The sequence below is a fragment of the Glaciimonas sp. GNP009 genome (genome assembly GCF_054343755.1).
Genome location: NZ_JBTGUV010000004.1, coordinates 2,479,400 through 2,594,742, shown reverse-complemented (window position 1 = coordinate 2,594,742; position 115,343 = coordinate 2,479,400). Strand labels below are relative to the sequence as shown.

The window sequence follows — 115,343 nt, the reverse complement described above, 5'->3', positions numbered from 1 at the left end:
GAGACAGCTACGTTCACACCAAAAGGATCATGCAAAAAATCTATCGCCAAACATGACTTTGCGGCAAACACTGTCAGATAACACATCCATACTGCCATCCGTATGGCATTCCGACCTGTCGTCATGCTTTGGCTATTCATGCCGGTTGTGCCGGTGGCTGCTGCGTCAGTTTGCCGTCTTCAAGTATTAACACGCGGTCGGCTGATGCGATTGTTTCTGGTCGATGAGCGATAATCACCCGTGTAATGTGCAGCGATTTAACCGCATCATTAACCAGCCGTTCGCGGGCGATATCCAGATGGCTGGTGGCCTCATCGAGAAACAATATCTTCGGCCGCTTATATAAAGCACGCGCCAGCAACACGCGCTGTTTTTGACCGCCCGACAACACCGTTCCCATATCACCCACCAGTGTGTTGTAAGCCATAGGCATAGCGACAATGTCATCATGAATTGCCGCCAGCCTCGCGCACTCTCCGATCCACTCCCGATCCGCCGCAGGATCAAAAAAACAGATATTGTCAGTTATCGATCCGGCGAACAAAACATCGTCCTGTAACACCGTAGCGACCATACCGCGCAAAGTAGACAGACCCACCCGCTCAAGGTTGCGCCCTCCTATCAGCACCTCGCCCTCGGTCGGCGTCAGCACGCCTAACAAAATATTCATTAGCGTCGTCTTGCCGCCACCGGACGGACCAGCGATAGCCACAGACTCTCCGGCTCGAACCATGAACGATACGTCACTCAGTACGTCGCGCTCGCGCTCACTGTAGCGAAAGCGCACATTTATTACCTCCAGCGTTGCGGGTAGTCCATACGGATTTTCATCGTTGGTCGCCATCGGTTCCGGCTTTTGCAACACAATATCCGACAGTCGTTCTCCTTGCAGTTTCAGCATCTTGACCTCGACCCATTTATCGATGAGCGAACTCACGCGCGAATCGAATTGTCCTTTATAGGCAACGAAAGCAATCAGCACACCGACGCTGAAATTTCCCTCCATGATTAGCTTTGCTCCAAGACTGATGATCAAAATATTTTCGATGCCGAAGATCATGCCATTGAGCGATTTGTAAAGCAGGTTAAGCTTTTGGGTGCGCAGATCCGCATTGATCTGATCGACCAGCAATCCCAGCCAACCCACACGTCGCGCATCACCGCGCTGAAACAACTTGATGGTTTTAACGCCGCGTATGGTCTCCAAAAAATGTGTCTGCTGAACAGCAGCGTGAATGATTTGTTCTTCAGTTGCTCGCCGCAGTGGCGCAAACCAGGCCCAGCGCACTAGTCCATATAACACCATCGCACCGACTGCAATCCATGCCAGCAAAGGACTATAGAGAAACATGAGCGTCAGCGTTAACGTCGCCATTACGCCATCCAGCAGCACCTCCAGAAAGGAGATCGTCAGTGTGCGTTGAATGACGCCGACTGCACCGAAGCGCGACACGACATCACCCAGATGGCGTTTCTGAAACCAATCAATCGGTAAGCGCAGCAAATGCGATAAGACGTTACCTTGCCACTGCACATTGAGTGTCGTGCTCATATACATCGTTGCCCAACTGCGGACCAGGCCAATCAATTGCTGCAGTACCAGCAAAAATCCGAACCCCAATGCCTGCGTTAGTAACAAATCATGATCCGACGATATCAGTACATTATCGATCACCCACTGCATAAAGAACGGGCTCACCAGTGCAAATGTTTCAAGCGCCAGCGACAGCAAAATAATCTGACCGAACGATCGGTATAAGCCGCTGACATGTCCCAACAAATCGCGCAAACGCACACGCTTGGTTTCTTCCGCTGTCTTAAATCCGGGATCTGGCCAACATTCCAGCGCCACACCAGTGAAAGCATTCGACAGCTCCTCCAGCGTGCAGGTGCGGATGCCTGTTGCCGGATCGTGTATCGTCACTGTGCGGCGCCCCACCTTTTGCAACACGACAAAATGATTAAAATTCCAATGCAGCACACACGGCAGGCGTAACTGGTCAAGCGCATCAAGGTCAAGCTTGATCGGGCGCGACGCCATCGATAATTGGGTCGCGACGTGGATCAAATCACTTAATGTTGACCCTTTTAACGAAACCGGGAAGCGTTGCCGTAATGTCGCCAAATCGCTCCGATAACCATGATAGCCAGCCACCATCGCAACGCACGCAAGGCCGCATTCGGCGCTTTCGGTTTGTAAGATCAGCGGCAACGACGTAGCAAAACCAAAGGACAGCGGGGCCGCCATCATCAACGAACTTTCATCAGCGTTTTCCTGTCAATGTATATAACGGCTCAAGCACCCATTCATACAAATGTCTTTTTTCTTGCGCGATATCGGCCTCTAGCGACATACCCGCCAGCAATGGTTGCGGACTTCCATAGGCGCGTACGGATTGGTTTTGCAATGCCACGGTGATACGGTACAAGGGCTCTTTTGCACCGCTGGCGGTGCCGCCCAATTCGCTCCCAGATAAAGTAGTGAGCGCCACCGTTTCTACGGTACCGCGTTGATGTCCAAATTTTTGATAGGGATAAGCTGAGTAACGCAACGACACCTGATCACCGACGCGCACAAAACCGATTGAGCGGCTCGGCGCATAAAGCTCAGCGCGCAAACTAACGCCCGATGGGACGATGCTGAGCAAGGGGTGGGTCGGGTCTATGGTTTGTCCCATTTCGGCCAACACTGCAGTTACCCTCCCCGCTTGAGGGGCCTTAACTACCAACCGCCGACGCGCTTCACTTTCGCTCAATTCCTGCGAGGCGTTACTTAAGCTACGCTCGATCTGTGCTGACTGATTCTGCTGCTGCAAAGACAAAGCGCCAAGTGCATTCCGTTGCGCCGCAAGTTCGATCACAACGCTTATACGATCACGCTCCAGACTTTGCTGGCGATTGCGCTGATCAAGCAATTCTTCCTGCTTTTGCTGCCACTGTTCCTGAGAAATAAAATCCTGTTTCAGCAAGCCGTGATATCGCGCTTCTGTCAGTTGCGCAAGTGCGACACGGGCGCGCTGACCGTCGATCTGACCAGCAAGATTTTGACGTTGCGCATCCGTGCCAGTAATCTTGATGATTAATGCGCCACGCTCTTGCTGCTGCAAACTTCGCATGGCTTGTAACTCGCTTTGCAGACTGACCTGTCGTTGTATTACTGCGGCGCTGATAGCCGCTTGTGTAGGGCCACCGCTACTGCTGTCGCGCTCGCCCGACAATACGTACAACACTTCGCCAGCGATGACATTACTGTCCTCGGTCACCCGCTTTTCGACCACGATGCCGGGCTGCATTGCATAGACTTTGATAAAACCGGACGTTGGAATTAATTGGCCCGTTACGGTGCTGTGACGGGTATAACTGCCCCAAGTCAAAAACGCTCCGAGCAGCAACGCCAGTATGAATGCGCAACCTGTCAGAACTGACATTGACAGCGGTCGAATCAATATGATTCCATTCAGATAGTTAGCCTGTTGAGCGGCTATCGCTTGTTCTCGAAATAGAGGCATAGGCAACGTGGATCGATGAAATGAAGTAAAGGAATGCTGCGCCGTGGCGCGTTTTAGCCTCGCATGAAAACGGTTGATTCCGCAAATATTCGGAGAAATTTTTTGACGCTTAGGTTGCCAACCGACACTGAATATTAACTCGTAAAATTTCTCAATGGAAATAATATTTTATGGCATTCCAAGAAATTGATGGGCATATACAGACCCTGAAACAGGGTCTGTATATGCTGAGAAAATCTGTCAATAACCTCGAAATACTTATCCCGAATTTGCAACTGATCGAGTCACCAAAATAATTCTATCCAAAGCAAATAATTTTCCTTGTGGAAATATTTTTTTGTTCTATCCTAAATCTATTGTTCCTGCCGTAGACTTAAACTTTGCTGGTATCACCGACAAAATAAACGCATCCCGATCATGTTGAGCGGCAAGAGAAACCTGTTATTTATCACAGGTGATTACCTCGCATCACTTCACATGATTTGCACGCCAGAACATGCTGACCGATCCACAAATCGACATCGAGAAAAAATCTCCGGTATGCAAACTGTCACACTAAAAAACACCATTTGTTTTTTAAGCTGGAATAGAACTCCTTCCGCCCTTGCGAACCTGGAGGAAGCAGCAGGCAGTGACCGTATTGACGATCAGTGACAAAGCGTTTATCGACAACAGTTTTTTAACCACCTAAAAGGTGAATATCATGAAGAATGGCAATCTAATCGCACTGCAAGTCTGGGAACTGGATGCTGTCGGTGGGGGCGCTAGTAATAAGCCTATCTTGAGTCAGAGCCTAGGCCTGGTCAATGATATTAAACTTCCCGATTCTCCAGCCGACCTAACCCAATACATAGCAGATAAGGTAGAAGGGGTCACTAAAGTAGTCCGTGCCGCTCCATTCTCCCCTCCCTTATAAAAAAATATCTCCACATAGAATAGGCGATACGCATAAAGACATGCTGGCATTTGTACTCAACCCCATCCCGCTTGGCGCCGAGCCGGATGGGGATTGTGTTGTAACAGGGATTTTGCATACGTATTAAAGAAAGGAAACTATGCGCATAGTGCGCGGAGTGAATACGGCTTAAAGCCTCTTTCACCAAAACACTGCATGAACCATACCTGAGGTGAAACGCATGAAGCATGACAATTTGATCAAACTGGAAATCTCAGCACAGGATTTTTACGCCAGATCATATCGACGAATCTACATATCGACATCGAAAAAAATCTCGGGTAAAAGCAGTTTCGCGTTGGGTGGGCCATCTGCTTTTAAAGCCTGAATAAACTTCCTTACACTTTATAAACAAGGCGTAAGTAGCACTCGGTGCGCAGCAGTGACCATCATTGACAAAACGTTTATCGACAACAGTTTTTTAACCACCTAAAAGGTGAATATCATGAAGAATGGCAATCTAATCGCATTGCAAGTCTGGGAACTGGATGCTGTCGCGGGCGGCGCTAGTAATAAGTCTATCGTGAGTCAGAGCCTAGGCCTGGTTAATGATATTAAACTTCCCGTTATAAGTGAATACTTAACGGATACTTTAAACGAAGCTACTGACTTTGTCCGTAACGTTCCATCCTCCCCGCTTTTATAAAATCTAAACATTCTCAAATAGGGTAGGCAATACGCATAAAGACATGCTGGCATTTATACTCAACCCCATCCAGCCTGGCGCCGGGCCGGATGGGGTTTGTGTTGGAACAGGGATTTTGCATACGCATTAAAGAAAGGAAACTATGCGCATCGTGCGCGGAGTGAATACGTCTTAAAGCCTCTTTCACCGAAACACTGCATGTACCATCCCTGAGGTAAAACCCATGAAACATGATAATTTGATCGAACTGGAAATCTCTGCGCTGAATGCTTTTGCTGGACCAGAGGTTCTATTGGATACTTTACATGGTGCTTTTAACAATTTAAACCAAGAAGCGGCCGCGGCAGTTTTCGATTTGAAGGGAACGCTCATGAGCGCCCACGAACTCCGGGCAAGGCATCGTCAACAGCCCAGAAGTTAAGTCAACTTGGTAACATCAGCTAACGGCGCCCGCCGTTAGCAAAACGTCCCCATCACCCTTACATCTGGGATAAATCAGGGCGAAAGTCCATGCCGGTCATTCTCTACACATCAATTCCATTGCCCGTATTAACACGACAAAACACTATGCGGTCCTAAGACGCGTAAAATCGTGCATCAATTAGCTTATTGCGCGTCTGCCAAGCCCATTATGACCATCCTGTTGTCCACTTTAAACGCGCGTTACTCCCACGCCTCGCTCGGCTTACGTTACCTGCAAGCCAATATGGGCGCACTGCGTGAGCAAACCCATCTCCACGAATTCGTCATCGGTGCAAAAACCACTGACATCGTCGAAAAACTGCTAGCCCACAAGGCCACCGATGGCAGCACCACCATTATCGGATTTGGCGTCTACATCTGGAACATCGAAGAGTGCACCAAGGTAGTAGCGATGCTGAAATGTGTCGCTCCCGAGATCGTGATCGTACTTGGCGGCCCGGAAGTATCTTATGAGTCAGAACAGCAACAGATCGTCAAACTGGCTGATTACCTGGTCACCGGATGGGGCGACATCACCTTCCCCGACCTTTGTCAGCAAATCATTAACGGCCCCAAACCGCTGATGAAAACGCATATCGGCAAACAGCCGCCGATGGAAGATATCGCCCTGCCGTATTCACTTTACAGTGACCATGACATCGCCCACCGCACCCTGTATGTCGAAGCCTCGCGCGGCTGCCCGTTCAAGTGTGAATTTTGCTTATCGGCACTGGATAAAACCGCGTGGCCATTCGCGCTCGACAATTTTCTGGCCGAGCTGGAATCACTGCATGCGCGTGGTGCGCGCTTGTTCAAATTCGTCGACCGTACTTTTAATCTCAATGTCAAAACCAGTCTCAAGATTCTGCAATTTTTTCTCGATAAACTAGCTGCAAATCCAGACGATCCGGTGTTCGCTCATTTTGAATTAGTCCCCGATCATTTGCCGGATGCGTTGAAAGAGGCAATTACCAAATTTCCCGCCGGTGCACTGCAATTTGAAATCGGTATCCAAAGCTTTAATCCGGAAGTCCAGGCGCTGGTCAGCCGCAAACAAAATAACCAGAAAGCTGCCGACAATATCCGCTGGCTGATTACTGAATCACACGCCCATTTACACGTCGATTTGATCGCAGGTCTGCCCGGCGAAGATGTCGACAGTTTTGCACAGGGCTTCGACAAACTGGTGGCGCTGGAACCGCACGAAATCCAGTTCGGCATCTTAAAACGTTTGCGCGGCACGCCCATCATTCGCCATACCCAGACTTTCGGACTGGTCTTTGATCCACATCCGCCGTACACCATTCTCGCCACCAACCTGATCGACTTTGCCACCATGCAGCGACTAGTCCGGTTTTCACGTTATTGGGATCTGGTGGCCAATTCTGGACGTTTTTCCCACACGCTGCCGATCATTCTCGGCGATACGCCATTCTTTAGTTTTATGGCGTTTTCGGATTGGCTGTATGGAAAAACCGATGCGACACATCGGATCGCGATGGACCGATTGGCGGGATTAGTCGGCCAATGGTTGCGCTTGCAAGGCTTGAGTGACGCGACGGTGAACGCGGTACTCAGTACGGATTACGCCGGTCAACCGCCAAAACTACCCAATACGCCAAAGCCGAGCATCGCCAAAGAGCATGCACCAACAGTTGCACCGCAGCGGCAAGCGCGACATTTGACGGCTTAATGAGGCTAAGTTCGCTCTAGTGAGGTCAACGCGTAGTCTTGGTTAAAGTTGGCGACGGCGGTAAAAATAGCTCAAGCCGCTCGCTGATTTCGCCAGGCTGCGATCAGCTTTTGCGCAATGCCGTCGATCGTATCCAGCGAAACAGTCGATATCTGATTGAAAATCATCAATGCATAGACGGTCGCCAACGCGTTGACCTCGGGTGACAACGCGCATTCCTCACCAATCGCTGGGCGTTGCAAACGCCAATAATTAATGGCTTCTTCGAGTTCCGGTAGCGAAATATTCATAACTGTATTGTACTCGCGCAATTTAACTATTTATCAAGTTTACAGCGTTTATTCCCTTACCAAATGTTCCATCGAGGGCGATTTTACACTGCCCATTTTAAAATTTAATCCTCGATCTGGACAAGAATGACGTTGGCTGCAACATAACATTGGGTTAATTACTAAAGTGTTGCCTAATGCGGATCGGCCTGAATCCAAGTGCTATTATCGGCTTTATGCAGTGCGCACGGAAACGGCGGAATATCTTCCGTGCATCAAAAATCGCAGATCAACATGTGTCAATGCATTAACGCACCCATTACAGAAGGAGAACAACGATGACCTTGGCGCTGACACCGGCAATCCGAGACGCTTTTACGCCTACCGGAAAATTACGTGCTTCGATCAACCTCGGCAATCCAATTCTGGCGCATGCGGATGACGCACAAGGCGCACAAGGCGTTTCAGTCGATCTTGCCAGAGAATTCGCAGCATTACTCGGTGCAGAACTAGAGTTGATTGTATTCGACACAGCCGGGAAGTCGGTCGAGGCGGTCGCGGCCGAACAAGCTGACATCGGATTTTTTGCCATTGATCCGGTGCGTGGCGCCGACATTGCCTTCACTGCCGCGTATGTCCTGATTGAAGGTTTTTATTTGGTGAAGCAAGATTCGCCAATCACCTCCAACGCGCAAGTCGATATCGCTCAGAACCGCATAGTCGTAGGCAAAGGCAGTGCTTATGATCTGTATTTAACCCGCGAACTAAAGCAAGCGACCATCGTGCGCGCACCGTCGTCACCCACCGTGGTCGACACTTTTTTGAAGGAGCGCGCGGAGGTTGCCGCGGGAGTCAAGCAACAGTTAGAAACCGATGCGGCGCGGGCTGGTGGCCTGCGTCTACTCGACCAGCGTTTCATGGTGATTCAACAGGCGATGGGTCTACCAAAAAGTCGCAATGCCGATGCGGCAACATTTCTCAGTGATTTCGTCGAGCAAATGAAATCGTGCGGATTCGTCGCCGCTGCCCTCAAACGTCACGGCATCAAAGGCGCGTCGGTTGCTGGTCCAGTTGCCTACTCAATCGCGGACTAAGTTAACGCGTTTCTAACTGAGTTGCTCATGCCAGATCAGATCATCTTGTGAACCACTCACGCCAGGACTGTAGGTTAATTCAAAATACAACGCCAGCCACCAAAATGATATTGGCGTATGGCGTGCATTCACCAGTCCGGACGATAGCACGCGCACCTTGCGTCAGTTTTTTGAACTCTGTATGCGATAACACGCGCTTATCGGGCAAACCAAAACTCTCAAGCTGGGCTGCCAAATGCGGACTTTTATGCGCCAGCGCGTCTCCTACAACGTGATGTTCCACCTGCATTTCACTCAATATTGTCTTCACGGTTTCGATGAATCCGGGCACCCCATGCGTGAGCGCCAAATCAATTAGCGGAACGCCGGATGGGACTGGCAGTCCAGCGTCGCCAATCACGACCATGTCACCATGACCAAGCGAGGCGATCAACTGCGACAGGGCAATATTCAGTAATGGTGTTTTTTTCATGATGGTTTTGGAATGTTTATAAAAACGGTTGAATCGATTCTGCTAACAAAAAATATCTACACCGATGCAGAATTCTGCAACAGCTCGCGGCGGTAAGGAATAGAGGTCTGCGCACCAAACCGCGCCACACTTAGGGCCGCAGCGCGTTGACCAAAATTAATTGCATCGGCTTCAGTTTCACCATCAGCCAGCGCCGCCACAAATCCACCAATAAATGTATCACCGGCAGCAGTCGTATCAATCGCCGTTGTTGGTTGCGCTGCGAAATGGTGCGTACCGTCCGCAAGGGCAGCGCGTACGCCCTTTGCGCCGAGCGTTACCAGCACATTGGTGCAACCCAAACTACGTAATTCGCCGATGACAGCATCAATCTCTGAATCACTTTCCAGACTGGATGTAGCGTACCCCGCTAACATCGCGGCTTCGATTTCATTCGGAATCAGATACGACAGTTGATGCAATAACTCCACTGGTAGCGATTGCGCAGGAGCTGGATTGAGGACAACGATTTTGCCCAATGCATGCGCCATTTGTATCGCATAACGCACGGTCGCCAATGGCGTCTCAAGCTGCAATACGACTACCTTCGCCAGCGCGATCAAGTCATGCGCCGCATCAATGTGCGCAGGGCTCAGTGCATCGTTCGCACCCGCGGCCAGCATGATACTGTTTTGGCCTGTGGCATCAACCGAAATGACTGCTACGCCGGATGACGTTCCTGCGATGCTGTGAACGTGGGTATCGTCAATCCCATCATGCCTTAACGCTGCGCGTAATTCTGTACCGAAGGCATCTTCACCCAAACACGCAACCATCGCGACCGTTCCAGACTGACGACTCAGGCGCGCACAAGCGATCGCCTGATTAGCGCCCTTGCCGCCGGGAATGGTTTGAAACTGTCCACCCGACAATGTTTCTCCAGGATGCGGTACACGCTGCACGCGCATCACTAAATCCATATTAATGCTACCGATGACAACAATCATTTGCTGCTTTCCTATTACTTTTATTACCATTAGGGCTTATACAAAATCGCCTGGCGGCGCTGAACTTTTCTGGTTGTACTTATGTAGACGACAGACTATATAAATCCAATACTTGCCAGAACCGACATTCGGGTTGTTTTTTTGCTGAAAATTTTAAAATATAGCCACGATCGTTATCGTCATTTTTTTATTTTTTATTCCCGGTACCAACCACAGTGACCGTCGAGCCTCTGATATGTAATTCTGGCGCAATAGTATGCTGTTGCGAATCCAGATCCGGCCTTGCAATCCGTGCCAATAAACACTCGGCCGTCAGTTGACCCAATCTGCGCGTGTTCTGTGCAACACTCGTCAACGTGGGATGGACAAATTGCGCCAGATTGATGTCATCGAAACCGATCACTGCAAGCGCTTCCGGTACTGCGATATCGCGCTCGGCAGCGGCCCGCAATGCGCCAATTGCCATTAAATCGTTACAACAAAAAATGGCATCGGGACGTTGCGACGGTTCAATATCTAACAATGCACAGGCCGCAACATAGCCACCAGCACTCGTAAAGTCGCCATAAACACATAGCGCTTCAGACAAGGCTATGTTGGCTTGCGTCAATGTCTGCTGTAGACCGGCAATCCGTTCGCGTGATACCGCAATTTCCTCTGGGCCACCAATACAGGCGATACGCGTACGTCCCAATGCCAACAAATGTTGCGCAGCGAGAGCGCCGCCGCCAACATTGTCGACCGCGACCAAATCGATCGCCAAATCCTCTGCTAAATCTTTCCTGGCCCGATCAAGCAGTACCGCAGGCACCTTCATTTTGCGCAGCAATTCGCCATCGGCCAAACCCAGCATCGCCACGATCAAACCATCGCAACGCTTGCTCAACAGCATGTTCAGATAATCACGTTGCTTGGCCGGATCATCATCCGAATTACACAAGATGACGCTATAACCGGCTGCATAACAACTATCTTCAATTCCCCGTGCAACCTCAGAAAAGTACGGATTGGTATTGTTGGGAATAATCAGGCCGATTGTGCCAGTAGTCTTAATTTTCAGCGACCGTGCCAATGCACTCGGTACGTAACCAAGTGCCGCAGCTGCTGCGATCACTCTTTCACGCGCGCCATCGCTGACAGGTCGGGTCCGATTCAACACATGCGATACGGTTGTGTAGGACACGCCCGCCGCCCGCGCGACTTCTTTTATGGTTGCCATCTGAGATTGACTAGTTCGCTATACGTTATCTAAAAAAACCGCCTTAATTAAACCACTGGTAAGACCCTCGGTCGGTTGTTTTGCCTGCTGTCGCAGGGCACTTTGGCAACCTTATTTGCAAACTTATTTGCAAACTTATGCAGCGCGTTCATTACGGCGACGGTAAGCATCGAATACTACCGCAGCAACAATCACAACTCCGGTAATAATGCGTTTCATCGGCTCGCTCACGCCAACTTGCGCCAATCCGGCTTCCAGCACAGAAATAATCAGCACGCCGATAAACGTACTTACTACCGAACCACGACCGCCCATCAAACTGGTACCGCCAATCACGACCGCTGCAATCACCTGCAATTCCAACCCAACGCCGCCATTAGGATCGGCCGCTTCCAGTCGGGAAACCTGAAACAGCGCGCCCACACCCGACAGTAAACCCATCAACGCAAAGACCATGATCTTGCTTGGTCGTGGATTGATACCGGCTAGTCGCATCGCTTCTTCGTTAGTACCGATGCCGATCCAGTGTCGCCCGACCACCGTTTTAGTGAGCACTAACTGACCAGCGATAACGATCAGCAGCGCGGCCAAAAATGCGGGTGATAAACCGAATGCAATCGGTGAACTGATCGAATCGACGGCGCTGCCAATGTACACAGTGCGCGAATTGGTGACCTGATACGCCATTCCGCGAGCGATTTCTAAAACACCTAACGACACAATAAAAGAAGGTATCCGCCAACCGACCGAGATTGAACCGGTTACCGCACCGCATAAAGTGGCAGCCAAAACGCCCAATACACAGGCCGGAAACAAGCTCCATCCCCATTGCACCATTGCTGTCGATAGCACCGAAGCGGCGAGCGCCAATACCGATCCAACTGACAAATCGATACCGCCAATAATCAGGACAAAGGTCATGCCGACCGCCATCACTACCAACGTCGGGATGTCGTTGGACAACGTTTTGAAGGTTTCCATCGTGAGGAAGTTCTCACTCAAAACAGAAAATAGTGCGCACATTGCCAGCAACGCGCCAATTAGCCCAACATAATTCAACATGCCAGACATGGCGGTTTTTAGAGAAGTTTTTGTCATCTTCGGCACTTAAAAAGGTTCAAAAAAAAGCGTATCACTATTTGCAAGGAGAATCGCCTAACCTAGGCGGCATGCGCAGCATCGTTAGCTACAGTCGCTGCCCCGCCATCCTTCGCTTTGGCGTAGCCGCTGAAAGCGGCCTGCAAAATCGTATCCTGACTCCATGCGCCGCGGTTAAACGTTTCCACCATGCGTCCGGCACTCATCACAGCGATGCGGTCACTGATCAACATCAATTCACGCAAATCACTCGACACGATAATCAGTCCTTTTCCCTGCTTCGCCAGCTCGGTAAGCAACTGATAAATCTCAAACTTGGCACCAATATCGATTCCACGTGTCGGTTCGTCAAATAACATGATGGGGCAATCCCGATATAGCCAGCGAGCAATCACCACTTTCTGCTGATTGCCACCGGATAGTTCGCCGACCGCTTGCGCGCCGCTACGACAGCGGACCTTGAGACGTCCGATATAGTCATCGGCCACAGCCATTTCGGTATCGCTATTGATCCATCCGGCGTTGCTGACACTGCCTAATTTAGCGAGCGTGGTATTGGCCGCAATCGATTGAGACAGCAATAGGCCTTGCCCTTTGCGATCTTCTGTAATCATTGCAAGGCCAGCGGCAATCGCCATTTGTGGAGAATGTATTTTTGTTGCGGCCGTATTTTGGCCGAAGAGCACTTCACCCTGATCGGCGCGATCCGCACCAAAAATCAATCGCAGCAATTCTGTGCGTCCCGACCCAATCAAACCAGCGATACCAAGAATTTCACCAGCGCGCAGATCAAACGAAGTCGGATGAACCACGCCGCCGCGCCCCAGATCACGTACGCGCAACAACGGTGCACCAAACGTGCGTGTACCATGCTCGCGCTCGGCATCAATGGACCGTCCGACCATCAGTTTCACCAGATCGTCGGCGGTGTAACCTTGAATATCCGCATCACACACCAGTTCGCCGTCGCGCAGCACCGCAATCCGGTCAGCCACCCGCTTGAGTTCCTCCAGACGATGCGAGATATAGACAATCGCCACGCCTTCCGCTTTGAGTCTGGCAATTTGCAGAAATAGTAATTCGACCTCACGATCGGTCAGCATGGCGGTCGGCTCGTCCAGCACCAGCAAACGACACTCGCCAATCAGATTGCGTGCAATTTCAACCATTTGCTGATGACCAACGCCCAGATCGCCAACGTGTGTCCACGGATCAATATCGGCCAGACCTACCGCCGCCATTTGTGTACGCGCCATGGCTTCCAGTCGCGGTCTGTCGATCCAGCCAAAGCGACTCGGCAACTTCTCTAAATAAAGATTTTCTGCGATGCTCAGCGTGGGAATCAAGTTTAATTCCTGCAACACCATCCGAATGCCGAGCTTCTCCGCGGCCTGACGTGAAGTCGGCTGATACGGCTGACCATCTAGTAACATATTGCCTTGCGTAGCAGAGATCAGGCCGCATACTATTTTTGATAATGTACTTTTTCCAGCGCCATTTTCGCCCGTCAATGCCACAATCTGACCAGCGCTAATCTCCATTGAAACGCCGCCAAGTACCGGCTCTACGTAACTCTTGCCGATGTTGCTTAACGATAGCAATGGAATAACAATCGCAGCATTGCTGTTACCAACTTGCGACTTATTTTTACGCGATAAAACGTGAGATGTATCGGACATACGGCCTCCACCAGACGTGGCGTGGGTTGCAAAAACAGGCAACATTGCGATGTGGGACGGTATAAAAAAGTACACAAAAGCGGATAGGCGATCGCACAAGATTGCCTATCCGCTATGCACTATTTATATGTACTGAGCAATGCCCCAAAATAGATAAATGATCACACTTGTGATCATCCACCTTTGGACTTTATTTAGTATCTTTGGTCACTAGTTGAACCTTGGTTTCAACTACGCCAGAAAGCCCGGATTGTGTCTTCTTGGCGGCAAGCGCCTTCAACACAGTATCGATACCGAACACTGCCTGTTGCGAACCAAACTGATCAACTGTGGCCAACACGCGACCATCTTTTAACATCGGCTTGATAGCATTGATATTGTCATAGCCGACGACCAACACCTTGCCAGTTTTGCCAGCCGCACGAACCGCAGCGACTGCGCCTAATGCCATATTGTCGTTACCAGCTAACAGCGCCTTAATATCTGGATGGGCATTCAGCATCGCGGCGGCTACTTTGTTGCCGGGATCAAGCTCCCATTGACCAGACTGAACGCTGACCACATTCGCGCCAACCGCCTTCATCGCATCCTGAAAACCTGCGGTGCGTTGTTGCGCATTGTAGGTGGACGAGACACCTTCTATGATGCCAACCTTGTCGCCGCTTTTAATTTGTTTGCCGAGATAATCACCGACCAATTTAGCGCCCATGCGATTGTCAGGACCAACGAACGGTACAACAATGCCTTTTTCTTTCAACGCGCCATCATCCAGTTTGTTGTCAATATTCACCACGATAATCCCAGCGTCGATGGCTTTCTTAATCACTGGAACCAACGCCTTCGAATCGGCGGGCGCGATCACCATGCCGTTGACCTTGGCGATAATCATCTGCTCGACGATCTTGATCTGGTTGGAAGTGTCTGTTTCGTCCTTGATGCCGTTGACGATCAAATCATATTTTGAAGCGTTAGCTTTTTGATTATCTTTAGCACCTGTTTCCATATTCAAAAAGAACTCATTGGCGAGCGACTTCATCACCAACGCGACTTTTGGTTTGGTCTGCGCCATCGCGGGCAGACTAATGGCAGGTAAAGCGCAGACTAGAATAGTTGCCGCAATCAATTTCAAACGCGTGCGAGCGGACGCGTGGAAGGGTCTGAATTTCATTAAAAGTCTCCTGTTATCTTTATCATTATCTTTTTTGAATCGCCTGTAGCGCATCGCGAGATGCTTGGCTAATCAGCTGTAATCACGCGCGCAAACGTTTGCGCGTCTTAATAATAGCATCAGATTGAAAAGGTGCAAGGAACATTATTAAATACAGGAAAGACTGCGAAAGACCGATCTATCGCGATTTTCGATCATGGATTAAGCCGATTTGTACAGTTAGCCCATACTGATCTCTAGACCTGCACGTTGCAACAACAACCGGTTCCGGTCCGACAAATGGGTCACCCGCAATTGTTTGCCAGCCTTTTGATAACGCTCGAACAATGCCTCCACAGCAGCGATAGCGGAATGATCGGCCAGATGAAGTTGCCGGCAATCAACTATAACGTGGACCGGATCGTTTTGTAGATCGAACAGGCCCTGAAAATGCGTGGTTGAGGCAAAGAATAATGTACCGTGGGGTGTGTACGTTTTTTCACCCGATTGATTTTCAACGATATCAGCACGCATCTCGCTAGCATGCTGCCAGGCAAAATTCAGTGCGGCGATAACGATGCCGCACAGCACGGCGGTCGCAAGGTCAGTGAACACGGTAATCACGGTGACTGCGATGATCACCAAGGCGTCGTGGCGCGGCACTTTGCCCAATACTCTTAACGATCCCCACGCGAAGGTTTGCTGGGCCACGACGAACATGACCCCGACCAATGCGGCCAGCGGAATGCGTTCGATCAAAGGCGACAAGAACAAAATGAACATCAACATCATGATGCCGCTGGTCAAGCCGGAAAGCCGCGAGCGACCGCCAGAACTTAGGTTGATCATGGTCTGACCAATCATGGCGCAACCGCCCATACCGCCCAACAAACCTGATACGACATTCGCCGCACCCAATGCCAGACATTCGCGATTTGGCTGGCCCTGCGTCTCAGTGATGTCGTCAGTGAGGTTGAAAGTGAGCAGGGTCTCCAGCAGCCCAACAATCGCCATCAGTACCGCATAGGGCAATATGATCCGCAGTGTCTCCATGCTAAAAGGCACGCTGGGGAAGTGCAGACTGGGCAAGCCGCCCGCGATATGAGCCATGTCCCCCAAAGTACGCGTCGGCAAATGCAGCAGTTGGCTCAATAATCCAATGCCCACAATTGCCACCAGCGCCGGTGGTACGGCCTTGGTCAGGCGCGGCAATAGATAGACGATTAACATGGTCAAGCCGACCAGAACGACCATCACCAAAAGAGGTGTGCCCTGCAACCATTGCGGACCTTGAGCCGTGGCCTGCTTAAAGTGTTCGAGTTGCGCCATGGCGATGATGATCGCCAAGCCATTGACGAAACCAAGCATCACCGGATGCGGGACCATGCGGATCAATTTACCAAGACGCAATGCGCCAAATAACACCATCAACAAACCGCTGAGAACCACGGTCGCCAACAAATACTCGACGCCGTGTTGCACCACCAACGCGACGATGACAACGGCCATAGACCCGGCAGCGCCGGAGATCATACCCGGACGACCACCAAATATAGCGGTCAATGTACAGATGATCACGGCACCGTAAAGCCCCATCAGCGGGTTGACTTGCGCTACAAGCGCAAAGGCGATGCATTCAGGGACTAAGGCAAAGGAGGATGTGAGGCCAGCTAACATATTTTTTTGCATCGCCGAGAACCACTCTTCTCGCAAGGTAATAATTTTCATTTATCGCAATCTGTGCACTAGTGACGCGAAACATCGGCATGTCTCATCCTGGCTTATTTGTATTGGCCAATTCATGTTTGCCGATGCGCGTTTGTTATATTGACCGGAAACCGTGGGCTACGTTTTTGTGCCATCGCAACTTCCACACGCTGAGTCCGATTGACACAAAAACGGTTTGATCGCAACGCGCTGCCATGCCGCCATCAGACACGCGCACGTGGTCTTAAACCTCCACACTGGAAGCCGCTTTAAAACCGTTTTGAGATTCTCTGAAAGCTACATGGGTGCGATGGACGAACCAAGAGGGTGGCTACAAAATGTATGCTTTTGCCGACAAAGGTTGATATTTTACAACATTCAGAGAGAGTTGATTGAATCTGGACCTAGCCGCCCATCCACAATTGCATCTGGCAACACCATGGGTGTTTTATTAATCGCGAATTCAAGGTTCATGGGTGCAGTGGGATGGTACGTGCGCAATTCAGATTGGAACAGAAAGGGTAAAAATCGATCTTTGAATATCAATATATTACGTATGGCCAGAACGCTTAGCGCATGAAAATTTGCCCGTGTACGGCATTTTTTGCAGACCTTTATACGCGGTAGAAAAAACCGTTTGAGAAACGAAAAAAATGGTCCCCAGCATTTTGCCGGGAACCATTTTTGTTGCCTACTGGCTAGGTCCTAACTTGGTACGCGTTACGTACAAATTAGAAATAAATAAAATGTATTTTATTTATTTCGAAGGACCACCCTCAATGTTTTTCACACGTTTTTCGAGAGCAATAAGGCTATCTTCGATGATTTTAAATTTAGCTTGCGACGCATCTAACTTAGCTGCAGATTCTGCTAACTTCGCTTCCGAGGCAACAACCTTGACTTCTGAAGCAGCGACCTTCGCTTCTGCGGCAACTAATTGCGCTGCTGCGGCATCCAGTTTAACCGCTGCTTCGTCGAACTTAGCTGCCGAAGCATCTAGTTTTTCTTCCAGGGAAGCCATGCTATTGTCAAACGGCGTGATAACTTCGATCAATTGACGTACGGTAATCGCATCGCTCATTTCCGAACCATCTGCAACACGTTTGATTTGACGGTGACCGCCAAGCCCTTCGGAACGGCCGTAGTAATACGAACCAATCGATACCGGACCTTGACGACTATCTTCTACTGCGAAAGTAAGCTTTGTTTTCTTACCAACAAAAACATCTTTGTCCTCTCGCGGTGTCAAGTCGCGTGACGCATCCAGTTCAGAACCGGAACCGAGTGCTACGCCGCCACTTTGTCTTACACTGGTGTTAGAACCGATTGCAGTGGTTGACGAGGCTGAGGCTTGACTGCCATAACCAACTGCTGTCGTATTTTCCAGGACATTACCGGAACTACCATTGATATCACCAGCAACGGCTTTAACACCGATAGCTGTACTACGATATCCCCATGCACGGGCATCAGCACCCACTGCGGTTGCCCATGTATTCTCTTTGTACCAAGTGGCGCCCGGCTTTACTGCTGTGGCGTCAATAGTTGCGTAGGTATTTACACCAATTGCAACACCACGTTGTGAAGTTGATACGCGCATTCCCTCACTGTTCCAATTGCCAGAAATAGTACCACCTGCGACCAAAACAGATTCCGATCGATTACCGCCCAAGTCGCTTGCGGGCACACTGAACGCACTACCAGAAACCGTCAAAGCAATAGCAGCCAGGATCAGTGAAGAAGAAGTTTTCAGTTTTAACATAGTCATATTTATTTTCCAAAAATTAGCAAAAGATTCTTACCCGTTTTCGACATCTCACAATCGGCAGATATCTGATACGCTCAAGTGATAAGTTCAAAGAACGCACCATTTTTTTCTCTGCTATTTTTTGCCTGCTAATTAGCAACATCACTAACGGCCCATAACAACTTATGGAAATCAATCAACTAAGATTGCATGATGCCCAATGATGATGCGTTAATACAAATAGCAAATAGCATCTGTAACCAGAAAAGGCGCCGTGAGAGTGGTCAGCATGCCGGATGTAAAATCACGTTAAGTTCAGGAATAAACACCCAGAATGTTGTGTGTTTATCCTTAAGGGTGTTGCAATCACCCATGCACAAATTATCTGGTAAGTAGTTTTTATTTAATATCAGCAGACTCTTTTTTTTAGCGAGATAAATCTCTATTTGACCAAGATAAGTGAGTCTATGCAGTGAATTTTCCATCAGATATTTCTCGATTCTTCACAGATTTTGAAATAAACAGATTTAAAAATAACACCAACATTGGCCGAGATATAGGAAGAAATGCGATGTGAATGTTGACTACTACATTGTAGATTGTGCGCAGATGGGCAAACTTTTTCGCGCGTGATTTACATCACCTGATAGAAATTAATTGTGTTGATCCAAAACTGCGGATAGTGCGCCACAGTGCGACTGTTTTATCGACCAAAAACACCTTGCGGTGACGCAGGAAATAAAGCGATATCGCTCCGAAAATGCGCTTTACACAGACAACATAAAATAAAAAATAACGTGAAGACTTTTAACTGCCATGTAGGGGGAGAGGGGCACGAAGTACGCTCTAAAATCAATCCTCTGATTTGATAAAATGGCGTCAATCGATTCTCCTTATGATCCGCTAACAGCCGTTACGCTATTTTATGACAGCCGATTTAATCAAAATAAAAATCGTTAATTTTGATAGAAGCGCAATGCCTATTACCATTATTTTTATAAGAATAATGGCAAGGACAGCCATGAAAGGTAAAGCGCCCTCAACCACAATCAATACGCATCAAGTCTATTTATAGCTCAACGTAAAAGTGACTGCACCGTTTGCCACACCAACTGTTGGCTTATTAGAGATTTGGAAATAGGCTGCTTGCAATCTGACTCTCTGCTGACCAGCTTCGCCTGTATGCGCTCCCATTTTTTGCGGCGTGGCAAATGCAATCGGTGCGCCCGCGTTGTCCAATAACTGAATGCCAATTCCTTGCGCCACACCCGGCTCAATCGTTAATCCAGCCACACCCACGAGGCCATTAATAGCATTGGGGGTGTCAAATTGCATATAAGTGTCTTGATTTTCGTTTCCTATATCCGAACAATTTAGAACGATATCAAAGGACTTCGATGGACCGGCTGTGCCAGCACCTTTAAAATCAGTGAGTGCGGTTTTCGGCATATCCACTTGAATCGTTTTAGATCCCGGATCGAGCGTGCAACTGGCCGGAATAATAGTAATCCCCCTACCACTCAACGTCGTTGTAATCATGGGCTTTCCTGGGCCCTCACCACCGGTATAGTAATTCGTAAAGCGCCCCATTTTCAGCTCGCCCCCGTACGGTATCGGCCCCGTTTTGATGACCTCAATTTTGAATTGTGATCCAATATATAAACGTCGCAAACCTTCTTCCATGAGCGTATGAGGATACAGATGCTCTTTCGATTCAGCCCCCTCCCCCATAGCCATTACCCGCGTCATCCGAAGGCCAATACCGTCAATATCCGTATCAAATACATTCGGGTAAGTCGAGTTGGGACGAAAGTGGGGTTCAACTTCACCAATTAGTAAGGCCTTTCCTTCGCCTGTCGGACAATAAGCCATAATTTCGCTTTTTCCTATGACGGGAATATTGACCGACTTTTCTGCCAGCACGCTACCTATCGGCTGGTCTCGAATAATAATATTGCCAACATCGATTTGGACTTGCTTCGCCACGTATCCCGACACCACATGACAAACAGCCCAACTACCACTTGCCGCGCACATCAAAACACCTGCACAGATCATCTTTTCAATCTGCGCCCGTAATCGCCCAGCGGGAGCCGCTTCACCGGTCTTGGCGAACAACTTTGTTTGCTTGATCATCTTAAATTTCTTCCGTAATGTTGCACTTCGCGGTTATTTCTTTGAAGGCGCTGCTTTCCGTCACATTGCCGTCGATGGCATAAGGAACCTGACATTGCTGGTTGGGCTTTTTGCCCCATTTAACGGTCAGGCTGCCTTCGTTTTCCAGGCCGGTGACATACGCTTGCCCGTCAGGCCCGACAATGCCCAGTTCGCGTCCGTCATCGTCTTCAACGCGTGCGCCAAGCGGCAAGGATCTGTCGTTTGCGTCTGTTAATTCGAACAGCACGCGATGACCGACTCGCGCCTCAAATCTGGCTAGTACCACCGCGCCGCGCCGGGGAATAACATCTTGCACGGCGTTGGCAATTTCAATATCGTTACCTAACTCCTCGGTCCGCAATGCGATTCGATTTTTGTTGTAGGGACTGATATAGGGAATCACTGCGTTTCCGGCAGCATCGGTTTCGATACCGGCGTAGCCTTCAATCGGGATCCCTTTTCCACCCGGCACGTTGACCACGGCAACGGTCTCGCCCAACGACTGCGATAAGGTCACGCCATCAGCGTGTGCCACAACACCACCTGTGACCGACATGCTGGTCTGGCCGTAGCCGCGACCCTGGCTGCGGCTGGCGTCGAAACGCGCAACTGGCGACAAGTACGTCATGGTTCCACTACCCGACATCCCACCGTCGGTACTCTTGTCGGCGTAGACACCATAAGTCAGGCGACTATCATCGAACGCCGACCCCGTGTAACTTGCATTCTGGACCAGATTGCCTTGATCATTGCGTGATGCGCCGTAACCAACGTAACCATCTTTTCCACCTAGTGGCATGGACAGGCTGACGCTAATCTGTTTGTTGGAACGACCGCCGTCGTAGGTGTTGTAATCGAGGTAAACGCCATAATTAATTTGTCTGAAACGACTGTTATAACTAAGGCGAATAGTGTTGTCTTTTGCCCGTCGTCCCCAGTAACTTTGCTGACCAGCGGTAAAGTACATTGCGCTATCGGTGCCGATACGTTGTGATACCGTACCTTCCATGCGGCTGCGCTGGTTATACAAAGCGTATCCGGGTGCCATGTCCTGCAATTGTGCCGCCTCGGCAAAAGTACGATAGCCGCGCGTTGAGTAGCGATAACCGAGTACGGAGAAATTGGTCCCGGATGACGCGAAGGATTTAGCATAGCGAAACCGAATCGAGCTACCCCGATATTCTGATCCGCCATTCGCTTGTGTGCGGGCGTGCGCCACATCAATCGAATACGCCCCAAAGCTATGTAAATTGATACCCGTACCAACCAATACAGAACCGTAAATAGTCGAGATATTTGCGCCGCCATACACGGTGACACCTGCCGGCAAACCACGTGTCACTGTGGCCTGCACAAAGACTGGCGTGCTGCCGGAATAGCCGCTGCGATATTTACCAGCAGTCGCGCTATAACGCCATGCACCATCTCGCATCATGACCGGCAAGGCTGCAAATGGCTGGATGAATTTGGTCTCGCGGCCATCGGCTTCGGTGATGGTCACTTCCAGATCGCCGCTGCCCGAAGTGGAGTACAAATCGTCAATGACGAATGGTCCCGGCGCAACGTAGGTCGTGTATATGATGTAGCCATTTTGTCGCACTGCTACTTTGGCAGCAGTTTGTGCTACGCCACGAATAGTGGGGGCGTAACCGCGCTGGCTGTTTGGCAACATCGCCTTGTCTGTTTGCATCTGCACGCCACGGAACTGTACGCCATCAAAAATATCGCCGGGCGAACTGCCATCGCCCACCACCAGTTGACTCTTGAGCGAAGTGATATCCCGTTGTCCGTAAGCGTTGACCGTTTGCCAGCCGCCACGGCCATAGCGGTTGGGGCTAAAAGTAGAAAAAGTACGCGCGCGCCAGTCGCCAACATTGACGCCGCTGCGCAGCCCTGCGAAGACAGTATTGCGCGAGTCGCCATCGGAGTGGCCCATATTAATCTGGTAATCCAGCAAACCCGCGGTGATGCCCGTATTCCACAATTTTGGATTCACCGTGCCACGCGCCACCCGCCGCATTGCTGCTTGCGGAACGCTGACATCAAGTCGAAATTGCCCTGCATCATAGGTCACATTCGCGGCGGGAATAAGGGTTGAAATATTAATACATTGTTCATCGGGAATATTAGTTGCGTTGTCCGCAGACGCTGTGCCGTTAGCCCCCATTGTATTGGCGGCATCGGTCTTAACTTTGGCGGGAAATGCGGCAAGGTTCACACCCCAACGACTCAACATTTTACGCGTGATGCAGGCTGTTACTTCCTTGCCGTTATCGTCTTTTGAAAAGCGAATATCGCGTCTTTCTTTAAAATTTTCATTGATATAAATATCGACAGAATAGATACCGGGCAACACCACATTGCGCTTGGAAAATACTGAAAGATCGGCTGTCGGCTGATTGCCGCTAATACTTAAAAAGGACGCATTAAACTCCAAATCGGTATCCGCCGCGCATGCCCATTGCGGCACCATCACCAGTGCAATAGCCGCCAAAGCACTCTGAATTTTGTTCAGTCGCCATTTTGGATGTCGCGTTGTATGTGGCAAGAAGATGGCTTCGGCAGATTGCCTGACCGCTATCGTCGCTATGGATTCCAATTTTCGGCTTAAATTCAGACGCGTCTGCTTCTTTGAAACTAGAGTGTTGGCTGAAGATTGTCCTGCACTCTGATCCAGAACGGAATCCAAAACAGGTTCCATCGTTTCAACCAAAATGTGGTCAAGATGTGCTGCCATCAACACGCCGGCTTTATTTTTTGACCCACTCATTTCGGCTCCTCTACTCTGCCAGTCTTTTGCATTACTCCGCCCTGTCCTGCGTATTGGCGAGACTTACCATGATGTCTTTTGAATCAGAGTGCGCACCATAATCGTTGATGGTAGAAAAGGTGATTTGCAATGGTCCGGTCGCATCGGCGTGCACGTCGCCTTGCGCAACTGTCAACGGAAAAATACGTTCACCGGATGGCGGAACCATATCGAGATCAATCTCCTGTTTGGTCGCGCCGTGTACTGTCAGCGACGCAAAAGTGACGTGATAGGGTGTCGGGTTGTTGACTTTTAATGCCTTGCCGACGCCGTTGGTGGCCGGCACCAAAGCCCACTGAAGCGCAGCCGGAGCCGCTAGCGAGCCACCTTCGAAGCTTGGCATGGCGGCCGGCCTGTAGAATATTTTGATGCGCGTACGCAACGCAATTTGCAGCACATTCTTTTCTTCTATTTTGGTCGGAATTTCTTTTACATTTAGCCAGAGTACCGATTCACGATCCTCGGGCAATGCTCCGCCACCGCGCACAATGCGGAGAATATTTTCCTTACCGGCATCCAGACGGGATAGCGGCGGCGTAACGACCAGCGGCGTTTTATCACCGGCAACGCGTTCCTTGCCAGCATCGACCCAGGTCTGCACGACATACGGAGAAGTGCCTAAATTACGAATAGAAACGGACGCTTCACGTTTTGTCGCATCATAGATTACGCGAGTTCCGCCTACGCTGACCCCGGCTGCGGCCTGCAACGCAAATCCAAGGGACAACAACGCGCCCACGCAGGTGTGCGCAAAATGTTTTTGAAACATGAGTATCCTTAGTATGCATACCCCTCAAACGGCGACCAGCGCTGTAGCTGGCTTTCGGACGTATTTGCGTCGGAGGTATGGCAAAGAAATGAATCAGGAAGCGAACCGAGAAATGCGTTGATTGGATTGCGCTAAACTGTTTCTTGATGCGCGGCCTTTGGCATAAAACTACCAACGACCGCCCTGGCATAATTACCTGCCAATTTGCAGCAATTTTCCATCTATCTTTCAGCTATTTTGAAGCTGAATTTAAGCCGGATTTATGCTGAACCAATGCTGTTTTACTGATAGCCTGTTGATTACTTGTAAGTAATGTTGAATTGCGCAACAGCAGTAACATCACCAGCAATCATTTGTGATGCTTCAGCCATGGTACGAACAAAACGTGCATCGAATGGCAGCTTGTTAACACCGTCGAGCAATGGATACGCACGCGAGTCAGCACCCAGAATTGATGCGCCATCTACGTCCATAATTTGAACACCAACGCCTTGACCTTTACCGTTACCGACATCGACTGCCAGCAATGCAGCATCAATCGAATCGGTAGTGCCAGAAAATTGCACGGTTGCATTTTTCATTGCAGTCGTGTCGCAGTTTTCCAGATCGATATAAAAGCGATTGTTGATACCTTTATCGCCTGGTTTTTTCATCGAAGCATCGCTTAGTGCTAGCGTACCCAGATTCACATAGTTCATACCTTTGTTGGTACAAGTAGTCGCTTCAATTTTTCCAGAAAAAGCAACTTGACCATCAGGAATACCCGCAGCCATGGCTGATTGTGATGCGATACCTGCGAAAGTCAAAGTGACGATAGTTGCGGCTAATTTCAGTTTCATGTAAATCCCTTAAGTGATGTAAGCTTCCAGTAAAATGCGTCTGGCGAGAAAAATTCGCCGGGAAGAAAGCCGCTCTATAGTAAAGATTTGAAATGATAAAAAACATCAGAGAATTCTAATAAGAGATAAGACTTTGCTGAAAATGCATACAGAAATATCAGTCTATGTAGATACTTTTTTGGCGACAACTAACAAAAAAACGAAGATTAAAAAATCGTTGCAGATCAAAATGAGGCTTTCGCCTCCTATGAGGCGTTGCACATTTAACACCACTTGGGATGTCATAAAAAGAGAGAGCAATGCGGCGAGAATTACCTTAGCAATCGAAGGGCTCTTGACCGTTGACTATTTGAAATGGCTGGATGTGGTTGTTTCAAACCGGCTGAGCGCCGATTGGAGGTAAAAATTGGTGGGCGAATCGTTGGATGAATCAGGAGATGAATTAGCGGGGGAATTGGTGGACGGAATTGCCAAACAAATTTGCACGCAAATTGGAAAATCGATACACCAGCGAATGGCACGATACGTCACCAGTTACACAAAAAAATTGGTCTTGCGATTGCCAAGACCAATGATGCGTGACCTTTTGTTATCGGGCAGAAGGATTAAAAGCGTAAAGATAACGCCTTCATCGTGCTAATAAAAACTTCTCTAACCGCTGCACGCCAGATGCGAGACGTTCTACCGAACTGGCAAAACACCAACGAATATAGCCCTCACCTTCAGGACCAAATGCACTTCCCGGAGCCAATCCCAAGCCAGCATCACGCACCAGTTGTTTGCACAATGCCAAACTGTCAGTAACGCCATCCAAGCGGAAAAATAAATACATCGCCCCTTTGGGCAACGGCGCGGTAATACCCGGCAACGCATTGAGGCGCTGATATAAAAAGTCGCGCGCGGTTTGATAGCGGTCAATAGTAGTGGCGATAATATCGTCCCCGCGTTCAACGGCGGCAATACCCGCACGTTGCACAAATCCGGGCGCACACGAGGTATTGAATTCGATCAATTTACCCAGATCAGTCATCAAGGTCGGCGGGGCGACCAACCAACCCAGACGCCATCCTGTCATCAACCACGCTTTTGAAAAACTATTGGATGAAATAAGTCGATCATTGGGTTCCGCAATATCCAGAAACGAAGGCGCGCAGAGCTTATCGTCATGGGCTTGCGTATCGTTGGACCGTCCGCTTATGGATGGGCGATACACGACCCGCTCATACACATCATCCGCGACGATCCAAATGCCGTGCTGACGGCAATGGTCCAAAACGATTTTCTGTTGCGCACGCGACATCACCCAACCGGTCGGATTGTTGGGGGAATTAATCATCACCGCCCTTGTGCCTGGCGTCAGTGCATCAATTAATTGCTGGATATCGAGATCCCATACCTCGCCAAATTGTAGTGGCACACGCACGACTTCAGCACCTAAAATCTTAGGGATTTCGACGACATTGGGCCACAACGGTGTGACCGCCACAACCCGATCACCCGGACTCAAAATCAGTTGAGACAGTAACATCAGCGCCGATACGCCAGAGGAAGTGACGGCAACGCGGCTAGCGTCCAGTGGTTGATGTAATGCGGATAAATAGCCAGCAAGCGCTTCACGTAACGGCGGTATGCCATAGTTGCTGGTATAGAACGTATCGCCGTCATCAAGCGCTGCTTTCGCGGCATCGCGAATGAAGGCTGGCGTTACCTGATCCGGTTCCCCGAACCAGAAAGGCAATACATCACTGCGTCCAATGCCAACATTTGCCACTTCACGGATACGTGAGGCTTCAAGACTTTGAACGACTAAACGGGCGCTAGGAGAAGGTGACAATACCATAGACTTCTGACTCCAGAAATGACAAATGAAGCGAAACGAATCCCGATCATTCTGCGCTATGAAGAGGAAGCGCTGACGACGTGAACCTAAATGAACCTAAATGAGCCTACGCGACACTGCACTAATTTGAACAAAACCAAGTGTAACGCATCCTGCAACGCTGTTTTCCGAACATCTTTGATTTTTTATCCTGTGGGCCACTCTGTGCGTTTTTTTACTATTCTGGCCGATTTCAGTTATTGTTCATCTCCTCAGGGCTATTGATGATGGAGTGGATATGAACAAGTTAAGTACAAATAATCTACGAGGGTTTTATCCGCCGATTGCTCCGTTCCGACAAGGCATGCTCGAAGTTGGAGACGGTCATCAGGTGTATTGGGAAGAATGTGGCAATCCTGCCGGTAAGCCGGTCTTGTTTTTGCATGGCGGCCCGGGTGCTGGTTGCAATGACAATCACCGACGACTGTTCGATCCGGCACGGTACAGGATCGTACTATTCGATCAACGCGGTTGCGGCCGCAGCAAACCCCACGCGCATCTTGAGGCGAATACAACCTGGCATCTGGTCGACGACATTGAACGGTTGCGCATCATGCTAAAAATTGAGCGCTGGCAAGTCTTTGGCGGCTCATGGGGAAGCACGCTGGCGCTAGCTTATGCACAATCGCATCCGCCGCGCGTTACCGAATTGATCGTGCGGGGAATTTTTACATCACGACAGCAAGAACTTGACTGGTTCTATCAATGTGGCGCATCGATGATTTTTCCGGAAGCCTGGCAAGAATTTATCGCCCCTGTGCCAGTGGCTGAGCAAGGCGATTTGATGGCGGCGTATCATCGGCTATTGAATGACGGCGATGAGCAAACCCAACTCGCTGCGGCACAAGCGTGGAGTACGTGGGAAGGACATGCGATTAGCTTGCTACCGAACCCGCAATTTGTGGAAGAATTTGCTGAAGCGCATCATGCATTGGCGGTAGCGCGGATCGAAAATCATTACTTCGTCAACGCGGGATTCTTTACGCCCGATCAGTTGATTATGAATGCCGGAGAACTGCGGGATATTCCCGGCATTATTGTGCAGGGCCGATACGACATCATTTGTCCACCACAAACGGCTTGGGAGTTGCATAACGCTTGGCCAAACAGCGAATTGATAATGATTGCTGATGCTGGCCATGCTGTCACAGAACCGGGCATTTTGGATCAATTAATCAGGGCCACCGATCGGTTCGCGAATCATTAAATAATAAAGCCCTCGATAGTCGTTACGCGACTATTCGACTATTCGATTACCATCGTTCATCGCAAGTATTTTCCATCAAGCCATTGCGAGCAAGCAGGATTAATTGCTCGCAATGATTTAATGTAGCGCAAAACGTCAGATAGGTTATTCCAGGCGTCTATTTACGCGTCCGAAAACGGCTAGACGCCAACTTCCCTACGGCGTATAAATAGAGCATGAAAACTCTACTTTCACATCGACTTAGTACGTCATTATTGCCGCCACCAATCATCGACACCAAAATTGAATCAAGCACCAAAACGCTCAATGATGAGAGTTGCTATCGCGCATTGGCTGCCAAAGATAGTCGCTTTGACGGCGTCTTTTTTGTCGGTGTCAGCACTACCGGAATCTACTGTCGCCCAATCTGCACTGCCAAAACACCGCGCCCTTCGTCCTGCACATTTTATACAGGCGCAGCAGCGGCAGAAGCCGCAGGTTTTCGCCCATGTCTTCGTTGTCGTCCAGAATTAGCGCCCTACGCATTGCAACAAAATCTGGCCTATGCAGTGTGGCAACGCATTACTGCGGGTGCGCTGAACCGCAACAGCGACAATCGTAGCATCACCAATAGCACCGAAGATAAAAATACCGAGGGCGGCCGACTTGAGCAATTGGCAGCAGAAGTCGGGCTTTCTTCCCGCCAGTTAAGGCGGGTTTTGCTGCAACACTTCGGCGTTTCACCAGTTGAGCTGGCGCAAACCCAGCGTCTTTTATTTGCAAAAAAACTATTGCAGGAAACCCACTTATCGATGACCGAGCTGGCCGACGCCGCCGGATTTGGCAGTATCCGGCGCTTTAACGCCCTCTTTAACGCACGTTACGGCATGGCACCGACCGCATTGCGTCGACAGCATAAACCTGGTACCGCACACTCAAATCCGATGGAAGATGTGGTGACTGTGCGGTTGGCGTATCGCCCGCCGCTGGAATGGATTTCTATCTTGCAGTATTTGCAGCCACGCCTGATTGCAGGCGTCGAAGCAGTGCAACTGGCACACGCCAGTCCGGCCTACATTCGTAGTATCCGACTCGACAACGTCAGCGGCTGGCTGCGCGTGACGCACCTCGCCAGGCAGCAACAATTGGAAGTACAGATTTCGCCGACACTGACCCCGATGCTAATGCCGATTCTGGCGCGGCTGCGCAATCTGTTTGATCTGGATGCCAACCCCGCGGTAATCACTGCGCATTTACGCTTAGACCCAGCGCTGGCAAACCGCATTGATGGGCAATCCGTTCAACATCGCCAACCGTGGATTCGAGTTCCGGGCACGTTTGCGCCTTTTGAGCTTGCGGTGCGGGCAATACTAGGGCAACAAGTCAGTGTAGCTGGCGCGAGCACATTGACGGCACGATTGGTGAGTCGATTCGGGTCATTATGCGAGACGCCCTTTCCTACAATCACACATCATTTTCCGGACGCAGAAACGCTGACGAATTTACCTGCGTCTACACTGGCAAGCATTGGTATTCCGACCTCGCGTGCTGAGACTATCCGGAATATGGCGCGCTATGCAACTGCGCATGCAGCCGATGGAAATCTACCCACCAGACCCGGTGCAACGCTCGCCGAAACAATCGCACAATTAACCGCGATACCGGGAATCGGCAACTGGACCGCCCACTATATTGCTCTGCGCGCTTTACGCTTTCCGGATGCATTTCCCGCTGGCGATCTGGGACTACAAAAAGCGATGGCCGAAGCTGGCGGTCGCCTGACTGAAAAACAACTCGCCGCGATAGCTACCGCATGGTCACCATGGCGCGGTTACGCGGCATTACTTTTATGGCAAACACTATGAATACCGTATCGATAAACACACTCAAAACCGTCGATGTCACTTATTACGTCGCCCATAACAGTCCGGTTGGCACGCTATTGATCGCAGCGACCGACGCCGGTATCAGCGGCATGTATTTTGAGGTGCACCGTCATTTCAAGGGAAAAGATGGATGGATACTGGCGCCCGACCATCCGCACCTCAAAGAAGCTGCACAGCAGTTAGATGAATACTTCGCAGGCGTTCGTCAGCAATTTGATCTGCCGCTGGCGTTGCATGGAACGGCGTTTCAACGCGCCGTATGGGACGCCTTAATCGCCATTCCTTTCGGCCAGTCGACCACCTACGGTCAGCATGCCGTGCAGATCGGGCGGGCCAATGCGGTGCGAGCGGTCGGCACGGCAATCGGGCGCAACCCGGTCTCCATTATCGTGCCCTGCCATCGGGTTTTAGGAGCCTCTGGGGCGCTAACCGGCTATGCGGGTGGCTTGGAGCGGAAAGGCTTCTTGTTGCGGCTGGAAGGCGCTACCGATCACAAAGCGCATGATGATCTGTTCTGAGCCAAGGAACAGGAAGCATTAGATGATTCACGTCCGATTAGCTGCCACTAACGCCTAGCGAAGTAGAGGATCATTTTTTCTAAGTGTCGGGCTGCGAGTGTTTCAAAAAGCGACAACCGGCAAACCCTGACTTAAAAATTGATCAAAAATGTGGGGCAATTTATGTTGAAATGCCGATCGCTTAAGGAAGTGTCATTGTTTGCACTTCTTTTTGGCAACATTCCGCAACCCCCTAAAGCGGCGCAGAGACTCAAATATTCTGCGATTGACTGCCCTGTTAGCGACGCTTACATCGTTTGCAATATTAAAGAATTTCGGGGCGGAATCCGCTGGGAGTAAGAATCCGTGTTCGACCAAAGCTCCCTCTCTGTAATAGACCCGCCCGCCGCTCTCAAGTCACCAGATAGTCAGCATCGCCTGCGAGCGCCATAGCGAGCAAAAACGCATCATTCGGGTCATCAGCCTCAACGTCTGATGTGAATCGATCTAAAACAATTGCCTGTTGAAAATTGTTGACCATCGTGCCCACCTGATGGGGTTGCAATACTGCTTTGAATTTGGGGTATCGACTGGCGCGGCGCAATTCATCAAGTTGCACCAATGAATTGACAACCTCAAATTTCGCTGCGCGCCAAGCCCGATAATCGCGTCTGGTGCGCCATGAGGGGAAATAAGTGCGGACAATAAGACCTTCGTATCAAGTACCACCCGCATCAGTGGTTCCGGGCCCATTGCACGGCTTCATCAACCATGGCTGTCAGATCGACCTCGCTCACGCCCGTATTGGCCATTTTTGTCTGCTCGGCCGTTAGCTCGAGAATATGAGCGCGAACGGCCTCCTCAATAAACCGGGAAAGATCACCTTTTCGACCACCCCGACTAGCAAGGAACATACGAAGCGATTAATCTGCGTCCGGCGAAACCGCAATATTCCAGCGTATTTGGCGCATAATTATTTCCTTCTTAGGCGTATAACTGCTTATGTGTTTATGTGTTTATGTGTTTATGTGTTTATGCACCAAGCTGAGACTCCGCTCAAGTTTATGTGGAATACGAGAATTTACTACCCTTTCCACAACCTGCAAATCTTGACTGAAAAACAGGCTAAATGCGGTCCGGCGTGATCACCGCCGATTTGTCTTTTTTATAATGCGTAAATTACGGTCACAAAATTGACTTTCAGGCCGTGTCTCTGAAAATCCGGCCCACTCCAAAACACTTCGTCCAAAATGCGCTAGTACTCAATCTATTTTTATAGATAAGTCTCCCCCCATTTTCAGATTTTTCTTAAATCTTTACACAGCACTTTCCTGCAGAATGAGCATTCTATCTTCTTAAAAAGACATGCCTTTCTGCGCCGGATCGTGGGTGATCTTTATCGCTTTGCAGTTTCTCCGCAAATAACATCGCCCTGTTTTTCCTCCCTCTTACTTGCTTGTTGCACCTACGAAGGTAGCCATTATGCTTAGTCCGAACAAAGGTTTTACGCTGGTCGAACTAATTATTACGATTGCGGTGGTCGCAATTCTGGTAGCGATAGCGTTGCCATCCATGCGTGATTTTGTGACTGATATCCGCGTCGCCAGTAACGTCAAGTTGTTCTTGGCCGCGAATCGGTTCGCCCGATCAGAGGCGATTATGCGGGGTCGAATGGTAAGAGTGTGCGCGGCTTACGACATTGTCATGCCTGACAGACCTAACATAATTGTGTGTCGCGGCGGTGGCGCTAGCTACAACAGCCGATCACGGGGACACGATTATGATCCGGACGGCGATTATGAGCTCATTGAGCGCGATTGGTCTCAAGGATGGATTGTAGACGTTTCTATTGGCCGTTTTGATACCACGCCAGTAATAAGGCTTTTCCACAGCCTCACATCCAATAGCATGACCACAATTACCGGCTCACACTCATATGTGGTATACAGCGCGACAGGCGCCCTTTCGGCCTCATACCGCTATACATTGTTTAATGTTCTATTCAGCCCCGGCACCAAATTTGCGCGACGCGTATGTATTTCGGTTACTGGGCTCGCACGAGTCGTCCGCAAAACAGGCGCTGCCGATCCTGTTTGCTAATAGCTAAACGCAGCAGCGCCAGAAGAAAACGCCTTAACAAAAAGCCGCCAGCGTTGCCACTGACGGCTTTTTGTAATGCTATCGCATCGATAATCGCGACCTAACTACATGTTAGTGCAATTATGCCGCTTTGGCTTTTGCGATCACGCGCTTCACCACTGCTTTTTTAACTGCTGGTTTCTTGGCGACGGCCTTCTTCACGGCAGCCGCTTTCACCACAGTTTTCTTTACGACGACTTTTTTGGCCGCGGTTTTGACCACTGCGACGTCTGCTGTATCAGCATCTGCGTCACCATCAACGACTGCCGCTTTGGCCTTCCCTTTAGCCGGTGCTTTTGGCTTCCGTTCTTCAAACTCAAAACTGACCTTGCCGTCCTTGCCTTTGACCAGAAATGCCTTGAATGGCCTACGTGTGCGTTGGGAAACAAAGCCCGGCAACAAATCGGTCTTTCCTTCATTGAGCAACTTCGCCATTTGCTCGGGCAAGATTTCTTGCTGCAAGATGATGCGGCCGCTGCGGAAATCACATTCTTTCGGCTTGGCGACGCTCTTCTCGCAAACGTACGCAAGACCCAGTTCAAATACGCCGTTGCCACATTTTGGGCATGGTCCTACGGGCGTTTGACCGGTGAAATCAACGCCTTCACCGTTTTCGCCTGCCTCGTCGTTTTGACCGAAATCAAACTCAAGTTTTGAGTTCTTGATCTCTTCATCGCGACTGATTTTGAGGATGGCCGCAAACGGACGTCCCATCTTGGAGCGGAAACCTTGTAACGGGCCGATAGTCCGATTGATCAGCAACTCTTCGACTTCTGCAATTTCAAATTGGCGGCTTCCCGGCGTTTTGCTCATTGAGAATTCGCATTTTGTACAAGCAAACCGACGATAATTTTCTTTCACTACAGCGCCACAATTTGGACACGGCGCGACCAGTGTTGCGTAGTCGCCAGGGATCGTGTCGTTGTCGTATTCTTTGGCGCGCTTGACGATGGTTTGGGTCATCTGGGCAATTTCACGCATGAACTCTTCGCGCGTGATTTTGCCTTTTTCCATCTGCGATAGCTTATGCTCCCATTCGCCGGTCAACTCAGGCTCGGTTAATTCGTCAACACCCAGGCCATGCAAGAGCGTCATTAACTGAAACGCTTTGGCGGTCGGAATTAACTCACGGCCTTCACGCAGCATGTAGCGTTCAAAGATCAAACCCTCGATAGTGGCCGCGCGCGTGGCTGGCGTGCCCAGACCTTTACCGGCCATGGCTTCGCGCAGTTCACCATCATCAACCAGCTTGCCAGCACCTTCCATCGCGGACAGCAGCGTGGCTTCCGTATAGCGCGCTGGCGGTTTGGTGACTAATCCGTTGGCTGTGACTTTGTCGGTCTTGACCTTCTCGCCGCTGGCCACGGCAACTAATGTGCCGCTGTTTTCTGCATCTTTTTCGTCCGCGACTTCCTTGCCATAAATCGCCAGCCATCCCGGATTGATCATGACCTTGCCTTCAGTCTTGAACTGATGACCGGAAACTTCCGTAAAGCGTGTAGTCACCTGAAATTCAGCGGCAGGGAAAAACACCGCCATGAAGCGCCGGGTGACCAGATCGTACAATTTTTGCTCAGGCTCGGACAGATTCTTCGGTGCCTGCGTAGTCGGAATGATCGCAAAGTGATCACTGATCTTGCTATTGTCGAAAATACGCTTGTTCGGCTTGACCCAACCTTTGTTGAGAATCTGCGCGGCGAACTGTTGATAGTTGTTGTTCTCCGACACGGTTTCCAGCGTTTCTTTGACCGTGCTCAGATAATCTTCCGGCAAATGGCGCGAATCGGTACGCGGATACGTCAGGACTTTGTGGCGCTCATATAAAGACTGTGCAAGACCGAGCGTATTTTTTGCGGAGAATCCAAAGCGCGAGTTAGCCTCACGCTGCAAACTGGTCAGGTCGAATAATCCCGGCGCCATTTGCGTGGTTGGCTTGGATTCTTCGGTGACGTTGCCCATCTTGTTGCGGCAAGCCGCAACAATCGATTCTGCGGCAGCCAGACTCCACAAACGCTCGGCGCGTTTTTCGGGATCATTCTCGGTTTTTTTGTGTTGCGTATCGAGCCAGCGACCTTCATAAATACCGGCGGCGCAGATAAACTCTGCCCGCACTTCCCAGAAGTCACGCGGAACGAATTTTTTAATCTTCTCTTCGCGCTCGACCACGATCGAGAGTGTCGGCGTTTGTACGCGACCAACGGTGGTCAGATAAAAACCACCCTCTTTCGAGTTAAACGCGGTCATTGCGCGGGTACCGTTGATACCGATCAGCCAGTCAGCTTCACTGCGGCAACGGGCGGCGTCGGCCAATGGCAACATATCTTCATCGGCACGCAAATTGGCGAAACCATCGCGGATAGCGCCCGGCGTCATTGACTGCAACCAAAGGCGTTTGACCGGCTGTTTGGCTTTGGCGTGTTGCGCAATCAGGCGGAAAATCAGTTCGCCTTCACGTCCGGCATCGCAGGCATTGATCAGTGCGGTGACGTCTTTACGCTTGATCAGCTTGTTGAGTACTTTTAATCTGGCTTCGGTCTTGGCGATCGGATTCAACGCGAAATACGGCGGAATCATCGGTAAATGGGTAAAGGTCCACTTTCCGCGTTTGACATCGAACTCTTCAGGTACGGCGATTTCCAGCAGGTGACCGACAGCTGATGACAGCACGTATTCGTCGGACTCAAAGTACTCATCGTGCTTGGTAAAGCCGCCAAGCGTCTTCGCGATATCGTTCGCGACAGAAGGTTTCTCGGCGATGATGAGGGTCTTGCTCATAAATATGGTCTCGAAAGTGGCGCGCTTTCCCATCAAATGAGTTGGCGCATGTTACAGCTAAATACTCGTTTAACTAGTCGGTGAAATGCAGAACTTAATCATTGCTACGTTGGTACGACCGGGCTAAAACAATTGGGTTGAATCGGCCGGATTGAAACAGCTGGGTCGGAACAACTCGGTCCAAACAACTGCGAAATACAGCGTTATCGAAAGGAGTTATTAGCTTACCAAAAGGCAACTCTCGCACACTATAACAGCCAACATAGAATACGGCAGTGATTAAGCGGCCAATGATAAGCGGGTTATTGGGAATATCGCAAGCCCGGCAAGCGCTGCCGTTGCTTACAATTAATGGTCGAAGAAGCCTGCGCTGCCAATTCTAATGCAACAGGCGCGGTTCCGGGTCTTCATCGTCGTCAAGAAACAACTCATCAAACATCAATCCGTCCGGCTCTTTGCCTTGGCTCCACAACACCATCAACACGATTACTTTAAGCTTATCGAGTGATATTAGCGATTCCCCTGCGGCTAAAGCACGTTCGATGACGATTTCGCGCTGTACCGGATTGAGCATCTTAGCTGACTCAAGGAACTGAACGAAGCCTATTGCTTCTGTGCCAAGTGCGTCCATTTCTTGCGGCGCGTATATCCGCATGCCAAATGAAAATGCAGTTTGCTGAGGATAGCGGTCAGCGTAAGAGTGATTACTTACAGCCAGATCAGTCAGCCAGCCAAGCGCTTTGGTAATTTCATCATCTTCAAAACCAATTGCCGTCAGTTTCCTGACCAAGGCCTCAGGTTCCGGGCAGGCATCGGGACGGTAATATGTTTCATATAGGTAAACTAGGACTTCAAACATGGTTCTACTGTATCGCTAAGATTGGACTAAAACAAGTTGCTAAAACTATTTGCAAAAACAGCAATCAGCGAGGAGAGGTTGGGCCGCGTGGATTGCCAGGATACAACCCAATTGGGGCATTTTTGCGAAAATCCTAGACAATTATCGCAAAATTGCGGTCTTTACAATCGATTAAACGCCCAAATAAGGTGATTTACCCATAATTTATAGATACCTTTATACCAGTATCGCAGGATTTAACGCATTCTGCCGAAAGTGTCATTCTGACATGTGTAACTGGCGGTAAAAAAATTCGCTGAAATCTGAGCTTGAATCTACGCCAAAATTCACGCGAGACCCAAGCGGATTGATATCAAGATGCGCGACCAGCAGTAAAATTGTTTCTATTGGCCGATGCGCCGATAAACACCGCCTGGAAGCAACTCTACTAAACCCTCTAGCTCAAGCGTCAATAGCTGCGCACTTAATAGTGCGATATCGATACCACTGCGCGCTGCCAACATGTCGATGCTCGCCGGATCAAAGCCGAGAGCGGCTAGCAAAGGATCATCAACATAGCGCGTATGCTCACTATCGTCTGATGGCGTAGAAAACAATAATGGCTGCGCTAGTAATTCACCTTGCTTTGAGACCGCAGAAGCTGGACGCGCCGGCGATACAAAGGATGCCATTTCCTCCAGGATATCCTGCGCTGACTCAACGAGCTTGGCTCCTTGCTTAATCAACTGATGACAACCTTTAGAAAGCGGCGAATGAATTGACCCGGGAATCGCAAAAACGTCTCTGCCCTGCTCCGCCGCCATTCGGGCGGTGATCAACGAACCGGACTGGGCGGCGGCTTCTACCACCAGAACTCCGGCAGACAGCCCTGAAATAATCCGGTTCCGACGCGGAAAGTTAGCCGCAATACCCGACATGCCAAGCGGGTACTCACTAACAATACAGCCAAATTGTGCAATCTCATGGGCCAGACTGCGATTGCGTGACGGATAAACGATATCCGCGCCGGTCCCGATCACCGCGACTGTGCTCCCCGCGTCAAAGGTTTGGCGCGTGTTGCGCAACGCACCGACATGCGCAGCGCTGTCGATGCCTAGCGCCAGACCCGAAATAATCGTCAGTCCGCGCTGGCTCAGGGTCTCAGAGAATCGCTCGGCATTAGTGGTGCCTTGCACGGTTGCATTGCGACTACCAACTACTGCCAGTGAAGGTCGCGCCAGCAATTCAACCCGACCTTTCACGTATAGAACTAATGGCGGATCAGAAATATTAAGCAACGTCGCGGGATAGTCGTTATCGGCCAGCGTCAGAATCCGGTTGCCCTTCTGCTGCGCCCATTCCAAAGCACAATCAATCCGTTGTTTAGTCAAATCCGATAACGGTGCCAACAGCGCCAGCGCAATTTTGTGCGAGACAACGTTTTGGAGAGCGGTTAGCGAGCTGGAAAAAATATTGGCTGGCAGGCCGAAGGCAGCCATCAGACGGCGTGCGGTGGAAGATCCGACACCCTCCGTCTGCTCTAACCTAAGCCAGTCTGCAAGATCGCTCGCCAACATCGGTTGAAACACCGATTGAGCAACCCCTGGCCGGCCGGGTGGTTGGGAGAATGTATTTGCCGCTGTGAATGGCGTTTCAATGACAGCGGCATCGTTACTAATATTGAGGATATTTTCTGTTTGCAACACTTAGCCCGTCTACTCTGGTGATCTGGCAATATCGCCGACCTCCACTGTATCGCGAACTTGCATGATCAATCCGTAAGAAATATGCCTAAATATTCTGAAGATAAATAACGTGCCGTATTGCTCATCGGGAAGTTTCACAGCTTTTTTTCCATCTAAAGGATCGGCGATGGTTTTACCAAATCGGTATAACTGCAACACATTGCCAACCTCCATGTTGTCTTCTGCACCCTTATTGATGGTGACAATCTGGTTCTGACCTGCATTGGCAACCCCACCGTAAATCGAGACAATGCGCGCATTGACGTCAACCAAAGGTGGGTGCGGTACGTAGTTCAAAATGGCGGTAATCGGCACTGCCACCAAACGATCTCCGACGCTCATCTCTTCCTTCGACTCAACGATGCGGAAGGTATCCGCTTCATTTTCTGCTTTGCCTGCACGCTCCAGTTTCAACGTGCCTAAATATACTGCCTCATAGGCGATGACCTTGCCAGTGACCGGATCTTTCAAGGGTTTGCCGGGACGGAAAGCCTGGAATGAGGTACCGCCCTTAAGATCGCCACGCACGTAAGCGAGATCATTACGGCCCAAATTTACATGACCTTCCTGTACGGCAACAATATGCGGAGCGTTATTTAATCCGTCCTCTTCAATGATCAACGGCTGCGAAAGAAACGGCGCGATTTCCTCCGCCGGAATCGCAGAGATCGCTTCGCTTCCCAGACCTTCTACCCGAATTTGTGGCGACAACTTAATCGTGCCAGACGTGCCGCCAGTTGGCGTGCCGAGTCGCAGTCGACCCGCCGCGCGGTCAAAATAAACGATCTGTCCAGGATAAATCCAATGAGGATTTCGAATTTGCTCTCGGTTCATTCCCCACACTTGCGGCCAGCACCACGCATTCTGCAAAAAATGCCCCGAAATTCCCCACAGCGTATCGCCACGCACGACGACATGCTGATCTGGTGCATTGGGCAAAAACGCACAGCGCGCCTTTGCCGTCGTTTGCGCTTGGGAGATTGGCAAAATACCAATGCCAGCTACAAAAGCGAGAAGGAGTGCAGCTGTGCTAAACTTTTTCATGTTGTTTCCGGTAAATGTGGCGTTAAGTTAGCGCATCCTTAGTGCATCAATACGCACCTTTCCAACCACCTTTTTCCCCACCCTTAATGGTCAACGCAGCTGCTACGTAGAGCCAGCGAATTGGTCGGCCAGGTGAGTAAGGTGATTTGCGGACTATCAATGCGTTAAACTGGAATTGACTAACAAAATGCAATTGCGTGGTTTGCCGCGTAAAATACCGCTGTACACACCCACAATAGTTGTAAAAATGTTTGCCAAAGCGCATCAAATTTTGCCTATAAACGCTGAAACTAGCAAGTGATAAACCATTTTCGAATCGCCTTATTGTCGTCCAGAACCGTATGTCTCTATTAAATATCTTGCGTTACCCCGATGCCCGCCTGCAAAAAATTGCTCGGCCGATCACCGTTTTTGACGCCCGTCTTAAGCGCTTAATTGCCGACATGGCCGAGACAATGTACGAGGCTCCCGGCGTTGGTTTGGCGGCGTCCCAAGTCGATGTCCATGAGCAACTGTTGGTGATTGATACCTCCGACACGGGTAAAGAACTGCGCGTTTTTATTAACCCGGAAATTCTCTGGGCCAGCGAAGAAAAGCAAATCTACGACGAGGGATGCCTCTCAGTGCCGGGAATATACGACGGCGTCGAACGTCCAGCGCGCATCAAAGTGCGCGCATTGGATGCTGATGGAAAACCATTTGAAGTTGACGCTGAAGGTCTGCTTGCGGTCTGTATTCAACATGAAATGGACCATCTTAAAGGGAAGATGTTTGTCGAATATCTGTCGCCGTTAAAGCGCAACCGCATCAAAGCAAAGATGCTTAAAGAAGAACGAGAACTGAAGCGGGAAAAGCAATATCGCTAACAAGAAAGTATGGGTGAATACTTAAGCGATAATTGTTAAGCGTTAAGCCTCCGCTTTAAGCCTCTATAAATTGCCTGCATTTAGCACTCATGCAGGCAATTTTTTTAGCTAAAACAATGCTAAAAAAGATAAACTCACTATCAGCCGTTTCTGGCGACCATACCATCAAGACCGATTCGGTCGCCTGCAACGCACCTCACCACTTGCGGGGCCAATGCATCCGTGTCAAACCTTCCGTGTTAAATATTCCTTATCATTCCAATTTGATCAAGCTGCTGTCATCTATGGTGTGTGATGCATCACCATTGCATGATGACTATCTTGTCGCTTTTGCTAAAAACAAATAGTGAATAGCATTCATAAGCAGCAAAACAAACTCATCCGTAATAAAATCCTGGTATGAAAATAATCTTTGCCGGAACTCCTGAATTCGCCGCCGTTGCCTTAAAAGCCCTTCACGACGCAGGGCATGAGATCACGCTCGTACTCACACAGCCTGATCGCCCTGCTGGCCGCGGTATGCAATTGCATGCCTCCGCAGTGAAGGCGTTTGCGCTCGCGCATGATATACCCGTCGCACAGCCGGTCTCGTTGCGATTGGATGGAAAATATCCCGACATCGCACAAGACGCGCACACGTTATTAAAGGCCACACCGCATGACGTGATGGTAGTCGCCGCTTATGGCCTCATTTTGCCTCTCAGCGTTCTGAAGATACCGCCCCATGGATGTATTAACATTCATGGTTCACTCTTGCCGCGCTGGCGCGGTGCGGCTCCGATACATCGGGCCATTGAATCCGGTGACACAGAAACCGGCGTGACCATCATGCAAATGGAGCAAGGTCTGGATACCGGTCCGATGATGTTGATTGAACACGTGCCGATTGGCGATCGCGACACCACCGGTAGTCTGCACGATAAGTTGGCGGTGCTCGGTGCCAGAATGATTGTGGAGGCAATTGGCAAGCTGGAGAAAAATGAACTACCGGCGACACCGCAACCGGACGTTGGCGTGACCTACGCGGCAAAGATTACCAAAGAAGAGGCGGCTGTAGACTTCAATTTGCCAGCAGATAGTTTGGATAGAAAAATTCGTGCGTTTAATCCCTTCCCCGGGGCGTTTGCCACTTTCGGAGGCGTGACATTAAAAATATGGGATGCCGAAGTCGTTCTCGACAGCAACCTAAACAATCAGTATAGCGCAGGGCAAGTAATCAGCGCCGATCCGCAAAATGGTGTCATCGTTGCTTGTGGTGCGAATGCATTGCGGCTCACCGTACTGCAAAAACCTGGCGGGAAACGCTTGCCGGCGAACGACTTTATACGCGCATTTCCAATGGCTGATGGGGCGTTTGATTAACCGGAAGGTACATACCCGGCAATTCCGTCGATCAGATCGCCCGCTGCCCCGACTTCCACACTTGCAAAATCACGGGAATATCATCGACCACGCGAACCCGCAAAAAGTCTGCACGCAAACCGGGCGCAATCTCGCCGCGATCATCGAAGCCAATCATACGGGCCGGATTGCGCGAGACGGTGTTGATCGACTTTGGCAAACTGAACCCTTCTTTTTGTAGCAGAAATGCTGCATGCAACAAGCTCGCTGGCACGTAATCCGACGACAATACATCGAGTAAATCAGCGCGCGCCAATTCGGCCGCCGAGATGTTCCCTGAATGCGAACCGCCTCGTACCACATTCGGCGCGCCCATGATGGTACCCAAACCGTTTTGCCGTGCAGTTTGCGCAGCAATCAGGGACGTAGGAAATTCACAAATCTTGATGCCTTCAGCAACGCCTTCAGTCACGTGCGCAACGGTAGTGTCGTCGTGCGTCGCCATCGGCTTGCCGATCGCATTACAACTCTCGACGATACGGCGACGATTATCGTCTGCATAGCGCACCTGGCGCTCAAGCATGTTCTCCAGCATTGAATCTACTTTTTCGTTGCTCCATCCCCGTTTTCCAGTGGTATAGATACGGTAGTGACTGAGGTCGGTCCACTGCCGCTGTCCGGGCGTGTGATCCATTAGAGACACGAGCTTTAAAGACGGATCGTTCAAGAACGGCAAAAACATTGTAAGCAGATTTTCTTCTGCCAGTTCAAGCCGCAAATGCAAAAAGTGCTCTACCCGCAAAAGACCTTTTTCGCGTGCACGCTGAATATTTAAAACACACATTGCGAGCATCGTGCTACGCACGCTTTCCGGATCGATATCACCAACGCCCAATGCGTCTAGTACGGTCGTGATACCAGCGGCCGCAATTTGTGCATCATGCGCCAGAATGGCTGGCAGGATTGGCCAGTTCACTTTTGGACGCGGCATCAAATGTTTTTCGAGATTATCGGTATGCAGTTCGACCATTCCAGGGATCAGATAATCACCCTCCCAATCCTCGCCCACCTGAGAGTTGCCAATGGCAACGTTGGCGATGGTGTCTGCGGCAACCGAAAGGTTACCTATAAAATGTTCTTGCGCCGTAACGATGCGCGCATTTTTTATGGCGGAGAGTATGGTCATAGTGATCGTAAGCCAACAAAGCTAAGGAAGTGCTGATTAAGCTACTGGGGGATCCAATTTCAGGTCTATGATGCTTTTCGTACATGCGTACGATTGCTTCCAGCCTAAAACCTGAACCGCTCGTAACGCTTGCTCAGAACTTACTCTACTTAATCAGAGATTTCCTAAAATAATAACGTTATAAGAACCGACAAATATTTGCGCATACAACGCACTGGCAACTGGCTATTGGGAGCGTCGCTGATGAATTTCAAATGTATCTCAGGCTTTGCATCAGATTTTGTGTCAGACTCTACCTGAGACTCTATTCATCATGTTAAGTTGCCAATTCGACTGATTGGATCGCCGCCAGCGGAAATAGACGCGTCGCCAATGCACGACGCACATACTCATCGTGGAAAATCCCCACCACTGCAGTCCCACGATCACACGCTTCTTGAATCATGGCGATCACCGTATCACGATTCCCTTCATCGAGCGATGCCGTCGGTTCGTCCAGCAACAATATCGGAAAGTCACTAATCAGGGTACGCGCAATATTTACGCGTTGCTGTTCACCACCTGAAAATGTCGCCGGCGGCACTTGCCATAACCGCGCCGGAATCTTCAGACGTGACAGCCAGGCCTTCGCCTGATCCTTAGCCTCATCAACCTCGACACCCTTAACGATCAACGGCTCGGCAACCAAATCGAGCGTGCTGATACGCGGGATGACGCGTAAGAACTGGGTGACAAAGCCTAACGTAGTTTTGCGTACGGCGTGAATCTGTTGCGGCGACGCTGTGGCTAAATCAACCCAATCAGCGTCCGCGCCGTCTTCCAGCGTGTGCCGAATTTTGACACTTCCGCTGCTAGCGCGATAGTTCGCATACAGGCAGCGCAACAATGTACTTTTTCCTGCACCCGACGGCGCATGAATCACCACACACTCACCGGCATCGACATCCATATCCACATCGGAAAAAATCGGCATGTGCAAACCGCCTTGCAGATGCAATACAAACGCTTTTGAAAGCTGCCTTGCTTCGATACGTCTTAAAGAATGCATACTATTTTCGTCCATCATATTTTTTGAGTCCGCAATTGTTTAAGCCTGCAACCGTCTAAGCTTGCAATACGGATGAGACCAGCAACTGCGTGTAAGGATGCTGTGGATCGTCGAGGACCTGATCAGTCAAACCTTGTTCCACAACGCGTCCCTGACGCATCACCATCAATCGATGCGCTAGCAATCTGGCAACTGCCAGATCGTGCGTGACAATCACCGCAGCGACATGTAATTGCGACACCAGTTGGCGCAACAGATCCAACAGTCGCGCCTGCACCGAAACATCCAGACTAGCCGTCGGCTCGTCCATAAAAATCAACCGCGGTTTGGTCACCAGATTGCGGGCAATTTGCAATCGTTGCTGCATGCCACCGGAGAAATGACGGGGCAAATCATCGATCCGATTGGCATCGATTTCAACCCGATCCAGCCAATGCAATGCCTCTTGCCGAATATCGCCGTAATGCCGTGAACCAATTGCCATCAGACGCTCGCCGACATTCGCGCCCGCAGATACATTGGCACGCAAGCCATCCCGCGCGCTTTGATGCACGAAACCCCAATCGGTGCGCGACAACAACCGACGACGTGCTTCGCTAATTTGATACAGATCGACGACGCCCTCGTGGCGGGTCGAAAACAATACACGTCCTTCACTCGGCGCCAGATGACCTGCCAAACAATTTAGCAGCGTGCTTTTTCCAGAGCCAGATTCACCCACAATACCCAGCACTTCGCCAGGATACAGCTGCAAATCAATGTTATCGCATGCAGAGAAAGCACCGAAACGGTGCGTCAAATTCTTGGCTTCTAAAAGCGGCGATGAAAGAGTTTGGCTATTCATGATTGACACTCTATCGCTGATGGATGCGGCGTGGGCGACAGCCTATTTTCTTCCGCTAACACACGCTGTTGGCAATAATCGGTATCGCTGCAAACGTACATCCGTGCGCCGTGATCGTCGACGATAATCTCGTCGAGAAAACTATCTTCAGCGGCGCATAAACTGCAGCATTGATCCCAGCTTTCAATTTCAAACGGATAGTCTTCAAAGTCTAGACTTTTGACAGAGGTGTAAGGAGGAACAGCGTAAATACGCTTTTCACGGCCCGCACCGAATAATTGCAAAGCGGGACTCTGATGCAATTTTGGATTGTCAAATTTGGGTATCGGCGAGGGCCGCATCATGTAGCGATTATTCACCACTACCGGATAATCATAAGCCGTCGCAATTTTACCCATACGCGCAATATCTTCGTACAACTCCACGCTCATCAGGCCGTAATCAGCCATCGCGTGTAATTTACGCGTCTGTTGTTCACTTGGTTCCAGCCAACGTAACGGCTCGGGAATCGGCACCTGATAGACCATGATCTGGCCGGGCGATAACGGTGTTTCCGGTATCCGATGCCGCGTTTGAATCAACGTTGCTTCGGTCGTGCGTTCGGTCGTGGCGACGCCGGTCGTGCGACGAAAAAAGCGGCGGATATTGACCGCATTGGTGGTATCGTCGGAACCCTGATCAATCACCTTTAACACATCACTTTGCCCGATCACCGCAGCGGTGACTTGAATACCGCCCGTTCCCCAACCATATGGCAGCGGCATTTCACGTCCACCGAACGGCACCTGATAACCAGGAATAGCGACCGCCTTTAAAATGGCGCGGCGAATCATGCGCTTGGTTTGCTCATCCAGATAGGCAAAGTTGTAACCCGCCTCCGGCTGGATTGAAGCCTGGGATTGCGTTGGCTGATTAATAATAGATTCCATCATGCTGCTTTCTGCACATCAAAACTTGATGCTTCCGTATCGGACAAGTCGTCTTCAACTTCCGAGAGACTCGCGCTGTGATTGGGCATCGTTGCTGCATCCGCTGCATCCGCTGCATCGGCTGCATCAGCGCTCTGCCGGCGTAACGCACGAATCAAATTAAGCTCGGCCTGAAAGTCAACATAGTGCGGTAATTTCAAATGTTGCAAAAATCCCGAGGCTTCAACATTGTCCGAGTGGTAGAGCACAAATTCAGCCATTTGCGCCGGTGAGTTGGCCTCTTCGCCCAGTTCCTGACAGCGTAAAGTCCTGTCCATCAATCCCATTGCAATCACCTTACGCTCGTTGTAGCCGAACGTTAATCCATAACCTCGTGTGAATCGTGCTGCCTCGGTGTGTGAACCGGCAAACTGATTCACCATCTGGCATTCAGTGATTTCAATGTCGCCGATATCGATCGCAAAACCAAGCTCTTCCGGGATCACTTCCACGTTCACTTTTCCATGACGTATTTCTCCGGCGAACGGATGGCTGTTGGCATAGCCACGTTGCGTAGAGTAAGCCATTGACAGGACGAACCCTTCGTCCGCACGCGCCAGATTTTGCAGCCTGATATCGCGCTGCGCCGGAAACGCTAATGGGTCTCGCGTTAAGTCTCCGGGTGCTGGGTCGCCTTCAGGAATATGTTCTTGCTCAATCAAACCTTCGGCATTTAAAAAGTCCAGTACACGCGGCATGGTAGCCGTGTTCTCTGGGTTGCCATCGCAGATGCTATTTGATGGCGGCAATGTCTCGACTACAACCTGCAAAGTCGATTCAGCAGCCAGTGAAAAGTCTAACAAGCGCTGAGTGTAGTCGTAGGTCGCGCCTAATATCTGGCCACCTGGAACATCTTTAAATGTCCCTGAAATACGTCGTTCAATCACCATCTTTGCGGTATCCAGCGGAACCGTGGATAGTAGTCGCGGCAAGGTCGTGCGATAGGCACGTAACAGAAAAATGGCTTCCATCAAATCGCCACTAGCCTGTTTGATCGCCAGTGCCGCCAGATCACGGTCATACAACGATCCTTCGGTCATTACACGTGCGACGGCCAGCGGCATTTGCTCACGTATTTGTGCAACCGTGAGCTCCGGCAGCGCAGGATCTCCACGGCGAGTGCGGGCTAACGCCAGATAGGATTCTTCGATGGCTTTTTCGCCACCTTTGACTGCAACATACATAATTAATACTCCATCAACCTGCGTGATTTATGGGGCCGATCACGGCTTCCAGTTGGCAATATTGGTCGTGCGCGGAAGACCCATCATCTGAGAACCATGACAAAATATGAGATCAATACCAAGGGGAAACTGATCAATATTTTTTTGCCATATTGCATCAAAATTTTCAGGCAGACCGGCAACGTTGATAACGCGTTGATGTGCGATTCCGGGCCCAAACAAAGACCGTTGCGGGCCATCAATCAAACTGGGTACCTGAACAAATAGCGTGGTCGAACGATCTGGATACTCCATGGTGCCGATTGCGAATTTTTCCAACGCGTTTACACCGGCCAATTGGAGAGGATCAGTCATAACGGCAAAGGTCGCCAACTTTCCATCTTCCACCAACCGGCAACCACAATGAAAACGCAAATAAGCGTTAAGCGCGGCGCTGTTGGCACCAACGTCTAGCCACATCGCAGTGTCAACGTCTGCAAGTGCCAGACAAAGCGCGGTGGTCGAAAGAAATAGCGGTGCAGGAAATGGAATATCGGCCACAACGGTTTGTATCGAACCTGGCTCAGACAACGCTTTAAGGACTGCCCGAAAGGTGGATTGTGCATCGTGCACAGGATCGTTCCACGCCGGTAATAGTGTGGCTTCAAAAACTGCACTCATTCATTCTCTCCACGGACCATCGTCATAAAATCGACTTTCGTAACAGCGGCACGGGATTCGGTTAAAGCACGTTGTGCGGCCAGCGCCTGCCGGATTGGGGACAAGACCATTTGCTCAACTTGGCCGGCAGCATCGCCTTGCATCAGGGCGTCAAATAGCGCCGCCCATTCAGCATGTTGCGCGTCGCGTCCCGCAACGTAAGAAACGCCCATCTGACCAGAAGACAAGCGTAATGCGCAACGCGTAAGAGACATTTCACCCAAATTGAATTGCTGGCCGGTCCCTCCCGTGCGTGCGCGCACCATTGCTAATCCAATCTCCGGACGGCGCAACCAGATATAGGAAGGAAGCAAGCCGTGTTGTCGCGTATATTGACTTACCGCTTCAATTAAAACAGGGCCTGGCGCTTTAGCCAATAACGACATCCAGGACGCACGGGCTGAGTGCGCTGAAGTAATTGTTTGAGATTCCATCCAGACATTGGAACATCGTAATGTTAAAGCTTGATGACATTGCACCGCGGAATATATATTAATTGATGACGGATATAGTTGTGTCATCCTGTCAAAACGCGGTAACAATTGAAGCCTAAACTATCAGGATAGGCGATGTATATTTTCTGCATGGCATAATATTCTTTCGTTCGGTACAGTTTTGTATTGACCTGTGAACCTGCTTACTTTCGCGTATCTGACGCGCTAATTTCTATGACAAACACCGGACGCATTGCTGCAAGCATTGATAGTGACATTGTCGATGGCAGCTTTCCTGCCAGATACGCTCTCTATTTCGCACCTGTCCACAACGTCAGTTGGTGGACTGCAGGCAGCCATTGGTTGGGCCGTGATGCCGCAACCGACATATCTTGCACGCAACCGAGCATCGACAATGTATCAACGGCCGCATTACATCAAATGACGACGGATGCGCGTCGTTATGGATTCCATGCGACTTTAAAAGCGCCATTTCGGTTAGCAAAAGGCTTTTCGGAAGAGCATCTTGTGAGCATGGCGCAGTCCTTTTCTGATACGCAAATTTCGTTTGAGGTCAAAGACGTCGGCGTGCATTTTCTTGGCGCTTTTCTGGCATTGCAAACGCCAGATCCCGCTAGCAAGGAATTAATTAGCGCCCTCGCTATGCGCTGCGTGCGCTACTTCGATCTGCTCAGAGCGAAACCGACTGCGGCAGAATTATCCAAGCGTAGGAAAGTTGCATTAAGTGCGCGCCAGGAAGCCTTGCTCGCACGATGGGGATATCAATATACGGAAGAGGAATATCGATTTCACATGACGCTGACCGATGCCTTAGCATCGCAAAATAGCGAGACTGTAACGGTAATCCGCGACGCCGCAGAGAGCTGTTTTTCCACTCACACCAATGCGCTAACGACGCCATTGATGATCGATGGTTTGACTATTTTCAAGGAGTCTTCACCCGGTGCGGCGATGACGGTTTGGAAGCATTTTCTTTTTTTGAAATCTGCGCCTTCTCATCATACAAATTCACTTGATTTACCAGCGGAGGGCCGCTTATTTTTTGTTGTTGGTCCCTCGGGAGTCGGCAAAGACGCACTGCTGCAATGGGTCCAGACGCAAATGCCGGACGATACCAGATCGATTTTCGCCAGACGCAGTATCACGCGTCCTGCCCACGTTAGCGAAGCACATGAAACGATGACCGCGGACGAATTTTTGCAAGCGGAAAAAGAAGACTGCTTCAGCATGACCTGGCAAGCTAACGACACATACTATGGAATCCGCAGAGGTATTGAAGCAGACTTGAAAACGGGGCGAGACGTGATCGTCAATGGATCGCGTGAATACATCACCCAATTACGAGAATTATTCCCACAGGCGAAAGTTATCTGGATTATTGCCGATCCTGAACTCATCAGAAAACGTATTGAAAATAGACAGCGTGAATCCGGATCGGCATTAGCGTGCCGTTTGTTACGGAGTGCGGCATTCACTGCTAAAGAAGACGACGATGTCACGTATATCGACAACAGCGGACCGATCGAAATTGCGGGACGCCAACTAGCGGATATTTTTTCTAGTGCACGCTAATTTGCTGCCAGGATGACGTTCGTCCGAACGTCATCAATCAATCTAATCGTCACTACTTTTCAGAGGAAGTCATGATAGATGGCGCGCAGGCTGTGAGTTGCTGATGTCCGTCCCATTGCGCACCGGCGGCGAGGGTTAGTGGCTTTTCTATGGCGGCCGATTCGATACAAACAAAATGTTTATATGCATCATCCTGAAGATCGGGAATACTTTTACTCACTTCGATCCATGGATTCCACACCACAGCATCTGCAAAGCCGTTTTGCTGCATCGTCACCATCGCATTATTGGTGACCAACGTCACTGGCGCGCCAGCCTCGAAGAAAATACTATCCACTTCTGAATTAATACGCAAAATGCCATCGGCATCGACATTCAGGGGACTATCAGGCACACTATTTTCACGCCGTAAACCACCTATGCCGTTGATCGCCACTTGCTCAACTTCTGCCGCTAAATAGGTGTGCAACGCGCATGTAAAGCTAAAAGCCTGTTGGCCCGTATTCGTCACCAATAACGCTGTATCAAGCGATGCGCCAGAAAAGGTAATATGCAAATCTAGCTTGAAATGATAGGGAAATTGCAGCCTTGATTCGGTTGAATCGGACAAAGTGAGATGCAGCAATCCATCGCCATTTTCGCCGACCTCGGATGCGACCAAGGTCCACTGTTCGGTGCGCGCAAAACCGTGCTTTTGCAGTGATCCCCGATTCCCAAACTGGGGAAATATTACTGGTATTCCACCGCGAATCGCCGTGTGTCCATCCCACTTTGTCAGTGGGCTCAAGAACAGCCGTTCGAAGCCGTCAGCAGTACGCCAGGAACAGATATGACCACCATGCAATGACACCGAAACCTCTGCGCCATCGCCGGACACAACGGTAATTAAATCAGTTGGCAAGTGATGCCCCTTTACGATTTTTGTTGCTGATCTGAACGTATGGCGCGCATCTTCCTTTAATTTCGACTAAGAATAAAAACCTCTATAACGGCAACGAAAAACTAATTCCATGTTGCTGAAAACCATAGGTTTCATAAAAGCGATGGGCATCCAAACGTTTAAGATTCGATGATAACGCGATTTTGTAGCAACCAGCGTCAGCCGCTATTTTGCAGGCATGTTCCAGCATCACGCTACCGATTCCCTCGCCGCGACATTGACGACTAATGACGACCGCATCCAGTATGGCTTGCTCACTGCCATCATGCGCAAGACTGCAAAAGATCAACAGGCTAAAGGTACCGACAGCCACACCATCAGCAAAGATCAGGAACACGCGGAAGTTGGGATAAGACGCCATCTGCGCCACGATGTCACGCGCGCCATCGATATTCAATCGCACTTGCTCTCCGGAAGGTTCGTCCATTTCGGCCAACAGTGCAACCAGTGTCGCAGCATCGTCAACCGTTGCAAGCCGTATCATGAAATTATGGGAAGAAGGCATACTAGCGCTGGAGGGTGTATTCATATTTTGCGGAAAAACGCGAGCGGAGGAAAAAAAAGGGCGAATAGTAATTTTCGCCCTCCAGAATAACAGTTTGTTGCCGCCTCGGTGTCGATTCAGAATCTTCACCTTTTCAGTCCACCAATCCGGGTAACTAAATGAACAATTTACGTAAGCGCGAAGAGGCCAGATCAATCAACGTCACAGCCACTACGATCATTAATAGAACAGCACAAGTTTGGGCATATTCAAAACTACGAATAACTTCCCACAAGATCACGCCGATACCGCCCGCGCCGACCATGCCGACGACCGTCGCGGAGCGCACGTTCGCTTCGAAACGATATAGTACGTATGAGATCCACAGCGGCATTACCTGCGGTAATACACCGAACACGATTTCTTCCAGTGCGTGCGCACCAGTGGCGCGGATGCCTTCAACTGGTTGCGGGTCAATGGCTTCAACCGCATCTGAAAACAATTTTGATAACGTTCCGGTCGTGGCGACAAATAATGCCAGCACGCCCGCAAATGGCCCTAGTCCAACCGCGACCACAAACAACATGGCGAACACCATTTCGTTAATCGCCCGCGCCGCGTCCATCAAACGGCGCACAGGCTGCGTGACCCATGGCGGTGCAATATTCGACGATGCCAGCAAGCCACACGGAACAGCGCACACGATAGCGAGAGCCGTGCCCCATACTGCGATTTGAATGGTGACCAGCATTTCTTCCAGATAGATTCTCCAGTCATGGAAATCTGGTGGAAAAAAGCTCGCTGCATACACGCCCATATTGCCACCGTCTCGCAACAACTCCAGTGGGCGCATATCCGCACCCTTCCAGGACGCCAGTAAGATCGCCACCAGCACGCCCCAAAATAAGGTGCGTGCAATAGACTGCTTTGGCGGCACTGGCAGCGGCATGTTGGCGCTGGGTTTATGCACTTTCGTTGGCGCTAACGTCGTCATTTTTACGCTTTTGCCAATTCGGTCAATTTGCGGTTGATATCGTCCAGCTTGGCTTTCTTTTCATCAACGTTCAAACTCGTATCTGCTTCAATTTTATTTTTATCTTTAAACAACTCAAGCTGCCGTACCGGATTCAACTGTGCATCACTGGAATCGTTGAAGCCGCTGAACTGCAATTTTTCCAATTGCGCTTTTTCCTGCGCGGCATTCGGGCCTGTCTTGCCATAGTTCAGAAAGAAATCCTTGATTTTGGTTTTAGTTGCCGTCGGCAAATCTTTGCGCCATACCAAAGGATCAGCGGCAATCAGCGGAGATTTCCAGATGATGCGCACTTTGCTGGCTGTCTCTGGCTGACGGGCAGTAATACGATCCAACGTGTCGGACGCAAATACCGCAGCATCGACTTGCTTATTGGCGACAGCAAGAATATTGGACTCATGATTTGCGCTACGGATAGTCTTGAATGCCGTCTTCGAATCAAGATTATTTTTAGCAAAAATATAGTAACTCGGCACCAGGAAACCAGATGTCGAGTTTGGATCGCCGATACCAAAGTTGAGGGTCTTTGCATTTTTCAACACATCTTCGAGGCTTTTATTCGGGCTATCTTTCGATACGCCGACCATGCTGTAATAACCTGCAGAGCCATCGGGATTGACTACATGCGCAAACACCTCACCACCGGCGCGATCAACCGCTTCCATCGCTGATTTATTTCCAAACCATGCCAATTGAACTTTGCCAAATCGCATGCCTTCGATCACACCAGCGTAATCAGAAGCAAAGAAGGCATTCACTTTCATGCCAATCCTCTTACTCATTTCATCCAAAACGGGTTGCCAATCCTGCTTAAGATTTTTCGAAGACTCAGTGGAGATAATACCGAAATTGATCGTCTTTTCTGCATCTTGAGCGTGTACGACACCCGTTGCGAATACCGCAACAGCCATGGCAACAGTGGAGATAAATTTCTTAAGCATGTCAGTACCTTGAAGGAAAATTAAATATAAATGTGGGAGAATTTTTATGGCTTGATCAGGTGTCAGCGCATGCTGATTAGTATCTAATTGCTAGTCAGCATTGGCTGACTTTTGGTAGTAACCAGTCCAATGCGTATTGAAAAAATATTGCATTTTATTGTTAATTTTCAGGCCGCCGCGACCCGAACTCGTGCTGTATCAAACATAGTCGGGACATCAATCCTCGGGCGCGTTAAGGTGTTCGATCCGCCTAAAATATCTTCTGCTTCAGTACCATATAAGTCGCGCAACATTTGTTCAGTCAACGCGCTGGATGGGCCGTCATATACCACGCGACCTTTGTTTAGCGCCACTGTACGTGCACAAAAGCGTAGTGCAACATCGACTTGGTGCAGGGACACAATGACGGTCGTCCCATCCTCACGATTAAGGTCCGCCAATGTTTGCATCACACGACGTGCAGATTCAGGATCAAGCGAGGCGATCGGCTCGTCCGCAAGCACAATGCGCGCCTTTTGCACGATCGTGCGAGCGATTGCAGCGCGTTGTTGCTGACCGCCTGACAAGGCCGATGCCCGCTTATACGCATGATCCGAAATACCGACCCGTGCCAACGCCGCCATCCCCAACGCTTTTTCTTCTGCTGTAAATAGTTTGAAACAACTACGCCACAATGGCATGCGTGATAAGCCGCCGGTCAGTACGTTAGTGAGGACTGGCAGACGACCGACTAAATTAAATTGCTGAAAAACAAATCCAATATTTGCGCGCACCGCACGAATGTTCCGATTTATCAATCCATTCTGCTGCACGGGTTGCCCGTCGACATGGACTTCACCACCGTCGACATCTGCGGCCATCAAACCCGACAGATGACGCAGTAAGGTTGACTTACCTGAGCCTGACGCACCGATCAGTGCCACCATTTCTCCGGACTTAAAAGACAAGCTGACCTGATTCAACGCCTTAAATCCGCCGCGGAATGTTTTCGATAAGCCGTTAATTTCAAGCATCATTTTTAATACCAATCTGTGGTGTACAAAGAGGGAACGCAGCATCAAAAGTATGCGCAGCATGAGTGGACGAAGTATCGCGAACAAATATGTCATGCGTATGAAATTTGCATGACGTTTTGATGACTTGGGACAGGTTTAGGCGATGAAAGCCGTTTCCGCAGGTGCGATGCATGCTTGCAAAGCACTGAAATTTGAGAGAAGGGAAAAAAACTATCGAATCAATCCCTGACTGAATTTGGGATACTTGACTTCGAAATTAAGCAACAATGAAACGAATGAAAACTACCTCAATACGATGATCGCAACTACCGAAGCACGTTGCCGTACTAGTGCTGCCGCTTCTTCCGCGGCCGGACGACTAGCGTACGGTCCGGCATATAAGCGATAAATACCGCCAACGACTACATCATCCAGCGCGCTCACGATCCCCGGTAACTTCTCCAACAATCGTTGCCGCTCCAGTTCGGCATTGGGTTTCCAGGAGAACGCACCAAGCTGCAAATAATACCCTTGCGCGGCGGCATTGCTGTCGCCTTGGCTCTCGGTTGGCCATTTGTTGACAACCACGCTATCGATGCTTTGACTTGGTACCGTAAGTTGGGGGGGCGTTAATTCCAACACTATGCTATCCACGGTCGGGGCCGTTACCGCCATTGCTGTAGGCGCTTCGACTGCTTCCGTCACCGTTGTACTTGCCGTTTTATTCATCGCAAGAATGTCCGCAGGCAGCAGTCGATCCACTTCAAGTTCGCCGCTACCAGTGCCCAAATAACCCAATCTCAGCGCTGCCGTGTAAGACAAATCAATAATGCGGGTAGAGTGAAAAGGTCCACGATCATTAATGCGGACAACCACTTGTTTACCGTTTTTCAGGTTTGTCACGCGTGCGTAGGAAGGAATCGGCAACGTGGGATGCGCCGCTGTCATTTTGTACATATCGTACGGCTCGCCAGAAGAGGTGCGTTGTTTGTGAAATTTCTTCCCGTACCAACTACCAATGCCGCGCTGGGTGAACGGTTTTTCATCAATTAAAGGCGTATAAGTTTTCCCAAATACGACATAAGGCTTATTTCCGGTACGAGAATACGGTTCAATCTTGGGGACGGCATCGGCGACGTTCTGCAAACCGTCCGGGATATTATCGCCGGGACCGTCATCCTTGTAGTAGCCGCCGCGACCGGAGCCAGCGGCGGGCATCACCGGCGCACCAGATGCACTGCGTGAGGATGACTTGGCTTGGGTCGTGGGGGCCGAGCGGCCGTCCGGTGCTGGCGGCGCAGTGCTACAACCCGCCACGATCAACAGCGGCACTAACGCGCTTATTATTCGGCGTAAGTCGATAAAGCGGTTGAGGTGATGGGAGATAACGTTGCGAAATATCATGACGTTTTCCTAGTCAATCGGATGAATCTGATCGGTCCCGACTTAATATCGCAGCAATTCGTGAGGCTGATAACGTATATAAAGACTAGCCCGGCAACCCAAATTATGATTTAAATGACAAGTCCACAAAGGACTAAAAAGGTAAGACTTAACGAAACTACTGGATCGATTTATGTTTTCATAAACAGTAAAACTGGATAAGCAGTGCAGTGCAGCATCGCAAAAAGATAGATATTTCAATCAACAATCGTTACGTCTGAATTAATTTGCGATGCCGTTGAATACTCATCAAAATTCCGGCGCCCAGTCCGAGTGTTACCAAGGCCGTGCCGCCGTAACTCATAAAAGGAAGTGGTACGCCAACTACGGGAAGAATACCACTGACCATCCCCATATTAACAAACGCATAGGTAAAGAAAATCATCGTGATCGAGCCCGCCAGCAAACGCGTGAACATGGTCGGCGCATTGGCTGCAATCATGAGCCCCCGTGCGATCAGCAATACATAGAGAAATAATAAAATCCCGTTTCCAATTAATCCGAACTCTTCTGAGAACACTGCAAAAATAAAATCGGTGGTCCGCTCGGGGATAAATTCGAGATGCGACTGCGTGCCTTTAAGCCAGCCTTTGCCGAAGATGCCGCCGGAACCCACAGCAATAGTTGACTGAATAATATGAAATCCTTTGCCGAGCGGATCAGAGGTCGGATCAATCAACATCATCACACGCTGGCGTTGATAGTCATGCAACACGGTCCAGACTACCGGCAAACTAGCCAGCACGGCAATCACCAAACCGACCAGTACACGCCAGCTCAAGCCTGCCAAAAAGATAACATAAAACCCAGCGGCGAGTACCAACGTCCCCGTTCCCAGATCCGGTTGGCGAATGATCAAACCGACTGGCACTACCAGCAACAGTCCGGCAACCAGATAGTCGCGCCAGGAAATCATGCCTTCGCGCTTCTGAAAATACCACGCCAGCATCAGCGGCATGGCGATTTTCATAATCTCGGAAGGTTGAATCACGACACCGAAATTTATCCAACGACGTGCGCCTTTTTTGACCATACCGAACATCGCTACCGCAATTAATAATGCAACACCAACGGTATAAATGGGGACCGAAAATCGCATCAAGGTTTGCGGCGGTATGCTGGCCGCGATCCACATCACGACGAACGCCACCAAAATATTTCGCAATTGATCTTCCACGCGTCCTGGAAAGTCAATTCCGGCAGAATATAACGTCACGATTCCAACCGACAAAATCAAAAAAATGATCAGCGACAACGGGCCATCAAAGATCGCAACATGCGATCTAATCTGACGCCACCAGGAATTTTTTGGGGACAAATTCATTGTTCAGTTCTAATTAAACTACTGAGATCAAATAGTTACATTAAATATAAGCATCAACATAACAAAGCAAAACTTCAGTCACATCGCCATTTAAGCTAAAGACATCTACTCTCGATTACCCTGCGTTTCAGCGCCCGGTTTATACATATCCACATCGCCAGCATCAGGCTTGCTTTCGGTGACCGGAGCCGATTCGTCTAATCCTGGCATGACGACACTCGGCTTATCTTTGTCTTCAGGCCGTTTTCCCAGCAAATAGTAATCTAATGCCTTACGTGCGATTGGCGCCGCCGCCGCCGCACCGAAACCGCCGTTTTCGACAATGACGGCGATGGCAATCGTCGGTTTATCTGCCGGCGCAAAAGCGGTGTACAACGCATGATCACGGAAGCGCTCACCGACGGCATGCTGATTGTATTTTTCGTTTTGCTTGATCGTAAATACCTGCGCGGTACCGGTTTTGCCACCTGATTCATAGCCAGCACCGGCAAAAACCCGCGCTGCTGTACCTTCGTGCGTCACACCCACCATCGCACGCTTAATAAAATCGATATTTTCCTGCTTTAACGGAATTCTAAAACTCTCTTTTGGCACCGTCACCGTGTGCTGATGCGTCACGCCATCTTCAATAATTTTTACCAGATGCGGCTTCATGACAATGCCATCGTTCACCAGCGTAGCCGTCGCATGCGCAATCTGCAGCGGTGTAAAGGTGTTGAAACCCTGACCAATTCCCAGAGAAACAGTATCCCCGCCTTGCCATTTCTGACGCGCAGCAGTTTTAAAGGCCGACCGTTTCCATGCGGTCGATGGTAGCAATCCCTTGCGCTCATGTTCGAGATCGATCCCTGTGATCTGTCCGAAACCAAACGGCTTCATAAAATCGTGAATCGCATCGACACCCAAATCGTTGGCTAACATATAAAAATACGTATCGCAGGATTCAACAATCGCCTTATACATATCAACCACGCCATGGCCACCCACCTTATCATCGCGGAAACGATGACCTCCGAGCATGAAAAATCCCATGTCTCTGATTGTTTGCTGTGGTGTACGCTTCCCTAGTTCAAGCCCGGCCAAGGCCATAAATGGCTTGTAGGTAGAACCCGGAGGATACGCACCATTCATTGGCCGGTTGATGAGCGGATGGTCTGGAGAATTGAGTAGTTCGTTCCAGCTTTGCTGATCAATGCCATCGACAAACAGATTCAAATCGTAACTTGGTTGCGACACATAGGCAAGAATGTCGCCCGTTGCAGGGTTAATTGCCACCAGCGCACCACGATGATCACCAAAGGCTTTCTGCACGATTTTTTGCAATTCAATATCAATGGAAAGAATCAGATTTTTGCCCGGTATGGCCGACGTACGCGATAAAGTTCGCACGGCACGCCCACTCGCTGATATCTCGATTTCTTCGTAACCGGTGGTGCCGTGAAGCTGGCTTTCGTAACTCTTTTCAAGGCCTTCCTTGCCAATATAATCGGTACCTTTGTAATTAGCCGCATCGTCGCCTTCATCGATTGCTTTGGCGTCATTTTGACTGATGCGTCCGATATAGCCGATCACGTGCGCGGCGACGTCGCCGAGTGGATATTCACGGAATAAGCGCGCCTGAACATCAACGCCGGGGAAGCGATAACGTTGTACCGTAAACTTTGCCACTTCTTCGTCAGTCAATCGCGTGCGAATAGGCAAGCTGGCAAAGCTTTTTGAATCATCCATCAATTTTTTGAATCGCCGCCGATCCTTCGGCTCAATGTCAATTAACTTGGACAAATCATCAATCACATCTTCAAGTTTACCGTTGATTTTGGAGCGCGTGATTTCAAGCGTGTACGCAGAATAATTGCGCGCCAGCACGACACCGTTACGATCCAGAATCAGTCCGCGATTGGGAACGATAGGAACTAACGAAATGCGATTTTCCTCGGCTTGCGCTGCGTAAACGTCATGACGAATAATTTGCAGCCAGACAAATCGCGCCACCAAGAGGGAAAAACAAAACAACACGAATACCACCGCAGCGGTGATCCGCATCCGGAAGTTATGTAGCTCGCGTTCCGTATTCTTAAATTCTGTCATGAGGTTTGCACCGTGAGATTCTGGCGCAGAGAAGAGCGACCGGCGTCGCCCAAAGCGATGTCGCATAATTAGATCGGTCGATTATCATCACGATTGATGGCACGTCGTTGCGGTGCCAATAACATCCAGCTAAGCAATGGCCATAAAAGCATGCTGACCAGGCTTTCCGTAAAAAACAACCAGCCGGGAAATTTGCCACTGATAATCAGACGCAAAACGAGTTGCACCGCTTGCGTCAACAAGAGTAACGGTAATATGTGGAGAGCCTGACCCAATGGCGAAAACCATAATACGCGCCGATGGATCATGATTGCGAAATACGAAAGTAGTGTGTACGCCAATGCATTTTGCCCCAACAGCGTTGCATCATGCACATCAACCAGCAATCCCATGCAGAACGCGATAACGATGCCGATCTTGCGTGGCTGATGAATGCTCCAGAACACCAATACCAATGCAACAAAATCAGGCACACCCGGCAACTGGCCCCAAGGCATCAGGTTCAGAAAAAAAGCCAGCAGTAACGTCATCCCGATAAAAAGCGGATTAGCAGGCAATAAAATATAGTGTGGGCGACTCATCGGCTACGTTCCTGCAATTTTTTTCGCGCAAGCTCGGCCTTCGCATCGCGGGCGGCATTCTTCATCGCATCTTTGTTCGCTTCTTTGTCGGCTTCACTCGCCGCGTTTGCTGCTTCTTGCGCTTTTTCTCTAGGGCTGTCAGTCAAGCGGCGCTTGCTCAGCGTATCGACTTTTCCACTACTCGGTTTGACAATATCATCCGGGCGCGGTGCCGGTTTTGGATCAACCAGCAAAATCAGTAGTTGTCTGTGGCGGTCAATCCCGGCCGCAGGTGCGCAGACGATATGTGCAAATGCATCGGCAGATTTATTTTCAACCAAAACCACTTTCGCGACGGTCAAGCCGGGCGGATACACGCCGTCGATGCCCGAGGTCACCAATACATCGTCTTTTTTGACATCCGCATTGGCCGCCATAAAACGCAAATCGAGAAATCCGGATTGACCGCGACCATACGCGACACTTCGCAAACCATTCCGTAAAACCTGCACCGGAATAGCCTGATCTTTATCAGTTAACAATGTGATTTCAGAGGTAAAAGGAAATACGCGAGTGACCTGCCCAACAATGCCCGCGTCGTCAATGACCGGCTGTCCGGTAAGAACGCCCTGCTGGGAGCCACGATCAACCACGACCTTGCGCGTAAAGGGATCACGCGCGTCATAAAGAATTTCACTCATTACCGATTTCACTGCCAGCTGTTGTTGCGCACCCAACAACTTACGCAACTGAACATTTTCTACTGCCAGCAATTGCGCTTGTTGCAATTGCTGCGCACGCGATGCCTGTACGGTACGCAATTCTCGGTTTTCTTTTTCTACCGACGACAATGTCGAGAAATAATCGATCATCCGATAGGTAGCATCACGCGGCATGAGCGCTACGGCCTGGACCGGATAAAGCACGGTACTGACTGCCTGTCGCAGAAGGACGAGCGCATGCAAACGCGCGTCGACGATCAGCAGCGTGAGCGCCAGCAACGTACAAACAATCGCCTTTCCGCGTGCCGAAGCACCTTGCTTAAAGAGGGGAGGCGGGCTGTATTCCATTGATGGCAAACAGGTTATTGGTGACTAAATTGAAGAAAAATGCACTAAAAATGATCGCCTGACGAGAGTATCAAGCGAGCCGCAAACAACTGCGGATCACCGAAAATCACCCCAAATAATCAAGGACGACCACGGAGCACCGTGGCTGTTCGCCCATCGACACGAAGGGCCGAGTCCGGAAAAAACCGTCTCAGCCATCGTTGCACTGCCTTAAATCGAAAGCCGAAGCATGAAGATATGGCAGCACACCCTATCTAGGTGAATTACTCGTACGAGAAAATCGATCCCAGCTTGTCCATCCGTTCCAGCGCCATGCCAGAACCGCGCACCACGCAAGTCAATGGGTCTTCGGCAACGATGACCGGCAAACCGGTCTCTTCCATTAACAGGCGGTCCAAATCACGCAGCAAAGCGCCGCCACCCGTGAGCATCATGCCTTTTTCGGCAATATCCGCACCCAGTTCCGGAGGCGTCTGTTCAAGGGCATTTTTTACTGCAGAAACAATGTTATTGAGCGGATCAGTCAGCGCTTCCAGGATTTCGTTGCTGGAAATAGTGAACGAACGCGGAATACCTTCCGACAAGTTGCGCCCTTTTACTTCCATTTCTTTCACTTCAGAACCCGGGAATGCAGAACCGATAGCTTTCTTGATTGCTTCCGCGGTTTGTTCACCGATCAACATGCCGTAGTTGCGACGGATGTAATTAACAATAGCCTCATCAAACTTGTCGCCACCAACGCGTACTGAGCCTTTGTAGACCATGCCGCCCAATGAAATGATACCGACTTCGGTTGTGCCACCACCAATATCGACCACCATTGAACCAGTCGCGTCAGAAACCGGCAAACCTGCACCGATTGCTGCAGCCATTGGCTCTTCAATCAGGAATACCTGAGAAGCGCCCGCGCCCAATGCCGACTCGCGAATTGCACGGCGTTCAACCTGTGTAGAACCGCAAGGTACGCAGATAATAATCCGCGGCGAAGGCCTGAACATCTTCGTATCGTGAACCATGCGAATGAACTGTTTAAGCATTTGTTCGGTGACAGTGAAATCGGCAATAACGCCGTCTTTCATCGGCCGGATCGCCTCGATATTGCCAGGAACCTTACCCAGCATTTGCTTGGCTTCGCGTCCTACCGCCTGAATTGTTTTTTTACCATTGGGACCGCCTTGTTGGCGGATAGCAACCACAGAGGGTTCGTCGAGAACGATGCCTTTGTCACGTACATAAATAAGCGTATTCGCGGTACCTAGATCAATCGCCAGATCGTTCGAGAAGTAACTGCGTAAAAATCCAAACATGAATTGTCCTGATGCGCAACAATGGTGCGCCTAAGCGTTTTATAAGGGGAATCTATTATCAGCGCATGGCCTTCTTCAGCGTTCTTTAAAAATCAGTTAACCGGCCCAACCCTAAATATGACACGTTTAACAACGCATTCTAGTTGCAATATTTGCAACCACATTCTTGGCCTAAGCTGTTTTCCGAGTGTTTTTAAAGCAGCACCTCTGCGACATGCGGCATGGACCCGACATTCTACCTTATAATTTGAATGACATTGATCGACAAAAGGCTAGAAATGCTGGCCTTTTACAAAGCTTTAAGAAGTTTTATCGACATTAAAGACCTTCATACAACACTTTCAGCAGCGCATTTTGCGCCACCAAAACATATGTCTCTAGCCCTTTCCGACGTTAAACGTATTGCCCATCTCGCCCGCCTTGAGCTGACCGAAGACCAGGCCACGGCCACCTTAGATAAACTAAATGGCATTTTTTCATTGGTGGAACAGCTAAGCGCCGTTGATACCACGGGTGTTGAGCCGTTAAGTCATCCGATTGCCGCGCTGCAGACAGATCTTTCATTGCGCCTGCGCGACGACGTCGTTACCGAAACCAACCGCCGCGAGGATTACCAACGCACTGCACCCGCAACCGAGGACGGCCTCTATCTCGTTCCAAAAGTCATCGAATAATTTTCTTTAAAGAAATATAACGCACTCGAGTGATAAATAAATTAATTAATTCATTTAATTATTTATCTGCAATAACCCAATAACCACTATTCACTAACGTCAGGCGCGCTATTTTCGACGCATCATGGAGCGACCATCCGTGCATCGAAAATATAATAAAACGGCAAACCGGTGCCAATTGCGCAACACTCACCGGCAGAAAACCCTAGGAAATATGAATTGCTGAAAACACATCTTTTGTCCGTATCTTACGATTAATGCAATTAATTCGGACGATGTGCAGCGAATGAATCATTCCTTATTTACCCGGCAAGTTTCCATCACATGCATACAAAAACTCTTAAACAACTGTCGATACTGCTTCACGATAAGAAAATTTCTTCTGTGGAACTGACTACACAATTTTTGGCACGTATTCAGCAAAGTGATCTCAATGCTTTTCTGCACGTAGACCCCGAGTTGACCTTGCAACAAGCGCGCAACGCCGACCAACGACTGGCTCAAAATAACGCCACACCCTTGACCGGCCTACCGATCGCGCACAAAGATATTTTTGTCACGCGTGACTGGCGTTCCACTGCCGGCTCCAAAATGTTGGAAAATTACGTCAGCCCTTTCGATGCAACCGTCGTGTCGCATTTTAAAGATGCCGGCATGGTGCACCTGGGCAAGCTGAACTGCGATGAATTTGCGATGGGTTCATCGAACGAAAACTCCCATTTCGGCGCCGTTAAAAACCCGTGGGATAAAACCGCGATTCCGGGCGGCTCATCAGGCGGTTCGGCAGCGGCTGTGGCCGCGAGATTAACGCCAGCGGCCACCGCCACCGACACGGGCGGATCAATCCGTCAACCCGCGTCGCTATGCGGCGTTACGGGCATCAAACCGACCTACGGTAGCGTCTCGCGGTTCGGAATGATCGCCTTTGCTTCGTCACTCGATCAGGCCGGGCCCATCGCTCAAACTGCAGAAGATTGCGCTTTGTTGCTCAATGCGATGGTTGGATTTGATCCGCGCGACTCCACCAGTCTGGAGCGCCCAAAAGAAGATTTTACCCGTGACCTGAACAACGATATCAAAGGTTTGCGAATCGGCATCCCAAAAGAATATTTTAGCAGCGGTCTCGCACCCGACGTTGAACAAGCGGTGCGCGCAGCCTTGAGCGAGTACGAAAAATTGGGCGCCGTTCTGGTCGACATTTCGCTCCCGAAAACCGAACTGTCGATACCCGTGTATTACGTGATTGCGCCAGCCGAAGCATCGTCCAATCTGAGTCGCTTCGACGGCGTCCGCTACGGACATCGCGCAGCCGATTACAAAGATCTGGCCGATATGTATCAAAAATCGCGTGCTGAGGGATTTGGCGAAGAAGTAAAACGTCGTATTCTGGTAGGTGCCTACGTGTTGTCGCACGGATATTACGATGCCTATTATTTGCAAGCGCAAAAAATCCGTCGCCTGATCGCAGAAGATTTTCAAAAAGCACTGACTGGCCCTAACCGTTTATGCGAGGTCATCATGGGCCCTGTATCTCCTACCGTGGCGTGGGATTTAGGCGCGAAAGCGAATGATCCCGTGGCGAATTATCTAGCCGACATTTATACCTTATCGAGTAGTCTGGCTGGCTTGCCAGGCATGTCGATTCCATGCGGTTTTGGGCAGGGCGAAAAAAATGCGCAGCGTCCGGTTGGATTGCAGATTATCGGAAGCTATTTTGATGAAGCTAAGCTGCTCAACGTTGCACACCAATATCAGCGCGTAACCGACTGGCATTTGCGGTCGCCCAACTAACCGAAACGAGAAATTCGCCATGCGCGTCATCCACACCTGTTTGCACCGCTATTTTGTTACGCTACTGATATTACTGGGCATAACACTACTGTCGACATCCGTGTATGCGCAAGAATTGCAGACCAAATTCGGCTGTAATACGACCCATACTGAAGGTGGTGAAAAAGTTATTTTGGCCGATGAAGGCGAAATACATTTGGATGGCACCAAGATAAAAACTTTCCGTTGGGAATCGGATCAGTATCGGACGATGCACGGCTTCGATTGCAGCGTGGATGAAAGCGACGAACCGGTCGCTGAAGTCACGCAGAGTGGTGATAAACCGGGCTGGCGTGTCACCCTAAAAGATCCAGTGGCGGCAAGAGATCGACGCGGTTTTGATTTTTATAATCATGGCAAAAACTGCAGTATCCGTTTGCAACGCGATGGCGACACGTTAAGCATTAAACCGAGCTGTCCGGCGTTGTGCGGCTCAAGAGTAAATTTTACGGAATTGTCGGTAAATTTAAAAACCGGCACGTGCCGTCACGAAGAATAAACACAGCATTGTGCGCGATTGCCTGAGTTGGCGACACTTTCAATATGGTCAATAAGGCCCATCGCGCACGTACAGAAAAGAAACGAGAAAATTATGCAATGGGAAGTCGTAATCGGTCTTGAAACGCATGCACAGCTTTCGACCAAATCAAAAATTTTCAGTGGCTCCTCTACGCAATTCGGCGCTGAACCCAATACCCAGGCCAGTCCGGTCGATCTGGCATTACCCGGTGTATTGCCGGTTCTTAATCGTGGCGCCGTTGAGCGCGCTATCCAGTTTGGTCTGGCGGTCGATGCGGTCATTGCGCCACAATCCGTTTTTGCACGCAAAAACTATTTTTATCCGGATTTGCCTAAAGGCTACCAAATCAGTCAGTTTGAGATTCCGGTTGTACAAGGTGGCAAGGTGTCGTTCGTGATGGAAAAAGACGGAAAGAGCGAAATTCGCTCGGTTCAGCTGACGCGCGCGCATCTGGAAGAAGATGCAGGAAAATCGCTCCACGAAGACTATCAAGGCATGACCGGTATTGACTTAAATCGTGCCGGCACACCATTGCTGGAAATCGTCACCGAACCAGATATGCGCAGCGCAACAGAAGCGGTTGCTTACGCCAAATCATTACATGCATTAGTCATGTGGCTGGGTATTTCTGACGGCAACATGCAGGAAGGCTCTTTCCGCTGCGATGCCAATGTGTCGGTACGCCCGGTCGGACAAAAGGAATACGGTACGCGGCGTGAAATCAAAAATCTGAACTCGTTCCGCTTCCTTGAAGAGGCGATCAATTACGAAGTTCAGAACCAAATCGAAACCATTGAAGACGGTGGCACGATTCGCCAGGAAACACGCCTCTACGACCCTGATAAAAAAGAAACACGCTCAATGCGCAGCAAGGAAGATTCGCAGGATTATCGCTACTTCCCGGACCCTGATTTGCCACCGCTGGTCATTTCCCGGGAATGGGTCGAACGCGTACGGGCGACCATGCCGGAATTGCCGGGAGCGATGCGTGAGCGTTTTATGCGCGAATATGGTCTGTCGGACTACGATGCAATCGTCTTGACCCAATCGAAGGCAATGGCCGCGTATTTTGAAGCGGTGGTAACCATAGCGGGCAAAGACCAGGCCAAACCGGCTGCTAACTGGCTGATGGGCGATATCTCATCGACACTTCACCGCGAAGACGTTGATATCAGCGTCGCACCGGTCAGCGCGAGCCAATTTGCGTTGCTGCTGCAACGTATCGCTGACGGCACTATTTCCAACAAAATAGCCAAAGAAGTGTTTGCCGCAATGTGGGACGCAAAAGCTTCTCAGGATACGTTGGCTGATGAGATCATCGATAGCAAAGGTCTGAAGCAGATTTCGGATAGCGGCGCGTTAGAAAAGATCATCGATGATGTATTGGCCGCCAATACCAAATCGGTTGAAGAGTTCCGGTCCGGCAAGGAAAAAGCATTTAATGCGCTCATCGGACAGGCGATGAAAGCCAGTAAGGGCAAAGCCAATCCTACCCAGTTGACAGAATTATTGAAACAAAAACTGGCATCGTAGACGCTGAAAAAAAGGTCGGGGCTAATCACGCAATCAGGTCAAAAGGTATACCGCCCCGACCTGATTAGGCTCAATCAAACTTGCCGCACTCGCACATGGCTCTGCTACCCATACAAAACGCGTCATCAGCGATTCGAGGCGGTTGACTGGCTAACGGTTAGCGCCCGGTAACGCGCTAACGTTTCATCAAATTTAACATTGATTCCGGCGGCTTCTTTTTGATGCGCATTCAAGCTGGTTTTACCGCTCTCTAAAGCATGCTGCGCATCGTCGATACGCCATTGGACGTTGCCGGGAAGCTTTCTATTTTTATAGAATTCTGTATCTGCCTGCGCCTGCTTCAATTGATTTTCTGCATCCAATATAAACGCTTGATCGCGTTTAATCATATCTTGCGACAGACCAAGGTAATAACGCCGCGACGCTGCGATATCACCCTCGCTACGATAGCGCGCCATCAATGCTCTATCTTGCTGGCGCTGCTCTTCCACCACTGCAACCGCTAAGCGACGCTTATCTTCCAGCAGTTGCTGTTGCCGTTTTTGTTCAGCATTGAGTGGCGCGGGGATTTCGCGCCGTAGCAAACCGGTATTACTGAGTTCACGCATCGCCCGATCAGCACATTCTGGCATAGGATGATCAGAAGTCATCGTCCGTCCTGCGGAGTCCTTGCAAGTAAAAATCTGGCTGCGCACTGGCAACGGCAACGCACAAATAACACCTATAAAAATCATCGTAAAAACAGTCAGACAAGGCAAACTCAATGCACTTGTGAAGCTGTGCATTCGTTGTGCCATTAGTCGCGTTTTTAGTTGAATCTTTACGCTTGAATTCATGCGCTTATCCGCAAATTAACGCCGCCAGTCAGTGTGAGCCCATTTTGCATTACATCGCCTAGCGCTAGCTAACATTCATCCCGCCAACCAATCCATTTGGGTACTATCCTGGCAACCAAGGTTTGCCTCGAACAGATAGCAAAGAACGAACATATACGCCAACTGTGGCGCATGATGGAGTCAACATTTTTTATAATCAGTTCACGCCATAACGCGTACGATAAGAAGCCACTGCGTCTTTATATTGCGCCAACTGCGGGTCCGCACCGGCAGCCGAAATATACGTCAGCAAATCGTTTAAATTGCCTATTGAAATCACTGGCAATCCAAATTCTCGACCCACTTCTTCCACTGCTGACTTCTCGGAAAGCGCATCGTCCTTACCTGAGCGCTCCATCCGGTCCAGTGCGATCAGGACCGCACATGGGGTTGCACCGGCAGCGCGGATCATCGCTACTGATTCACGTACCGAAGTACCGGCCGAAATGACGTCATCGATAATGACTACGCGCCCTTCCAACTTGGCCCCAACGATAGTGCCGCCTTCGCCATGATCCTTGGCTTCCTTGCGGTTATACGAAAATGCTACATTGCGGCCTTCGGCAGCCATTGCGACTGCCGTTGCCGACGCCAGCGTAATGCCTTTATAAGCGGGACCGAACAGCATGTCGAACTCAACCCCGGAGTCCAGCAAAGTGCGGGCGTAAAACTGCGATAACTGCGCCAGCGTTGCGCCTTCGTTAAATAATCCGGCGTTAAAGAAATAAGGCGAAGTGCGCCCCGCTTTGGTCACAAAATCACCAAACCGCAGAACGCCCGAGGCGACAGAAAACGCAATAAACTGCTGACGTAAATTATTCAAGATAGTTTCCAGACGGTAAGCATGCAGATTAAAATAACCAATTCGGTGACAAATTTTGTCGCTTTCATACAGAAATCCGACACATCGCATCATTTTAAATGGTGTTCACGCCAACGGGTAATCAATTGCAAACAACGTGCCCACGTAGATTTGCGCTCGAGCAACTCTGCGTAAAAACGCCAAATTCAGACTAACGCAACTTAGGCACTTTAACGTTATTCATTATCCAACTCTTCTACCAGACAGTTGATCCAGGTTCGCAAAAATATAAAGCGTCGTTTTCAAGTGTAAACAAAACGACAATTTATCTGACTAACCCGATATCACCCGATTTTCGGTACACTATCGCCTATGCCGCATTCTTCTTCCCCCGAAATAATCCAGCGTGGCAACGAACCGTATCAGGTCACTTTTGACGCCATGCGCGCCTTCACTGACGCCCGCACCTCCGACACCGCTGATCAGTTATGGATCGTCGAGCATCCGCCCGTATTCACGCTGGGGCTTGCTGCCGATCCGGGCCATGTTCTGGCACCGCATGCCATTCCGATCGTACAAACTGATCGTGGAGGTGAAGTCACTTATCATGGCCCCGGTCAGGTAGTTATCTATTTACTGATCGATTTGCGCCGAAAACGCACAGAAAGCCGTCTTTTTGCACGTGAATTTGTCCACGTCATTGAGCAAGCGGTGATCGAGACCCTCGCAGCGTATAATCTTGCTGGTGAGCGCAAATCCGGCGCACCCGGCATTTACATGGCCGATGGCCCATGGCAAGGTGCTAAGATCGCAGCGCTCGGGTTGAAAATTCGCGCCAGCGGCTGCACATATCATGGCGTCTCGCTCAATGTTGCGATGGATTTGACACCATTTTCCTGGATCAATCCGTGCGGCTACGAAGGCTTGGCGACGATCGATATGAAAACGTTGGGGACTGATGCGGCGTTATCTGCAGTGCAGTTAGCACTCGCTCACATACTGATTGAACGCCTCGGTTGATGCTTCACCAAAGAAGATTACTTAGACTATGACTACAGAAACTACTCCACTACACGTTGTTGATACTGCTAAAGCTGCCCTCGCCCCTAATACTGGTGCTATTCCGGCCGCGCCCTATAATCCGCTAGAAAAGCAAAAAGGTGCCAGCAAAACTGCGCGCATTCCAATCAAAATCATTCCGATTGAGCGCCTCAAAAAGCCGGACTGGATTCGCGTCAAGGCGGCATCGCCGACCACACGCTTCTATGAAATCAAAGATATTCTGCGCGCCAACAGCCTGGTGACGGTCTGTGAAGAAGCCAGTTGTCCCAACATCGGTGAGTGTTTCGGTAAGGGCACGGCAACCTTCATGATCATGGGTGATAAATGCACCCGCCGCTGCCCGTTCTGCGACGTCGGCCATGGCCGTCCTGATCCGTTAGATGTCAACGAACCCGAAAATCTGGCAAAAACCATTGCCGAATTACGCCTAAGTTATGTTGTCATCACCAGCGTTGACCGCGATGATTTACGCGATGGCGGTGCAGGCCATTTCGCCGAATGTATCCGTCGCGTCCGCGAATTGTCACCCAACACGCGGATTGAAATCCTGACGCCTGACTTCCGCGGCCGCATGGACCGCGCACTTGAAATCCTCAATGCAGCTCCCCCGGACGTCATGAACCATAATCTGGAAACTGCACCGCGCCTGTATAAAGAAGCGCGTCCGGGTTCGGATTATGATTACTCGCTCAATTTACTCAAACGTTTCAAGGCGCTGCATCCAAAGGTTCCGACCAAGTCCGGCATCATGGTGGGATTGGGCGAAACGGACGAGGAAGTATTGCAAGTAATGCGAGATCTGCGCGCGCATGACGTTGACATGCTGACGATCGGCCAGTATTTGATGCCAAGCGGCAACCACTTGCCAGTGCGTCGCTACGTGCATCCTGATACGTTTAAAATGTACGAAGAAGAAGCGTACAAAATGGGGTTTGTCCATGCTGCGGTCGGCGCAATGGTGCGTAGTTCGTATCATGCGGATGAGCAGGCGCACGATGTTTTGGCAGCAATGCCAAAATGAATGATGCAAAAAAATAATACGATTACATCGAAAAGCATCCAATAACGGTTTGCTTTTCGAAATATGTTTCTACGCTGCACCATCTCGCTTGCTGGATACGCTGAACTAAAGCGTATTCAGCATTCCAACATTATTCCCTATGCACGATTCCATCAGCCGGTTCTTTGTCTGAAGTGTTTACCTGTGCGCCGGCTAATCGATCTCACACCCAACTTAACGGTTCATCAAGAAATATAAAAGAAACACATTAACGACTAAAAGCACTAGCGCGGTAGGCAACTGGGCCTTAATTACAGCGTTTCGATCCGGCAACTCCAGCAACGCTGCCGGTACGATATTAAAGTTCGCTGCCATGGGCGTCATGAGCGTGCCGCAATAGCCGGAGAACATCCCGATTGAGGCCATTACGGCTGGATTTGCGCCATATACGCCGACCAATACCGGCACACCGACACCGCCAGCCATGACCGGAAACGCAGCAAAACCGTTGCCCATCACCACCGTGAAAAGCGCCATGCCAAACACGTACACCATGACGGCGACAAATTTATAATCCATATTGATGTATGACGTAGTGATGTGCGCGACCGCTTTGCCGACACCGGCGTCAGAGAACACCAAACCGAGCATTCCCAGCATTTGCGGCAACACTACCGCCCAACCCAGCGCTTCGGTCAGGCGTCGCGATTCCCGCATCGATTGCGCAGGCGTGTCATGTGTCAACCAGCAAGCCAATCCCAGCGCGACGATACAGCCTATTCCGAGGCTGACCAGCGTGGTATTTTTCGGGTCTAGCAAAAAGCTGTCACCAAATTTGACGTTGTGCAGCAGGACCGTACCAATGACCGTCACGATAGGAATTGCTAAAGCAGGAACAAATAATTTATTCCCGAGCCGACCGGCACTGGCGCGCCGCGCCGCATCCGGAAGCTCAACATGTTTACCAGCCCCGACCCATCCTAAACCGGCGATCAACGCCATCAAAATCACGCCCAGTCCGACCAGTGCTGGTGGCAAACGGTCACCAATCAAAAAAGCTGCCGCAAATAATCCCCAAAATAAACCACTAGACCAACGACGTGGGTTGCTGCTGTCGCGTAACGTCATCACAGCAGTAATGGCGAGAATCACACCAACCAGATAATAAAGATAAGTAACTGAAATAATCATGACTTAGTTCCATCCTGGTTGGTCGTCGACGCTGAGGTGGCGGTCTTTGCATGCGGTTGATAATTCATCTCCCGATCCAGCGCCGCGTCTAATCGCGATAGGCGATAGCCATGAATAATGAAGGCGGAAATCGCGGTGGGAATACCCCACAACGCAATATGTAGCGGTTCGACGTCGATACCAGCCTCATGCAGAAAGGTGGACATCAAGACGATTGCACCAAAGGCTACAAAAATATCTTCACCAAAAAATAGGCCGATATTATCCGTGGCGGCAGCATAAGCACGTAACTTGAAGCGTACAGCATCGGTCAGTTTGCCATAACGGGTTTCGGCGGCCCCTTCGGTCATCGGAGCCAACAGCGGCCGCACCATCTGCGGATGACCACCCAGACTAGTCAAACCGATAGCGGCAGTCAATTCACGCGCGGCCAGATAAACGATCAATAAACGTCCAGCAGTCGCCGACTTGATACGCCCAATCCAGTTTTGCGCATGCAAGCGCAAACCGTGCCGCTCAAGTAGTCCGATGATGGCCAACGGCAGCAGGATGATTAAAGGTAAATTACGGGTCTTGATAAAACCAGTGCCGATTTCTGCAAGCACCTGTTCGGCCGGAAACTGTGCAGCGACCCCGGTCACTATCGCGGCAACGGCGACCACCAGCATGGGATTGAAGCGCAGGATAAAACCCGCAATGATCACAACGACGCCGATTAAAGGCCACAAACTGACTGCAGAGTGCATATATTTCCAATATTAAGATTGCTAACTGGTGCGTCGTTGATGCTTCTGGTGCGGATTACTTTAGTAATGGGAATAGCGAAAAATCGTCTGTCACGGAGGCAATCTCCGGCCCGCGTCGGGCAGTCACGGCAATACCCTCTTGCGCCAAATAAGCGCGAATGCGCTGAGCAAAAGCCAATGCATGTGCGCCATCGCCATGCAAACATACTGTATCCGCTATCAACGGAACCCAACAGCCGTTTATCGCCTGCACCTTGCCATCACGGACCATGCTGATTGTTTGTGCCAGCGCTTTCTCTTCATCCTCAATCATGTCACCCGGTGTGCCGCGCTTGACCAGGCTGCCATCAGCGTTATATCCACGGTCGGCAAAAACTTCTTCAACCGCCACCAGGCCCGCCTTTCTAGCGGCGGTAATCAACGCGCTATTGGCCAAGCCAAACAATGCCAGAGCGGGATCAAAATCACGAACCGCTGCCACAATCGCAGCGGCCAATTTGGGATCGCGCGCAGCTTGATTATATAGCGCGCCATGCGGCTTGACGTGGACTAACCGCGCACCTTGTGCTTCCGCAATCGCAGCCAGCGCGCCGATCTGGTAAAGCATGCCACTGTAAATCTCTTGCGCTGGCAAATGCATCTCGGTCCGACCAAAATTATCGGGATCAGGAAAACTAGGATGCGCACCAATGGCAACGCCATACTGTATCGCCCATGCAACCGTTTGCTGCATCAACACTGCTCTGCCGGCATGCCAACCGCAGGCGATATTGGCGGAACTGATCAATGCGAGCAAGGCCTGATCGCTGGCACCACCTTCACCGAGATCAGCGTTCAGGTCAACGTTAAGGGCCACATCTCGCGTTTGAGAAGAATGATGCGTCAACGGCATCGCAGATGTCTCCGTCGAATCAGGCAATAAAGCGGACGTAGAAATATCTGCCAAATTTCCCTCTTTTTTTGTCGTCTTCTTCATCAGTTACTCCTTCATTTTCGCGTCATTTTTTTTCCGGATGCAGCCACGTCATGGCCCTATCGATTTGCTCCAGATATAACGTTTCATTAATGAGCTCCTGGCGAGCTTGTTCGGCATTACACTCAATAAACTGTAGCGTCCGATTAAAGCGAAGCTGTGCAAGCTTGGGAATATCAGCGGCGATGACGACGCCTATTTTTGGGTAGCCACCGGTGGTTTGAGCATCGGCCATCAAGACGATTGGTTGACCTGCTGGTGGTACCTGAATGACGCCGGGAAAAACGCCGTGCGATAGCATATCAACGCTCTTTTTAGTCTTCAACTCCGGCCCCGACAAGCGAAATCCCATACGGTTACTTTGCGGAGTGAGTGTCCATACGCTTTTCCAAAAAGCACGTTGTGCCGCCACCGAAAACAGCGCATATTCCGAACCAGGAATTACCCGAATCTGCATTGGTTGTGCGTACTTCGATTCTGTGTCCAAGTCGTACCAATCGGGTGCGCGAACGCCAAATCGAGGGGCGCACGGGATAGGTGACGAGGCCGGATTCGGCACCGCCATCGTCAATTGATCTCCATCCAAAAGTGCTCGGCCACAATGGCCGCCAAATCCGGCAGACATATCGGTCGAACGTGAACCCAGCTGCAAAGCAACACCAAGTCCACCTGCGATGGCAATATAGGCACGCATGCCTTTTTTTGCCGAATGCAATTTTAAAGTCTGACCCGCCCTGACCGGAATACTCCAACATGGCCCAACGCTTCTACCGTCAAGTGTCGCCGCAAAATCAGCACCGCCAACAGCAATCCGTGTGTCAGCAGTGAAGCGCAATACGCAAGGACCGAGCGTGATTTCCAGCCCCGCGGCATCAATTGCATTACCGACCAACTTATTTGAAATAGCGAGCGCGATGCGGTCCAAGGCGCCCGACTGACAGATGCCCAAATGCCGAAAGCCGCTGCGCCCCATATCTTGGATGGAGTTCAAGCGACCAGCACGGATGACGTCAATCATGATAAATCCCCACTAACCACAAAGCGCACCCGGTCACCGGGTTGCAACAGTGTTGGCGACGCAGCGGATGGATCGAATAACCGCACATCCGAATGACCAATTAACTGCCATCCACCGGGCGATGCGGCGGGATAGATGGCAGTTTGGCTGCCGCCAATGGCGACCGAACCGGCGGGCACAACTAAGCGTGGCTCACGGCGACGCGGAGTAGCTAGCAACGGATCTAGTCCACCCATGTACGCAAAACCAGGTTGAAAACCAAGGAAAAAAACGACGTAATCAGCAGCTGTGTGGCGCCGGATCACTTCCGCTACGGACAATCCGGTATGTTCTGCAACCGCTGTTAAATCAGGACCGCGGTCTCCGCCGTACACTACAGGAATGTCAATCTGACGACCGCTCTTAGTGACAGCTGTCGATTTATTCCAGGCGGTTAATAATTTGCCTGCCAGATCATCGAAGTCAGCAATCAATGGGTCAAACAATATCGTCAAATTATTCATCCCAGGGACAACATCACGAACGTGCGGCCACGCGTTTGCTTTAGCCGCAATGGCCCACAAACGCTGCTGGCAATCCAGTGTTGCGCTGACTGCAACGCTGCCGATGCCGCCGACAGTTAATGTCAGGGAACCTTCGCCCAAAAAATGAATTTCCGCCTGATCCAGGGTCGGTTGAAGCTTGGACTCGGTCATCTCGCTTATTTCCTTCCACACGCTACAAAGCGGTGCATGATGGTGATGGATTAAGTCAAGTTAAGCGACTTAAACAGTAATTAGCATAAAGAAGCTAGCAATATCGGCCATCAAAAATAAAATGTCAATAAATTGTATGTAAATAGATCATAAATCGTATTCAAATCATCATCTTCGAACCATGAATCCTTGGGCAAATTCACGTCTTCATCAATAAATCAAGACACTGAAAAGCAATTCTCAATTAGCATGCAAACGAAGCCTCTTTTATGTGCTTAGCGATTGTTTCATAATAGCAACTATACGGCACATACTGCTTTTAGACTAATTTCGCGTAGATTCATAGATTGTTTTTTATTTAATTTTTACGCCTTCAAAGGTGTACCGGGACACAACATGAATACCCCATCAAAAATACTGTCATCGGCGCATCTGGCGTCGGAAAGTACCTCAGAGTTATCTGAACTTGAATATGCGTTAATTATTGCTGGCAATGCTTTTAACCGCTGGATGGCACGTTGCATGGCGGCGGCTGGCGTAAAAGATATGACACCAATTGAGGTGTCTTTGTTGCATCATGTTTGCCACCGCGAGCGCAAAAAAAAATTAGCCGATATTTGCTTCGTACTGAATATTGAGGACACGCACGTTGCTAGCTATGCGCTAAAAAAATTGGTTAAAACGGGCTTGGTAGCGAGCGAGAAAGTCGGCAAAGAGGCTTTTTTTTCGGCAACTGAGAAAGGCTATGCACTAGCTCAGGCATACCGTCAAGTGCGAGAGGAATGCCTCATTCCACTGCTATCGGATACCGGCTTATCGAATCAAAGCCTGGGCGAGACGGCTAAATTGTTACGAACGGCGTCGGGGCTATACGATACGGCATCGCGGGCGGCGACTTCACGGTAAATCAGTCGACAAACAAAAAGGCGCATAGAAAATCCATGCGCCTTCATTATTTGATTTGCGATCTTGCGATCAAGATCATCAATTGATCATGCTGCTAAGGCCTTATCGAGCAATTGATGCAGCTCAGCAAAAGAGGGCTCGCCCACATAACGCTTAATAATATTGCCTTTTTTGTCGATGACAAAAGTAGTCGGTGTCAGTTTGACGTCACCAAATGAATTAGCAATCTTATCGTTGGTATCTAACGCTACCTGAAACGGCAAACCGCGTGTTTTCACAAAATTCAGGACATAGTTTGGGGGATCGTAGCTCATGGCGACCGCCACAAAATCCAAACCCTGGGCTTTATATTTATCGTAAGTTGCCACCATTTTAGGCATTTCACCGACACAGGTAGTACAACTAGTGGCCCAGAAATTGACCATCACAACTTTGCCACGCAAACTCTTGAGAGAGACCTGCTCGCCTTTCAAATTCGTGAAACTGACGTCCGGTGCAAAATTTTTATGCGAAAGCGACAGCATGACAAACAAGCCTGTTGCCACAATCACGATCGCGATTGCAAGCTTTATCCAGAGCGGCTTGCGGGGTGCGGCGTCTACTTGAGATTGCATAAATTATCCAATACCGATCAGGCCAGAAGACCTTCATTATAGTCATCTGGCTAGCGACTTGCTGAAGTAGACGCAAGGATTGCCAATCGAATAACAATCTAACGCGTTACTTGCCCAAGAGGGAGCAAAAAGAATCGAAGAATTAGCCTTGCCATATCGAGCCAATAATCTTGGCCCCTGCCATCCACATGCATAGTCAGAAACCCCATTCGGCAGCTTACGTTCACCCAAAAAATCGAGATCACTGCAAGACTTACTCATATTGCTTTCATAGCATCAACATTAACAATCTGGCGCTTTGGTCAGCGCGGGTGTCGGTTATTGACCAGCCCGCGCTGCCAAACGCTATCCATCGATTTTTTAGCTTTTTATTGCTATTTTTGTTACTTTTTTATTTCTGAGGTGCCGACGACAACTGCGTCAACTCTTCTTCCGTCATGTACTCAAAGGCCTTAACGACTTTTTGCACACCATCAACGCCGGCCGCGATTTCCGCCGCACGCTTGGCTTCACGTTCGGTCGCCTGGCCCATTAAGTATACGACCCCACGCTCAGTGACGACTTTGACCGCATTGCCAAAGACATCTTTTGCGTCAAGCAAGGAAGCTTTGACCTTGCTCGTAATGTACGTATCGTTAGAACGTTGCCCAAAAGATGATGGCTCAGCGACTACCAATTCATTGAGGACTGAATGCACACCTTCGATTGCTTTCGTCTCTTGTTCTGCGGCAACTTTCGCAGCATCATCGCGCACTTCGCCGGTTATCAATACGCGGCGATTGAAGCTGGTCACATTAATGTGACTTGGCTCTCCGACGATACCGACAATGCGTGACTCGGCTTTAATAGCAATCGTTTTATCATCGGTTTGCGCACCCAGCGTACGACGATCAGTTGCCGCAAATCCTCCGACTACCGCGCCGCCAAGCAACAATCCGACACAACCTTGCACGCTCATCGCTACCGCGCCGCATAAAGCTATTGTCATCAACGGACGTCGTAACGTATTCCAACGACTTTGTGCACTAATCATTCACATCTCCTCCGAATAAAGCGACATCGATGCCGTCGCATAAGCAATGAATTGTCAGCAGGTGTACTTCTTGAATGCGCGCGGTACGATCATGCGGCACGCAGATATGGACATCTGCATCGGTCAATCTTTGATTTATGGCGCCACCACCTTTGCCCGTCAACGCCACTACCCGCATATCACGCTCAAGTGCTACGTCAATCGCCGCAAGGATGTTAGCGGAATTGCCGGATGTCGTGAAAGCCAGTAACACGTCACCCGCTTGTCCAAAGGCCTGAACCTGTTTGGAAAAAATCTCATTGTAACTATAGTCATTGGCGATCGCTGTAATGATCGATGTGTCCGTGCTGAGCGCCATTGCAGGCAACGGCAACCGCTCACGTTCAAATCGGCCGACCAGTTCTGCTGCAAAATGCTGACTGTCCGCAGCGGAGCCGCCGTTGCCACAGCAAAGAATCTTGTTCCCGTTTGACAACGCAGAAAACATTAGTTCAACTGCCGCTGCAATTGGTTGTACTAATTCCGCCGCAGCGTTGGTTTTGAGTTCGGCACTTTCTTGGAAATGCGCCAGGATACGTTGATTGATCATAATAGGCTGTTTATAAAAGAGTTAATTAGAGTAGCAGATTGGCCAGCATGGTTTCATTATTCGTGTTTCAGGTATCTTTTAGTCTGTGCGGCGCACTGCGAATCATCACGCGTCGAAAGCATTTTTTATCCATTCCATGACCTCTCCGTCGATGGCAATAACATCAAACCGGCAAGCCGGTGGTTGGCGATAACGCTGTAAAAAATGTTGCGCAGCGATAATCAGGCGGCGTTGTTTACTAGCGGTGACACTGGCTGCTGCCCCACCATGCCGTCGATCGGCACGCTGCCGGACTTCGACAAAAACGAGCGAAGCCGTCGCAGACGCCGATCCGAAAGCAACCAGGCGATGTGGAGAAGGCGTCACTTCTTGCAATCGTCCTTGACCCGTGCCGTCCAGCATAATCAGATCGATTTCGCCACCCTTGCAACTAAAATTTCGCTCAATCAGCGTAAGTTGACGATGCTGCAGATAATCTAATGCCGCGTCTTCTGCCAGTTGTCCACTAATTTGGCGTGTGCTGCGACGATCAGGTATTAGCAAATTTTTGAAAAAATTCATCGCCTAGTTTTCTTCGCTCGGATTCTTCACTTATTTTTTACATTTCTGCGCTTCAATCGGCTACCGTCGATTCCGGTAATCGGTGCCTTAAATCAGTTCCTATAGTTAGCGATCTTCAAGCGGTACAACGACGCCATCCTGATACGCCGCCGTTGGCTCGGTCCGCTCGAAAGCCGGAGTACCGACGCCAAAACCGATATTCAACTGACCCGTAACACCCCGAAGCTGAAAAGCGATATTTCGCTTGGCAATCTGGCGACTGACGTTAAAAGCGTCAATGCCGAGTGCATATAACCGTTCCAGATCCGCATTATGCGCCCCGCCTTCGCTCGCCACTCGCCGCGGATATAATCTCATGGCAGGATTTTCCGGCGTGAGTAGCCAAGGAATATCCAGCAATCGCACACCACTCAGTTCTGCCAGGCGCTTGCTATCACCGCCATTTAAAGAATTTAATTGAGAGATGCCATACATAGTCGTCTCTGGACCGACGGACGTGCGCACTTGCGAGGCTTGATCGGCGGTCAACGCGACAAATATTGCCCTCGGATTTTCAGTTTGGATACGTTGGTTGAGCTGATCCATAGCACCAGCGTTGGCGACGCCTTGCGTCATGCTGATCGTCATCACTTCAGTCACCAGTCCAGCACTGGCGGCCTGCTGCACAAAAGCACTAACGACGCGTCGTTGCCAACTAGCGGCGGTGGCAATCACAAACACTTTGCCCGGGCCTTGCTCTACACCGATCCAATCGGCAACCTGGCGCGCTTCAGCCTCAATCGACAAGCCAATAGGCAGCAATAACGGTGGCAATCTGGTCTCTTCGGCAGCGGATAAGTCCGGTTGCGTCAGGGCGACAGTCGGTTTGGTTATCTGCCCATTTTTGACGATGGCAGTCATCCCCGTACGCGATAACGGACCAACCAGAATATCGTAATGCGGACTCGCCGCAAGATAGGCAGCAAGCATGTCGGCTGGTGTATCAGTCGCCTCGATCACGGTAACGGCAAGACCACTTTTATCGCGCTCATAGGCAGCAAGAAAACCACTTCTTAATGCCTCCGCAGCACTTCCCAGCGGTCCCGAGCGCGTCGGTAATAACAAGGCAATACTCGCCAGTGGGATATGATCATCGCCGATATCATTGGCAACCTGCTCCACAACTGTTGTGTTTGCCAGCGCAGCGGGGGACAATCCGTGCATCATGACACCGGCCAACACAAGCAACAACGGCTTTGCCCATTTGTATAACATTGATAACTCTCCATGACTGAACATTCTGCCAGCAACCTTCTTACCTTACCAATTCTTTCGGAGGTTAGTCTGCAAACATATCCGCTGTCGACATTATATGTGCTTGCCACGCCAATCGGAAATGTCTGCGACATTAGTCTGCGCGCACTGCATGTCCTGTCGCTGGTTGACGCGGTCGCTTGCGAAGACACCCGAAACACGGCACATTTGCTCAATCGATATGGTATTTCCAAGCCGCTTCTGGCGGCGCATCAACACAACGAGCACGAAGCAGCAGAAAAGATCGTTGCCAGACTGCAAGCGGGCGAGCGTATCGCACTGGTTTCTGATGCCGGTACGCCTGGAGTTTCCGATCCCGGCGCGCGAATCGTTGACGCTGTTATAAAAGCTGGTTTGCGTGCCTTACCGTTGCCAGGACCATCGGCAGCTATTACAGCGCTTTCGGTTAGTGGCCTGTTGCACGATCAATTTCAATTTGTAGGTTTTTTACCAAGTAAAACGCGTCAACGAGAAACGGTATTGGCTAGTTTGGCCAACGTCGCGGCGACGCTGGTCTTGTATGAAGCACCACATCGCATCATAGAGACCGTTGATGCGTTGGTCCAAGCGTTTGGCCCAGTTAGACAGATCGTTCTGGCGCGTGAGTTAACGAAGCTGTTCGAGACCATACACCGCTGCCCTTTGGGAGACGCACCTACATGGCTTGCGGCAGATCCCATGCGCCAAAAAGGAGAATTTGTCATTCTCATCGACTCACCGCCGGTGGCAGTGGATGACGGTGCGGAAGGCGATCGAATTCTCAAAATTCTGCTGGCAGAACTATCCGTTAAGCAAGCGGCATCGCTGGCAGCGCAAATCAGCGGGCAAAAGAAAAACGCCTTGTATGACAGGGCGCTGGTATTAAAAGGGGCGCAGGAAAAAGGGGCGCAAGAGGCCGAGCTGTGATGCGCGAACAAGTTTGCTTATGCGATGGTTAATTTAGAAACTATTGATTAAAAATCCAACATAATCATGGACGTTCGGCATGTTGAATACTCGCCCGGGGTCATTTATTGTGATGATTATGAGGTTAATGGATTGCATAAAAAATCCACATTTTTATAGCCATACTGGCAAGATGGGCGACGTATTTTTGCAACGTTTAACCCTAGTTACTGGTTGGTATTCGGGTTCAAGCGTAGAATCCCGCAAATTGTGCAGTGCATCACAGCATGTAAAATCCGTTATTTTTCAGATAACAAAACGGGACAGACGCAAATATTAAGCACAGGACACATTTAATAACCTGGTTTATATAGGCGCCATAAATAAGAAAGAAACCATGAGTAATACGCAAAGCGGTAGCAAGACACCTTTTACCTCAGCACGATTACATGTCATTACGCTTGGTGCTTTGGGTGTCGTGTTTGGCGATATTGGCACAAGCCCGTTGTATGCACTAAAGGAAAGTTTTAGCCCGGAACACGGCATTCCCTTTTCATCCAGCGCAGTGATGGGCATCATTTCGATGCTATTTTGGGCGATTATGGTCGTCGTCACACTGAAGTACATTTATTTAGTGATGCGCGCCGATAACAATGGCGAGGGTGGCGTTTTAGCGCTGATGGCACTCGCTTTACGCACCGCCAAAAGCGGCTCGCGCTGGGCCAAATGGCTCATGATGCTTGGCGTGTTCGGTGCATGCATGTTTTATGGCGACGTGGTGATTACACCCGCCATTTCGGTGCTATCCGCGGTTGAGGGTCTTGGCATCGCAGCGCCGCAATTAGCACATTTCATTATTCCATTAACCGTAGCCATTATCATCGTCCTCTTCTTGATCCAGCGACATGGCACGTCAATAGTGGGCAAGCTATTCGGTCCGGTGATGTTGCTGTGGTTTATCTCCCTCGGTCTGCTCGGTATTTATAACATTCTGAAAGCACCGGAAATTCTGGCTGCGATAAATCCTTACTACGCGCTCCAATTTATGGTGGAACATGCGCAACTTGCGTTTGTTGTACTCGGTTCAGTTGTGCTGGTCCTCACTGGCGTAGAAGCGCTATATGCGGATATGGGACATTTTGGCGTCAGGCCTATCCGTTTTGCCTGGCTGTATACCGTCATGCCTTGTCTGCTGCTATGTTATTTCGGCCAGGGCGCTAACTTGATTGTGAACCCATCCGCGGTATCGAATCCTTTCTATCTAATGGTCCCGGATGCATTGCTTTTGCCGATGGTGATTCTTTCCACTTTTGCCACTGTGATCGCCTCTCAAGCCGTAATTTCCGGTGCATTCTCGCTCACAAGCCAAGCAATTCTGTTGGGCTTCGTCCCCCGCATGCGTATTTTGCACACTTCAGAAGATGAGCGTGGTCAAATTTACGTCCCGGTCATCAACTGGATGTTGCTGGTGCTGGTTGTCGCTGTCGTGCTGGCATTTAAGAAGTCAGACAATCTTGCTGCAGCGTATGGTGTTGCCGTGACTGCCACAATGCTGATCACGACGATGCTCCTAGCGGTGGTCATGCGCACGTTATGGAAGTGGCATCCATTAGTCGTGGCGCTGATTATCGGTGCTATTTTTATCGTCGATTTCGGTTTCTTCGCTGCCAACCTGATGAAAATCCCTGACGGTGGCTGGTTCACTATTCTGCTCGGCGTGATCACTTTCTTCCTGCTGATCACCTGGTATTCAGGTCGCATGCTGCTGCGTGAACGTAGTCAGGATGAGGGTATTCCGCTTGAACCGTTCATTGAAGGCCTGCTGGCCCATCCACCACATCGGGTTGATGGTACGGCAGTCTTTCTTACTGGCAATATTGCCACGGTGCCGGTTGCGATGCTGCACAATCTCAAGCACAATCGGATTTTGCACAAACGTGTTTTCTTCCTGAAGATCAGCATATGGGATATCCCTTACGTTGACGACAATAAGCGGTTGACGCTGAAAGAAATGGGTGGCGAGGTTTATTTGCTGCGCGCCGCGTTTGGCTTCAAAGAAGCGCCGGACGTCAACACCGTCATGAATTTAACCAATAAACAATTCGGACACGAGTTTGACTTGATGGATACCTCGTTCTTCCTGGCCCGCGATACGATCGTGCCGAGCAAATTACCTGGCATGTGGTTATGGCGTGAAAAGTTATTCGCCTGGATGTATGCCAATGGCGCTAAACCATCAGACTTCTTCCACATCCCTATTAATCGTGTGGTCGAGTTGGGTACCAAGGTTGAGATTTAAAGTTTGCATCTATGTATCGGTCCGATCTTCGATAATCGAACCAATTGCAGCAAAAGATGTTTTAAATAAGAAAGGGAGCCAATGGCTCCCTTTCTTATTTTTGACTTTTCGAGTGCATATTCAACAGCGCATTACTGAGTTTATGGATTAGCGGCTATCAATTGATTATCAATTATCAGCCCAATCATTTCGATGCATACTTCATAATTCACTAAATTCAATTCACTCAATTTAATTTCTTAAAAAAGAACATCAAATCCAAAACAGCTTATTGCAAAGTGACCGGCTGACTCATTAAAGCATCGTAATTACCAAGGAAAGCATCGATATCTTCGATAGTTGGCTCGGAGGCGATTAATTCTTCCACGCCTTGACGAAAGAATTCTGCCAAGGCTCCTGCAATAAAAATTTCACGTTTAAATGACTTATCGACAATTTCGTAACCGCCAAAGCGTAACGCTTCCCGATGCTCATCTGCCCCGAATTCGACGACGCTGTATTGGTCACTGTTGTAGATCAGGTTCATATGCGCTCCCTGTAAAGTTAGACAGAAGGTGATGATCGATAAGCAGTTTTCAAGCCAGATCGTGTAAATATTTTGGCGCACTCCTTTTGTTCAGAGTCAAAACCATGAATAGAACCCTCTGAATTCAATACTACGCCTTAGGGCATTTTTGTCACGCATTTAATGCAAAACGTTAACGTCAATTGCAACCAGATGTGACAAAACGGTGTGTTATTGCCAAAATATTAAAACTATTACCCTTTTTAATTGCCATTAATATATCAATCGCTCATTTGGCGCACAAGGTATCGGTACAGAATGGCTAATTGACTGAATAAGTATTGATCACTTATTGTTCCCTAACTCCACGACTTGTCTGTTTTGTTCATATTTAAATAGCTTTCCTACCAACAAGTGACAGTAATGCATGCCATTGAGACCACGAAAAAACGGATGCGATGCGCGCAGTGCGCCCGCCCGCAAAGTCACTGCCTATGCGGATTGATTCCGCGCATCGAAAGTCGCACGCGGATATTGCTTCTGCAACATCCCAGTGAGGCAAACCACGCCTTGAACACAGCTCGTCTGGCAGCGCTGGGATTGGTGAACGCAGAACTTCTTATCGGTGAAGTATTTCCGAAATTGCCAGCGCTAATCTCTCAAGCGGAATATCAGACTTGCCTGTTATTCCCCAGCGACGATGCGCAACCGCTTGTCTACACAGAAGACACACTTGCATCCCAACCATTGTTAATCGTCGTTTTAGATGGTACCTGGCGAAAGGCACGCAAGCTGCTGCACGTTAATCCCGCGCTAGCCACCTTGCCGCGCTTCGTTCTGCCAGCCGGTTTGCAGTCGCGCTATCGCGTCCGTAAAACACCCGCGCCCGGCATGGTTTCGACACTAGAAGCAATTGTTTGTGCGCTCAATGTCATAGAAGCACCGCGCAATTTTGACGCGCTACTTACTCCTTTTGAAGCGTTAATCGATCAGCAAATCACCGCAATGGGACCACAAACCTACATGCGTAATCACGGTTCTATTAACCAACCGGATTAACCGGATATTAATCTGCCATTTGTTGCGTTATAACCTTCACATAGCGCTATTTCTCTCGCAACGCCCGACGATACTGGATCGCTTCCGCCACGTGCGCTTGCGCGATGTTTTCGCAGGCCGCCAGATCCGCAATCGTACGCGCAATTTTTAGCACGCGATGATAGCCACGCGCCGACCAATTAAGACGCGTCATCGCGGTTTGCAGTAATTGTTCGCCCGCTGCATCTGCTTTGCAAAAAGCATCGATATCATTGGTCGACAGCGCATTATTACCCTTCCCTTGTCGCGCCAGTTGTATCGCATGGGCTTGCGCAACACGGTCTGCGATCTTGCTCGACGATTCGCCATCGGCTTGTTTTTTTAACTCATCGTGCCGTAGTGATCCGACCTGAATCTGCATATCAATCCGGTCCAGTAAAGGGCCAGAAATTTTGTCCTGATATCGCGCGATATTGTCAGGCGTGCAGCGACACTTATTTGATATATGGCCAAGATAACCGCACGGACAGGGATTCATGGCAGCGATTAGTTGAAAACATGCGGGAAAATCCGCCTGACGGGCAGCGCGGGAAATGGTGATGCGTCCAGACTCCAGCGGTTCACGTAAAACCTCTAAAACCCGCCGGTCAAACTCGGGAAGCTCATCCAAAAACAATACGCCACGATGGGCCAGCGAAATCTCCCCGGGACGCGGCGTACCACCACCACCAACCAGCGCCACGCCAGACGCCGTGTGATGCGGCGCACGATACGGCCGCACCTTCCAACTGCTGCTGGAAAAACCACTGGTCAACGATTGCACGGCTGCTGATTCCAACGCTTCCTGATCGGTCATCGGCGGCAAAATACCGGCAAAGCGCGTGGCCAGCATGGACTTTCCGGTACCGGGAGGACCGATTAACAGGCTAATATGTCAGAATGCACCACTATGTCTAAAGCCTACTCCTATATCAGATTCTCCAGCCCTTCCCAAGCAAAGGGTAGAAGCCATGACCGTCAATTTGAGACGTGCGAGAAGTATTGTATAAACAATAACCTAGAGCTTGCCAGAGAGGAGGAGTACACATTCTTTGATAGGGGCATGTCCGCATACAAAGCTGAGCATCTTGGGGAAAACGGGCAACTGGCCCGATTCCTGCGGCTGGTGAAGGATGGCACTATAAAGGCAGGCAGCTTTCTGATAGTTGAGAGCTTGGACCGTCTGAGCCGTGAACATGTTAAAGACGCCCTGCCAAGATTCATAGACCTGCTGAATAGTGGCATCAACATTGTTACGCTGTCAGATAGCATGCTGTACAAAAGTGACTTCTCCCCTCAAGACTTGATCCTTTCAATATTCGTGATGGCGAGAGCGCACGAAGAAAGCAGCACGAAAGCCAGACGGGTGGGAGATGCTTGGAGTAAGAAGCAAGACAAAGCCAGAGAGGAGAATAAGCCGATGGGCGGCGCGATTCCTTTGTGGTTAATTCTTGCTGCTGATGGCTTTCAGATCGTTACAGAACGCGCTCAGATAGTGCGTAGAGTTTTCCAGATGGCGATCACTGGCTATGGCAGGATTGCAATTTCAAAGACCCTGAATGCTGAGAAGATTCCATCCTTCAAAAAGAAAACTTGGGGGACATCAAGCATACAGAAAATACTGACTAATAGGGCTGTGATGGGAGAGTATCAGCCCTACACAATCCAATCCGGTACACGCTTGCCGCGGGGCGAACCCATCCTGAACTACTATCCATCGGTAGTGCCTGAGTCAACATTTTACGAGGCGCAAGCCGCTATCAATGGTCGAAAGGTTGCAGGAGCTACTAAGCAGTCTAAGCGTTTTAATGTCTGGCAAGGGGTAGCAAAATGTTCTGGGTGCGTGGCTGCTCTGCACTTGGTAAATAAAGGTAAGCCCCCCAAGGGCAATACATACCTACATTGCATCAACGCAAGAAAAGGGCTGTGTGGTGCGAAGGTAGTTAGGCTAGATCAGTCTGAAATCATGTTTAGAGAGATATTAGCCAAGGTGGACAGCCTTTCCCTTGTACAAGACAGCAGCGCCAAGATCAGCAGACAACTAGCTGAGATAGATGGAAAGCTATCTCAGCAGCACGAGAAGTTGAAAGAATACAAGCAAGCATTATGGGTTAGGTACTCGTCAACGCTTGACGATCTGACCCATGAGGGCGAACAGTTGATTAGTGAATTTGAGGCGGAAAAACAGGGTTTGCAGTTAGCCCTAGCCTCTGAGACGATCACCGATAAAGCGCAGTTTTTTTTCAAGCTTGATCTTGCAAGTTATGAGGGAAGGTATCGGGCTAATGCCCTGCTGAAAAGGTTAAAGATAAGTGCCGCCATAAGCAAGGAGGGTGACAGAACTAACTACATTGTTTTTCAGGGTGGCAAAGTGATACTAGGCCTCGTACATCACGCAACGGGCAAGATTGATTCACTTGCCTTTACAGTCAACCTACGAGACAAAATTAAAGCTCAAGACTCCGATGGCACTGTCGAATCGTCACTCACTATGATTCAGGGTGAGCAATTGTCAGACAGGATGATAAATGGAGCGTGGTGGTCTGAAAAGACACTAGACGATAAGATATTGGAAGTGCTTGCCCGTTTTGGGGAAGTGATAGATAGAGGTAGCCCCGAATTCCAAGCACTGCGGGAAGTGGTTAAGTTTGACCGCAGCGTTGTTCCTCAGTTACCAGATTCAGCTTCAGACGATTTTCGTAAGTTGTTGAAGGAAGACTAGCCCCTTCGAAGACTAGTTTTTAGCCAAAAACCTAAAAAAAAAATGCTGGGGTTTGCCCTCTTAGCCTGCTGTGCCATTAATTGCAAACTGTCAAATATGGTGGCTTGCTGGCGAGTGATTTAACGGGGTTGGGATGGTTACTTGCTTAAAAATGTTTCTAAAATGAAATATCTGTAGCCAGAGCGCCAACAGTAGGCACAGCGGCAAGGCTGGTTCCATGGCAGTAAGGCTTGTTAGGCGTCCACAGCAGCCCTTATGCGGCGCTGCCTATATAATTGCCACTTGCCGCCCTAGCTTGTCACCTACTCAACAGCTCACAGAGCCTCTTTTCCTTTGTTTGCAGCCTTGATTATCCGGTAAACCGATGCAATCCCCATGCCTGTAGCGTCTGCAATCTCTTGCTTGGTGAGGCCTTTAGCGTTGTGCGAGAGAACCTTAGCACTCTTGGCTTGTGCTGTAGGCGCACGACCTTTGTACGCTCCTGCGGCCTTTGCTGCTGCTATGCCGACCTTCTGCCTCTCCAGCATGTTCTCACGTTCAAAGGCTGCGATTGATGCGAACAGATTGAAGGTAAGGCGACCGTTAGGCGTTGCTGTGTCAATTGCTAGGTCCAGGATGCGAATGGTTGCACCTGCTGCGGCAACCTTGGCTTCAATCTCGATCATGTGGATCATTGAACGGGCAGCACGGGAAAGGCTAGTGAATACTAGAACGTCACCCTTTGCGAGCTTGGCTAAGACCTTAGCGAACTCTACGCGGTCCTCCATCTTTACACTGCTGATTTGTTCCTGATAGATAGATTGATCTGAGCAACCAGCTGCTTTGAGCTTAGCTACTTGGTCATCTAAGCCCGCAATCTGTTGAACTGTGCTCGTTCTTGCGTATCCGTATGTGGTCATTTTCTTCCCCCCGTATTTATCAATAGATTTCGGATGCAGCGATACTATCACTAGACTCTAGATATTGCTAGGGAAATGATAGGTTTTTTGGTCTTATTTTGAGCCAACCTTTGAACCCTGATCTATTGATAAACAATCAATCGACTAGTAGATCTGAAATGCGAATGCATCGGCCTCGAAATGTTGCTACATTGACAGCTCAAGCAGGCTATACTTTGTTTCTGCTTCGCTACGGCAGCAGGGGAGATGTTTCAATAAATGCTAGAGCAACTTTTTGTTGCAAATGAATCCAGAAACACTTACAGGGGAAGCTAAGATGAAAAACAGATTTATGGTTCGTGAAGTGAAGCAAGGTGTATGGACTTTGAGCCTGTGCACGCTTATGGGCGAAAAACCCTCAGAATCGATTACCTATCCGACCAGTGCGCAAGCAATATCCGAAGCCGAACAAAGAGATTCGACCTTATCAGTAGAGGTTTTTGCTATTGGCGCGTCCGGATCATTAACGTTTAACTCGAAACCTTAATGTTCTTGCAGGCGTCATGTGCACATTTCAAGTAATTGTAAGCATAGTTGCGTTAACGTCTATTGCCGCATGAACAGGGCTGATTTTCACCAGATCAACAACGTTGGATAGGGCCAAGTAATACAGGGAGAGGCCTTGAGGTCCATTCTACAAAGTGTGAGTCTGATGCTTACAACTTAATAAAGTATGGATTGTTCGACCTTGATCTAATTTACGATGGCATTACAAAGACTATACGAATCAATAATGAATATGCTTGGTGTATGAGGCAGGATGGGCATACCCATAGTAACGATTGAAAGCAACAGATGCTGTCGGGCTTACGGTTGAAATAATGCGTTCTAATTGACTGTTTTGGGTTTGACCACCCTAATTGACTACTATTGCATAAAAGACACAAAAATCGTATTTTTGACTCAGAATAAAGATACGGGCGAAAAAGTCGGTAAAAATGGAGTTTTGCTAGAATTGCAAGGGTGGCTAGACGTTAAGGAAAGTCATTACAATGGCCTGTACAAGGGCTCTGTCACTTACAGAGGACTATTTGATGGCTAAGTAGCCCAACAAATACGGGCGGCACTGAAAGCGTATTAGTAGCTATGCAGGCTTATAAAATCGATAAAAAAGTAATTTAATTAATTAATACATATTATGTGTATTAAGGAGCAACTACATCCATACTATTTTTTCGCTCGCCTTGAATTTTCCCGAGTTCCAGATGCTTCAACTGATGCCATTACGGACGCAGCATTTCCCATGGTGCCATTTCTATCGCATCCACTAAGCGCTCCATGCTATCGATGAAAATGTTTCGTTCTCCACGTTCAACTTGACCGATATAAGTGCGGTGTAGTTCTGCTTTTTCCGCAAGCATTGCGGTAGTGAGATTGCCTAACAATTCATTTCAATGAAAACCGTTTTCAAATTGGCTTGCGAGTAAGTCTAAACGCCAAATAAATGACTGCGCAAAAACAACCGCAATAATGGGGGAGTTAATGAAAATTGTTCGACGTTTAACCAAGATTATTATTTTTAGTTTGGGTATCCTGCTGGCAACCAGCGCAATGTCTGAAGGCATGCAAGAGGTATTACGACAAAAGGGTGTCGTGGCGGATTTGTTTATAACAGTGCAGCTTAATCGCTCCGATGCCCAGCCAGCTTTTATAAAGCTTGAATCTCTAGCGAAAAGCGGCAATGTTTACGCCCAGGCAGGTTTAGGAAGCTTGTACGAATCGGGTTATGGGAAATTGAAACGAAGTTCGATAAAAGCGGCTTTTTGGTATCGTAAAGCAGCGGAACAAGGTAATGTTCAATCGCAATATGACTTAGGGAGTTTGTATCGAGAAGGTGAAGGTTTACCTAAGGACTACTCGCAGGCGCTCAATTGGTATCGTAAAGCGGCGAATCAAGGAAACGTTGATGCCGAGCTGAAGTTGGGAACGATGTATTGGCAGGGTGAAGGTATAACTAAAGATTACACTATAGCATTTGATTGGTTTCAAAAAGCCGCAGAACATGGCGCAATCAATGCGCAATACGTGGTGGCGTTAGCATTCGGAAATGGTTTAGGAACGCAAATCGACTATTTACAAGCATTGAAATGGGGAACTATTGCCAATGCAAATGGCAACGAGGAAGCCGGGAATTGGCTGAAGGCAATGGAGACTGCGCACCCCACTCAGATAAAATCTGCGCAAAAATTAGCAAGTGAGTGGTGGGCTACGCAACATCCAAATAAATAGTCCGTTGCCCTACTTAGATCATCAGGAAGCCTTCGAGGCCAGAGAGCGGCAGGAAGAATAAACCCTTTCGGTCATACTTAAGGGTTTCTTTCTCCGGTAAGTTGTTGCCGAACACGACCACGTAATTTTCCACACCGAGGGCAAGCTGCACCGCTAGGTGCTTGGCTAGTGCATGATTCCACGAATGATCTAGGCAGTCCACGCGATAATATTTAGAGTCCCAGAGGCGTTTTGAAACTTCGTAATGCGATGTGGGTGGTTCTTGTTTGAAGCGGTAGGAATACTGTGCGCGAAGTTTATTGTCTGCTGTCTTGAAAGTTTTCTTGCCATTGAGCAGGCCATTTTTGTATTCAAAGAAGGTGTTTGTTGGCGGGTGGTAGTAGTCTGGAAGGGCTTTAAACTCATAGCCGCTCATATCAGTGAACAATGTTCGAAAGTGTGGGGCGAAGGTTTGGCACGGGATACAACCGAGTGCGGCGAAGATTGGTGCTACTGCTGATTCTGAAATTGATGCGAATGTTATGGGCATAAAAAATCCTTCAAGAAATTGAAAATTAAGTTTTAAGGTTTGGGAAAATGCCTCGTAGGTAGGCTGAGGTGCTGCTGAGGGCGAAGCTGAACTTCAGTATCAAAAAACTGATACTTCGTAATTACAGAAAGGGGTAGTGCATTAGTGCATTAACTGCATTAGTCCTCTAAGTTATTGATTTTAAATTGAAAATTATTTTCAGTTGGCGCATTAGGGCTGCATTAGCGTTGCATCAAGAATGCATTAAGAATATTAGAAAGTCAGATTCACTGCGGTTTTGATGCTATCTATTTCGGCTTGAGTCAATTTTCGAGAACGTGTGCAGTCCTTTTGCCAAACGTATATTTGCTTATCACCACAACCGTCAACCTTTCTGCGCGCCTGGACGTATCCAATGTCGGCTAGCTTTAGCTTCAGCAAGTCGGGTTCTGGATACTTGATACCGTTGGCGGTCAGGTGCGAAACCAAGTTGCTGTTGTAAAAAATAGGCTCGCCCTCCACAAAGTCCAAGAGCAGGTTTTCTAAAACTGTCGTGCTAAGCCCGACCATTTTGGCGTGCGTTTCTGTTTGGGTTGTTGAGCCATGCACAAAATCAGATAGATCAATCCCCATGAAAAAATGGTAGAGGATTGTAGGTGCCGTAGGACGGTCTAACCATGCGTTGAAACCCACAAAAAATGCGGCTGTTTCTTCTGGATTTTCTTTATGCTTAGAAGGCTCTGCACAATATAAGCGCCTGTCACCTTCTTCAATCCGGAGTGGTCTGGGGCTGTTTGAGCAAACAAGAACCCGCGCATACACTTCGCGATGGACTAACTTTTGAACGAATTTCAACTCGACTTGCTGAGATGTACAAGTTATGGCTTGTTTCAGTTTCTGATATGTGTCGGGAGCATTTCTGGCATCATCAAAACTGACCAAGAGATTATCCGGCAAGACCTCCGAGAACTGCTTCAGTGCTGCACCATAATCATTCTTTTCCCATGTGTGGCGCCCCCCAAGTGCAAGTGACACCAAGCGGAATATTGACGATTTACCTGAACCCTGAACACCAGTGAGAACAACTGACCACATAGGGCGGCGGCTTGGATTTTGGATTATGTCAGCGAGCCATTGAACTACTATTTTTCTGTCTTGAGCGTTGGCAAATATCCGGTTTAAGTATTCATCAAGTATCGCTGGGATTTCTTGCGGTGCTGCTGGCGCTGGCGGCTTAAATGGCACGTATGTATTAGCCAAGAGTGCGCCCGATCTACTCTTGAAAAACTTGTCCTTGATCGGGTCGTAATTCGTGGCGGGATAGAAACTGGAGCCAAGAACACGGGGCATTAATGGGATAAGGCTGTCAGTTAGACTGCGTAAAAACACAGAATATTCTTTAGATTCAACCCGTACGTTGTTTTTATGTGCCCATGATCGGAAGTCGAAACGGAAGTAATCTATTGAGGCGTTGTAATTGGAGTCGGCGTGTAGAGCTTTATGGGGAAAAGCTGAGAGGTCAATGCACCACGATTCGGCGATTAGATCGGCGGCGAGGCGGCGGAGAATTTCGGCGGAGGGTAGGACTGTTGGTGTTACCTTATTTGGTACGATGGAGAGTGAGGTCATTGATTCCTTTTGAATTAGCTGTGCCACTGCTGGCGAAGGTTTGGATGAGAAGTGAGACGGAAGTGTTGGCTGCGCGTGCCTGGACTCGCAACAGGTGCCAGATTGATTCTGGGAGGTACACGTATTGGCGCTGCAGTTTGGTGCCATCTGAGGCCGTCACTAGCTGGCGGGGGGTGCCGGTTATTGTTTGGGACATTTGAAATGGTTTCCAAGTCGGATGAGGGTGAGGGTGAGGGTGATTAGTAAATCTGGATTCAAATCATTACTCCTTTTTAATTTTAGGTGTGCTATTATAAATTATGTTACGATTTGCTCTGCGTATTTTGTGTATATATCAATTACTAAAGGATTATATCACGATTGATTCCGTTGTCAATAGGGTGAAAAGCAGTAATCGTGCCGGATATTCATTTGTTTTAAGCTAGGCGGAAACATTAAGCCAACAATAATAGTTCTTATTTATAGAATATTACTTTGTGGGGCTGGGAGGTCAATTGAGTGTTTTTAGTGAATGGCCTAGGTTGCCCCCCTTACCGGTGGAAAACCACGCATTAAGGGCTGTTATGGGTGCTTAATTGAAGGGTATTAGGCTGGGCGTTCTCAAAGACCAAGTGCAACACCTTCTGCTGTAAGGTGCTGCCATGGCAAAAATTTACAAACATTTAACAACCCAGGAACGTGCAGTAGTGATGACCATGGGCGCCGACTTGTGTTCGATTCGCTCTATTGCTACACGTCTTTGCCGTTCGGCGAGTACGATCGGTCGCGAAATTCAGCGCTCCAGCGGTTCCGGTGTCTATGATGCCAATCTGGCCCATGCGCAATGCCAGGCCCGTCGCGTATTGCCCCGGCGGCTACCTAAATTGCATACCGATGGGGCGTTGTTTCAGGTTGTTCGACACCACTTGAATCTCCTCTGGTCACCACAACAGATTGCGTGCAAACTCAAGTCCCTTTGGCCCGATCACTCCGACAAATCCGTGTCCCACGAGACCATCTATAACGCCATCTATGTACATCCTCGCGTTGAACTCAAACGCGAATTGATCGCCTGCCTGCGCCATCACAACCAGACACGTCTGCCGCGCAGCCGCGGTACTGATCGTCGGGGTCAGATTCCTGACATGCAAAGTATCCATATCCGGCCTCCCCAGATCGAAGACCGTCTCATCCCGGGTCACTGGGAAGGCGACCTGATCAAGGGTGCTGGCAACCGCTCATCGGTGGGCACACTGGTCGAGCGCACGACCGGCTTTGTTGTGCTTGCCAAAATGGACAACGCTACCACTAAAGCCGTGGTCGATAGCTTCGCGCTCGTCCTTAACCGCGAACCGGCGGCAATGCGCAAGTCCATGACCTACGATCAGGGCCGCGAGATGCACGCCCATAAAATTCTTACTGAACGGACCGGCGTACAGATTTATTTCGCTGACCCACATAGCCCATGGCAGCGAGGCGCCAATGAGAATACCAATGGCTTGCTACGCCAGTACATGCCAAAAGGCTCAGACCTGTCGATCTATTCACAAGACGAACTCGATGCCATCGCTTTATTGCAACACCCGATAGATACTGTTCATTAACTCAGTGTTGCACTTGAGTTTTGAAACCGCCCTCATTTAACTGGCGTGACCGTGGTGCCAATAAACTCAATCCGAGGCTGTCCTAGTATGGAGAGCTTAAGCAATAAGCCTATTCTTTGCTGCTGCGAATTCCTGATCTGACAGAACTCCTTCCGCTCTCAATTCTCCAAGCTTCCGTAGTTCATCAGCTAGTGTCCCCGAAACGCTTTTGGAGGCTTGTTTTGAATCACGCATAATCTGCTCGACTTTTGCCTTGAAGGCTTCAATTTCACCATTTAAAGTCTCTTTGAAAATAAATGCATCGGGATCTTGGGTGGCCGCTATGATCCCTCCGTTAAATGGTTTGCTTCCTGCGTAGGAAAACTGAATAAAGCCTGGCGTCCAAAATCCACCGAGCTTCATCTGTATGGCAGTGATGGCTGCGATAGAAATAGTGCGGTCGCCGTTAATCCCGGAAGCCATCGCATTAGCTGCGCCACGCTTTCGGATAATAATATTTTCACCAGCCAGTTCTAACTCATCCTTGGCAAACGTAATTTTCATCTTTCCCCTATTTTTAATGAGTAATTAAATGTGGTAACAATTCATGACGTGTGCTCAAGCGTGGATGGCAGGTTGCCTAGCAGCCAAATATTGAAAATTAATGCATTAGTAGCAACTAATGTAGCATATCAGCATGATGCTTGTGTGTAATTTATTCAATCAACGTCACAGCCCAATTATATTTGGTGTATTGTGATAAAAGATCAGCGCGCTATGACCGCCAGCAGCAGCGACTTCAAGCGCGCGCTTGGCTTGGAGTTGGCCTTTTACATCGCTGAAATCAAGATAGTGCGGCGTGCGTATCTGCGGCGCGGCGATATGCCGGGTTAGTCTTCCTTCAGCGTCTTTTGCTGAAAAATGCGCACAGACATGCAACAACGAATCCGCCGGATAAATCGCGGCATCTGTGACCAGGGCGGCCTCGTCAGCATTTTGGCGCGGCAAGATAAATGCGCGCTGTTTTTTTGGGGGTGGCTCTCGATTGCTATCGGCATTGTCAGAAATCGCGGCGGTCGCGCTGGTTGTCATCATCGCAAACGTCATCGCCAGCGCACCGCGAATTGGGCGCAGTTCGCCCGAGAGCGAGAGCTCGCCAGCAAATTCGTAATGATCGAGTTGATCCGCGGGCATTTGACCAGACGCAGCCAAAATGCCTAGTGCAATGGGCAAATCGAAACGACCTGATTCTTTAGGTAAATCCGCCGGTGCAAGATTGACGGTTATCCTGCGCGAGGGAAATTCAAAACAAGCGTTTTGAAGGGCCGCACGTACCCGATCTTTGGATTCCTTGACCTCGGTTTCCGGTAAACCAACGATGGTAAAGGACGGCAATCCGTTCGCAAGATGTACTTCAACCGTGACTTCCGGGGCTTGCATTCCTGCAAGCGCCCGACTTTTCAATACTGCCAACGTCATCGGTCTTGCCGCCTGTTCCAATATTGCAGATGCTGTATAGCGAACGTATTGTCCAATCTCATGGACGCTTCAGTTGTGCTTCAAGCTCAGTGACGCGCGCCTCTAACAGTTCCAGTTTTTCGCGCGTCGTTGCCAACACTTGCGCTTGCACATCAAACTCTTCACGGGTAACGAGGTCAAGCTTTGAAAAGCCGCTGCTCAACATCGCCTTGACGTTTTTTTCAACGTCTTTCGCTGGCGAGTTTTCAATTGCCTTATTAATTTTCGACTGCATATCTTCAAAAAAAGTCGGCTTACTCATGGTGGTGCTCCTATAAATACTAACAATACTGAGAATAAAAAAATGATACCTCATCTCATCGCGAACGAGGGTATACCCAAACTGCATCTTAAGATAATTTCTTGGTGTTGTTACGAGAAGTTTTGGGCGCTCACCGCCGACGTTCAAAGCGCACCTTGCGCCCTGACTTTTCCGCAGTAACGCACAACCACGCTTGCGGAGGAAGCGCTTGCAACCAATCACAACCGGCTTGCATCAGTTAGGCTGATGCCAGACCGACTTATCCGATCCGCCATTCAACAAGTTGGCGCGAATCTCGCCCAATGACTGTATCTGCCGCGCATTTGCATCAAAGTTTGTCCCATTTAACCAAAGCTCAAAAGCAGCACGTTGAAGCGGCCACTCGTGATCTATGAGCGAAAACCAGGCAGTGTCGCGATTTCGCCCCTTGTTGACGCGATGTTGGCGGAAAATGCCTTCGGGCGTAAAACCAAAACGCAGCGCCGCCTGTTGCGACCGCTGGTTACGCGTGTCGCATTTCCATTCAATACGTCGATAACCGAGATCGTCGAACGCATGCTACGCTAAAAGATAAATCGTTTCAGTACCCTTGCTGGACTGTTGCATAGCAGCACTAAACCAAATGTGCCCAATTTCAATGGATCCATGTTCTGGCGCGATACCTAGATAACTCACAATGCCCTGTGCCGCACCGGTTTGCCTATCAGTAACGACAAAGAATAGGGGATCTCTGGTTTTTTCGCATTCGCTCAGCCAACTCGTAAAACTGATCTGATCTTCGAAAGGTCCGACCGCCAGATAATCCCATTGACCGACATCCGCGCCATCACCGGTCGCCACACTATATAAAGCCTCCGCATAGCGTTTAACATCAAGCGGTACTAACAACACATTTTGCCCCTCCAGCACAACACCAGGTGGAACCCGCGCAGCCTGCCAGCCCGGCAGCAAACCTTCTATATGTGCGGCGTTTTCGAGAGACATATTGATCCTTGGTTTTGTTCTGTTTTGCGCTATGAAGGAATTGAAATTCGCACTAATTATGTGCTTATTCAGGTGCTTCCTCAGGTGCTTATTTAAGCGCCAGTTCGGCACTTAATTGACAGATGAGCGCGATGTCTTCACCTAAACATCGGGCCAAATCAAGCACAGCATCGCCATAAACGCTTCCAGAACACCAATTTCATCTCACCATTTAAGTGCGAAAAGCTAAAATCGCACTACTATGGTGCTAAATTTTGCTAGTTTTACCATAGAAAAGGACCACAACTAGCAACAATGCATAAAATCAATTATGAATCGTGCCATAAGCGCATACAAACTAGTTGATATGTAGTTGGCATGAGTCCTGCTAGTAGAAGACTGAACTAAGTTGCTGTCTAACTATAATCTTAATGCATATAAACCCAAGGGACTCATAAATGAAAAAGCTGACTTATAAGCTGATACTTGCCACAGCAGTAGCGACAACACTGGTTGCCGGCTTTGCTTACGCCGACGACGCTCCAGTTGTAGCACCAGCCGCAGCCGAACCGGTACCTGATAATCAAGTTGCTTATAACATCGGCTTGGTAAATGACTACCGCTTCCGCGGCATATCACAAAGTCGCTTTGATGCCGCCGTTCAAGGTGGCGTCGATTACACAAATAACCCAACCGGCCTTTATGCCGGAACCTGGTTATCAAACATCAAATGGATTAAAGACTCAGTAAATGCTGGCGGTTTTAATGGCAAAGGCAATATTGAGTGGGATCTCTATGCAGGTAAGCGCGGCGATCTTCCAGCCGGTTTCACGTATGACGTCGGCGGTCTGTATTACTACTATCCCGGTAACAACTACAGTCTTATTGGCAAAAATGCCAATACTTTCGAACTGTACGGTCAACTTGGTTACGGTCCAGCTTACTTCAAATATTCGCATGCGCTGACTAACTTGTTCGGCACAGTCAACAGCAAGAACAGCGCTTATTACGATCTGGGTGCCAATTTTGATGTTGGTTCCGGTGTCACGCTGGGTCTGCATTTTGGCCATCAAACAGTCGAAAACTTTAGCTTTGCCAGTTATAACGATTGGAAAGTTGGCGTCACTAAAACCTTTGACAGCCTATATGGCGTTACTCTAGGCGCTGCTTTCGTCGGAACTGATGCCAAGAACGGCGCATATGTCAGCCCTAACGGCAAAAATCTCGGCAAAAACGGCCTGGTCTTCTCTCTCGCAAAAACTTTCTAAACGAGGTCAACATGAAACTGATCACTGCGATTATCAAACCATTCAAACTTGATGAAGTCCGTGAGGCACTGTCCGCCATTGGCGTACAAGGCATTACCGTCACGGAAGTAAAAGGTTTTGGACGCCAGAAAGGCCATACCGAGTTGTACCGCGGTGCAGAATATGTCGTCGATTTTTTGCCAAAAACAAAAATCGAAGCAGCTGTTGATGACAGTATTCTAGAGCGTGCAGTTGAGGCGATCGAAACGGCAGCACGTACCGGCAAAATCGGTGACGGCAAAATATTCGTTCTCGATCTGCAAGAAGTTATTCGTATTCGTACCGGTGAAACCGGCAAAGATGCAATCTAAGGGGACTTTTAAAATGAACATCAAGAGATTTTTCGCCACGTTTTTGGCGTTTTGCGCACTCATGCTCGCAGTCGGCTTTATGCTGCCAGCCTCTGCTGCCGATGACGCTTCGACGTCGGCCTCAGCTGCGGCCAGCGCTACCAGCACTGCAGTAATTGCCGCGCCTGCTCCTGCAGTCGTCGCGCCTGCGGCTGCCGCAACTGGCGCACTTGCTACTGCTGCCGCTCCTGCCGTACCTGCTCCAGCCGTGCCTAACAAGGGCGACACTGCGTGGCTACTTGTATGTACCGCTTTTGTGATTTTAATGACATTGCCAGGCCTCGGCCTGTTCTACGGCGGCTTGGTTCGCAGCAAGAACATGTTGTCGGTTCTGATGCAATGTTTCACCATCTTCTCGCTGGTGATTGTTCTGTGGATCGTCTATGGCTATAGTCTCGCATTTACCGAAGGTAATGACTTCATTGGCGGCATGAGCCGGTTGTTCCTCAATGGAATGACACCAGACTCATTGGCGGCAACATTCAGCAAAGGCGTTGTATTGCCAGAGTTTGCCTTCGTCGTATTTCAAGGTGCTTTCGCTGCGATTACCTGCGCATTGGTCATCGGCGCATTTGCTGAACGTGCCAAATTCTCCGCCATCCTCGCGTTCACCGTGTTGTGGTTCACTTTTTCGTACTTGCCAATTGCCCATATGGTTTGGTATTGGCCTGGTCCTGATGGCTTCACTGATGCTGCTGCAGCAGCAAAAGCGTCGGCGACTGCTGGTTGGTTGTTCCAAAAAGGTGCGTTGGATTATGCGGGTGGTACGGTTGTTCATATCAACGCAGCGGTTGCCGGTCTGGTCGGTGCGTATGTTATCGGCAAACGCGTAGGCTACGGCAAAGAAGCTTTCAAGCCACATAGCCTGACATTGACCATGGTTGGTGCTTCATTGCTGTGGTTTGGTTGGTTTGGTTTCAACGCCGGTTCCGGTCTGGAAGCAAATGGCGGCGCAGCATTGGCCTTCATCAACACGCTGGTCGCAACGGCTGGTGCAGTATTGACATGGAGTTTGGGTGAGTGGGTTGGCAAGGGTAAGCCTTCCATGTTGGGCGGCGCATCTGGCGCGGTTGCCGGTTTGGTTGTCATTACTCCTGCCGCTGGTTTCGTCGGTGTTGGCGGTGCGTTGGTGATGGGCTTGATTGCTGGTTTTGCTTGCTTGTGGGGCGTAACTGGCCTGAAGAAACTCCTCGGCGCTGATGACTCACTAGACGTATTCGGTGTGCATGGCGTAGGTGGTATTCTAGGTGCACTGCTCACCGGTGTGTTCGCTGCGCCTAGCCTTGGTGGTGTTGGTATTTACGACTATGTCACCAACGCTGTTGCTCCTGACTATTCGATTAGCGGTCAGCTCTGGATTCAACTGCAAGGCGTGTTGACTACAGTGATCTGGTCCGGCGTGGTGGCATTTATCGCCTTCAAACTGGTCGACATCGTGATCGGTCTGCGTGTTACAGAAGAAGAAGAACGCGAAGGTCTGGATATTTCCAGCCACGGCGAGTCTGCTTATCACGGTTAATAGTATTAATATTGCCTGATACAGCCGCGGACTGCAGCCTGGTCCGGTGGTGTCCGGTGTATATTTATTAATATCACGCAGGCAAACAAACAGAAGCGCCCCAATCGGGGCGCTTTTTCATATTCAGGGCTTTAAAAACCACACATTGCCCTAATGTTGATAGCCCGGTCCGGTTGATCTCGTCACCTAAATCTCCTCTCTCGCACGTTGCGAGTCGGTAATTCCCGTTAAAATCGAGATCACTCAAGCGCAGCCGTAGTTTCGTCGTTTGATGAGGCATGCCCCGCTGGCACCTAAAAGCGCTTAACAGCGTCTAAACATGAAAGTGTAAGAGTTTCTATGGTTCCGCACCTCGTCACTGCCCTTAACGGCCCGTTACTCGATCTCGAAAAGAAAATTCTCGCCGCCACTCCGGCGATTGAACGCTGGTTTCGGATGGAATGGCAGGAGCACACGCCACCGTTTTACTGCTCGGTCGATTTGCGTAATTCGGGCTTCAAACTAGCCCCGGTAGACACCAACCTGTTTCCTGGTGGATTTAACAATCTATCGCCGGAAATGTTGCCGCTAGCGGTGCAGGCTGCGATGGCTGCGATTGAAAAATATTGTCCTGATGCAAAGAATTTGTTGTTATTGCCCGAGTTGCATACTCGCAACACTTTCTATTTGCAGAACGTTGCACGCCTCATGCAAATTTTCCGGCAAACCGGCTTAAATGTCCGACTAGGTTCTTTAGCCGAAGATGTTACCGAGCCGGTCACCATAGAGTTGCCAGATGGCACAACCGTGACGTTAGAGCCGCTGGAACGCTCGCATAACGGACGCCGTCTGGGTTTGAAAAACTTCGATCCATGTACGATTTTGCTTAACAACGATTTATCGTCAGGCATTCCGTCAATTCTGGAGAATCTGAACGAGCAGACTTTGTTGCCACCTTTGCATGCTGGTTGGACGATGCGCCGCAAAAGCAGCCATTTTTCCTCTTACGATGACGTGGTCAAAAAATTTGCAAAACTGGTTGATGTCGACCCCTGGATGCTCAATCCATTTTTCACCAAATGCGATCAGGTTAACTTTCAGGAACAGGCCAGTGAAGAGGCTTTGACCTCGAGCGTTAGTTCCTTGCTATCCAAGATCCGCAAAAAATATAAGGAATACGGCATTAAGGAAAAGCCGTTCGTGATCGTGAAAGCCGATGCAGGAACGCACGGCATGGGCGTGACAAGCGTCACCGATGCCGGTCAGGTAAAAGAACTTAGCCTGAAGCAACGCAACAAAATAGCCGATGGCGGTCAGGCAATCTACGATGTCGTGATTCAAGAAGGTGTCCATACCTTTGAACACATCAATGATGCCGTTGCAGAACCTGTGGTCTACATGATAGATCGATATGTGGTCGGCGGTTTTTACCGGGTACACGCTGAGCGCGGGATCAATGAAAACCTGAACGCTCCCGGCGCACATTACGTACCGTTAGCGTTTGCACAACAGCACGCATTACCTGATTTGCTTGCAAAACCGGGGACGACCGCGCCGAACCGTTTTTACATGTATGGCGTAGTGGCCCGACTGGCGTTACTGGCAGCGTCACTGGAAATGGAAAAAACAGATCCGAATCCTGAAATCTACTAACCTGGATTAGGATTTCACCTGTCTTTGATGACAGTTATTAAAAAACAAGATTCCAATAAAGGCTTGATAATGAAAATTGCTTTCCTCGCCGACCCGCTCGACAGTTTTAAGATTTACAAAGATACGACGTACGCCATGATGGTCGAGGCCGCAAAACGCGGTCACACAATCTATGCCTTTGAACAACAAGACATGGCGCTGGAAAGCGGCATCGTCACAGCCAATGTTGCACGTGTGACGCTCACTGGCGACAACAAGGATTGGTATCGGGCAGCCGCGCCAAGCGCGATGTTTCTGTCTGAATTCGACGCCATTTTGTTGCGCAAAGACCCACCATTCGACATGGAATACATCTACACCACGTATTTGTTGGAGCTGGCTGAAAAACAAGGCGCAAAGGTCTTTAACAAACCGCAGGCGATTCGCGATCACAACGAAAAACTGGCGATAGCGCAATTCCCGCAGTTTATTTCACCTACTTTGGTAACGCGAGATTCCGCACGCTTGCGCGCCTTTCACGAAGAGCATCAGGACGTCATCCTCAAACCATTAGATGGTATGGGCGGCGCTGGTATTTTCCGCGTCAAGTCCGACGGCTTGAATCTTGGCTCCATTATTGAAACATTGACCAATAATGGACGTCAAACCATCATGATCCAACGCTTTATTCCGGAAATAGTCGCCGGCGACAAGCGCGTCTTGGTTATCGGCGGTGAGGTCGTACCCTTCACGTTGGCACGCATTCCGCAAGGGAGTGAAGTCCGCGGCAATCTCGCAGCTGGTGGTTTGGGCGTCGCCCAGCCCCTGACAGCGCGTGAACGCGAAATAGGTGAAACGCTAGGGCCAATACTCGTCAAACGTGGTCTGTTACTGGTAGGATTAGATGTAATTGGCAATTATTTAACAGAAGTGAATGTCACTAGTCCGACTTGCTTTCAGGAAATTATGCAGCAGGCTGGTTTTAACGTGGCAGAGATGTTTATTAACGCGCTGGAAGCAGCTGTTCAGGCTAAAGCTTAACTAAGCACGCATCTGAAGATGCGGCGGCGAAAATGAATGGCTGACTATAAATCCATTATTTGGATGTAAACAGAATGAATAGGCGGATGTAATGTGCAAGTTTAATACGCACTTTGTCGAAAGCGCCTAAAATTACCGCGCAATATGCCATCCGGCACATTCGTTTTTATCCGCTCTGCGGGTCTGGTATCAAAAATTATGGTTGGCATTCTCCTATTAACGCATTCGCCGCTTGGTCAGGCCTTCGTTTCTGCCGTGTCGCATGTTTTCCGTCAGGTGCCGGAACGGTTCGAGGCAATTGATGTCATCGCGGATCAAAATCCGGCCGATGTTAAATTATTGGCGAAACAAGCCGTGGACCGTTTGGACGATGGATCTGGCGTGCTGGTGATTACCGATGTGATGGGCGGTACGCCATCAAACTGCACGTTGCCATTATGCAGTGGCGCGCAAACTCAGGTAATTGCAGGAATCAGTTTGCCGATGCTGTTGCGCGCACTCACCTATCGTAATGACACACTCGATGTGGTGGCAGAGATGGCGCTTGCTGGCGGCCAGGGTGGCGCTGTGCGGGTCGACAATCGGGTTCGCGTTTCACAATAAGCCGCAATAAGTCGCAATAAGTTATTTAGTGTCTGGATCAACATACCGGGCTTAAAAGCGATAACTTGCCGACCACGCAAGCCGCACTTTACGTTATGTCCTTGCATTTGAGAGATTGCTATTTTGTTGCCACATTTCTTACCGCCTCTATGTAATATGTATCCAATATTTACTCCTTGCTATTCGCCAACAATGAAAAATTAGCCGGGTGCGCTGTCGGGTATTAACAAAACAAAGATAAAGAACCCCATGATTCAAAAAAATATCGAAATCGTCAACAAATTAGGTCTTCATGCCCGTGCGTCGGCCAAATTCACCCAACTTGCCAGCAAGTTCAAATGTGAAGTCTGGATTTCGCGCAACAATCGCCGTGTCAATGCGAAGTCAATCATGGGCGTCATGATGCTGGCAGCAGGAAAAGGCAGCACCGTGTTATTGGAAGCCGAAGGTTCAGACGAAAAAGAATGTTTTGATGCACTCAATCAGCTCATCGAAGATAAGTTTGGCGAGGGCGAATAATCTGCTGCAAAAAAAGAAACCACAGCGAAGCGCTGAGGTCATAGCAGTACCGTAAAGCGAGATAGAAAAACTAAGACTAACGCAAATTTACGCCGCTTTGGCAATTTTAGAATAGTCCGCAAGTGTTCAACAAAGCGTCTGCCATCATTGCCTTGCGCAATTGCCGACGCCTTGAGGGACACTGCTACAGACTGTTCCATCATTTTGAGACACCCATTCACTGCGGGCTGAACAGATGGCATCTTTTTCCTTACATGGTATTCCGGTTTCGCGCGGTATTGCGATAGGTCGGGCGCATTTGCTGGCGCCAACAGCGATGGACGTCAAACACTATTTAGTGTCTGAAACCCAAGTTGAAGCCGAGGTACAGCGCCTCGAAAACGCCGTCGCTACCGTCCGCAAAGAGCTACAAACCATCCGTAGTGAGTTACCCAAAGAGTCACCCGCCGAATTAGGCGCTTTTATCGATGTCCATTTGCTGATTCTGGCCGACGCGATGTTGGCGGAAATTCCATTAGAGATTATTCGCCAGCGCCAGTACAACGCCGAATGGGCGCTGGTCACGCAAATTGACGAAGTCTCAGCACAATTCGATGAGATCGAAGACCCTTATTTACGTGAGCGTAAAACCGACATTCAGCAAGTCGGCGAGCGGATATTAAAAATATTGATGGGAACAGCGACAACGCTGCCGGAACTTGAGGTCGACGTCGACGGTGCCTCTTCCCCCAACATCATAGTTGTCGCCCACGATATTTCTCCAGCTGATATGTTGCAGTTCCGCAACCGTGCCTTCGCTGGTTTTATCACAGATCAGGGCGGCCAAAACTCGCACACATCAATCGTGGCACGCAGTCTGGATATCCCTGCCGCGGTCGGTATGGGCCACGCCTCGTTGCTGATCAAGCAGGACGACTGGATCATCATTGATGGCTTGGCCGGTGTGGTCATCGTTGATCCATCTCCACTGATATTGCAACGATTTCGTGAGCAACAAGCCCAACAAATCAAAGCCCGAAAAAAACTCGGCAAACTCAAAAAAACCCGCGCAGTCACGCTAGACGGAGTTGAGATTACGCTGTTGGCGAACATTGAACTGCCCGACGATTGTGCGCCGGCGATGGAATCTGGCGCGAATGGTGTAGGTTTGTTTCGCTCTGAATTTTTGTTTATGGGCCGCATTGGCATCAAGCAACAACTTCCCACAGAAGACGAGCAATTTGCGTCCTACAAACAGGCGGTAGTTGCCATGAAGGGCCGACCCGTCACCATCCGCACGCTTGACGTGGGTGCAGACAAACCGCTCGATACGAGCGAGCAGACCGCGCTCAATCCCGCGCTTGGGCGACGCGCGATTCGTTATTGCCTTGCTGAGCCACAATTATTTTTGACGCAGTTACGCGCTATTTTGCGCGCCTCCGCCTTCGGCACAGTCAAGTTACTCATACCCATGCTGGCGCACGTGTTTGAAATTGATCAGACTTTATTAATGATTGCGCAAGCCAAGCAGCAACTACGCGATGAAAAGATCAAGTTTGATGAAGATATCAAGATCGGTGCCATGATCGAAATCCCGGCCGCCGCTTTGGCGCTGCCGATGTTTATCAAGCGCATGGACTTTCTATCGATCGGTACCAATGATCTGATTCAATACACGCTGGCGATTGATCGCGTCGATCACGAGGTATCACACCTTTATAATCCCCTCCATCCAGCAGTATTGTTCTTGCTATCGAGCGTCATCGCGATGGGACGCAAAGCCGAAATTCCGGTCTCCGTATGCGGCGAGATGGCTGGCGATATCAAATACACACGTTTACTACTCGGTATGGGATTACTGGAATTTTCGATGGACCCAATCCACTTATTGGCAGTAAAGCAAGAAATTCTAAATAGCGATCTCGAAATGTTAACCGCGCAAACTAAGAAAATTCTGCGCACCACCGAACCCAGCGCGATTGCCACGGCAATCAATCAAATGCGCAGCGCGTAGGGGACGATTACCCATCTATGGGTGGCGAATAGTGAGGAGGCTACGGCCTGCCGGTTGCTTTGGATATCGGTCTACCAAACTTGCTATTTGCCGCCCACCTGTTTGGTCCCGTTTTATTTGCAGCAACGTGAACACTTTCTCAACAGTGACGTTATGCTCGAAATTTTATAACTTTCCCCGAAAAATCTTCACTTTTTGGAGGAATTCCCCTCTTCTATCGAGAAATCCACACTTTTTGTAGGTATCTCGTCCATTTCTTTCCTGTCCAGCGCCTGACGAATACGCCCTTGATGCAATTGAACGCCTGATCCGCAACGTCAGAATACTGTTTACTACGGTTCGAGAAGAGCGAATTTTTGTTTGAACTGAATCATCGGGGTCAGCAGAAAAGTTTTTCACAGAAACGCTACTTTCCAAATTTAAACAGGACCATTACTACTTTAGGCTAACAAGTAGCCTCTAAAACTTGCGCGTTCGTCCAAAATGCCAGATACTAAAAAGGTCCCTGACAAAGAGGGGAACGGGCTTCGAATCCTGAAATATCCAAAACGCACAAACGGCGCAATACCGTTTTTTTTCGCGTGAATATTTTATTGCTCCTTCGAACACCACCCGAAAAGTTGACAATGTCTGCAAACACTCCAACCCGCACCCTCCGCACTATCGAAATCCTCGATACTCTTACGTTATTACATAGCCGCACTTCTGCAATCCTTGCAGCCCTGTCGATGGCGTTTGACAGCCAGCAAGACCGACTTCCCAAACCTACCGTGCAAGAAGTATTAGAAGCGACGAACGCTCTGGTAGAGAAAGCACAAGAGCAAGTTCGGGCGCTGGAAGCGCACTTACCTAGTTAGAATCGCATTGTGAGATGGCCTCTAACGAGGCTGCCAACGCGCTTCAAAAGGCAACATTACACCTTTGGACCAACAAGTCAGGCGCAGCATTTGACGCCAGCCCCTGACTTGGTTATTCTTAGTACCGTTGCTACGTTAAATAGCAACAAACAGCGCCGATTTGAACGGTTAACTACCTCAGCTTGCGGGCGCGTGACATTTCCAAAAGGAATGTCGAATAAATACGGCTAAAGCGAGCTTGCATTGCAAGCCCCCTTGATTTAGCCCGATGAGCGCAAGCTTTCGGGCTTTTTTATTGTTTAATCAGGAGGAGACATCAGGCGCTGGCACGGCCATGAGAGCACAATGCCGCTGGGGCAATTTTGCGTCCGTCTTCCTTATAAACTATAACCCCAGTCATCGATAACGTTGCGACACCACACCATGTCTTCAGGAATAGTCTCACCGCAATCCATGCACTTTGCGACACCGCTCACATTGCAAAGCGGTGCGTCATTGTCTAATTACACCCTCGTCTATGAAACGTATGGAACGCTCAATGCTGACAAATCCAACGCCGTATTGGTTTGCCATGCGTTGAATGCCTCCCATCACGTCGCTGGCAAATATGCCGATGACGAGAAAAACGTCGGTTGGTGGGACAATATGGTGGGTCCCGGAAAGTCAGTCGATACCGACAAATTCTTCGTCATGGGTGTCAATAACCTCGGCTCATGCTTTGGCTCTACGGGGCCAATGCATATCGATGCAACAACAGGCAAACCGTACGGCGCCAATTTCCCTGTGGTCACGGTTGAAGACTGGGTGCAAGCGCAAGCGCGCCTGGCCGATGCACTTGGCATTACGCAGTTTGCTGCCGTGATGGGCGGGTCGTTGGGCGGCATGCAAGCGCTGGCGTGGAGTTTGCTGTATCCAACGCGCTTGCTGCATTGCGTGGTGATTGCGTCGACACCGAAGCTATCGGCGCAAAATATCGCCTTCAATGATGTCGCACGGCAAGCTATTTTGACTGACCCAGATTTTCATGGCGGCGATTTCTACGCCCATGGCGTGGTACCGAAGAACGGCTTGCGGGTGGCGCGCATGATTGGGCACATCACGTATTTGTCAGACGATGACATGGCAGAAAAGTTTGGCCGGGATCTGCGCTCGGGTAGCTATCAGTTCGGATTTGGTATCGATTTCGAGATTGAATCGTATTTGCGTTATCAGGGTGACAAATTCTCTGAATACTTCGATGCGAATACCTATTTACTCATTACCAAGGCGCTGGATTATTTTGATCCCGCGGCAGAATGCGGCGGCGATTTAACCGTCGCGCTGGAAAAAACCCGTGCAGAATTTCTCGTGGTGTCGTTCATGACCGATTGGCGCTTCTCGCCACAACGGAGCCGCGACATCGTTCAGGCCTTGGTGAACAACCGCCGACGCGTGAGCTACGCAGAAATTGATGCACCGCACGGTCATGACGCTTTTTTGCTGGAGGACGCCCGCTATCAAAATGTGGTGCGTGAATATTACAACCGCATTTGGAAAGCGATCAATCAAGGCGGTGCCATCACTAACGTAGTGCGCCCAGACGCCAATGAGATAGCACAAAATAGCGCCGGAGAAAAACATGAACTTTGAACAACTAAGTGATCTACGGCCCGATCTTGCCTTCATCGCCCATTGGGTCCCCAAACAATCTCAGGTGCTGGATTTGGGTTGCGGCGATGGGGTAATGCTGGATTACTTGCAAACTGACAAGCAATGCGCCGGTTATGGCGTTGAAATCGACGATAGCAAAATTCCTCCCTGTGTATCGCGCGGTGTATCGGTCATTCAGCAGGATTTAGAAACGGGGTTAGCCTTATTTGCCGATAACGCGTTCGATACTGTCTTGTGCCTTTCAGCGTTGCAAATGATGAAAAACGTCGAGGGTGTTTTACGTGATATTGCACGCGTTGGCCGCGAAGCAATTGTATCGTTCCCCAATTTTGCCTATTGGCCACATCGCATGGCGCTGCTGCGCGGTCGTATGCCGGTGTCCAAATTGTTGCCTTATGAATGGTACGACACGCCCAATTTACGTTGTGCAACCATCAAAGATTTTGAAGAATTGGCGAACGAAGTGGGACTTGAAGTGCTCGAATGTGTAGCATTGCACGATGGCAATCCTGTATCATTTTTACCAAACTGGCGCGGTAGTTTAGCGGTATTTCGCTTTCGCAAAAAATAGGCAACGGACTTGCGCAAAATCGCCCCACCTGCATAAGTCCCATTATTCATTTTGATTACTAACGCCCGGTTATGGGCGCATTAATGACTTCAACCTCACAACCCTGGCATCACTATCTGAACCGACGCATGTTGATCTGCGTTTTTCTCGGCTTCACTTCTGGCTTACCGCTTTTTATATTACTGAGTTTGTTGCAAGCCTGGCTTGCAAAATCCGGATTGAACGTCAAAGCACTCGGGTTATTCGCGTTAGTCATGTTTCCTTATACGTGGAAATTTTTATGGTCGCCACTAATGGACCGCTTCCACTTTGGTCGCATGGGCCGCCGGCGCGGCTGGATGGCGCTGACGCAAGTGGCGCTGTTTATCGCTATCGGCGTCATGGGAATGTTCGACCCGATCAACCAGTTGTCCGAAATAGCGGCGATGGCGTCGCTGGTGGCGTTCTTGTCGGCCAGTCAGGACATCGTAATTGATGCCTATCGACGTGAAATTCTGCCCGATAGCGAGCAAGGTCTGGGCAGTGCGATCCACGTTAATGCCTATAAAGTTGCGGGAATGGTGCCAGGCGCGCTGTCGTTGGTCCTCGCCGATATCCTGCCGTGGCATCAGGTATTCTGGATTACAGCCGGATTTATGTTGCCTGGATTAATATGCACATTGCTCATTAAAGAACCAAAAGTATACGGCGACCCACCGAAGAATATTCGTGCTGCCGTACTGTTGCCGTTTCAAGAATTTGTTTCCCGTAATGGTTGGCAAAGTGCGCTGTGGGTACTTGGTTTTATTTTTCTTTATAAACTTGGCGATAGTATGGCAACGGCGCTGGCGACCAAATTTTATATTGATCTCGGCTTTACGATGACGCAGATCGGCGCGATTTCCAAAACAACCAGTCTTTGGTCGAGTGTTGCGGGTGGCATTATCGGCGGCATCTGGATGGTCAAAATTGGCATCAATCGTGCGCTATGGATTTTTGGTGTGGTGCAAGCGGTGACGATTCTCGGCTTTGCATGGCTGGCGAATGTCGGTGCGGAACCGTTTGTACTGGCCATCGTGATCGGTGCGGAGGCTTTCGGTGTAGGACTCGGGACAGCCGCCTTCGTCGCCTACATTGCTCGCACGACAGACCCGCGTTACACCGCGACGCAATTTGCTCTATTCACAAGTCTGGCAGCTGTTCCGCGCACGTTTATCAATTCTTCGGTCGGTTACATCATTGCCGAAACTGGCTGGTTTAACTTTTTTATTCTATGCTTCGTATTGGCTTTGCCCGGCATGTTGTTGCTACCAAAGGTCGCGCCGTGGAACGAAAAACGCATAAACGCATAGAAAATTCGCTGTTGTCTGTAACCTCTATTTACATAAATTCTCGGTTGCGTTCGAGAAAAACATATAGAATCAAAAGTGTGGATTCCTGTTCTGTTAAATACCGCGCCAATTCAGATGCATTCAACTGCATTTAGCGGGCTCTAAACAGACTCATACACATGGTGAGAAATCCTACGTAGTAGCAATTGTTTGTTCAGTTCGTTTTTCGCAACATCGTTGATGCGGGGGTGATATGGATATTTACAGCAGCTTTGCGAGTCGGTTCGACAAGACCAGAGAAGAAGAGTTTTCACTTGAAGAGTATCTGACGCTTTGTAAGAACAACCCCACCGTGTATGCGACGGCGGGTGAACGCATGCTGATGGCAATCGGTGAACCCGAAAAAATCGACACGCGTCAGGACCAATTGTTGTCGCGGATTTTTGCCAACAAAGTCATCAAAGTCTATCCGGCCTTTAAAGAATTTTATGGCGCCGAAGAAGTGATCGAGCAAGTCGTCGCTTATTTCCGTCATGCGTCTCAAGGTCTCGAAGAGAAAAAACAAATTCTGTATTTGCTGGGTCCCGTTGGGGGCGGCAAATCGTCTATCGCAGAACGTCTGAAACAATTAATGGAGCATGTACCGTTTTACTCCATTAAAGGTTCGCCGGTGAACGAATCGCCACTGGGTTTGTTCGACTATGACGAAGACGGCGGAATTCTAGAAGAACAATACGGCATTCCACGTCGGTACATCAAGTCCATCCTAAGTCCGTGGGCAGTAAAACGTCTGCACGAATATAACGGTGATATCCGTAAATTCCGGGTGGTCAAACGTTTCCCTAACGTTCTGCGTCAAATCGCCATTTCAAAAACGGAGCCAGGCGACGAAAACAATCAGGATATTTCTACCCTGGTCGGCAAAGTCGATATTCGCAAACTGGAACAATACTCACAAGATGATGCCGATGCTTATAGCTACTCTGGCGGATTATGCTTATCGAATCAGGGTTTGCTCGAATTCGTCGAAATGTTTAAGGCGCCGATAAAAGTTTTACATCCGTTGCTAACCGCCACGCAGGAAGGTAACTTTAAAGGAACCGAAGGATTTGGTGCGATCCCGTTTGACGGCATTATTCTGGCGCACTCAAACGAATCTGAGTGGAAAGCCTTCCGCAACAATAAGAATAATGAAGCGCTGCTGGATCGTATTTACATCGTCAAAGTGCCTTACTGCTTGCGTGTTTCAGAAGAAATTAAGATTTACGAAAAGTTGATTCGTACCTCTTCACTTGGCAAAGCGGTATGTGCGCCAGGAACATTAAAAATGATGGCGCAGTTTTCGATTCTGACGCGTCTTGCTGAGCCCGAGAACTCAAATATTTTTTCTAAAATGCAGGTCTACGATGGCGACAATCTGAAGGACAGCGATCCGAAGGCCAAGTCGTTTCAGGAGTACCGCGACTATGCCGGTGTTGATGAAGGAATGACCGGCGTTTCTACCCGTTTTGCTTTCAAGATATTGTCGCGAGTGTTCAATTTTGATTCGGCTGAAATCGCTGCTAATCCTGTCCATCTTATGTACGTGCTGGAACAGCAAATTGAGCGCGAGCAGTTCTCTCAGGAGCTTGAGCAAAAATATCTTTCTTACGTCAAGGACACGCTCGCATCACGTTACGCCGAGTTCATTGGCAAAGAAATCCAGACCGCTTATCTGGAGTCGTATTCTGAGTACGGACAAAACGTGTTTGATCGTTATGTCACGTACGCGGATTTCTGGATTCAGGATCAGGAGTTCCGTGATCATGACACCGGCGAAAGCTTTGACAGGGCTGCACTGAACGCCGAACTGGAGAAAATTGAAAAGCCAGCCGGCATCAGTAATCCAAAGGATTTCCGTAACGAGATTGTTAATTTTGTTCTGCGGGCCAGAGTCTCGAACGGTGGCAAGAATCCACTTTGGACCAGTTATGAAAAACTGCGTGTCGTCATCGAGAAAAAGATGTTCTCGAATACGGAGGATCTGCTTCCCGTCATTTCATTTAATGCGAAAGGCTCAGCTGACGAGATGCGCAAGCATGAAGATTTTGTCAATCGCATGGTGACTAAAGGTTATACCCCCAAGCAGGTAAGGCTTCTCTGCGAATGGTATCTGCGGGTACGTAAATCGTCATAAACTTTTTTTACCGTCTGCTGATAAGACCTGAATGGGAGCTAAATGGTGCGAAGAACGCGGAATGGCCTTAAACAGTTGAGGAACCGCTGAGGATTCGGAGCGCCGTTTAGCCCCACATCATGTCAGAGCATGGACGGTAGAAAGATAGACGACCCTATCTGCGGTGGTGGTGTGAACTGTAACTGCACAGGGCTGCTTTTGTAAGTCTGGTATCGGTTAAGGGATTAAGCGATACCGGTGGCAGCTCCCAGATACATTCCGATCAGGAGACTGTACCGTGTTACATCAGATAATTGACCGTAGGTTGGCTGGAAAAAACAAGGGCATCGCGAACCGCGAGCGCTTCTTGCGTCGCTATCGCGACGATATTCGACGTTCGGTAACAGAAGCGGTACGTGACCGCGGTATCACAGAAATCGAAAAATCCAAGAGTATTACCATTCCCCGTAAAGATATTTCCGAACCGGTCTTTCGACACGGATCAGGTGGCATGCGTGAGGTAGTTCATCCCGGCAATCAGGATTATCTTCAAGGTGACCGGATTGCGCGCCCGGACGGCGGCTCGGGTCGCGGCGGTGGTAGCGAAGCAAGTGATCAGGGCGAGGGCCAGGATGACTTCGTTTTTGAATTGTCGCGTGAAGAGTTCATGCAATATTTCTTCGAAGACCTGGAGCTGCCGCGTCTGATTAAAACCAATCTGATGACAGCACCGACCTGGAAAAATATGCGGGCCGGTTACTCTACTGACGGCTCTCCCAACAATATCGATATTGTCAGATCGCTACGTAGTTCGCTGGGACGACGCATTGCGCTAGGTTCGCCGCTAGTGGCGCGACTACGCGAGCTTGAGCTATTGATGGAAGCGCTGAAGGATGATACAGAAGACCGTGGCGAAGAAATCAAGCGTCTGGCTGATGACATTCATCATCTGAAGGGGCGCATCTGGCGTATCCCGTTTATCGATCCTTTCGACTTGCGCTATGTCAACCGCGTCCGTCAGCCGCAACCGTCAAGTCAGGCGGTGATGTTTTGCGTCATGGACGTGTCAGGATCAATGGACGAGCAACGCAAAGATCTCGCTAAACGCTTTTTTATTTTGCTGTATCTGTTTCTCACGCGTAACTATGAACACATCGAAGTGGTCTTTATTCGCCATCACACGCGCGCCGATGAAGTCGATGAAGACACCTTTTTCCACTCGCAGGAAAGCGGCGGTACGGTCGTATCGAGCGCGCTTGAGCTGATGTCTAAAATCATCGATGACCGTTATCCACCGGGTGACTGGAACATTTATGGCGCGCAGGCGTCAGACGGTGATAACTGGAATGATGACTCACCAAAATGTCGCAAAATTCTTGAACAAAAAATATTGCCACGTTCGCGTTATTTTGCTTACATTCAGGTAGTTCCTGAAGAGCAAAATTTGTGGATGGAATACGCGCAAATAGTGCCGGATTATCGCCAGTTCGTGCAAAAGAAGGTTCAGCACGCGAGCGATATTTATCCGGTATTTCGTGAACTGTTTGAAAAACAGGTGAACGTATGAATGCACGTGCTGATATCAACAAGCGCAAATCGCCGTTACCTTGCCCATCCGACTGGACTTTTGAGTTAATCGAGCAATATAACGTCGAAATCGCGCGCGTCGCAGCAGCGTATAAGCTCGATATTTATCCCATTCAACTTGAGATAATTACTGCCGAGCAAATGATGGATGCCTACGCGTCATCGGGGATGCCGGTGAATTATCGCCATTGGTCATTCGGCAAGCATTTCCTATCGACAGAGCGCGGCTATAAACGTGGGCAAATGGGTCTGGCCTACGAAATCGTGATCAATTCGAATCCTTGTATCGCTTATCTGATGGAAGAAAATACCCTGACGATGCAAGCGCTGGTGGTAGCGCATGCCGCGTATGGCCATAATTCGTTCTTCAAGGGCAACTATTTATTCCAGCTGTGGACAGATGCAAACGCCATTATCGATTATCTGGTGTACGCCCGTAATTACATCGCAGAATGCGAAGAACGCCATGGATTTGATCGCGTTGAAGAATTGCTGGATTCTTGTCATGCACTGATGCATTACGGCGTCGATCGCTACAAGCGTCCGCAGCATTTGTCTTTGCTGAAAGAACGCGAGCAAGCCAGAGAGCGTGAGGAATACAACCAGTCACAAGTGAATGCGTTGTGGCGGACTTTGCCAACCAAAAAAGAAGAAGCCACCGCGCAGGATGAAAACCGTTTTCCTCCAGAACCGCAGGAAAACTTGCTGTATTTTGCCGAAAAGAATGCCCCGCTATTAGAACCATGGGAACGTGAGGTTATTCGTATCGTGCGTAAAGTCGCGCAATACTTCTATCCGCAACGGCAAACCCAGGTGATGAACGAAGGATGGGCGACATTTTGGCATTACACCCTCCTCAATACGCTCTACGATGAAGGTCATCTGACCGACGGTTTTATGATGGAGTTTTTGCATTCGCATACTAGCGTCGTGTATCAACCACCTATAACGAAATCGTATTACAACGGGATCAATCCCTACGCACTCGGGTTTTCAATGATGTGCGATATTCGTCGCATCTGCGAACATCCAACCGATGAAGATCGCGAATGGTTTCCACAGTTAGCAGGAACGCCATGGCTTGAGGCGCTCCATTACGCGATGCGCAACTTTAAGGACGAAAGTTTTATCGCCCAGTATCTATCGCCCAAATTGATCCGCGATATGCATTTGTTTTCGGTGCAAGATGATGAAAACCGGAGTGAATTGGAAGTGACCGCGATCCATAACGAGTCGGGCTATCAGTACGTCCGTGAAACGCTATCACGCCAATACGATATCAATCATCGTGAACCGAATATTCAGGTGTGGTCGGTTAATACCCGCGGTGACCGGAGCCTGACTTTGCGTCACTTCCGCAGTGACGGCCGACCACTGGGCGAGAACACAGATGAAGTATTACGGCACATGGCGCGATTGTGGCAATTCGACGTGCATCTGGAAAGCGTGGATGACAGCGGTAACGTGCTGCGTCGCTATCAATGCGTCAGCAATAATCGCTATACGTTACGGTCTTAAGGTACGGCCTTCATTGCGAAGTGCGTCGTCCGTATAGCAATAGAACGGTGAGAGTATGAAAGCCACGCGGTGCAGGGATGCAATGCGTGGCTTTATCATTTATCAGGTTAGCGTTGATAAACGCGTTTCCCCGCCGCAAAAGTCGC

Annotated in this window: 102 protein-coding genes and 3 pseudogenes (2 of these 105 running past the window's edge); 40 read left to right on the top strand and 65 right to left on the bottom strand. The window is 49.6% G+C overall.

The window, feature by feature from the left end:
* The 3 genes in view from ACXX82_RS12275 to ACXX82_RS12265 are tightly spaced (at most 10 nt apart) and all read right to left on the bottom strand, a layout consistent with a single transcriptional unit that may run on beyond the window.
* On the bottom strand, positions 1-140 hold the 5' portion of the coding sequence (locus tag ACXX82_RS12275) for a TolC family protein (RefSeq protein ID WP_458563005.1). 1,321 nt of this gene lie to the left of the window's left edge; the window shows 140 of its 1,461 coding nt (coding positions 1-140); the start codon lies at positions 138-140; its stop codon lies off the left edge, out of view.
* Positions 137-2,254 carry a peptidase domain-containing ABC transporter gene (locus ACXX82_RS12270; protein ID WP_458563004.1) on the bottom strand — a complete coding sequence of 706 codons (2,118 nt, stop codon included), beginning with the start codon at positions 2,252-2,254 and terminating at the stop codon, positions 137-139. The genes ACXX82_RS12275 and ACXX82_RS12270 overlap by 4 nt, the downstream gene beginning before the upstream one ends.
* Before the next feature lie 10 nt (positions 2,255-2,264).
* Positions 2,265-3,509 (bottom strand): HlyD family secretion protein, encoded by a 1,245-nt coding sequence (locus ACXX82_RS12265; RefSeq protein ID WP_323506510.1) that lies wholly within the window; start codon positions 3,507-3,509, stop codon positions 2,265-2,267.
* 1,824 nt (positions 3,510-5,333) lie between these two features.
* Here ACXX82_RS12265 and ACXX82_RS12260 point away from each other — a divergent pair.
* Together ACXX82_RS12260 and ACXX82_RS12255 are read left to right on the top strand one after the other, a co-directional pair.
* Positions 5,334-5,531 (top strand): hypothetical protein, encoded by a 198-nt coding sequence (locus ACXX82_RS12260; protein ID WP_322235044.1) that lies wholly within the window; start codon positions 5,334-5,336, stop codon positions 5,529-5,531.
* A gap of 210 nt (positions 5,532-5,741) precedes the next feature.
* Entirely contained in the window at positions 5,742-7,265 is a 1,524-nt protein-coding gene (locus ACXX82_RS12255) for a B12-binding domain-containing radical SAM protein (RefSeq protein WP_458563989.1), read from the top strand.
* 71 nt (positions 7,266-7,336) lie between these two features.
* Here ACXX82_RS12255 and ACXX82_RS12250 read toward each other — a convergent pair whose 3' ends face one another.
* The gene (locus ACXX82_RS12250; protein ID WP_323506509.1) at positions 7,337-7,555 is read right to left on the bottom strand and encodes a DUF3717 domain-containing protein; all 219 of its coding nucleotides are present in this window, start codon (positions 7,553-7,555) and stop codon (positions 7,337-7,339) included.
* A 317-nt stretch (positions 7,556-7,872) separates the two neighbouring features.
* On the opposite strand from ACXX82_RS12250, the gene ACXX82_RS12245 reads away from it, so the two are divergent.
* A complete protein-coding gene (locus ACXX82_RS12245; protein WP_458563003.1) occupies positions 7,873-8,628 on the top strand; it encodes an ABC transporter substrate-binding protein in 756 nt (251 codons plus the stop codon).
* Positions 8,629-8,707: 79 nt separating this feature from the next.
* Here ACXX82_RS12245 and rbsD read toward each other — a convergent pair whose 3' ends face one another.
* The 13 genes from rbsD to ACXX82_RS12180 all read right to left on the bottom strand — a co-directional run bounded on the left by rbsD (position 8,708) and on the right by ACXX82_RS12180 (position 27,097).
* Complete coding sequence (rbsD, locus tag ACXX82_RS12240) at positions 8,708-9,100, bottom strand: D-ribose pyranase (protein WP_322235039.1); 393 nt, start codon at positions 9,098-9,100, stop codon at positions 8,708-8,710.
* Positions 9,101-9,156: 56 nt separating this feature from the next.
* Positions 9,157-10,086: a ribokinase gene (rbsK, locus tag ACXX82_RS12235; RefSeq protein WP_322235037.1), complete on the bottom strand. Its 930-nt coding sequence runs from the start codon at positions 10,084-10,086 to the stop codon at positions 9,157-9,159.
* Positions 10,087-10,273: 187 nt separating this feature from the next.
* A complete protein-coding gene (locus ACXX82_RS12230) occupies positions 10,274-11,305 on the bottom strand; it encodes a LacI family DNA-binding transcriptional regulator (RefSeq protein WP_322235035.1) in 1,032 nt (343 codons plus the stop codon).
* Between the two features lie 135 nt (positions 11,306-11,440).
* A complete protein-coding gene (locus ACXX82_RS12225) occupies positions 11,441-12,403 on the bottom strand; it encodes an ABC transporter permease (RefSeq protein WP_458563002.1) in 963 nt (320 codons plus the stop codon).
* A gap of 62 nt (positions 12,404-12,465) precedes the next feature.
* Positions 12,466-14,082 (bottom strand): sugar ABC transporter ATP-binding protein, encoded by a 1,617-nt coding sequence (locus ACXX82_RS12220; RefSeq protein WP_458563001.1) that lies wholly within the window; start codon positions 14,080-14,082, stop codon positions 12,466-12,468.
* Positions 14,083-14,272: 190 nt separating this feature from the next.
* Positions 14,273-15,250: a sugar ABC transporter substrate-binding protein gene (locus tag ACXX82_RS12215; protein WP_458563000.1), complete on the bottom strand. Its 978-nt coding sequence runs from the start codon at positions 15,248-15,250 to the stop codon at positions 14,273-14,275.
* 219 nt (positions 15,251-15,469) lie between these two features.
* Complete coding sequence (locus ACXX82_RS12210; RefSeq protein ID WP_323506504.1) at positions 15,470-16,957, bottom strand: SulP family inorganic anion transporter; 1,488 nt, start codon at positions 16,955-16,957, stop codon at positions 15,470-15,472.
* Between the two features lie 736 nt (positions 16,958-17,693).
* Positions 17,694-18,704: a hypothetical protein gene (locus ACXX82_RS12205; RefSeq protein ID WP_458562999.1), complete on the bottom strand. Its 1,011-nt coding sequence runs from the start codon at positions 18,702-18,704 to the stop codon at positions 17,694-17,696.
* A gap of 1,044 nt (positions 18,705-19,748) precedes the next feature.
* Positions 19,749-20,819 carry a fimbrial protein gene (locus ACXX82_RS12200; RefSeq protein ID WP_458562998.1) on the bottom strand — a complete coding sequence of 357 codons (1,071 nt, stop codon included), beginning with the start codon at positions 20,817-20,819 and terminating at the stop codon, positions 19,749-19,751.
* Position 20,820: 1 nt separating this feature from the next.
* Positions 20,821-23,610, bottom strand: coding sequence for a fimbria/pilus outer membrane usher protein (locus tag ACXX82_RS12195; RefSeq protein WP_458562997.1), 2,790 nt, complete (start codon positions 23,608-23,610; stop codon positions 20,821-20,823).
* A 31-nt stretch (positions 23,611-23,641) separates the two neighbouring features.
* Positions 23,642-24,418 (bottom strand): fimbrial biogenesis chaperone, encoded by a 777-nt coding sequence (locus ACXX82_RS12190; RefSeq protein WP_322235019.1) that lies wholly within the window; start codon positions 24,416-24,418, stop codon positions 23,642-23,644.
* A gap of 299 nt (positions 24,419-24,717) precedes the next feature.
* A complete protein-coding gene (locus tag ACXX82_RS12185; RefSeq protein ID WP_322235017.1) occupies positions 24,718-25,257 on the bottom strand; it encodes a fimbrial protein in 540 nt (179 codons plus the stop codon).
* A 628-nt stretch (positions 25,258-25,885) separates the two neighbouring features.
* Positions 25,886-27,097, bottom strand: coding sequence for a pyridoxal phosphate-dependent aminotransferase (locus ACXX82_RS12180; RefSeq protein ID WP_323506500.1), 1,212 nt, complete (start codon positions 27,095-27,097; stop codon positions 25,886-25,888).
* A gap of 277 nt (positions 27,098-27,374) precedes the next feature.
* On the opposite strand from ACXX82_RS12180, the gene pip reads away from it, so the two are divergent.
* The 3 genes from pip to ACXX82_RS12165 all read left to right on the top strand — a co-directional run bounded on the left by pip (position 27,375) and on the right by ACXX82_RS12165 (position 30,726).
* Positions 27,375-28,343, top strand: a complete 969-nt coding sequence (gene pip / locus ACXX82_RS12175) for a prolyl aminopeptidase (protein ID WP_322235013.1) — start codon at positions 27,375-27,377, stop codon at positions 28,341-28,343.
* A 215-nt stretch (positions 28,344-28,558) separates the two neighbouring features.
* Complete coding sequence (locus ACXX82_RS12170) at positions 28,559-30,187, top strand: DNA-3-methyladenine glycosylase 2 family protein (RefSeq protein WP_322235012.1); 1,629 nt, start codon at positions 28,559-28,561, stop codon at positions 30,185-30,187.
* On the top strand, positions 30,184-30,726 hold the full coding sequence (locus ACXX82_RS12165; protein ID WP_322235010.1) for a methylated-DNA--[protein]-cysteine S-methyltransferase: 543 nt from the start codon (positions 30,184-30,186) through the stop codon (positions 30,724-30,726). The genes ACXX82_RS12170 and ACXX82_RS12165 overlap by 4 nt, the downstream gene beginning before the upstream one ends.
* A gap of 304 nt (positions 30,727-31,030) precedes the next feature.
* Here ACXX82_RS12165 and ACXX82_RS12160 read toward each other — a convergent pair.
* Positions 31,031-31,440 (bottom strand): annotated as a pseudogene (locus ACXX82_RS12160) (putative toxin-antitoxin system toxin component, PIN family).
* The gene (locus tag ACXX82_RS12155; protein WP_322235008.1) at positions 31,440-31,619 is read right to left on the bottom strand and encodes a ribbon-helix-helix domain-containing protein; all 180 of its coding nucleotides are present in this window, start codon (positions 31,617-31,619) and stop codon (positions 31,440-31,442) included. The pseudogene ACXX82_RS12160 and the gene ACXX82_RS12155 overlap by 1 nt, the downstream one beginning before the upstream one ends.
* A 568-nt stretch (positions 31,620-32,187) precedes the next feature.
* Here ACXX82_RS12155 and ACXX82_RS12150 point away from each other — a divergent pair.
* The gene (locus tag ACXX82_RS12150; protein ID WP_322235005.1) at positions 32,188-32,805 is read left to right on the top strand and encodes a GspH/FimT family pseudopilin; all 618 of its coding nucleotides are present in this window, start codon (positions 32,188-32,190) and stop codon (positions 32,803-32,805) included.
* Between the two features lie 120 nt (positions 32,806-32,925).
* On the opposite strand, the gene ACXX82_RS12145 is transcribed toward ACXX82_RS12150, so the two are convergent.
* From ACXX82_RS12145 to ACXX82_RS12130, 4 genes are all read right to left on the bottom strand, one after another.
* Positions 32,926-35,619, bottom strand: a complete 2,694-nt coding sequence (locus ACXX82_RS12145) for a DNA topoisomerase III (RefSeq protein ID WP_323506497.1) — start codon at positions 35,617-35,619, stop codon at positions 32,926-32,928.
* A 379-nt stretch (positions 35,620-35,998) separates the two neighbouring features.
* Positions 35,999-36,478 carry a Smg family protein gene (locus tag ACXX82_RS12140; RefSeq protein WP_322234999.1) on the bottom strand — a complete coding sequence of 160 codons (480 nt, stop codon included), beginning with the start codon at positions 36,476-36,478 and terminating at the stop codon, positions 35,999-36,001.
* Between the two features lie 383 nt (positions 36,479-36,861).
* Positions 36,862-38,034, bottom strand: a complete 1,173-nt coding sequence (gene dprA, locus ACXX82_RS12135; protein WP_323506519.1) for a DNA-processing protein DprA — start codon at positions 38,032-38,034, stop codon at positions 36,862-36,864.
* Positions 38,035-38,172: 138 nt separating this feature from the next.
* A complete protein-coding gene (locus ACXX82_RS12130) occupies positions 38,173-39,246 on the bottom strand; it encodes a LysM peptidoglycan-binding domain-containing protein (protein ID WP_322234997.1) in 1,074 nt (357 codons plus the stop codon).
* Positions 39,247-39,587: 341 nt separating this feature from the next.
* Here ACXX82_RS12130 and def point away from each other — a divergent pair, with 341 nt between their 5' ends.
* Both def and fmt read left to right on the top strand, forming a co-directional pair.
* Positions 39,588-40,112, top strand: a complete 525-nt coding sequence (gene def / locus ACXX82_RS12125) for a peptide deformylase (RefSeq protein ID WP_322234995.1) — start codon at positions 39,588-39,590, stop codon at positions 40,110-40,112.
* A 399-nt stretch (positions 40,113-40,511) separates the two neighbouring features.
* Positions 40,512-41,474: a methionyl-tRNA formyltransferase gene (fmt, locus tag ACXX82_RS12120; RefSeq protein WP_322234992.1), complete on the top strand. Its 963-nt coding sequence runs from the start codon at positions 40,512-40,514 to the stop codon at positions 41,472-41,474.
* Positions 41,475-41,505: 31 nt separating this feature from the next.
* Here fmt and ACXX82_RS12115 read toward each other — a convergent pair whose 3' ends face one another.
* From ACXX82_RS12115 to phnG, 7 genes are all read right to left on the bottom strand, one after another.
* Positions 41,506-42,639 carry an alpha-D-ribose 1-methylphosphonate 5-triphosphate diphosphatase gene (locus ACXX82_RS12115; RefSeq protein WP_322234990.1) on the bottom strand — a complete coding sequence of 378 codons (1,134 nt, stop codon included), beginning with the start codon at positions 42,637-42,639 and terminating at the stop codon, positions 41,506-41,508.
* Positions 42,640-42,955: 316 nt separating this feature from the next.
* Positions 42,956-43,687, bottom strand: coding sequence for a phosphonate C-P lyase system protein PhnL (gene phnL / locus ACXX82_RS12110; RefSeq protein ID WP_322234987.1), 732 nt, complete (start codon positions 43,685-43,687; stop codon positions 42,956-42,958).
* Positions 43,688-43,742: 55 nt separating this feature from the next.
* Positions 43,743-44,531: a phosphonate C-P lyase system protein PhnK gene (phnK, locus tag ACXX82_RS12105; protein ID WP_323506493.1), complete on the bottom strand. Its 789-nt coding sequence runs from the start codon at positions 44,529-44,531 to the stop codon at positions 43,743-43,745.
* Positions 44,528-45,460 carry an alpha-D-ribose 1-methylphosphonate 5-phosphate C-P-lyase PhnJ gene (locus ACXX82_RS12100; protein ID WP_458563988.1) on the bottom strand — a complete coding sequence of 311 codons (933 nt, stop codon included), beginning with the start codon at positions 45,458-45,460 and terminating at the stop codon, positions 44,528-44,530. The genes phnK and ACXX82_RS12100 overlap by 4 nt, the downstream gene beginning before the upstream one ends.
* Positions 45,460-46,683, bottom strand: a complete 1,224-nt coding sequence (locus ACXX82_RS12095; protein WP_458562996.1) for a carbon-phosphorus lyase complex subunit — start codon at positions 46,681-46,683, stop codon at positions 45,460-45,462. Before ACXX82_RS12095 ends, ACXX82_RS12100 begins: the two co-directional genes overlap by 1 nt.
* A 39-nt stretch (positions 46,684-46,722) precedes the next feature.
* The gene (phnH, locus tag ACXX82_RS12090; RefSeq protein WP_322234980.1) at positions 46,723-47,343 is read right to left on the bottom strand and encodes a phosphonate C-P lyase system protein PhnH; all 621 of its coding nucleotides are present in this window, start codon (positions 47,341-47,343) and stop codon (positions 46,723-46,725) included.
* The gene (gene phnG, locus ACXX82_RS12085) at positions 47,340-47,816 is read right to left on the bottom strand and encodes a phosphonate C-P lyase system protein PhnG (RefSeq protein ID WP_322234978.1); all 477 of its coding nucleotides are present in this window, start codon (positions 47,814-47,816) and stop codon (positions 47,340-47,342) included. Before phnG ends, phnH begins: the two co-directional genes overlap by 4 nt.
* A gap of 234 nt (positions 47,817-48,050) precedes the next feature.
* Here phnG and phnN point away from each other — a divergent pair, with 234 nt between their 5' ends.
* Positions 48,051-49,409, top strand: a complete 1,359-nt coding sequence (gene phnN / locus ACXX82_RS12080; RefSeq protein ID WP_458562995.1) for a phosphonate metabolism protein/1,5-bisphosphokinase (PRPP-forming) PhnN — start codon at positions 48,051-48,053, stop codon at positions 49,407-49,409.
* Positions 49,410-49,461: 52 nt separating this feature from the next.
* On the opposite strand, the gene ACXX82_RS12075 is transcribed toward phnN, so the two are convergent.
* The 11 genes from ACXX82_RS12075 to ACXX82_RS12025 all read right to left on the bottom strand — a co-directional run bounded on the left by ACXX82_RS12075 (position 49,462) and on the right by ACXX82_RS12025 (position 61,594).
* Complete coding sequence (locus tag ACXX82_RS12075) at positions 49,462-50,310, bottom strand: D-hexose-6-phosphate mutarotase (RefSeq protein WP_458562994.1); 849 nt, start codon at positions 50,308-50,310, stop codon at positions 49,462-49,464.
* Between the two features lie 82 nt (positions 50,311-50,392).
* Positions 50,393-50,854, bottom strand: coding sequence for a GNAT family N-acetyltransferase (locus ACXX82_RS12070; protein WP_322234972.1), 462 nt, complete (start codon positions 50,852-50,854; stop codon positions 50,393-50,395).
* Between the two features lie 154 nt (positions 50,855-51,008).
* On the bottom strand, positions 51,009-51,782 hold the full coding sequence (gene phnE / locus ACXX82_RS12065) for a phosphonate ABC transporter, permease protein PhnE (protein WP_458563987.1): 774 nt from the start codon (positions 51,780-51,782) through the stop codon (positions 51,009-51,011).
* Positions 51,783-51,829: 47 nt separating this feature from the next.
* Positions 51,830-52,807 carry a phosphonate ABC transporter substrate-binding protein gene (gene phnD, locus ACXX82_RS12060; protein ID WP_323506490.1) on the bottom strand — a complete coding sequence of 326 codons (978 nt, stop codon included), beginning with the start codon at positions 52,805-52,807 and terminating at the stop codon, positions 51,830-51,832.
* A 167-nt stretch (positions 52,808-52,974) separates the two neighbouring features.
* Positions 52,975-53,865: a phosphonate ABC transporter ATP-binding protein gene (gene phnC / locus ACXX82_RS12055; protein ID WP_323518740.1), complete on the bottom strand. Its 891-nt coding sequence runs from the start codon at positions 53,863-53,865 to the stop codon at positions 52,975-52,977.
* 240 nt (positions 53,866-54,105) lie between these two features.
* Entirely contained in the window at positions 54,106-55,206 is a 1,101-nt protein-coding gene (locus ACXX82_RS12050; RefSeq protein WP_458562993.1) for a septal ring lytic transglycosylase RlpA family protein, read from the bottom strand.
* Positions 55,207-55,456: 250 nt separating this feature from the next.
* A complete protein-coding gene (rodA, locus tag ACXX82_RS12045; protein WP_322234961.1) occupies positions 55,457-56,569 on the bottom strand; it encodes a rod shape-determining protein RodA in 1,113 nt (370 codons plus the stop codon).
* 105 nt (positions 56,570-56,674) lie between these two features.
* A complete protein-coding gene (mrdA, locus tag ACXX82_RS12040; protein WP_323506487.1) occupies positions 56,675-58,657 on the bottom strand; it encodes a penicillin-binding protein 2 in 1,983 nt (660 codons plus the stop codon).
* Between the two features lie 68 nt (positions 58,658-58,725).
* On the bottom strand, positions 58,726-59,238 hold the full coding sequence (mreD, locus tag ACXX82_RS12035; protein ID WP_322234957.1) for a rod shape-determining protein MreD: 513 nt from the start codon (positions 59,236-59,238) through the stop codon (positions 58,726-58,728).
* Positions 59,235-60,287: a rod shape-determining protein MreC gene (mreC, locus tag ACXX82_RS12030; RefSeq protein WP_322234954.1), complete on the bottom strand. Its 1,053-nt coding sequence runs from the start codon at positions 60,285-60,287 to the stop codon at positions 59,235-59,237. The genes mreD and mreC overlap by 4 nt, the downstream gene beginning before the upstream one ends.
* A gap of 263 nt (positions 60,288-60,550) precedes the next feature.
* Entirely contained in the window at positions 60,551-61,594 is a 1,044-nt protein-coding gene (locus ACXX82_RS12025; RefSeq protein ID WP_322234952.1) for a rod shape-determining protein, read from the bottom strand.
* Between the two features lie 371 nt (positions 61,595-61,965).
* On the opposite strand from ACXX82_RS12025, the gene gatC reads away from it, so the two are divergent.
* From gatC to gatB, 4 genes are all read left to right on the top strand, one after another.
* Positions 61,966-62,268, top strand: a complete 303-nt coding sequence (gene gatC / locus ACXX82_RS12020) for an Asp-tRNA(Asn)/Glu-tRNA(Gln) amidotransferase subunit GatC (protein WP_322240352.1) — start codon at positions 61,966-61,968, stop codon at positions 62,266-62,268.
* A gap of 324 nt (positions 62,269-62,592) precedes the next feature.
* On the top strand, positions 62,593-64,059 hold the full coding sequence (gene gatA / locus ACXX82_RS12015; RefSeq protein ID WP_458562992.1) for an Asp-tRNA(Asn)/Glu-tRNA(Gln) amidotransferase subunit GatA: 1,467 nt from the start codon (positions 62,593-62,595) through the stop codon (positions 64,057-64,059).
* A 19-nt stretch (positions 64,060-64,078) separates the two neighbouring features.
* A complete protein-coding gene (locus ACXX82_RS12010) occupies positions 64,079-64,597 on the top strand; it encodes a hypothetical protein (protein WP_458562991.1) in 519 nt (172 codons plus the stop codon).
* Positions 64,598-64,690: 93 nt separating this feature from the next.
* Positions 64,691-66,151 (top strand): Asp-tRNA(Asn)/Glu-tRNA(Gln) amidotransferase subunit GatB, encoded by a 1,461-nt coding sequence (gatB, locus tag ACXX82_RS12005; RefSeq protein WP_322234944.1) that lies wholly within the window; start codon positions 64,691-64,693, stop codon positions 66,149-66,151.
* A gap of 125 nt (positions 66,152-66,276) precedes the next feature.
* On the opposite strand, the gene ACXX82_RS12000 is transcribed toward gatB, so the two are convergent.
* Both ACXX82_RS12000 and pyrE read right to left on the bottom strand, forming a co-directional pair.
* Positions 66,277-66,987: a hypothetical protein gene (locus ACXX82_RS12000; RefSeq protein ID WP_322234942.1), complete on the bottom strand. Its 711-nt coding sequence runs from the start codon at positions 66,985-66,987 to the stop codon at positions 66,277-66,279.
* A gap of 196 nt (positions 66,988-67,183) precedes the next feature.
* Positions 67,184-67,849: an orotate phosphoribosyltransferase gene (pyrE, locus tag ACXX82_RS11995; protein ID WP_322234940.1), complete on the bottom strand. Its 666-nt coding sequence runs from the start codon at positions 67,847-67,849 to the stop codon at positions 67,184-67,186.
* Positions 67,850-68,200: 351 nt separating this feature from the next.
* Here pyrE and lipB point away from each other — a divergent pair, with 351 nt between their 5' ends.
* Together lipB and lipA are read left to right on the top strand one after the other, a co-directional pair.
* A complete protein-coding gene (gene lipB / locus ACXX82_RS11990) occupies positions 68,201-68,848 on the top strand; it encodes a lipoyl(octanoyl) transferase LipB (RefSeq protein WP_458562990.1) in 648 nt (215 codons plus the stop codon).
* 28 nt (positions 68,849-68,876) lie between these two features.
* Positions 68,877-69,911, top strand: coding sequence for a lipoyl synthase (gene lipA / locus ACXX82_RS11985; protein WP_322234936.1), 1,035 nt, complete (start codon positions 68,877-68,879; stop codon positions 69,909-69,911).
* A gap of 213 nt (positions 69,912-70,124) precedes the next feature.
* On the opposite strand, the gene ACXX82_RS11980 is transcribed toward lipA, so the two are convergent.
* The 5 genes from ACXX82_RS11980 to pxpB all read right to left on the bottom strand — a co-directional run bounded on the left by ACXX82_RS11980 (position 70,125) and on the right by pxpB (position 74,486).
* Positions 70,125-71,081: a DUF979 domain-containing protein gene (locus ACXX82_RS11980; protein WP_322234934.1), complete on the bottom strand. Its 957-nt coding sequence runs from the start codon at positions 71,079-71,081 to the stop codon at positions 70,125-70,127.
* Positions 71,078-71,827 carry a DUF969 domain-containing protein gene (locus ACXX82_RS11975; protein ID WP_322234932.1) on the bottom strand — a complete coding sequence of 250 codons (750 nt, stop codon included), beginning with the start codon at positions 71,825-71,827 and terminating at the stop codon, positions 71,078-71,080. The genes ACXX82_RS11980 and ACXX82_RS11975 overlap by 4 nt, the downstream gene beginning before the upstream one ends.
* Positions 71,828-71,882: 55 nt before the next feature.
* The gene (gene pxpA, locus ACXX82_RS11970; protein ID WP_322240349.1) at positions 71,883-72,719 is read right to left on the bottom strand and encodes a 5-oxoprolinase subunit PxpA; all 837 of its coding nucleotides are present in this window, start codon (positions 72,717-72,719) and stop codon (positions 71,883-71,885) included.
* Positions 72,720-72,825: 106 nt separating this feature from the next.
* Complete coding sequence (locus tag ACXX82_RS11965; protein ID WP_458562989.1) at positions 72,826-73,818, bottom strand: 5-oxoprolinase subunit C family protein; 993 nt, start codon at positions 73,816-73,818, stop codon at positions 72,826-72,828.
* Positions 73,815-74,486, bottom strand: coding sequence for a 5-oxoprolinase subunit PxpB (gene pxpB, locus ACXX82_RS11960; RefSeq protein WP_458563986.1), 672 nt, complete (start codon positions 74,484-74,486; stop codon positions 73,815-73,817). The genes ACXX82_RS11965 and pxpB overlap by 4 nt, the downstream gene beginning before the upstream one ends.
* 423 nt (positions 74,487-74,909) lie before the next feature.
* On the opposite strand from pxpB, the gene ACXX82_RS11955 reads away from it, so the two are divergent.
* Positions 74,910-75,419 carry a winged helix DNA-binding protein gene (locus ACXX82_RS11955; RefSeq protein WP_322234928.1) on the top strand — a complete coding sequence of 170 codons (510 nt, stop codon included), beginning with the start codon at positions 74,910-74,912 and terminating at the stop codon, positions 75,417-75,419.
* An 86-nt stretch (positions 75,420-75,505) separates the two neighbouring features.
* On the opposite strand, the gene ACXX82_RS11950 is transcribed toward ACXX82_RS11955, so the two are convergent.
* From ACXX82_RS11950 to ACXX82_RS11930, 5 genes are all read right to left on the bottom strand, one after another.
* On the bottom strand, positions 75,506-76,033 hold the full coding sequence (locus ACXX82_RS11950) for a TlpA disulfide reductase family protein (protein ID WP_458562988.1): 528 nt from the start codon (positions 76,031-76,033) through the stop codon (positions 75,506-75,508).
* A gap of 391 nt (positions 76,034-76,424) precedes the next feature.
* Entirely contained in the window at positions 76,425-77,066 is a 642-nt protein-coding gene (locus ACXX82_RS11945) for a BON domain-containing protein (protein WP_322234925.1), read from the bottom strand.
* Positions 77,059-77,655, bottom strand: coding sequence for a phosphoheptose isomerase (locus tag ACXX82_RS11940; RefSeq protein ID WP_322234923.1), 597 nt, complete (start codon positions 77,653-77,655; stop codon positions 77,059-77,061). The genes ACXX82_RS11945 and ACXX82_RS11940 overlap by 8 nt, the downstream gene beginning before the upstream one ends.
* Positions 77,656-77,760: 105 nt before the next feature.
* Positions 77,761-78,216: a YraN family protein gene (locus ACXX82_RS11935; RefSeq protein ID WP_322234921.1), complete on the bottom strand. Its 456-nt coding sequence runs from the start codon at positions 78,214-78,216 to the stop codon at positions 77,761-77,763.
* 105 nt (positions 78,217-78,321) lie between these two features.
* Positions 78,322-79,470, bottom strand: coding sequence for a penicillin-binding protein activator (locus ACXX82_RS11930; protein ID WP_322234919.1), 1,149 nt, complete (start codon positions 79,468-79,470; stop codon positions 78,322-78,324).
* Between the two features lie 12 nt (positions 79,471-79,482).
* On the opposite strand from ACXX82_RS11930, the gene rsmI reads away from it, so the two are divergent.
* Complete coding sequence (gene rsmI / locus ACXX82_RS11925; protein WP_322234918.1) at positions 79,483-80,415, top strand: 16S rRNA (cytidine(1402)-2'-O)-methyltransferase; 933 nt, start codon at positions 79,483-79,485, stop codon at positions 80,413-80,415.
* A 376-nt stretch (positions 80,416-80,791) separates the two neighbouring features.
* Positions 80,792-82,693 carry a potassium transporter Kup gene (locus tag ACXX82_RS11920; RefSeq protein ID WP_323506479.1) on the top strand — a complete coding sequence of 634 codons (1,902 nt, stop codon included), beginning with the start codon at positions 80,792-80,794 and terminating at the stop codon, positions 82,691-82,693.
* A gap of 268 nt (positions 82,694-82,961) precedes the next feature.
* Here the strand turns inward: ACXX82_RS11920 and ACXX82_RS11915 are convergent, their stop codons facing one another.
* Positions 82,962-83,219 carry a BTH_I0359 family protein gene (locus tag ACXX82_RS11915; RefSeq protein ID WP_322234915.1) on the bottom strand — a complete coding sequence of 86 codons (258 nt, stop codon included), beginning with the start codon at positions 83,217-83,219 and terminating at the stop codon, positions 82,962-82,964.
* A gap of 402 nt (positions 83,220-83,621) precedes the next feature.
* On the opposite strand from ACXX82_RS11915, the gene ACXX82_RS11910 reads away from it, so the two are divergent.
* Positions 83,622-84,257 carry a tRNA-uridine aminocarboxypropyltransferase gene (locus ACXX82_RS11910; protein ID WP_416186796.1) on the top strand — a complete coding sequence of 212 codons (636 nt, stop codon included), beginning with the start codon at positions 83,622-83,624 and terminating at the stop codon, positions 84,255-84,257.
* A 46-nt stretch (positions 84,258-84,303) separates the two neighbouring features.
* Here the strand turns inward: ACXX82_RS11910 and ACXX82_RS11905 are convergent.
* Positions 84,304-85,170, bottom strand: a pseudogene (locus ACXX82_RS11905) (YifB family Mg chelatase-like AAA ATPase); the annotation flags it as partial.
* A gap of 15 nt (positions 85,171-85,185) precedes the next feature.
* Between ACXX82_RS11905 and ACXX82_RS11900 the strand changes: the two are divergent.
* Positions 85,186-86,997 carry a recombinase family protein gene (locus ACXX82_RS11900; RefSeq protein ID WP_458562987.1) on the top strand — a complete coding sequence of 604 codons (1,812 nt, stop codon included), beginning with the start codon at positions 85,186-85,188 and terminating at the stop codon, positions 86,995-86,997.
* Between the two features lie 314 nt (positions 86,998-87,311).
* Here the strand turns inward: ACXX82_RS11900 and ACXX82_RS11895 are convergent, their stop codons facing one another.
* On the bottom strand, positions 87,312-87,896 hold the full coding sequence (locus ACXX82_RS11895) for a recombinase family protein (protein WP_458562986.1): 585 nt from the start codon (positions 87,894-87,896) through the stop codon (positions 87,312-87,314).
* A 283-nt stretch (positions 87,897-88,179) separates the two neighbouring features.
* On the opposite strand from ACXX82_RS11895, the gene ACXX82_RS11890 reads away from it, so the two are divergent.
* The gene (locus tag ACXX82_RS11890; protein ID WP_458562985.1) at positions 88,180-88,422 is read left to right on the top strand and encodes a hypothetical protein; all 243 of its coding nucleotides are present in this window, start codon (positions 88,180-88,182) and stop codon (positions 88,420-88,422) included.
* Between the two features lie 736 nt (positions 88,423-89,158).
* On the opposite strand, the gene ACXX82_RS11885 is transcribed toward ACXX82_RS11890, so the two are convergent.
* Entirely contained in the window at positions 89,159-89,320 is a 162-nt protein-coding gene (locus ACXX82_RS11885; protein ID WP_458562984.1) for a helix-turn-helix domain-containing protein, read from the bottom strand.
* 97 nt (positions 89,321-89,417) lie between these two features.
* On the opposite strand from ACXX82_RS11885, the gene ACXX82_RS11880 reads away from it, so the two are divergent.
* Positions 89,418-90,164 carry a tetratricopeptide repeat protein gene (locus ACXX82_RS11880; RefSeq protein ID WP_458562983.1) on the top strand — a complete coding sequence of 249 codons (747 nt, stop codon included), beginning with the start codon at positions 89,418-89,420 and terminating at the stop codon, positions 90,162-90,164.
* Positions 90,165-90,177: 13 nt separating this feature from the next.
* Here ACXX82_RS11880 and ACXX82_RS11875 read toward each other — a convergent pair whose 3' ends face one another.
* The 3 genes from ACXX82_RS11875 to ACXX82_RS11865 all read right to left on the bottom strand — a co-directional run bounded on the left by ACXX82_RS11875 (position 90,178) and on the right by ACXX82_RS11865 (position 92,497).
* Positions 90,178-90,693 carry a hypothetical protein gene (locus tag ACXX82_RS11875; RefSeq protein ID WP_458562982.1) on the bottom strand — a complete coding sequence of 172 codons (516 nt, stop codon included), beginning with the start codon at positions 90,691-90,693 and terminating at the stop codon, positions 90,178-90,180.
* A gap of 252 nt (positions 90,694-90,945) precedes the next feature.
* Positions 90,946-92,301, bottom strand: a complete 1,356-nt coding sequence (locus ACXX82_RS11870) for a primase-helicase family protein (RefSeq protein WP_458562981.1) — start codon at positions 92,299-92,301, stop codon at positions 90,946-90,948.
* Entirely contained in the window at positions 92,273-92,497 is a 225-nt protein-coding gene (locus tag ACXX82_RS11865) for a hypothetical protein (RefSeq protein WP_458562980.1), read from the bottom strand. Before ACXX82_RS11865 ends, ACXX82_RS11870 begins: the two co-directional genes overlap by 29 nt.
* 445 nt (positions 92,498-92,942) lie before the next feature.
* Between ACXX82_RS11865 and ACXX82_RS11860 the strand changes: the two genes are divergently transcribed.
* Positions 92,943-93,884 (top strand): IS30 family transposase, encoded by a 942-nt coding sequence (locus ACXX82_RS11860; protein WP_458562979.1) that lies wholly within the window; start codon positions 92,943-92,945, stop codon positions 93,882-93,884.
* Between the two features lie 96 nt (positions 93,885-93,980).
* On the opposite strand, the gene ACXX82_RS11855 is transcribed toward ACXX82_RS11860, so the two are convergent.
* From ACXX82_RS11855 to ACXX82_RS11845, 3 genes and pseudogenes are all read right to left on the bottom strand, one after another.
* Entirely contained in the window at positions 93,981-94,427 is a 447-nt protein-coding gene (locus tag ACXX82_RS11855) for an SHOCT domain-containing protein (RefSeq protein WP_458562978.1), read from the bottom strand.
* A 201-nt stretch (positions 94,428-94,628) separates the two neighbouring features.
* A pseudogene (locus ACXX82_RS11850) lies at positions 94,629-95,342 on the bottom strand (magnesium chelatase domain-containing protein); the annotation flags it as partial.
* 58 nt (positions 95,343-95,400) lie between these two features.
* Positions 95,401-95,643, bottom strand: coding sequence for an accessory factor UbiK family protein (locus tag ACXX82_RS11845; RefSeq protein WP_322234911.1), 243 nt, complete (start codon positions 95,641-95,643; stop codon positions 95,401-95,403).
* Between the two features lie 369 nt (positions 95,644-96,012).
* Between ACXX82_RS11845 and ACXX82_RS11840 the strand changes: the two genes are divergently transcribed.
* The gene (locus ACXX82_RS11840) at positions 96,013-96,210 is read left to right on the top strand and encodes a hypothetical protein (RefSeq protein WP_458562977.1); all 198 of its coding nucleotides are present in this window, start codon (positions 96,013-96,015) and stop codon (positions 96,208-96,210) included.
* On the opposite strand, the gene ACXX82_RS11835 is transcribed toward ACXX82_RS11840, so the two are convergent.
* On the bottom strand, positions 96,202-96,627 hold the full coding sequence (locus ACXX82_RS11835) for a GNAT family N-acetyltransferase (protein ID WP_458562976.1): 426 nt from the start codon (positions 96,625-96,627) through the stop codon (positions 96,202-96,204). The two genes, ACXX82_RS11840 and ACXX82_RS11835, sit on opposite strands and share 9 nt — an antisense overlap.
* 437 nt (positions 96,628-97,064) lie before the next feature.
* Here ACXX82_RS11835 and ACXX82_RS11830 point away from each other — a divergent pair, with 437 nt between their 5' ends.
* The 15 genes from ACXX82_RS11830 (at position 97,065) to ACXX82_RS11760 (ending at position 115,197) form a co-directional block, all read left to right on the top strand.
* Positions 97,065-97,874: a TorF family putative porin gene (locus tag ACXX82_RS11830; RefSeq protein ID WP_323506477.1), complete on the top strand. Its 810-nt coding sequence runs from the start codon at positions 97,065-97,067 to the stop codon at positions 97,872-97,874.
* 11 nt (positions 97,875-97,885) lie between these two features.
* Complete coding sequence (locus tag ACXX82_RS11825) at positions 97,886-98,224, top strand: P-II family nitrogen regulator (protein WP_322234905.1); 339 nt, start codon at positions 97,886-97,888, stop codon at positions 98,222-98,224.
* A gap of 13 nt (positions 98,225-98,237) precedes the next feature.
* Positions 98,238-99,782 (top strand): ammonium transporter, encoded by a 1,545-nt coding sequence (gene amt, locus ACXX82_RS11820; RefSeq protein WP_322234903.1) that lies wholly within the window; start codon positions 98,238-98,240, stop codon positions 99,780-99,782.
* A gap of 339 nt (positions 99,783-100,121) precedes the next feature.
* Positions 100,122-101,414: a glutamate--cysteine ligase gene (gene gshA / locus ACXX82_RS11815; protein WP_322234901.1), complete on the top strand. Its 1,293-nt coding sequence runs from the start codon at positions 100,122-100,124 to the stop codon at positions 101,412-101,414.
* Positions 101,415-101,483: 69 nt separating this feature from the next.
* Entirely contained in the window at positions 101,484-102,434 is a 951-nt protein-coding gene (gene gshB / locus ACXX82_RS11810) for a glutathione synthase (RefSeq protein WP_322234899.1), read from the top strand.
* Between the two features lie 198 nt (positions 102,435-102,632).
* Positions 102,633-103,037: a PTS sugar transporter subunit IIA gene (locus ACXX82_RS11805; RefSeq protein WP_322240343.1), complete on the top strand. Its 405-nt coding sequence runs from the start codon at positions 102,633-102,635 to the stop codon at positions 103,035-103,037.
* Positions 103,038-103,286: 249 nt separating this feature from the next.
* Positions 103,287-103,556, top strand: coding sequence for an HPr family phosphocarrier protein (locus ACXX82_RS11800; RefSeq protein WP_322234898.1), 270 nt, complete (start codon positions 103,287-103,289; stop codon positions 103,554-103,556).
* Between the two features lie 235 nt (positions 103,557-103,791).
* On the top strand, positions 103,792-105,549 hold the full coding sequence (gene ptsP, locus ACXX82_RS11795) for a phosphoenolpyruvate--protein phosphotransferase (RefSeq protein ID WP_458562975.1): 1,758 nt from the start codon (positions 103,792-103,794) through the stop codon (positions 105,547-105,549).
* Between the two features lie 626 nt (positions 105,550-106,175).
* Entirely contained in the window at positions 106,176-106,406 is a 231-nt protein-coding gene (locus ACXX82_RS11790; protein WP_458562974.1) for a hypothetical protein, read from the top strand.
* 423 nt (positions 106,407-106,829) lie between these two features.
* Positions 106,830-108,035, top strand: coding sequence for a homoserine O-succinyltransferase MetX (gene metX / locus ACXX82_RS11785; RefSeq protein ID WP_458562973.1), 1,206 nt, complete (start codon positions 106,830-106,832; stop codon positions 108,033-108,035).
* Positions 108,025-108,627: a methionine biosynthesis protein MetW gene (metW, locus tag ACXX82_RS11780; RefSeq protein ID WP_322234890.1), complete on the top strand. Its 603-nt coding sequence runs from the start codon at positions 108,025-108,027 to the stop codon at positions 108,625-108,627. The genes metX and metW overlap by 11 nt, the downstream gene beginning before the upstream one ends.
* Positions 108,628-108,710: 83 nt before the next feature.
* On the top strand, positions 108,711-109,958 hold the full coding sequence (locus tag ACXX82_RS11775; protein ID WP_322234888.1) for an AmpG family muropeptide MFS transporter: 1,248 nt from the start codon (positions 108,711-108,713) through the stop codon (positions 109,956-109,958).
* Positions 109,959-110,190: 232 nt separating this feature from the next.
* Complete coding sequence (locus tag ACXX82_RS11770) at positions 110,191-112,113, top strand: PrkA family serine protein kinase (protein ID WP_322234886.1); 1,923 nt, start codon at positions 110,191-110,193, stop codon at positions 112,111-112,113.
* Positions 112,114-112,390: 277 nt separating this feature from the next.
* Positions 112,391-113,659, top strand: coding sequence for a YeaH/YhbH family protein (locus tag ACXX82_RS11765; protein ID WP_322234884.1), 1,269 nt, complete (start codon positions 112,391-112,393; stop codon positions 113,657-113,659).
* Positions 113,656-115,197, top strand: a complete 1,542-nt coding sequence (locus tag ACXX82_RS11760) for a SpoVR family protein (protein WP_322234882.1) — start codon at positions 113,656-113,658, stop codon at positions 115,195-115,197. Before ACXX82_RS11765 ends, ACXX82_RS11760 begins: the two co-directional genes overlap by 4 nt.
* Before the next feature lie 107 nt (positions 115,198-115,304).
* On the opposite strand, the gene guaD is transcribed toward ACXX82_RS11760, so the two are convergent.
* Positions 115,305-115,343, bottom strand: the 3' portion of a protein-coding gene (gene guaD, locus ACXX82_RS11755) for a guanine deaminase (RefSeq protein WP_458562972.1). The gene runs 1,299 nt beyond the window's last position; only the last 39 of its 1,338 coding nucleotides appear in the window; its start codon lies beyond the right edge, outside the window; the stop codon is at positions 115,305-115,307.

Coding starts and splice junctions, on each gene's coding strand:
- ACXX82_RS12265 (WP_323506510.1), bottom strand. CDS start 3,509: ATGCCTCTATTTCGAGAACAAGCGATAGCCGCTCAACAGGCTAACTAT.
- ACXX82_RS12260 (WP_322235044.1), top strand. CDS start 5,334: ATGAAACATGATAATTTGATCGAACTGGAAATCTCTGCGCTGAATGCT.
- ACXX82_RS12255 (WP_458563989.1), top strand. CDS start 5,742: ATGACCATCCTGTTGTCCACTTTAAACGCGCGTTACTCCCACGCCTCG.
- ACXX82_RS12250 (WP_323506509.1), bottom strand. CDS start 7,555: ATGAATATTTCGCTACCGGAACTCGAAGAAGCCATTAATTATTGGCGT.
- ACXX82_RS12245 (WP_458563003.1), top strand. CDS start 7,873: ATGACCTTGGCGCTGACACCGGCAATCCGAGACGCTTTTACGCCTACC.
- rbsD (WP_322235039.1), bottom strand. CDS start 9,100: ATGAAAAAAACACCATTACTGAATATTGCCCTGTCGCAGTTGATCGCC.
- rbsK (WP_322235037.1), bottom strand. CDS start 10,086: ATGATTGTTGTCATCGGTAGCATTAATATGGATTTAGTGATGCGCGTG.
- ACXX82_RS12230 (WP_322235035.1), bottom strand. CDS start 11,305: ATGGCAACCATAAAAGAAGTCGCGCGGGCGGCGGGCGTGTCCTACACA.
- ACXX82_RS12225 (WP_458563002.1), bottom strand. CDS start 12,403: ATGACAAAAACTTCTCTAAAAACCGCCATGTCTGGCATGTTGAATTAT.
- ACXX82_RS12220 (WP_458563001.1), bottom strand. CDS start 14,082: ATGTCCGATACATCTCACGTTTTATCGCGTAAAAATAAGTCGCAAGTT.
- ACXX82_RS12215 (WP_458563000.1), bottom strand. CDS start 15,250: ATGAAATTCAGACCCTTCCACGCGTCCGCTCGCACGCGTTTGAAATTG.
- ACXX82_RS12210 (WP_323506504.1), bottom strand. CDS start 16,957: ATGAAAATTATTACCTTGCGAGAAGAGTGGTTCTCGGCGATGCAAAAA.
- ACXX82_RS12205 (WP_458562999.1), bottom strand. CDS start 18,704: ATGACTATGTTAAAACTGAAAACTTCTTCTTCACTGATCCTGGCTGCT.
- ACXX82_RS12200 (WP_458562998.1), bottom strand. CDS start 20,819: ATGATCAAGCAAACAAAGTTGTTCGCCAAGACCGGTGAAGCGGCTCCC.
- ACXX82_RS12195 (WP_458562997.1), bottom strand. CDS start 23,610: ATGAGTGGGTCAAAAAATAAAGCCGGCGTGTTGATGGCAGCACATCTT.
- ACXX82_RS12190 (WP_322235019.1), bottom strand. CDS start 24,418: ATGTTTCAAAAACATTTTGCGCACACCTGCGTGGGCGCGTTGTTGTCC.
- ACXX82_RS12185 (WP_322235017.1), bottom strand. CDS start 25,257: ATGAAACTGAAATTAGCCGCAACTATCGTCACTTTGACTTTCGCAGGT.
- ACXX82_RS12180 (WP_323506500.1), bottom strand. CDS start 27,097: ATGGTATTGTCACCTTCTCCTAGCGCCCGTTTAGTCGTTCAAAGTCTT.
- pip (WP_322235013.1), top strand. CDS start 27,375: ATGAACAAGTTAAGTACAAATAATCTACGAGGGTTTTATCCGCCGATT.
- ACXX82_RS12170 (WP_322235012.1), top strand. CDS start 28,559: ATGAAAACTCTACTTTCACATCGACTTAGTACGTCATTATTGCCGCCA.
- ACXX82_RS12165 (WP_322235010.1), top strand. CDS start 30,184: ATGAATACCGTATCGATAAACACACTCAAAACCGTCGATGTCACTTAT.
- ACXX82_RS12155 (WP_322235008.1), bottom strand. CDS start 31,619: ATGTTCCTTGCTAGTCGGGGTGGTCGAAAAGGTGATCTTTCCCGGTTT.
- ACXX82_RS12150 (WP_322235005.1), top strand. CDS start 32,188: ATGCTTAGTCCGAACAAAGGTTTTACGCTGGTCGAACTAATTATTACG.
- ACXX82_RS12145 (WP_323506497.1), bottom strand. CDS start 35,619: ATGAGCAAGACCCTCATCATCGCCGAGAAACCTTCTGTCGCGAACGAT.
- ACXX82_RS12140 (WP_322234999.1), bottom strand. CDS start 36,478: ATGTTTGAAGTCCTAGTTTACCTATATGAAACATATTACCGTCCCGAT.
- dprA (WP_323506519.1), bottom strand. CDS start 38,034: ATGTTGGCGAGCGATCTTGCAGACTGGCTTAGGTTAGAGCAGACGGAG.
- ACXX82_RS12130 (WP_322234997.1), bottom strand. CDS start 39,246: ATGAAAAAGTTTAGCACAGCTGCACTCCTTCTCGCTTTTGTAGCTGGC.
- def (WP_322234995.1), top strand. CDS start 39,588: ATGTCTCTATTAAATATCTTGCGTTACCCCGATGCCCGCCTGCAAAAA.
- fmt (WP_322234992.1), top strand. CDS start 40,512: ATGAAAATAATCTTTGCCGGAACTCCTGAATTCGCCGCCGTTGCCTTA.
- ACXX82_RS12115 (WP_322234990.1), bottom strand. CDS start 42,639: ATGACCATACTCTCCGCCATAAAAAATGCGCGCATCGTTACGGCGCAA.
- phnL (WP_322234987.1), bottom strand. CDS start 43,687: ATGCATTCTTTAAGACGTATCGAAGCAAGGCAGCTTTCAAAAGCGTTT.
- phnK (WP_323506493.1), bottom strand. CDS start 44,531: ATGAATAGCCAAACTCTTTCATCGCCGCTTTTAGAAGCCAAGAATTTG.
- ACXX82_RS12100 (WP_458563988.1), bottom strand. CDS start 45,460: ATGGAATCTATTATTAATCAGCCAACGCAATCCCAGGCTTCAATCCAG.
- ACXX82_RS12095 (WP_458562996.1), bottom strand. CDS start 46,683: ATGTATGTTGCAGTCAAAGGTGGCGAAAAAGCCATCGAAGAATCCTAT.
- phnH (WP_322234980.1), bottom strand. CDS start 47,343: ATGAGTGCAGTTTTTGAAGCCACACTATTACCGGCGTGGAACGATCCT.
- phnG (WP_322234978.1), bottom strand. CDS start 47,816: ATGGAATCTCAAACAATTACTTCAGCGCACTCAGCCCGTGCGTCCTGG.
- phnN (WP_458562995.1), top strand. CDS start 48,051: ATGACAAACACCGGACGCATTGCTGCAAGCATTGATAGTGACATTGTC.
- ACXX82_RS12070 (WP_322234972.1), bottom strand. CDS start 50,854: ATGCCTTCTTCCCATAATTTCATGATACGGCTTGCAACGGTTGACGAT.
- phnE (WP_458563987.1), bottom strand. CDS start 51,782: ATGCCGCTGCCAGTGCCGCCAAAGCAGTCTATTGCACGCACCTTATTT.
- phnD (WP_323506490.1), bottom strand. CDS start 52,807: ATGCTTAAGAAATTTATCTCCACTGTTGCCATGGCTGTTGCGGTATTC.
- phnC (WP_323518740.1), bottom strand. CDS start 53,865: ATGCTGCGTTCCCTCTTTGTACACCACAGATTGGTATTAAAAATGATG.
- ACXX82_RS12050 (WP_458562993.1), bottom strand. CDS start 55,206: ATGATATTTCGCAACGTTATCTCCCATCACCTCAACCGCTTTATCGAC.
- rodA (WP_322234961.1), bottom strand. CDS start 56,569: ATGAATTTGTCCCCAAAAAATTCCTGGTGGCGTCAGATTAGATCGCAT.
- mrdA (WP_323506487.1), bottom strand. CDS start 58,657: ATGACAGAATTTAAGAATACGGAACGCGAGCTACATAACTTCCGGATG.
- mreD (WP_322234957.1), bottom strand. CDS start 59,238: ATGAGTCGCCCACACTATATTTTATTGCCTGCTAATCCGCTTTTTATC.
- mreC (WP_322234954.1), bottom strand. CDS start 60,287: ATGGAATACAGCCCGCCTCCCCTCTTTAAGCAAGGTGCTTCGGCACGC.
- ACXX82_RS12025 (WP_322234952.1), bottom strand. CDS start 61,594: ATGTTTGGATTTTTACGCAGTTACTTCTCGAACGATCTGGCGATTGAT.
- gatC (WP_322240352.1), top strand. CDS start 61,966: ATGTCTCTAGCCCTTTCCGACGTTAAACGTATTGCCCATCTCGCCCGC.
- gatA (WP_458562992.1), top strand. CDS start 62,593: ATGCATACAAAAACTCTTAAACAACTGTCGATACTGCTTCACGATAAG.
- ACXX82_RS12010 (WP_458562991.1), top strand. CDS start 64,079: ATGCGCGTCATCCACACCTGTTTGCACCGCTATTTTGTTACGCTACTG.
- gatB (WP_322234944.1), top strand. CDS start 64,691: ATGCAATGGGAAGTCGTAATCGGTCTTGAAACGCATGCACAGCTTTCG.
- ACXX82_RS12000 (WP_322234942.1), bottom strand. CDS start 66,987: ATGAATTCAAGCGTAAAGATTCAACTAAAAACGCGACTAATGGCACAA.
- lipB (WP_458562990.1), top strand. CDS start 68,201: ATGCCGCATTCTTCTTCCCCCGAAATAATCCAGCGTGGCAACGAACCG.
- lipA (WP_322234936.1), top strand. CDS start 68,877: ATGACTACAGAAACTACTCCACTACACGTTGTTGATACTGCTAAAGCT.
- ACXX82_RS11980 (WP_322234934.1), bottom strand. CDS start 71,081: ATGATTATTTCAGTTACTTATCTTTATTATCTGGTTGGTGTGATTCTC.
- ACXX82_RS11975 (WP_322234932.1), bottom strand. CDS start 71,827: ATGCACTCTGCAGTCAGTTTGTGGCCTTTAATCGGCGTCGTTGTGATC.
- pxpA (WP_322240349.1), bottom strand. CDS start 72,719: ATGCCGTTGACGCATCATTCTTCTCAAACGCGAGATGTGGCCCTTAAC.
- ACXX82_RS11965 (WP_458562989.1), bottom strand. CDS start 73,818: ATGATTGACGTCATCCGTGCTGGTCGCTTGAACTCCATCCAAGATATG.
- ACXX82_RS11955 (WP_322234928.1), top strand. CDS start 74,910: ATGAATACCCCATCAAAAATACTGTCATCGGCGCATCTGGCGTCGGAA.
- ACXX82_RS11950 (WP_458562988.1), bottom strand. CDS start 76,033: ATGCAATCTCAAGTAGACGCCGCACCCCGCAAGCCGCTCTGGATAAAG.
- ACXX82_RS11945 (WP_322234925.1), bottom strand. CDS start 77,066: ATGATTAGTGCACAAAGTCGTTGGAATACGTTACGACGTCCGTTGATG.
- ACXX82_RS11940 (WP_322234923.1), bottom strand. CDS start 77,655: ATGATCAATCAACGTATCCTGGCGCATTTCCAAGAAAGTGCCGAACTC.
- ACXX82_RS11935 (WP_322234921.1), bottom strand. CDS start 78,216: ATGAATTTTTTCAAAAATTTGCTAATACCTGATCGTCGCAGCACACGC.
- ACXX82_RS11930 (WP_322234919.1), bottom strand. CDS start 79,470: ATGTTATACAAATGGGCAAAGCCGTTGTTGCTTGTGTTGGCCGGTGTC.
- rsmI (WP_322234918.1), top strand. CDS start 79,483: ATGACTGAACATTCTGCCAGCAACCTTCTTACCTTACCAATTCTTTCG.
- ACXX82_RS11920 (WP_323506479.1), top strand. CDS start 80,792: ATGAGTAATACGCAAAGCGGTAGCAAGACACCTTTTACCTCAGCACGA.
- ACXX82_RS11915 (WP_322234915.1), bottom strand. CDS start 83,219: ATGAACCTGATCTACAACAGTGACCAATACAGCGTCGTCGAATTCGGG.
- ACXX82_RS11910 (WP_416186796.1), top strand. CDS start 83,622: ATGCATGCCATTGAGACCACGAAAAAACGGATGCGATGCGCGCAGTGC.
- ACXX82_RS11900 (WP_458562987.1), top strand. CDS start 85,186: ATGTCTAAAGCCTACTCCTATATCAGATTCTCCAGCCCTTCCCAAGCA.
- ACXX82_RS11895 (WP_458562986.1), bottom strand. CDS start 87,896: ATGACCACATACGGATACGCAAGAACGAGCACAGTTCAACAGATTGCG.
- ACXX82_RS11890 (WP_458562985.1), top strand. CDS start 88,180: ATGAATCCAGAAACACTTACAGGGGAAGCTAAGATGAAAAACAGATTT.
- ACXX82_RS11880 (WP_458562983.1), top strand. CDS start 89,418: ATGAAAATTGTTCGACGTTTAACCAAGATTATTATTTTTAGTTTGGGT.
- ACXX82_RS11875 (WP_458562982.1), bottom strand. CDS start 90,693: ATGCCCATAACATTCGCATCAATTTCAGAATCAGCAGTAGCACCAATC.
- ACXX82_RS11870 (WP_458562981.1), bottom strand. CDS start 92,301: ATGACCTCACTCTCCATCGTACCAAATAAGGTAACACCAACAGTCCTA.
- ACXX82_RS11865 (WP_458562980.1), bottom strand. CDS start 92,497: ATGTCCCAAACAATAACCGGCACCCCCCGCCAGCTAGTGACGGCCTCA.
- ACXX82_RS11860 (WP_458562979.1), top strand. CDS start 92,943: ATGGCAAAAATTTACAAACATTTAACAACCCAGGAACGTGCAGTAGTG.
- ACXX82_RS11855 (WP_458562978.1), bottom strand. CDS start 94,427: ATGAAAATTACGTTTGCCAAGGATGAGTTAGAACTGGCTGGTGAAAAT.
- ACXX82_RS11845 (WP_322234911.1), bottom strand. CDS start 95,643: ATGAGTAAGCCGACTTTTTTTGAAGATATGCAGTCGAAAATTAATAAG.
- ACXX82_RS11835 (WP_458562976.1), bottom strand. CDS start 96,627: ATGTCTCTCGAAAACGCCGCACATATAGAAGGTTTGCTGCCGGGCTGG.
- ACXX82_RS11830 (WP_323506477.1), top strand. CDS start 97,065: ATGAAAAAGCTGACTTATAAGCTGATACTTGCCACAGCAGTAGCGACA.
- ACXX82_RS11825 (WP_322234905.1), top strand. CDS start 97,886: ATGAAACTGATCACTGCGATTATCAAACCATTCAAACTTGATGAAGTC.
- amt (WP_322234903.1), top strand. CDS start 98,238: ATGAACATCAAGAGATTTTTCGCCACGTTTTTGGCGTTTTGCGCACTC.
- gshA (WP_322234901.1), top strand. CDS start 100,122: ATGGTTCCGCACCTCGTCACTGCCCTTAACGGCCCGTTACTCGATCTC.
- gshB (WP_322234899.1), top strand. CDS start 101,484: ATGAAAATTGCTTTCCTCGCCGACCCGCTCGACAGTTTTAAGATTTAC.
- ACXX82_RS11805 (WP_322240343.1), top strand. CDS start 102,633: ATGGTTGGCATTCTCCTATTAACGCATTCGCCGCTTGGTCAGGCCTTC.
- ACXX82_RS11800 (WP_322234898.1), top strand. CDS start 103,287: ATGATTCAAAAAAATATCGAAATCGTCAACAAATTAGGTCTTCATGCC.
- ptsP (WP_458562975.1), top strand. CDS start 103,792: ATGGCATCTTTTTCCTTACATGGTATTCCGGTTTCGCGCGGTATTGCG.
- ACXX82_RS11790 (WP_458562974.1), top strand. CDS start 106,176: ATGTCTGCAAACACTCCAACCCGCACCCTCCGCACTATCGAAATCCTC.
- metX (WP_458562973.1), top strand. CDS start 106,830: ATGTCTTCAGGAATAGTCTCACCGCAATCCATGCACTTTGCGACACCG.
- metW (WP_322234890.1), top strand. CDS start 108,025: ATGAACTTTGAACAACTAAGTGATCTACGGCCCGATCTTGCCTTCATC.
- ACXX82_RS11775 (WP_322234888.1), top strand. CDS start 108,711: ATGACTTCAACCTCACAACCCTGGCATCACTATCTGAACCGACGCATG.
- ACXX82_RS11770 (WP_322234886.1), top strand. CDS start 110,191: ATGGATATTTACAGCAGCTTTGCGAGTCGGTTCGACAAGACCAGAGAA.
- ACXX82_RS11760 (WP_322234882.1), top strand. CDS start 113,656: ATGAATGCACGTGCTGATATCAACAAGCGCAAATCGCCGTTACCTTGC.